Genomic DNA, 109,367 nt, shown 5'->3' on the forward strand with positions numbered 1-109,367 from the left:
CCCGACCGCTTCGCGGCCGGCGATACCCTGCGTTGGCGCTACTCCTCCGCCTCCTATCCGGCGAATGACGGCTGGGCGCTGTCGTATCGCCTGGTCGGTGCAGGCATCGCGCTGAACATCGCGGCGACGGCCGACGGCGCCGGTTTCATCGCCGAGGCGACGGCGGCGCAGACAGCCGCGTTGTCCGTGCCGGCGGCCGGCGTGCCCTGCACCATGCTCGGCTATGTCACGAAGGGGGCGGAGCGCTGGGCCGTCTATCGCGGCGGCTGCCTGGTCGAACCGAATCCCGCCACGGTGACGGGAGATCTGCGCGGCCAAGCGACGCAGATCCTGGAAGCGATCAATGCGCTGCTCGCCGGCCGCGCGACGAAGGATCAACAGTCGTACAAGATCGGGGAGCGTGAGCTGACGCGGATCCCGATCCCCGAACTGCTGACGATGCGGGACTACTACAAGGCCGAGGCGGCGCGGGAGGCGAATGCCGAGGCGCTTGCCGCTGGCGCCGGCCGCCCGCGCGTCGTGCTGACCCGCTTCGGTCGGGGCTGATCCATGGGGATCCGTTCCTGGCTGCGCGGTACAGCGCCCGCGATCGAGGCCGAACCGAAGCGCCAGCGGGTCGAGCCCAGGCTCAACCTGCCCCGGCGGCAGTATCTCGGCGCCGCGCCGTCGCGCCTTCTCGCGGATCTGCCGGCCGGTGCGGCGGCAGCGCCGAACCGGGAGATCCGCCAGGCGCTGGTGATCCTGCGCGCCAGGTCGCGCTGGCTGGCGCAGAATGACGGCTTCTCCAAGGGCTTCCTGCGCATGCTGCGCCGGAACGTCGTCGGGCCGCAGGGCTTCACGCTGCAGATGCGGGTGAAGGACGAACGCGACCCGAAGAAGCAGGACGAAGCCGCGAACGATCGCATCGAGGCCGGCTGGGCGGAATGGTGCCGCAAGGGGGTGTGCGACGCCACGGGCCGGCTGTCCTTCACCATGTTGCACCAGCAGCTGGTGACGGGCCTCGCGCGCGACGGTGAGTACCTGCTGCGCAAGCTGCGCGGCGCACGCTGGAACCGCTTCGGCTTCGCGCTGCAGGTGCTCGACCCGACGTTGCTGGACGAGAACCTGACCGTCGGCGGCGGCGCGTCGGCCTCGACGGCCTATGGCTACCGCCTCCCCGAGGGGCACATGATCCGCATGGGCGTGGAGCTCGACGGCTTCCAGCGCCCGACCGCCTATCACTTGCGCACCAATCTGCCCGGCGATGACGTCTATCGGGCCGCGACCGGCATGTATGTCCGCGTCCCGGCCGCCGACATCATCCACTGCTTTCTGTCGGACTGGCCCGACCAGGCGCGCGGCGTGCCGTGGTTCGATGCGGCGCTGCGGCGCCTCGCCATGCTGGACGGCTATAGCGAATCCGAGCTGGTCGCGGCGCGCGTCGCCGCCGACAAGATGGGCTTCTACAAGCTGGCCCAGGGTGCGGACCCGGACGATGTGCCGGCCGATCTGCGCGACCAGGCCAACCTGGTGCAGCAGAGCGAGGCCGGTAGCTGGGAGCTGCTGCCCGCCGGAATCGAGGTGCAGCCCTACGATCCGCAGCACCCGAACCAGGCCTTCAAGGACTTCGTCGCGGCCCAGCTGCGCGGTGCCGCGGCCTGCGTCGGCGTCTCCTACAACAGCTTCGCGAACGACGCGGCCGGCATGAATTACTCCGCCCTCCGCTCGACCGAGCTCGAGGACCGCGACGAATGGGAAACGCTGCAGGGCAATGAGATCGACAGCTTCCTGCTGCCGCTGTTTGAGGACTGGCTGAAGTCGGCGCTGATCGCCGACGCGCTGGGCGGGCTGCCTCCGGGCAAGTTCTGGAAGTTCCACGCCCCCACCTTCATCGGCCGCGGCTGGGATTGGGTCGATCCGCAGAATGAGGTCGGTGCCGCGAAGGAAGCCGTGGCGCTCGGCATCGCGTCCCGCACCCAGATCGTGGCGCGGCGCGGCGGCGACTTCTCCACCACAGTCGCCGACCTGAAGCGCGAACAGACTGAGATGGAGGGCCTGCCGGTGATGCAGCCCTCCGCGCCGGCACCACCGCGCCCGGCCGAGCCCGTCACGCCCGCTACCTGACCCGGAGGGACAGATGAACCTGCCGAAGAACGTGCAGGCGCGCCAGGCGCGCGCTGCCACCTTCGACCGATCGACCGTCGATCGGGAAGCCCGCACCTGCGAGCTCGCCTTCTCCTCCGAGGAGCCGGTCGAGCGCTGGTGGGGCATCGAGATCCTGGGCCACGCCGCCGGCGAGATGGACCAGGAATGGATCGGGGGCGGCACCGCGCCGCTCCTCATGGACCACAACACGCGCGACCAGATCGGCGTGGTGGTGAGCGTGACCCTCGGCGCGGACCGGAAGGCCCGTGCAACCGTGCGCTTCAGCAAGAGCACGCGGGCCGAGGAGATCATGCAGGACGTGGCGGATGGCATCCGCGGCAACGTCTCGGTCGGATACGAGCTGCTCGAGCTCCGCCTGGAGAAGGAGGAGAAGGGCAAGCCGCCGGTCTATCGGGCGATCCGCTGGAATCCGCTTGAAGTCAGCTTCGTCGCCGTCCCCGCCGACATGACCGTCGGCGCGGGGCGCGAGGACGAGCCGGCCATTCCCGCACCCAAACCCAAGGAGACGGTTCGGATGGATCCGACCAATGAGCCGGCGCCGCCGCGCGCCCCCACGCCCGAGGAAATCGCCGCCGCCGCGAACAAGCGGATGAAGGACTTCCTCGACCTCGGCGCTCTCGCCAATGCCCGCGACAAGGCGATGGATGCGCTGGGGCGCGGCATCACCATCGAGCAGTTCCGCGGCGAGCTGCTCGAGCAGCGCGGCGCGGACAAGCCGCTGGTCACGCCGCCGTCGCAGATCGGCCTGACGGACAAGGAAGTCCGCCAGTTCTCCCTGGCGAAGTACCTGCTGGCGCGGGCCGAGAAGAACGACGCCTATGCCCCGCTGGAATGCGAGGCATCGCGCGCCGCCGGTGAGGCGCTGACGAAGGCGGGCTTCCAGCTGCGCAACGGTTCCGCCATGCCGTTCGAGATCATGAACGCGCCGATCCCGAACTGGGTCAGCGAGCGCGGGCGCCTGGTGATCGGCCCCGACGGCCGGTATCAGCGCGACCTGTCCACCGGCTCGGTCGGCGCTGGCGGCGCGATGGTCGAGACCACGGTGCTCGCGCCGAATTTCATCGAGCTGCTGCGCAATTCGATGATGGTGCGCGCGATGGGCGCCACGGTGCTGTCCGGACTGCAGGGCAACATCGCGATCCCGCGCCAGACCGGCCCGGCGACGGCGGGCTGGGTGGCTGAAGCGGGCGCTGCTGGCGAAAGCGACATGACCTTCAGCCAGGTCAGCATGACGCCGAAGACCGTTCACGCGATCCAGGACTTCACCAGGCAGCTCCTCATGCAGGGCTCGCCGGATATCGAGGGCCTTGTGCGCGCGGATCTCGCCCTGGTCATCGCGCTGGCCATCGACCTGTCGGCGCTGCACGGCACCGGCGCGGCGAATCAGCCGACCGGTCTCGCGGCCACGGCGGGCATCGGCTCCGTCGCCGGCGGCGCCAACGGCGCGGTGCCGACCTGGGACAATATCGTGGACCTGGAAACCCAAGTCGCGAACCAGAACGCGGCGATCGACAGCCTCGGCTATCTGACCAACACCCGCGTGCGGGGCCGCCTGAAGCGCGCGCCGATCATCGCCGGCCAGCCGGTCTTCATCTGGGGCGGCATGCCGGGCTTCGGGACGAACATCCCGGGCACCACGCCGGTCGGCCGCATGTCGGTGATGAACGAATACGCCGCCGGCGTGTCGAACCAGGTCAGCAGCACGCTGACGAAGGGCGCCAGCGCAGGGATCTGCTCGGCGATCTTCTACGGCAATTGGCGCGACCTGCTGATCGGCGAGTGGGGCGGCCTCGAGACGCTGGTGGACAACATCACCCAGGCGGCGAACCGCGTCATCCGGGTGCATGCCTACCAGACGGCGGACGTCGCGGTGCGTAAGCCGCAGTCCTTCGCGGCGATGCTCGACGCCCTGACCACCTGATCCGGTGGTCCTGGTCCCCGATGGGCGCGGCGGCATCACCGCCGCGCCCGCTGCTTCCGTCAACAGCGAACCCATGAGGGCCCGCACCATGTCCGACACCACGAAGCCCCGCACCATCCAGGTGACCGAGGCGCTGCTCTACAAGGGCGAGCACCGCGCGCCGGGCGAGATCATCACCATGCCGATGGAGGACGCAGCCGCCTGCGTCACCGCCGGGCGCGCCAAGCTCCTGACCGAGGATGAGGCCGCTGCGGCCGAGGCCGCGGCCCGGGCGGCGGCGAAGAAGAAGCCCGTCGAGCCGCAGGCCTGATCCATGCCGGTGGAAAGCGACGCCGACCTGCTCGGCATGTTCGATGCGGAGGAATTCGGCGTCGCTGCCACCTGGTACCCGGAACCGTCCCGCCCGCTGCCGCCCGGTGGCGTCCCCGTCACCGTCATCCGGGACGATCCGACCGGCGACGCGGCCTTTGGCGGCGTTGGCGGCACGACATCGGCGCGGGTCGAGGTGATGTTGCCGATCGCGGCGCTGCCGGCCGACCCGCAGCGGGGGGATACGCTGGCGATCGGCGCGGAGACATTCACGATCGAGGTGCCGCGTTCCGACATCGATCGCGCGCTGTGGCGCCTGACACTGTCCGAGGCCTGACCCATGCCCACGCCGCTGCGCGAAGCCGCCTTCGCCGCCATCGCCGCGCGCCTGTCCGCGCAGCTTGTCGGCGTGCCGGTGGAACGGAACCGCCGCGCTGTCGTCGATGTCTCGACCGAAATCCTGCCGCGCCTGGTGGTGCATGACGGCGACCACCAGTCGCCGGGGTCGGATGCTGCCGGTACCACGCTCTATCGCATGCAGGTCCTGCTCGAAGGCCATGAACGCGCCGCGACCGATGCCGCGCTCGGCGCCGCCGTCGCGGCCCTGCATGCCCGCGTTGTCGCGGCCATCTGCAACCAGGAAATCGATCTGGCCGGCGAGCAGGACATCTGGCTCACCGAGGAGAGCTTCTCGCTGATCCGCTACGCCGCCGAGGAATCCGCGAAGCCCGCCATGGGCTTCAGCATGGTCCTCGGCTTCGACCTCCGCGTGCCCGACCTGGGCGGCCCCTACACCACCACCTGACGGGAGACCCCGACATGATCATCCGCACCCTGCGGCCCTGCGAGGTCGCGGGCCGCACTGTCGCGGCCGGCCTGTTGCTCGACCTGGTCGAGACGCAGGCGCAGGCCCTGGTCGACGCCGGCGACGCCGAACAGCCCGGCGCCGCGACGGCGGGCCCGGCCGCCGAACCGCAGGACGCCGCCGCGCCGGCGGCGGAAGGGGAGTAAGCCGCCATGACCGCGACCGTCCGCACGCGCCTGAAGCGCGTCGCCTTCAAGGCCGAAGTCACGCCCGGCGTCGATTCCATCGCCGGCACGCCCGCCCAGGCCGACTATGTCACCTGCCAGGCGTCCTTCCGCATCATCCAGGACAGCACCAGCAATCCGGTCGAGAACGGCGCCTATGACGACGCCGCGCCGATCCCGGGCGGGATGCGCGCCGAGATCATGCTGACCATCCCGATGGCGGGCAGCGGCACCGCCGGCAACGCGCCGGAGTGGGGCAAGCTGCTGCGCGCTTGCCGCATGGAGGAGGTGGTGACCGCCGCCGCCATCGGCGCGCCCACGGCCGCGACCGCCGGCTCCGCCAACACCGCCACCGCCGCCGTCCCCTTCGCGGCGACGGCGCAGGCCTATCGCGGCATGCCGGTGCTGATCACCGGCAACCCCGCCGCCGGCGCGCAGGACATCATCCTCGACTACACGGTCGGGCGGGTGATGACGCTGGCGCGCACCTATTCCCCGGTGCTGTCCATCGCGTCCCTGCTGCAGGTCCCGATCAACGTCCTGTACCGGCCGATCTCCGATGAATCGCTCGAGGTCGGCTTCACCTGCTACGCCTATGCCGACGGGCTGCGGCACAAGATCCTCGGCTGCAAGGGCAGCTGGAGCGTCGGGCTGGTGTCCGGCCGTCCGGCCAGCATCGTCATCCGCCTGACCGGCATCGTCAGCGCCTACAACGAAGCGGCGGCGACGCCCGCGGGCTTCGTGCCGGTAACGCGCCAGGCGCCGCGCTGGGCCGGCGGCGTCAGCCAGCTCAACCGCGCCAACATGGCGTGCGAGGGCCTGTCCTTCGACATGGGCGTGCGCACCTACTACCCGGAGAACCCGGAGGCCGCCGAAGGCTTCGACGTGCCGATCATCACCGGCGCCGGGCCGCGCATCCGGGCGAATCCCTTCAGCCACACCACCAACAGCCCGACGCGCACCGCAGCGTTCCGCGCCGGCACGCCGATGCCGGTGGCGGCGATGTGGGGGCAGGTCGCGGGCAACCGCTTCGCGATCTGCAGCCCATCCGCGCAGATCGTGGATCTGCAGCCGGAGGAACGCGCCGAGCTTGGCGTCGATGCCATCGCGCTGCAGCCGGACACCGGCGACGCCAGCATGTTCCTCGCCTGCTTCTGAGGCCCGAGACCCCGCCGACCACGGGGCATGCGCCGCGCCGGCGCAGCACGGGCGGCAGGCGTGTCGGCGCCTGCCGCCCACCTCCCCGACAGGAGAATTCATCATGACCAAGATCGACCTCGGCCACACCGTCCGCGACCGCATCACCGGTTTCGAGGGCGTCGTGACCGGCATCGTCACCTATATCAGCGGCTGCCACCAGGCGCTGGTGGCGCCGCGCGTCGGCAGCGATGGGGCTGCGAAGGACTCCCACTGGTACGATCTGCAGCGTCTCGACGTGCTGCCCGTCGATCCTGTGGTGCTCGACAACGGTGCCACGCCGGGCGCCGACCGCGCCGCGCCGCGGCGCTGAGGGGAATGGGCAGCATGACCATCCCCGCCAATGACATCGTCGCGGCGCTGCCGCACACCGTCACCGTGCCGATTCCTGGGGTCGATCGCAGCTACACCCTGCGCGCCCCCACCTTCGGGCAGGTCGGCGATCTCGCCGGCCGCGGCGCCGAGACCGTGGTGCCGTCCGACGCCATCTTCGTCGACGCTGTGCGCGAGGCGGTGGAGGCGTCGGACCTGCCCGACGAGAAAAAGGCGGCGCACGTGGCCGCGTTGAACGACGCCGACGATGCGGACGATGCGGTCAGCGGGCTCTACGCCGCGCATGGCGGTGATCGCTCCACCTGGCCGGAGGACGTGCGGCGCGAGATGGCGGCGGCCGAACATGCAGCCGTCGCGGCGCGGCGCCGGCGCGCCCGTGTGGAATGGGCGATGCGCGATGTTCCTGCCCTGAAGGCGATGCGCCGGCACCGCCTGCAGGCGCAGCAGGACGAACAGCGTCAGCTGGTCGCGCTGTGCCTGGGGATCTCCGCGGCGGAGGTCGAGGCCATGCCGGCCGGCGACGTCGTGGTGCTGCACGCCCGCGCGATGCAGCTGATCCGGCCGAACGCGAGCGCGGAAAAAAACTGAGGGCCGCCCTCGCGGTCCTGCGCAATCCCGAACGTTACCGGGGCGGCGTCACGGCCCGCGATGGCGGCCTGTTCATCGTGGGCGACGAAGAGTGGCCCCGCAATCCGCGCCACACCGTGCCGCGTGCCTTCCAGCACGTCGTGCGGCTGTGGGGGCGCTGCCGCGGCGGCATGGGCGGGCTGTCGCTGCTGCCGGAGCCTGGCGGCATCAACGCCCAGCCGGCCTGGCTGATGGCGGCCTTCAGCGTGCTGGATAGCGCCGATCGGCGCCTGGATGAGATCGACAAGCCGGGGAGCTAGGCAATGAAGGTCTCGCTCGACGCGGCCGGCACGGCCCGCTCCATCCAGGATCTGTTGCGGTCGAAGCGCGCGGAGATCCAGGACGCGGCGCAGCGCACGGTCAACATCCTCGCCATGAAGGGCGTGCGGGCGATCCAGGATGAGATGCGCCGCGTCTTCGATCGCCCGACCGCCTACGCGTTGAATAGCATGGCGTGGGTTGAGAACCTGCCTGGCCCGGCGGCCGCCGTGGTCTGGCGCGGCAGCACGGACGAATGGAGCCGCGCAGGGCAGTTCAAGGGGGCGCATGAAGGTGCGAACCAGGGCTACCTGAAGGCGCAGATCCAGGGCGGCCCGCGCCGCCAGAAAGCGTCGGAGCGCCGCCTGCAGCGCGTCCGTGCCGGCGGCCAGGTCCTCTACCTGGTGCCGACGAAGTACGCGCAGCTCGACGCCAACGGGAACATCGCCCGCGGCCAGATGCTGAAGATCCTCTCGGCGCTCGAGGCGCTGGGTGGGGCGGGGCAGGGGTTCGACGGCAACCGCAAGGCGGGGCGGCCAGGCCGGGGCAGTCGCAAGCGCGAGGAATATTTCGCGGTCTGGCCGGGTACGACGGCCAGGCAGCTGCCGGGCGGCAAGCTGATGCCGAACAACCTGCCGCCCGCCATCTACCAGCGGATCGGCGGGGCGGGCGGTCACATCCGGCCCGTGCTCGTCTTCGCGAAGCAGGCGCCGGTCTATCGCAAGCGCCTGGATCCCGAGGCGATCGTCGCGCGTGTCGTCGCGCAGGAAATGCCGGCCGTCTGGGCCGATCGGCTGAGCAAGGCAATCCGGAGGTCATCATGAGCGGTACTGGTTCCGGCATCCCGCCGATTCCGCTGCGCGTCGATGGCGCCGAGGCCTTCAACCGCGTCCTGGACGAAGCGGGCCGCGCGGCCGAACGCTTCGGGCAGCGCACGGCGGCGTCGGGGCAGCAGCTCGGTACGCTGTCGACGGTGGCGGAAGGTGTGGGGGAGAAGCTCGGCACGCTGTCCTCGCGCGCACAGGCGGCCAGTGCGGTGCTGGACCGGCTGGGGGCAGGTTCGGCGGCGCAGGGCCTGACGACGATTGCTGGCGTGTTGGATTCGGCGGCGTCTGCGGCGGGGCGTATCGGTGGCTCGGCCGCCGCGGCGGAGACGTCCGTCTCGACGCTCTTCGCGCGCTTCGCGACCGGCGCAACGATCATCGGTGCGGTGGTAGTGGGGCTGCAGGCCGCCGGCCTCGGCATTCGCGCCGCCGGTGACGCCGCGGTGTCCGCGAAAACGGCCAGCGACGCCTACCAGCAGGGCCTGCAGACTCTCAACACTGTCCTGGGCACGACTGAGCAACAGGCCTTGGCGACGGCGCAGGCGCTGTTCCTGGTGACAAGGAACGCGCGCCTGGCCGCGGCCGAGAGCAACATCGGCGTGCTGATGGACCGCCGCTCCGAATCCATGCGTCAGGCGGAACTCACGCAGGGGCAGATCGCGGCGGCAGAGCAGGGTTTGGATCAGGCCCGCGCCCGTCTCGGCTCGGTCGCCGGGGTGTTTGGTTCGCGTGGTGCCTTCTCCACGGACGTCGAGCGACGCGAGCGGGAACTCACCGCATTGCGTGCGCGCCTCGCGGCCCAGCAGACCGAATACCAGCGGCTCGGCGGCGAGATCGACGAATTGGGGCGCCTCCGAAACCTGGCGCAGCATGTGATCTATGCCAGCCCCGCCGGGCCCGACCTGCCCTCGACGGGTGGCCGTAGTGGTGGTGGCGGCGGGTCCAGCGCCCCCGATGCCGAGCTCATGGCCGGCTGGAACGCGGTGCAAGACCAGCACCGGGACCAGGAGGCTGCCGAGCGTCGCGAGACCGCGGACTGGGACCGGGAGCAGGAGCGCCGGCAGCAGGAGATCGAGCGTGCGGCTGAGCGCACCATCGAATCCAATCGCCGCGTCACCGACCGCATCGTTGACTATGGGGCCGAGCGCTTCCTCGACCTGGCTGACCGGAACGGCCAGACCTGGGAAGGCATGTGGGAGACGGCGGAGAAGACGGCGAAGTCCACGCTGGCTCGGATCGGCGCAGAACTGGTCCTGCGGCCCATCATTGCACCCATCGTGCAGTCGTTGGGCCTCGGGGGCCTCGGCACCGGCAACGGTGGCTTCTCGGGCATTGGCGGCCTCCTCGGCGGCGGTGTGTCGCCTGGCGACGCTGCGGTGTCTGCCGGCGGTGTTGTGTCGTCGGGCGGCGGCTTCGGTGGCCTCGGGCAGCTTCAGTCGATGGGGTCGCTGTTCAGCACCAGCACCTGGGGCGGCGGTGGGTGGTTCTCCGGCTTTGGCGGCCTGCTCGGCGGTTCAACGGCACCGGCGATATCGAGCCTCCCGGCAGTGCCGACGGCAGGTTCCATCGCGGGCACGGTGCCGAGCGCCGGCATGACCATCGGCGGCGCGTCCCTTGGCGCGTGGGGTGCGGGCATCGGCCTCGGCTACATGGGCGGCTCGATGGTGGGCAACTACATTGCCCGGACGCCGGCACAGCGGACGAATAGCCAGATCGGCGCTGGCGGCGGCGCTGTCGCTGGTGCTGCGATCGGAACGGCCATCTTCCCGGGCGTGGGTACCGTCATCGGCGGGATGATCGGCGGCGTCGCCGGCGGCGCCGGCGGCGGCCTGATCGGCCCGTCCACCGAATTCCGGGGCGGCGACGTTGGCGTCGCGGTCGACGCCAACGGCTTCCTGACCGTCGGCGCGTCCGGCGGCAAGCGCTGGGATAGCGGCGCGTCGCAGCAGCAGACGCGGCAGCAGCTCGACCAGATCAACGCGATGCTGCGCGCGGCTGGTGTCAACCTCAACGGGCTGCAGGGCGCGCAGCTCGGCAGCCAGGGCTATGGCGGGTCGCACAACGTCTTCGGCCCCACGGAGATCTGGTCGGCCGTGCGGAACAACCTCACGACCAGCAACACCACCCTGCAGGCCGCGCTGTCGCAGGGCTGGATGCAGTCCTTCGAGGATCTGTCGGTCATCGCGCCCTTCGCCGCGCAGAATGACAACCTGAATACTGCGCTGCGGTCGGGTGCCATCCGCAGCCGCGACGACTTCACCAGCGCCTCCACCTTCATCACCAGCGTCTATGAACCGCTGAGCAAGGCGACCGATGTTGCAAAGGCCTGGCAGGAAGCGCTCGCCGCGCAGAACAAGGTCTATGACGACGCGATCGCGAAGGCGCAGGAACTCGGCCTGGCGGAAGCGGGGCTGGTCGCGGCGCGGGAGAAGTCGCTCAGCGAGACGCTCGCCACCCGTGACACCTCGGTGCACAACGCGCTGGCGTCCCTGCATGTCGATGAACTGCGCGCGACCGGCAGCCCGGCCGATGCGCAGCGCGCGTCCTGGATCGAGTTCGACCTGTCCGCAAGCCAGCGCCTGACGCAGCTGCAGGACTTCATGCGCAGCAACGGCTATGGCGATGACAGCGAGCTGTTCCAGAGCTCGGTGACGCGGCTGAACAGCCTGTTCGATCTGCAGCGGAAGTCGCTGGCCGAACAGCTTGCCGCCGACAGCGGCGGGTCGGGCCGCGGGTTCATGGAGGAACTGACGGTCGGCGGCCTCGGGGGCCTGTCGCCCGCCGCGCGCTACGCGGCGGGGATGAAGGTACTGCAGGACGCGAAGTCCTCAGGGAACCTGGACCGCATCACGGCCGCCGCGCGCAGCGTGTTGCCCGTGGCGCGCGACTATCTCGGCACATCTGAACGCTTCGGCGGCATCGTTGCGGATATCTCGCGCGACGTGCGCCGCCTCGGTGGCGATCCGGTCGGGCTCGGCGTCTTCCTGGAAGGCCAGGCGGCGGCGAACCTGACGCTCGATCGCATCTATTCGCTGGGCAACAGCCAGCTCAGCGAACTGAAGGGCATGCGCACCGAGATCGCGCGGCTCAACGCCGTCATCACCACCCTCATGCAGAGGCAGGCCGCCTGATGCCGATCCCCGCATTCCGCGCCAAGCAGACCACGTCCACCACGGGCACCGGCACCCTCACGCTGAATGCTGCCGCGTCTGAGCTCCGCAGCCTTGCCGCGGCCTTCGGCGGTTCCTCGGTGAAGGTGCGCTACATTCTGTCGCGCGCCGGCGTCTATGAGGTCGGCTACGGCACCTTCAACGGGTCGAACCAGCTGACGCGCGACACTGTCGTCGCGTCGAGCAATGCCGGCGCGCTGGTCAGCCTCGGCGCCGGTGACACCGACGTGTTCTTCGATTTCCTGCCGGGCGACCGGTATCACTACAACATCACCGGCACCACGACGCTGGCGCTCGCCGACCTCGGCAACTTCGTGCGCTGCACGCCGTCGGCCGACATGGATGCCGACCTGCCGGCGATCGCTACAGTTCCGCCTGGCATGGGTTTCGTCATCAAGAATGACGGCACCAACAACGCCATCGTGTGGATCGACCCGAACGGCGCGGAGCTGCTGGAAGGCCAGGCGGGGTCCTTCCCGCTGTTCACCGGCGAGTGCATCGAGATCATCAGCATCGGCGTCTCCTGGCGCTGCGCCATGCGCCCCACGGGCTGGCGCTTCGTCGGCCGGGCCTCCGCATCCGGCAGCGCCTCGGTGGATTTCACCCTACCGACCTGGACCGGCGTAGCCCGGGCGGAATACGAGGTGACCTTCCGCCAGGTGCGACCCGCGACCGATGGATCATTCCTGCAGCTGCGCGTCGACGATGCCGGCGGCGCGTCCTTCGATGCTGGCGCGGCCGACTACCAGCATGGGCTGATCTACGTCTCGGGTGCGGCGGCGGTCTCCGGCAATGGCGGCACCGCCGATGCCATCCGGTTGACCACGGATATCGACAACACCGCTGCCGGCAACCAGGCCAGCGGCCGCATCCTGATCAATCCCGGGGCGGTGGCGGCTCGATATCCGGCCGTGTTGGGGGCCTCGATGGTCATTGGCAATGGCGGCATCTACGCCGGCCCGCAGCCCTGGGTGGTCGGCGGCCATCGCCTGTCGCAGATCGACGTCAACGCCATCCGATTCATGATGTCCGCCGGGAACGTCGCCCTCGGCGATTTCGGCCTGTTCGTGAAATACGACTGAGGAGCACGTCATGTCCGAGATCATCGAGCAGTCGGCCGCCGAACCGGCCGAGGCCGAACCGCCGCACCGCCTGGTCAATGGCCAGAAGGTCCTGTTGACCGAAGCGGAGATCTCCGCCCGCGTCGCCGAGGAAGCCGCGCAGGCCGCCCGCCCGGCACCGCCGCGTCTGATCGCCAAGACGGTGATCTATCGCCGTGCCACGGATGTGGAACTCGCGACGCTCGAGGGCTTCATCGCGCAGCAGGCGACCACCCGCCAGCGGCTGATGTGGCAGGATGCCGAAGGCGGGCTGGTCTATGTGCATGACGTGCATCCGCTCGCCGAAGCGCTGTTCGGGGCCGATCGCGCGGGCGCGCTGCTGGCGCCATGATGCTGGAACCCGCCGGCGTCTCGCCGGCCCTCGTGCTGCCCGCGGCCTTCGTGGAGGCGGTCGATCTTGTGCGCCCCGTGCTGACCGCGGGGACGCAGCCCGGCGCCGTGGTGATCCTGCTCGAGATCGAAGCGCAGGGCGTGGAGGACTGACGCATGCTGTTCGATGCAGCGGGCGTCCAGCCTGCGCTGGTGCTGCCCGATGCGCTGGCCGTGGCGCAGCCCGTCGGCACGCTGCGCTGGGCCAGCGCGGGCTACCTCTCGGCCTCGACGGACAGCCCGGCGGATACGCTGTGGGAACCGCGCCTGCTGGGCGATGTGCAGATCAGCCAATCGGCGGTTGATGCGGTGGGGCTCGGCGGCGTGCTGCCGGTCGGGCTCGCCGATATCGGCCTGGCCGATGCCGATGGCGCGCTGGCCGACCTGGATCGCTGGGGCACGGCGGATGGGCGGCGCGTCAGCATCCGCGTGATCCCGGTCGAGGATGCGCGGGCCTCGGATCTCGGCACGCCGCTCGCCGGCCGCGCGTTGGGCCTGCGGATGGATCTGCGCACCGGCGTCTACACCATCGCCCGCACCGACCCGATCGCCGCCTTCACCGGCATCACCAGCCGCGTCGATCGCAACATGGACCGCACGGGGACGCTGCGCATGACCGATGTCGTGGAACGCCTGGCGGTGCCGCTGCAGCCGACGAAGTACCTCGGCACCGGCGGGCGCGAGGGCGGCGACGAACTGAAGGACAAGCCCAAGCCCGTGGCGCTGGGGCGGGTCTTCAACGTGGAACCCGTGCCGCTCGGCGACATCGACCTCGGCGTCGGCATCGGCGCGCTGCCGACGTACCAGTTTCATTGGCGCTCGGCCGAGGCCGTGGACGCCGTGCGCATCCGCGGCGTGGTGCAGACGCTGGTGGGTGGTACGCCGGTCGTGGGGCAGGCGCGGGCCTTCGCTTCGCTGGGCCTGGTGCAGTTGGGCAGCACGCCCGACGGCACGGTGCGGGTGGACGTGCGCGGCGACAATGTCGGCGGCTATGTCTCCTCCACCGCCGGCGTGCTGAAGCGCCTGGTGCAGTCGCTCGGGCCGCAGCTCGGCGCCGGTGACCTCGACGCCACCACCTTCGCCTTCGCGGAGACCGACCTGCCCGGCGAGATCGGCTGGTGCCAGGGGCCGGAGGAGGCGACGGTGGCACAGGCGGCCGAACGCATCGTGTCGGGCTGCGGCGCCGTGCTGTGCGGTGGCCGGAGCGGCGTGCTGCGCCTGGTCGATCCGCTCGCCGAGGATGCCGACCAGTTCACGCTGGGCGCGATGCACATCGTCGATTGCCGGCCGCTCGCCATGCCGGCCGCGTTCAAGCCGCTGCCGCGGGCCGCACTGGTCGGCTGGCGGCCGAACTGGGCGCCGATCGACGACGTCGCGGGCAGCGTCACCGCCGCCGACCGCCAGCGCTTCCGGGGCGAGCAATCCGGCCCGGCGCGATCCGAGAGCGTGGCGGTGACGAAGCGCGTCGCACAGCAGCGCGACCTGGCCTTCCGCGGTCTCTACTGGGCGCAGGTGGATGCGCTGGCGCGAGCGACGAAGTGGCGGGACTTCCTGACCGCCGGGCCACGGCTGTTCCAGGTGACGACGGATCGATACCTGCACCAGGCCGAGACCGGCCACATCGGCCGCGTCACCTATCCGGCCTGGGGCCTCGATGCTGGCGTGCGCGTGTCGGTCATCGGCTGGGCGGAGGAGATCGCCGCGCGCCGCCTGACCCTGACTGTCGTCACTCTGCCGGAGGCCTGATCCATGGCGGGCGCGTTCCTCTACGACAACCTGCTGCTGTCCGCTGCGTCCGTCACCTGCGCGACGGCGGTGGCGACGGCCCCGGTGGGCAACCTGCTGGATCCCCAGCCGCGCGTGCGGATGCGCTGCACGGGCGGCGGCGCGGCGGTGCTGATCGACCTTGGCGCATCGCGGCCGGTGGACTGCGTCGCCTTCATCAGCACGACGGCGGCGGTGGGCGCGCTGGTGCGCGTGCGGCTGTCCTCCGCCGACATCACCGGCGCCACGGGGGATGTGTGGGACACGGCCGGCGGCGCCGCCGATACCGGGGATGAGGCCAACGGCAATGTCATCGTCGTGCGCGCGGCCGGGCCGGTCAGCGGCCGCTACCTGCTGGCGGAGCTGGCGGATGGCGCGCTGCCCACCTTCGATGTCGGGTGCATCGCGGTCGGCGCGCTGTGGCGCCTGACGCGGGCCCAGTCCTATGGGTACAGCGAGGGGCGCGTGGTTGCCGACGCGGTGGACGTAAACCCGATCACGCAGGCGCGCTACCCCGTGCCCGCGCTGTTCAACCCGCGCTTTACGGCCTTCCAGGTGCAGGTCATGCCGCGTGCTGATGCCGAGGGCCCAGCCCGCGAGATGCGCCGCCGACTGGGTGCGGTGCGCGATGCGCTGTGGATCCCCGACCTGTCGCTGTCCCAGGCGGAGCGCAACAAGCGGTCCATCTGGGGTGCGGCGTTCCAGCCCGGGTCGGATGCCGCGCATGTGCGGCCGGCCTTCCCAGGCTGGACGCAGTCCTGGCGCCTGATCGAGCGGGGCTGAGCATGCCCGTCACGCGGAGCTATAGCTTCACCGACCTGTTCAGCCTGGTGCGGGCGACGAAAGGATGGTCCTTCGATGCGGCCGGCGCGCTGACCGAAGCGGCGGTGGATGCACTACGCCTGGATCATGACCCCGCAACGCTGGCATGGCGGGGGCTGCTGATCGAGGGGACGGCGACGAATGTCGTCTCCAATACGCGATGGGAGGGGGGCGTCGCCGGCACGCTGGGGTCCGGCGGGGCGCTGGGAACCGGATGGAGCCTCTCGACGCAGGTCGGGCTGGCGGTCCAGGTGCTCGCGGTCGGGACCGAGGCGGGCTGGCCCTGTATCGATCTGCGCTTCGTCGGCACCACCTCCGGCGGCGGATTCCCGAACCTCATCGAGGCGCAGACGGTCGCCGCGGCGCAGGGGCAGACCTGGACGGGGCAGATCAGCGCGCGCGTCCTCGCCGGGGCCCTGCCGGCGGGCTGGTCCATCCGCGCCGTGCTGAATGAGATGCAGGGCGGCACCACCCTGACCAGCACGACGGTGATATCGGCGGTGACGGGCGAGGCCTCGCTTCGGACGGCGGTGGTTCCCGTCTCGCGGACGCTGAGCAACGCGACGGCCGATCGGATCCGCCTGGCCATGGTGCTCGGCACGCCGGGCGCCGGGCAGGCCATCGATGTGACGCTGCGCCTCAGCGCGGGCTGCCTGTGGCAATCCGGGTTCGCGTTCTCGCCTTCGCTTGCGGCGCCTGGTGCACCAGGTGCTTCCACCCGCAACGCCGACGATCTGTCCATGACTGGCATCGAGCGCTGGTTCAACGCAGCCGCCGGCACCTTCGTGATCGACTTCATGCCCGGCCAGGCGTCCACGCCCGGCGATCGCGACATGCTGATGATCGACGACGGCACGGCGTCGAACCGCATCCGGCTGCGCATGCTGCCCGCCGACACGACCGTGCGGCTCGGCGTCACCAATGCCGGCGTCGTCAGCGGCGCGCTCAACAATGCGTCCGGCGCCGCGCTGGTGCGCCACACCGCGCGCTTTTCCTTCGGGCCGGCGGGGCACTTCCTGTCGGTCAACGGTGCCGCGCCGGCCTCGCACACCGACGCCTTGCCGGCGGGGCTGTCGCGCATCCTGGTCGGGACCAGCGGCGGGGCGAACTATCTCAACGGCTGGATCGGCCCGCGCTTCGAATTCTTTCCGACGCAGTACACCGACACGGCTGCGGCCGACGGTTTCACGATCCGCAACCGCTGAGGGGCACTGAGCTGATGGATGATTCCAAGCGCCTGGTGCTCGAGGCCGCGGAGCTCCGCGCCATGCTCGAGAAGGCCGCGGAGGACGGGGCGCGCAAGGCGCTCGCCGGCGTCGGCCTGCATGACGAGGATGCGGCCGATGATGTGCGGGATCTTCGCAGCCTGATGGCCGACTTCCGTGCGGTGAAGCGAAGCATCTTCACGACCATGGCCAATACCTTGGCGCTCGGCCTGATCGCGGCGGTCGGCACCGGGATCTGGTGGCACTTCCGTAAGCCCTAGCCGGCCCTCGCCGGCAACCCACCCACATCGGAGAATCGTCATGCCGCCTGGGCTCGCCCATGCGCTGCTGGCGCTCGCCATCCAGGCGATCGTCGCGGTGCCGCTCGCCATTCTGCTGCGCATCGATGCCGTCGCCGCCGCGCTGACCGGCGGAGTGCTGGCCGCAGTTCTCGGTGCCACGCTGGTGGTCGGGATCTACCTCGGCCGCGAGCGGCGGCAGAGCGAGGAATGGTGGGGCAGCAACCGCATCCCGCCCTGGCGCTGGAAGCCGCGCGCGTTGCGCGACGCGGCCTGGCCGGCGCTGGCCGTCGGCGTCGTGGCGATCGTCGTGGGGGTGGTGCGGTGAACGTCGATCTGTCCCCGATCGCCAGCGCGGCGGTGACGACGGCCGCCGGCCTGGTCGGTGCGCTCGCCACGGCTGGCCTGGCGCTGCTGCCGCGGCTCTGGACGCTGATGCGCGTCTACATGGATGGCAGCGATGCGACGCGGCTGCGCTACGCGATCGCCAATGCGGCCGTGCGCGCGCTGCGCGAGATCGACGAAGGGTCAGCACAGGACGCGGCGATCGCGCGCATGGCGCAGCACTGCCGCGACAGCATGCCGCAGGCCCTTGCGCGCCTCGCGATCCCCGACACGACGCTGCTGACGATGTGCGAGGGCGAGCTCGCGCGGCTGATGGCGGGGAAGGGGTGATGCCCGCCTGGCTGCTCGCCCCCGCGACGCGCTGGCTGGCGATCGGCGCCGTCGTGCTGCTGCTCGGCGCCGCCTGGCGGGTCGAGGCCGTACGGCGTGACGCGGCCGAGATGCGCGCCGCCACGGCCGAAGCCGCCGTCGCCGGCCGCGACAAGGCGATCAAGGCGCTCGAGGCCTCGGCCGCCGACGCCGCCGCCCGCACCGCCCGATTCCAACCCGTCCGGAGGGCCGTCGATGCCGCCCCGCCCACGAACGCCTGCACTGCTGCCCCTGCTGTGCGCGCCGCTCTGGATGGCCTGCGCGGCCAGCCCGCCGGCGCTGGTGGTGCCGCCGTCCCTGCTGGCCTGCCAGCCAGCCCCGGCGGTGCCGAACGCCCCCGATGACCAGGCGCTCGCGCGCTGGATCCTGGACCTCGCCGAGGCCGGCGAGGATTGCCGCGCCCGCCTGGCGCGCGTGAGGGAGATCGTGACGCCATGAATGCCATCGCGAGCTGGTTCGCTGGCCTGTTCAAGCGCTCCGCCGGTGCCGTGGTGGCGGAGGGGCCGGTGCTGGCCTCGCCCGTGCCTGTGCATGCGGTGGGCGATCCCGTCATTCCATACCCGGCGATGGGGGATGCCCCTGCGCCGAACTGGCTGGCGATCCTGCGCGCGGCGGGCTTCGCGCAGCCGGACGTGTGGGCGCCGCACATCGCCGGCCCGGCACGGCGGTTCGGCATCACGGCGGGGCGGCGCGCAGCGGCCTTCGCCGCGACGATCGCGCACGAATCCGATGGCGGCCGCGCGCTGGTCGAGAGCCTGAATTACTCGCCGGCCGGGCTGCGGGCGACCTGGCTGGCGCGCTTCAGTGCGGCGGATGCCGAGCGCATGGGTCGAGTCGGCGATCGCCCCGCCGACCAGCGCGCGATCGCCGAGCGCGCCTATGGCGGGCGGATGGGCAATGCGGTCGAGGGCGCCGGCGACGGCTGGTTCTATCGCGGGCGGGGCCTGATCCAGATCACCGGCCGGGACGCCTATCGGCAGGCGACCGACGCGACCGGCATCCCCCTGATGCAGCACCCGGACCTGGCGGTGCAGCCGAACACCGCCGGGGCGGTGGCGTGCTGGGCGTGGGCGGAATGGAAGGGGTGCAACCCGCTGGCCGACGCGGGGGACGTCGAGGGGTGGCGGATCGCCGTCAATGGCGGGCAGCGCGGCAAGCCGCCGGGGCAGGGTGGCCCCAACGGGCTGGGGGACGTGCGTCTGCGCTATGCCGCCGCGCTGCGGGTAGCGGGGTAGCGGGAAGCCACGTCCCACCAGGTCTGAATGCGTCCCGCACGAAGCGCGGGGGCTGGGCTGCGTCGACAGCCCGAGCCGCACGGTAGGAGCCGTGCACGGTAGAACCGCCCCGCGACCTCCGGCCGGGAGGCGGGGCCATGAAAGACCAGCAACAGCATGGAGAGCAAACTGGAGCCGGCGCGCCCTGCGCGGCCGCCGGCGCCGTACATGGGCGGCAAGCGACACCTGGCGGAACGCATCATCGCCCGCCTCGCCGCCATCCCCCACACCACCCACGTCGAGGTATTCCTCGGCATGGGCGGCGTCTTCCTCCGCCGGCCGTACCGGCCGAAGGCGGAGGTGGTGAACGACATCAGCGCGGATGTCGCGAACCTCTTCCGGATCCTGCAGCGGCACTACGTCGCCTTCATGGACACGCTGCGCTGGCAGCTGACCAGCCGAGCCGAATTCGAGCGCCTGGCGGCGTCTAACGCGGACACCCTGACGGACCTCGAGCGCGCCGCCAGGTTCCTCTACCTCCAGCGGACTGCCTATGCAGGGAAGGTGGTCGGCCGGAACTTCGGCGTGTCGCCGGCAGTGCCGGCGCGATTCGACGTGACGAAGCTCGGCGCGCTGCTCGAGGAGGTTCACGACCGCCTGGCTGGCGTGGTGATCGAGCGATTGCCCTATGGCGACCTGATCGAGCGCTACGACCGGCCGGATGCTCTGTTCTACCTGGATCCGCCTTACTGGGGTGGGGAAGGGGATTATGGGCCTGGCGTCTTCCAGCGGTCGGATTTCGAGGCGCTCGCCGGCGTCCTGGCGGAGCTGCAGGGCAAGTTCCTGCTGTCGGTGAACGACACGCCCGAGACGCGGAGGATCTTCGGTCGCTTCGCCCTCGAGGAGGTGAGTGTGCCGTACGGAATCGCACGGGGCGAGGCGATGCCGGAACTGCTGGTGAGCGGAGAGGCGCCGCGAGATCTGTTCAGCGGCTGAGCGGCGAAGCGTGGTGGGATGGCCGAACGTCCACAAGGTCGAGGAGGCGCCTCGCGGCGCCTCCTCCTGTTTAGCCGATGAGTCCCTCGGTTTGGACGGCAGTCGTGAACAGGCTGAGCTTTTCTCCCAACCCCAGCCTTGCCCAGGCAGCCCACTCAAAGTCATACGTCAGTTCAATCACGAGGATCTCGTCATCCCCGTCGACGCAGTGCATGAGCTCGTCGCGGATGGCGCCTGTGCGCCCCGGTACAAGGTCGGCTATCCAGAGCGACTGCTGCAGTCGCACCGCTCCCCACTGATTGAGGAGATCGTGGAGGGCAGAATAGTCGCGATGTTGGTGCAGATCGTACGAGATAAGAACGTTCATGGAGGGCAGCCCTTTGCTGCTGGTAGTCACTGTCCGCCTTGACGAATCGTCTGCCCTCGTCGGACAGTCCCAGTGCTGCTGAGCGAGCCCCCAAGCAGACGTGGTCGGGGCTGAGAGGGTCCTGGAAAGGGGTTTCCAGGGCCCTCTATTCGTCGGGCGGAATCTTAGGAAAATTCGTTTTCCAGACACAAGATGTAGTCTTGCCACAGTCGCGAGACTACCACATGGGGTGGTGAGCAGACCCCTTGCCAAGAGTCGGGGGTTTGTCACAGCCGGAAATTTGGTCCCGGTTCGTTCCTCCCCCGCGCCGCTAACCGATTGCCGGTAGCGGACTTGTCTGGCCGCTATGCCTGCCGCTGGGCAGGGGCGGCAGTGGCCGAGGGAAATCCTAGTCAGCCCTTTTTGCGCTTCAGCGCCCCTTGTCCCCTATGGGGTGCGGCGTCGCGCTCTTGATCCATGGCGGCAGCCGCTGATGGTCCAGCCAGAGATCAACGAGATAGGGGATCGTCCCCGGCACACCGAAGGTGTGGCCGTCCAGCGGGCACCCAGGCAGGTTGAGCCTGCAGATGTGCCCGCCCGGCTGGCAATCGATCGTCGCGCCGCGATGCTCAAAGCTGGGGCCGCCGAGCGGGCCGGGGTTCCGCGTCGGGGTGGGTTCCGGCCGCTGCGACAGATCAATGGCCATGGGCAGGGGTAGTTCCGCGCGATCGTTCATGCGCCATCTCGCTTTTCGCCGCGCGCCACGATCATGAGCGAATCATCCGGCAACGGCCGCTGCAGCGCCTTCGCCTCCTCCCACGGGGCCGTCATCCACATCTCGCGCTCATGCTCCTCCGTCAGGATCACCGGCATCGCCTTCGGGTGGATCGCCCCGACCTCTCGGTTCGGCGGGCAGGTCAGGAAGGCGAAGAGATCCGCCGTCACCTCGCCCTCCTTCATCTTCCGCACCGATTTCCACTGCGGCACCCAGATGCCGGCGAAGAAGGCGAGGGGGCGACTTTCCGCCAGGGCGAACCACGCCGGCGGCTTGCGGCCGTCAGGCTGAGGCTCAGGCTCGGCGAAGCTGGTGAAGGGCACCAGGCACCGGTTCGCCGGTGCCAGCCAGCGCCGCCAATGCGCCGAAGCCGTGTTCCTGACGTTGACCACGCCAGGGTCCACTGACCGGCCCGCCAGCACGAAGGCCGGTGACGGCAGCCCCCAGCGCGCCATGGCGAGCTCGCGCCCCTCGGGCGTGTTGCGCACGATCGGCGCTGCGTAATCAGGGAACACCCCGGGCATCGGCGCCAGGTTGCCGCTCAGATCACGCCAGGGCTTGGCAAGCGCGCGGATGGCTTCCTGGTTGGAGACGACGGAATAGTTGGTGCACATGAAGTCCTCCCAGACGTCCTCGAGCTCGGCGGGCCAGGGCGCCGTCACGGCCGGTTCGGGTCCGAGGATCCGACGATGGTCCGGCGACACGCAATCCACGACCCGCTGCAGCGTGATGTTGTGCCCGCCGCACCGGCAGCGCAGCCGGCGCAGCAGCACGTTCCGTCGCATGCCATACCCGAACTTCTCAGCGACGGCGCGGAGCCCGACCTCATGGGAGGTGCCGCATCCGCGGGAGGCACCGCAGGAGAACCGGATATACGATCGTCGATCGCAATCGTCGGGGGACTCGACCACCACTGCGCCGTCAGGGTGCAGCGGCGTCGCTGGAAACCACGCGCTGCTCCGCATGGCTCAGTGCAGCGGCGATGCTTCGACCAGGCTGGCGGCATGCCGCAACGCGAGCTCCTCGCCATCCCATGCGACGATGCCGGTAACGATGATCCACCCGCGCAGGAGGCGCTGCGCGTCGCCGCCCGCCTGGGCCATGAGGCCGCGCATGGCTTCGATGGCGAACTGGTGCCCGAGCTTGCCAACGACCTCGACATCGTCGACCGGCTCAGGGCTCACCGCAGGCACCTCGATCGTCGTGCCATCGATGGCATCCTCGACGATGCCCTCGCCGTGGTACTTCAGGATGGCAATGCGGCCTGGCGAGGCGAGGGTGACGACCACCGCCCCGCGCTCGGTGGGCAGGCCGGGGCAGGCCCCGCCGACCATGGCTCCGATCGAGCGCTGGCTGCGCTTCAGTGCCTTACGCAGTGCCGGCGGGGACGGGGTGAGCGAGCGGACGTTTCGCTCCATGGCGGCCTGGACGATGCGCATGACGCTGGCCAGCTCGACGGACATGGGGGGTTCCCTCCAATGCGGCGGAGGTACCTTAGCCGCCAGTGAACGAAATGGGAACATAGGAGCCCGCTCGAGCACCGCACGACGGCCTCTCCGAGTGCCGTCGGGGTTGGAAAAGCGCCCGTAAGTCATTGATATTTGGTTGATGAAATGGGTGGGTTGGAAGCGATAAGGCATTGATACTGCGGATGGGCGCTACTCCCGTTGGTCGCCCCACCCCTTTCTCCCCTTGCTTGCGCGTCGCGCGGTTCCCGTCAGGATGGCGGGCAGCGAAGGGGAAACATCCATGCAGCTTTCACTGAACGGCCGCGGCGCGATCATCACCGGCGGCTCGAAGGGACTTGGCCTCGCCATGGGCAAGGCCTTCGTCCAGGCGGGCGGCAATGTCGCCCTGGTGGCGCGCGGGGCCGAGGCCCTGGCCCGCGCCGAGGCCGAGCTGCGCGAGGCCGCGCCGACCGCCAAGGTCGCCGCCATCTCCTGCGACATCCGCACCGTGGAAGGTTGCGAACAGGCCTTTAACGGCGCCGTCCGTGCGCTCGGCCAGGTGGACATTCTCGTCAACAACGCCGGCACCTCCCAGCGCGGGCCGTTCCTCGAAGTCTCCGACGCGCTGTGGCAGGACGACCTCGACCTCAAGCTGTTCGCCGCGATCCGCCTGGCGCGGCTCGCGTTGCCGGGGATGCGGGACCGCAAATGGGGCCGGGTCATCAACGTGCTGAACATCGGGGCGAAGGCGCCCAAGGCGTCGAGCACGCCGACCTCCGTCTCCCGCGCCGCGGGCATGGCGCTGACCAAGGCGCTCGCCAATGAGTTCGCGCCGCACAACGTGCTGGTGAACGCCATGCTCGTCGGCATCATCGAAAGCGACCAGTGGGTGCGCCGCCACGCCGCGGAAAAGCGCAACATTTCCTGGGAGGAATGGAAGGCAGAGCAGGGCAAGCCGGTCCCGCTCGGACGCATCGGCAAGGCGGAGGAATTCGCCGCCATGGCGCTGCTGCTCGCCTCCGACATGGGTGGCTATGTGACGGGCACGGCGATCAACGTGGATGGCGGCAGCAGCCCGGTGGTGTGAGCCACTGCGCGGCGCGGCCAGGAAGGGCATTGCATGCTGGAACTTGTCGCGCTGATCGGGGCGGCGATCCTGGTCGTCTGGATGCCGATCGAGACGCGCAAGGTCGCCGGCGGCTGGGTTCGTCCGAAGCACAAGGGCACGGCGGAGGAATTCCGCCGCCAATACCGCCGTCAGCTCACCATGTTCCTCTGGGTCGGGCTGGTGCTCGGTATCGGCAATCTCGGCCTCGCCGCCCTGCCGGATCAGGATGACGCGCGGCGCATCGTGAAGGTGGTGGTGGGCGTGCTGTGGCTTGGCGTGGCGATCTCGGCCGGGCTGTCGCGGCGGCGATTGGATGCCGCCACCGCCTGACGCGGCGCCCGACCTGTGCTACCGCGCGCCCAGCATCACGCGGAGGGGCACATGGCACAGGTTCTGACGGTCGGCATTGCGGGGCTCGGGGCGATCGGGCTGCACCTCGCGCGCACGCTCGATGCGGGCGTCGAGGGGCTGCGGCTCGCCGCCGTCTCGGCACGGGACCTGAAGAAGGCGCAGGCCAGTGTCGGCGGCTTCAAGGTGCCGCCGATGGTGGTCGCCAACGCCGAACTCGCCGCCTGCGACATCGTCGTCGAAGCCGCCCCCGCCGCGGCCTTCGAGGAGATCGCCACCGCCGCCATCGAGGCCGGGAAGATCTTCGTCCCGTCCTCCGTCGGCGCGCTGCTGCCGCGCATGCACCTGGTGGAGCGTGCGAAGGCCACCGGCGCGCGCATCATCGTCCCGACCGGCGCGCTGCTCGGCCTCGATGCCGTGCGCGCCGCGGCGGAAGGCGCGGTGGAGAGCGTGACGATCGAAACGCGCAAGCCGCCGCGTGGTCTGGAGGGCGCGCCGTACCTGAAGCTGCACAACATCGATGTCGGCGCCATCACGACAGCGACGCGCGTCTTCAAGGGCAATGCCTTCGACGCCGCGCAGGGCTTCCCGGCGAATGTGAACGTCGCCGCCGCACTCGCGCTCGCCGGCATCGGCCCGGACCGCACCATGGTCGAGATCTGGGCGGACCCCGGCGTGACGCGCAACACGCACACGATCCGCGTGGAAGCCGCCGCCGCGCGCCTGACCATGACGATCGAGAACGTGCCGAGCGAGGAGAACCCCCGCACCGGCAAGATCACGCCGCTGTCGATCGTCGCCTGCATGCGCGGGCTGACGAGCACGCTGAAGGTCGGCTCCTGACCGGCCGGCGGGCCGGCGCGGCTCAGCTGCGCTGGATCGCCGCCCGTCCGTTCTCGACCACGAAGCGCGCGGCGGTCTGTCGCGGCGCGCCTTCGCGCGTCACGAAGGGCAGGGCGACATACTCGGTGGTCATCCGATCCGCCGTCGCCTCGCTGACGCAGTATCCGCGCCGAGCATTGTAGAGCGTGATGTCGGGGTTGCGGCGCAGCGTCTCCTCGCCGCCGGGCGTCATCTCCGCCCCGTCGCCCTCGCTGGTGATCGAGGTTGCGGTGAATTCGACGGCGAGCGGCGCGCTTTCCGCATCCTCCGGCCGCCGGCGGATCGTGGCGGCCAGCGCGACGTGCACATCGCCCGACAGCACGACGGGATTGGGCGTGCGGCGCTCGGCGATGCCGTCGAGGATGCGCTGCCGCGCGGCCGGGTAGGCATCCCATTTGTCCATGGCGATGCCGCCGCCACGCAGCAGCCGGCGCATCATCGGCACCTGCTGGGCGAGGATGTTCCACCGCCCTGGGCTGTTGGCGAGCCCGTCCAGCAGCCAGGCCTCCTGCGCGCGCCCGAGCATCTGCGCATCGGGCCGCGCCACCTCGGCGCAAGGCGGGCCGTTGCGGTCGCCGCAGGGCTGGTCGTCGCGGAACTGGCGCGTGTCCAGCACGTTCACCCGCGCCAGCGTGCCGAAGTCGAGCCGGCGATAGGCGGTGATGTCCGGCCCGCGCGGGATGGCCGCGCGGCGCACGGGCATGTGCTCGTACCAGGCCTGGAAGGCGGCGGCCTTGCGCAGGGCGAAGACCTCCGGCGGCACGGCGATGGGGTGGCGGCCGGTGCCGTCCTTCTCGCTGTGGATGCCGGCCCAGTTGTTCTCCACCTCGTGGTCGTCATAGCTCGGCAGGAAGGGGTGAGCCGCATGCGCGGCCTGCAGGTCCAGGTCGGTGCGGTATTGCGCGTAGCGCAGGCGGTAGTCGGCGAGGCTCATCGTCTCCTCGCCGATGTGCTGACGCACCCGCGACCCCCAGCCCGGCTGGCCCGGGACGCGGCCGCGATACTCATAGATGTAGTCGCCATAGTGGAAGACGAAGTCGAGATCCGCTTCCTCGGCGATATGCGCCCAGGCGGTGAAGTGCCCGTGCTCGTAATGTTGGCAGCCGGCGCTGACGAAGCGCAGCCGGGCAGGGGTGGCGCCGGCGGCCGGCGCGGTGCGGGCGCGGCCGACGCGGCTCGTCTCGTTGCCCACGCGGAAGCGGTAGAAATAGGGGCGCCCGGGGGCGAGGCCGGCGACCTCGGCATGCACGGCATGGGCGAGTTCCGGCCGGGCGATGGCGGTGCCGTTTGCGGCGATGCGGGCGAAGGGGCGGTCCTCCGCGACCTCCCAGGTCACGGCCATGGGTGCCCGGGCCATGCCGCCATCCGGCGTCAGGGGCTCCGGCGCCAGCCGTGTCCAGATCACGAAGCCATCGGGGGCCGGATCGCCGCTCGAGACGCCGAGGGTGAAGGGGTAGGACCGGAACACCGGCTGCGCGAGGACCTGCCGTGCTGCCGGGGCCGTCGCCGCCAGTGCCGCGAGGCCGGTCGCCCCGCGCAGCAGCCCGCGGCGCGACAGGTCAAGGATGTGGCGAATCGTGCTGTCCATGCGGCCTGTCCCCTGCGGCACCCCCAAGTGCCGGCATGGCGCGGATGCTGCGCGAGACCGTCGCGCCGCGCCAGGGGGGCTTCCGATGCCGGGCGGAACCTGCCCAGACTGCGCGTGACGACGGAGGAACGAACCAATGAGGGCTACCCGCCGCGCGGCGCTTGCCGCGCCCGTGCTGTTGTTCGCGCCACGCCTCGCCCGTGCCGCCTTCCCCGAGCGGCCGGTGCGGATCGTGGTGCCATTCGCGGCGGGCACCTCCTCCGACCTCCAGGCACGGATGATCGGGGAACGCATGGCGGCGAGCCTCGGCCAGCCGGTGGTGGTGGAGAACCGAGCAGGTGCGGGTGGGACGCTCGGCGCCGATGCGGTAGCGAAATCCGCGCCCGACGGCCACATGCTGCTGCTCGGGTCGAATGGGCCGCTGACCAATGCGCCGGTGCTGCAGGCGCGGCTGGCCTACGACCCGGCCAGGGACTTCGCCGCCGTCGCGATGATCAGCCGCAGCCCGCTGACCCTGACCGTGCGCGCCGACAGCGCCTGGCGGTCGGTCGCGGACGTCCTGGCCGCCGCCCGTGCCGAGCCGGGCCGCATCGCCATCGGGTCATCGGGTCAGGGGAGTGCGACGCATTTCCTGATCGAGCAGGTCATGGCCGCGACCGGGGTGCGCTTCACCCATGTGCCCTATCGCGGATCCTCGGTGTCGGTGCCGGACGTCATCGCGGGCAACATCCCGCTGGTGATGGCCGAGGTCTCGACCGTGCTGCCGACCGCGCAGGGTGGTCAGACACGCATCCTGGCGATGAGCTCGGCGGGGCGCATGCCCATCGCGCCCCAGGTGCCGACGCTGATCGAAAGCGGCGTGGACCTGACCGGGGGGTCCTGGGCGGGGCTGGTGGGCGCGGCGGGCACGCCGGCCCCGGTGCTGGCGGCGCTTGCTGCGGCAGTGCGGGCGGGCCTCGCCAACCCGGCCTATCGCGAGCGCCAGGCGCAGCTCGGGGCGGAGATTGTTGCTGATGGCGAGCAATCTCCCGAGGGCTTCGCTGCCTGGCTGGAGCGGGAACGGGCGTCGATCCGCGCCACCGCGGACCGGGCCGGCATTCGCCCCGAATAGCCCTCGGGGCTTGCCGCGGGGGGCGGTTTCGGCCATATGGCGCCGGCCGGACGGGGTTCGCCCCGCCCGGTAATCCGCACGCGGTGCGCCCTTCCCATATCAGGCAGGGTCCGGTCCCCGGCAACGGGGGATGCACCGCGGAGGCTCAACCGGACTATTTGGAAGGAGGCTCGCCCCATGGCGATGCGCGAAGTCACCCTGCGTGCCCTGCTCGAGGCAGGCGTTCATTTCGGCCACCACACGCGGCGCTGGAACCCGCGGATGGCGCCCTACATCTTCGGCGTCCGCAACCAGGTCCACATCCTCGACCTGCAGCAGACCGTGCCGATGATGGAGCGCGCGCTGAAGGCCGTGCGCGACACCGTCGCCGCCGGCGGCCGCGTGCTGTTCGTCGGCACCAAGAAGGCCGCGGCCGACTACGTGGCGGAATCCGCGACCCGCTGCGGCCAGTACTACGTCAACCATCGCTGGCTCGGCGGCATGCTGACCAACTGGAAGACGATCACGGGCTCGATCAAGCGTCTGAAGCAGATGGACGAGCGTCTGGGTGGCGACACCGCCGGCCTGACGAAGAAGGAAGTCCTGATGCTGACCCGCGACAAGGAAAAGCTTGATCGCGCGCTGGGCGGCATCAAGGAGATGGGCGGCCTGCCCGACATCATCTTCGTGATCGACACGGTGAAGGAGAAGCTGGCGATCGAGGAAGCCAACAAGCTTGGCATCCCCGTCATCGCCGTGGTCGATTCCAACGCCGATCCCGCGGGCGTGACCTTCCCGATTCCGGGCAATGACGACGCGATCCGCGCCATCACGCTCTATTGCGACATGATCGCCTCCGCGGTGCTGGATGGCATCTCGGCCGAGATGCAGGCCTCGGGCGTCGATATCGGCGGTGCCGAGGAACTCGCCCCCGAGGTGCTGCCGGAAGCGCCGGTCGAGGCGCAGCCGCAGGCCTGAACCTGATTTGCCGGGGCCCGCGAGGCCCCGGTTTTCTTCTTCCCACCTGGCAACCACGGAGTTTTCCGATGGCCGAGATCACTGCGGCAATGGTCCGCGACCTGCGCGAGAAGACCGGCGCGGGCATGATGGACTGCAAGAAGGCGCTCGTCGAAACCAACGGCGACATGGAGGCCGCGATCGACTGGCTCCGCAAGAAGGGCCTGTCCGCCGCCGCCAAGAAGTCCGGCCGCGTCGCGGCGGAAGGGCTGGTGGCGGTTGCCTCCGCCCCGCGCACCGCGGCGATGGTCGAGGTCAACGCCGAGACCGACTTCGTCGCCCGCAACGAGCACTTTCAGAACTTCTGCGCGGCGGTGGCCGAACTCGCCCTGACGGTCGGCGACGACATCGAGGCGCTGAAGGCAGCCCGCTATCCGGGGTCCGTGGACCTGGTCGAGGGCGGCAAGTCCTTCCGCACGGTGGGCGAGCAGCTGACGCATCTGATCGCCACGATCGGCGAGAACATGTCGATCCGCCGCGCGAAGCGCCTGCATGTGGCGGAAGGCACCGTCGCCACCTATGTCCATTCCGCGGTGAAGCCGGGCATGGGCAAGATCGGCGTCCTGGTCGCGCTGGAAGGCGCTTCCGAGGAAGCGGTGATGGAGACGCTCGGCCGCCAGATCGGCATGCATGTCGCCGCCGCCCGCCCCGAGGCGCTCGATGTCTCCTTCGTGGAGCCCTCCGCGCTCGAGCGCGAGAAGGCGGTGCTGACCGAGCAGGCCAAGGCGTCCGGCAAGCCCGAGGCGGTCATCCAGAAGATGGTCGAGGGCCGCATCCGCAAGTACTACGAGGAAGTGGTGCTGCTGGAGCAGGTCTGGGTGCATGACGGTGAGAGCCGCGTGAAGGCCGTGGTCGAGAAGGCGGGCTCCAAGCTCACCGGCTTCGCCCGCTACCAGCTCGGCGAGGGCATCGAGAAGCAGGCTTCGGACTTCGCGGCCGAAGTCGCCGCGGCCGCCGGCCAGGGCTGATCCGACCGGCCCATCGGGCCAGGATCTGTGGGAACGGGCAGGCGCGCCATCGCCTGCCCGTTTCGCGTTTGTGGTCGTGGCGCCGAGCCGGGCCGTGGTGGTAGCCTTCGCCCCCGGGGGAAATGGAGGCCGCCATGGGATCGGTGGTCGGCAGCGCCGTCTATCAATCGGGCCGTCGCGTCGAGGATGTCGAGATCGAACGGCTCGACCTCGCCTGCGAAGCCGTGGCGCCGGAGCCCGGCCGCTTCGTCTGGATCGGCCTCTACGAACCTGATGAGGAAGTACTGGCCAAGGTGCAGCGCCGCTTCGGGCTGCACGACCTTGCCATCGAGGACGCGCACAACGCGCATCAGCGCCCCAAGCTCGAAGCCTATGGCGATTCGCTGTTCGTCGTGCTGCGCACGGTGCAACTGGTGGAAGGGCATGTCCGCTTCGGCGAGACTCACATCTTCGCGGGCGGCGGCTATGTCGTGACCGTGCGCCACGGCTCCTCGGTCTCCTATGCCGAGGTGCGCGGGCGCTGCGAGCGCACGCCGCGCATGCTCGCGCTGGGGGAGATCTTCGTCGTCTATTCGGTGATGGATTTCATCGTCGACAACTACTTCCCGGTGCTCCACGCGCTGGAAGCCGAGATCGACGAGCTTGAGGACCGTGTCTTCAAGCAGGCCACCACACGTGCCGATGTCGAGCGCATCTATGAGCTGCGCCATGAATTGATGACCATCCGCCGCGCGATCCATCCGCTCGGGGAGGTCTGCACCCGGATGATGCGCTTCGACACGCCGATGATCGAGGAACGCGTCCAGCCGTATTTCCGTGATGTGCAGGACCATGTGCTGCGCGTGGTCGAGGCGGTAGACAGCCTGCGCGAGCTGCTGACCTCGGCGCTGGAGGCGAATGCGCTGTTCGCTTCCCTGCGGCAGAACGAGGATATGCGCCGCTTCGCCGGCTGGGCGGCCATCCTCGCCGTGCCGACGGCGGTGGCGGGTATCTACGGCATGAATTTCGAGGACATGCCCGAGCTGAAGCAGCCCTGGGGCTATCCGCTCGTGCTCGGCATCATCATCACGGTCTGCGTCGTGCTGTACTGGCGATTCAAGCGCGCGGGCTGGCTGTGACCGCGGACGCGCGGGCCGCCGCCTATTGTCCCGGCCCGGCGCCTATGGCAAAGGCGACGCGCCCATGGCGAAGGCGGAACCGCGCAGCGACGCCGCCGGCCCGGCCGCCTTGCCGGTGCCACAAGGCCTGACTACCCTCCACCACCCTTCGATACCCGGGGATACCGCCACTCCATGGCTTCGCCGAACTACAAGCGCGTCCTGCTCAAGGTTTCCGGCGAGGCCCTGATGGGCGCGCGCGACTATGGCCTCGACACCGCCGTCTGCCGCCGGATCGCGGAGGACGTGAAGGGTGTCGTCGACCTCGGCGTCGAAGTCTGCCTGGTGATCGGCGGCGGCAACATCTTCCGCGGCGTCGCCGGTGCCGCCACCGGGATGGACCGCGCCCAGGCCGATTCGATCGGCATGCTGGCGACCGTGATGAACGCGCTCGCGATGCAGGCTGCGCTCGAGAAGGTGGGTGTCGCGACGCGCGTGCAATCCGCCATCCCGATGCAGTCGGTCTGCGAGCCCTTCATCCGCCGCCGGGCCGTGCGCCACATGGAAAAGGGCCGCGTGGTGATCTTCGCCGCCGGCACCGGCAATCCCTTCTTCACCACGGACACCGCCGCGGCGCTGCGCGCGGCGGAGATGGGCTGCGACGCGCTGCTCAAGGGCACGCAGGTCGATGGCGTCTATTCCGCCGACCCGCGCAAGAACCCGAAGGCCGAGCGCTACGTCTCGCTGACCTATCTGGACATGCTGGCGCGCGACCTTGCGGTGATGGATGCGGCGGCGATCAGCCTGGCGCGTGAGAACCACCTGCCGATCATCGTCTTCAACATCCACGAGCCTGGCGCCTTCACCGCGGTGATGAAGGGCGAGGGCCGCTTCACCACTGTCCACGAGAATCCGAACTGAGGGAGCCGCGCCCATGCCAGCAGATTTCAATGCCCTGAAGCAGGACCTGGCGCGCCGGATGGATGGCGCGATGGAGACGCTGAAGAAGGAATTCCAGGGCCTGCGCACCGGCCGTGCCAGTCCCGCGCTGCTGGAGCCGATCCGCGTCGAGGCCTATGGCTCCGTCACGCCGCTGAACCAGGTGGCGAACATCTCGGTCGCCGGCCCGGGCCTGCTGTCGGTCCAGGTGTGGGACAAGGCAGTGACCAAGGCGGTCGAATCCGCGATCCGGGAGGCCAATCTCGGCCTCAACCCGCAGGCCGAGGGCCAGGTCATCCGCGTGCCGCTGCCGCCGCTGACTGCCGAGCGCCGCAACGACCTCGTCAAGGCGGCCGCGCGCTATGCCGAGCAGACCCGCGTCGCGATCCGCGGCGTGCGCCGCGACGGGATGGAGCAGGTCAAGGGCTGGGACAAGAAGCACGAGGTCAGCGAGGACGAGGCCAAGCAGGCCGAGGGCGAGATCCAGAAGCTGACCGACCAGTATGTGAAGCAGGTGGACGCCGCGCTGGCCGACAAGGAAAAGGACATCCGGACGGTCTGAGGATCACCGGCGCGGAAGGGGCGGAAGGAAGCGAGGTGCGGTTGAGCCTGGTCAGGGCGCGTCGCGAGGGGGCAGGGGCGGCATGAGCGCCGTCACTGGTCCCGCACGCGCGGCCGCGGGCCCGGCCGAGCCGCCCGCCCATGTCGCCATCATCATGGACGGCAATCGCCGCTGGGCGCAGGCCCGCGGGCTGCCGGCCGCGCTCGGCCACAAGGCCGGGGCCGAGGCCGTCCGCCGCACCATCGAGGCCGCCGCCGATCAGGGCATCGGCTGGCTGACCCTGTTCGCCTTTTCCTCGGAGAACTGGCGCCGGCCGCTCGAGGAGGTCTCGGCCCTGACCGGGCTGCTGCGGCTGTACCTGCGTGCCGAGGTGGCGAGCCTGGTCAAGGAAGGCATCCGGCTGCGCGTGATCGGCGACTATGAGCGCTTCGGGCCGGAGATGATGCGTTCGATCCGCGCCGCCGAGGAGGCCACGGCCGGGGGTACGCGGCTCAACCTCAATGTCGCGCTGTCCTACGGCGCGCGGGATGAGATCCTTGCCGCGGCGCGGGCTGCCGCGCGCGCGGTGGCGGAAGGCCGCCTCGCGCCCGGGGCCATCGACGAGGCGACCTTCGGCGGCTTCCTCCAGACCGCCGGCGTCCCGGATCCGGACCTGATCATCCGCACCTCGGGCGAGCAGCGGCTGTCGAACTTCCTGCTCTGGCAGGCGGCCTATGCCGAGTTCGTCTTCCAGGAGGTGCTGTGGCCCGACTACGGCGCGGGGCATCTGGCCGAGGCCGTGGCGGCCTATGTCCGTCGCGAGCGCCGCTACGGGGCACGGCCCTGAACGGGGCCGTTGCCCTGGCGGCGGAGCCGAAGCGCTGGAGGGACCTTCGCAAGCGCTTCCTCTCCGCGCTCGTGCTCGGACCGACCGCGCTCGCCTGCATCTGGCTGGGCTCCGAGCCCTGGACGATGCTGGTCGCCATTGCCGCGGCGCTGCTGTCCTGGGAATGGGTGCATCTCTGCGGATACCGGACGCGGGCGCTGCCGGGGCTGGCGGTGCCGGTCGCGGTGTTCGCGGCGGGCACGCTGGCGGTGGCGGAACAGCCGCGTGCGGCGCTGGTGCTGCTGGTTGCGCTCTGGGTGGTGGCCTGGTGGACGGCTGATCGCGGCCGCGATGTGGATGGGCGCGGCCAGCCGGCCGGCTGGCTGGCGGCGGGCGTGCTCTATGTCGGGCTGGCCGGCATCGCGCTGATCGAACTGCGTCACGACAATGCGGCCGGGCAGGCCAATGTGCTATTCTTGTTCCTCGTGGTCTGGGCATCGGATATCGGGGCCTACATGGCCGGACGGATGGTCGGCGGGCCGAAGCTCGCGGCTGGGGTCTCACCGAACAAGACCTGGTCGGGGGCGGTCGGCGGCCTTGCCGCGGCGATGCTGGTGGGCGTCGCGACGGCGATGCTGCTTGCGCCGGGCGGGGCGGGGCGGGCGGCTGCGGTGGCTGCCATGCTGGGCGTCATGGCGCAGGCGGGCGACCTGCTGGAATCCTGGATCAAGCGGCGTTTCGACGTGAAGGACAGTTCCGCCCTGATCCCCGGCCATGGCGGGTTGCTCGACCGGCTGGACGGCGTGCTGGCGGCAGCGCCGGTGGCCGCGTTGCTTGCCATGGCACTGGGCCAGGGGCAGCCGCTGTGGCGCTGACCCGCAGCGTCACCATCCTCGGCAGCACGGGTTCGGTTGGCCGCAGCACCGTTGCCCTGCTCGAGGAAGCGCCCGCCGGCGCCTTCCGGGTCGAGGCGCTGGTCGCCAACCGCGACGTGGCCGGGTTGGCCGCCCAGGCGCGGCGGCTTGGTGCGCGCCTTGCGGTGGTTGCCGACCCCGCCTGGTACGAGGCCCTGCGTGACGCCCTGGCCGGATCGGGCATCGAGGCCGCGGCCGGCCCCGAGGCGGTGGTCGCCGCCGCTTCGCGCCCGGTGGACTGGACCATGGCGGCGATCGTGGGTGCGGCCGGGCTGCCAGCGATCCTCGCCGCCCTGTCGCGCGGCGGCGTGCTGGCGCTGGCCAACAAGGAAAGCCTCGTCTGCGCCGGGGAGATCGTGCTGGCGACTGCACGCGCCGCCGGGGCGACGCTGCTGCCGGTCGATTCCGAGCACAACGCCATCTTCCAGGCGCTCGAGGCCCGCGGCGGCGCGGCCGATCCCTTCGCGACGGTCGAGAAGATCGTGCTGACCGCCTCGGGCGGGCCCTGCCGCACCATGTCGATGGCGGAGATGGCGGCCGTCACGCCGGAAGCCGCGGTGCGCCACCCGGTCTGGTCGATGGGGGCGAAGATCTCGATCGATTCCGCCACCATGATGAACAAGGGGCTGGAGCTGATCGAGGCTGTCCGCCTATTTCCGGTGCCGGAGGAACGGGTGGAGGTGCTGGTCCACCCGCAATCGACCGTGCATGGCCTGGTGCAATACGCGGATGGCTCGGTCGTCGCGCAACTCGGCACGCCGGACATGCGCACGCCGATCGCTCATGCGCTGGCCTGGCCGGCGCGCATGCCGGTCTCGGTGCCGCGGCTCGACCTCGTGGCCCTGGGGCGGCTGGAGTTCTTCGCCCCGGACCCTGAACGCTTCCCCGCGCTGCGGTTGGCGAGAGAGGCCTTGCGGGCGGGCGGCGGGGCAACCACCATATTGAACGCCGCGAACGAGGCGGCGGTCGGGCTGTTCCTCGCCCGCCGGCTCGGCTTCCTGGACATCGCCGCGGTGGTGGAGGAGACGCTGGCCCGTCTCGGCGCGCCGGCGGTGGCGGATCTTGCCGCCATCCTGGCGCTGGACGGTGCGGCGCGTGTCGAGGCGGCGAGGATCGCCGCGGAACGGGCGGCGGCCTGACGGGCCGTCGCGCAACCGGAAACGGACCCTATGGAATTCCTGCCTGAGCCCTTCCGCACCATCCTCTCCTTCGCCGTGGTGCTCGGCGTGCTGATCTTCGTGCATGAGCTGGGCCACTACCTGGCCGCGCGTTGGCGCGGGGTGCATGTCGAACGCTTCTCGATCGGCTTCGGCCGCGCGGTGTGGACGCGCACCGATAAGCGTGGCTGCGAATGGCGGGTCGGCTGGATCCCGCTCGGCGGCTACGTGAAGATGCATGGAATGGAGCATGCGGGGGAGGCCGAGGCCGAGCCCGGCGCCACCTATCGTCCCGGCGAGGCCTTCCACGAGAAGAGCGTGGGCGACCGCGCCATCGTCGTCGCCGCCGGGCCGATCTTCAATTTCCTGCTGGCGGCAGTGCTGTTCGCCGGCATCTTCGCCACGGTGGGGCGGCCGGTCGGCTCGACGGCGGTGCAGACGGTGGTCGCCGGTTCCGCGGCCGAGCGCGCCGGCCTGCAACCAGGCGACCGCATCCTGGCGCTGGATGGCGAGAGGGTTGCCCGCTTCGACGAATTGCAGCGCCATATCCAGCCGCGCGCCGGCCAGCCGGTCGAGGTGCTGGTCCGCCGTGGCGACAGCGAGATGAAGATCGTCGCCACCCCGGCCGCGCGGGCCGAGGACGGGCGCGGCATGCTCGGCATCACCGGCGGCGCGATCGAGCGCGAGCGGCTGGACCCGTTCACCGCGGTTGCGGCGGGCACCTGGCACATGGTCGTGGTGTCCGGCCAGACGCTGCAGGGCGTGTGGCAGATGATCAGCGGCTCGCGCGGGGCGGAGGAGATCGGCGGCCCGCTGCGCATCGCGCAGATGTCGGGTGAGGTCGCGGAGATGGGGGTGCTCTCCCTCCTCACGTTCATTGCGCTGCTTTCAATCAACCTGGCGCTGATCAACCTGTTCCCCATCCCGATCTTGGATGGCGGCCATCTGCTGTTCTATGCGGCCGAGGCGCTGCGCGGCAGGCCGCTGACGGCACGGGCGCAGGAATACGCCTTCCGTGGCGGCTTCGCGCTGCTGGCGACGCTGATGATCCTCGCCACCTGGAACGACCTGACGCAACTCGGCGTGGTGCGCTGGGTGACGTCGCTGATGGGCTGAGATCCGCTCGTCCCTCAGACGGCGGGCGCGGCCCATCCGGGCCGCTTGCCTTCGCGAAGTGCCGCGGCGCCCCGGGAGGCGCTGGTGGCTTGGGCGCGGCCGCGATCCGGATTGGGGGGTGCCCGGCGCCGGCGTAGCGCCCCCCGCCTTTTCGGCCCGCCTGCCTTGTTGCTGCCGCGAAGGGGCGCCAAGGGGTGACGGCGGGCAGGCACCTCGGGTAGTGTCCGCCCCCTCCGACCGCCCCCAAGATCAGGTGCCGATTCGTTGACCAGGCTGCGCACCCTCCTCCTCGTCCTCGCCGCGTTGATCGTGGCGCTCCCTTCCTCGGCGCAGGCGCCCGGACGCGTGACCGCGATCGAGGTGCAGGGCAACCAGCGCATCGAAGCGGACACGATCCGATCCTACATGCTGGTGCAGCCGGGTGAGCCGGCCGACCCGGACCGGCTCGACCGCAGCCTGCGCGCGCTGTTCGCGACAGGACTGTTCCGCGACGTCGTGATCCGCCCCGAAGGCAGCCGCGTCATCGTTCAGGTGGTCGAGAACCCGATCATCAACCGCGTCGGATTCGAGGGTAATCGCCGCATCACCAGCGACGTGCTGCGCAACGAGGTGCAACTGCGCGCGCGTGGCGTCTTCACCCCCGCCGCCGCGCAGACGGAACGCCTGCGCATCCTCGAGATCTACGCCCGCCGCGGCCGCTTCGGCGCGACGGTCGAGCCCAAGGTCATCGAACTGGACCAGAACCGCGTTGATGTCGTCTTCGAGATCAACGAGGGCGAGGTCGCGCTGGTGGCGCGCATCAACTTCGTCGGCAACGCGGATTATTCCGACAGCCGGCTCAAGGAAGTCATCGCGACGCGCGAGCAGGCCTGGTACCGGCTGCTCTCGACCTCGGACACCTACGATCCCGACCGTCTCACCTTCGATCGCGAATTGCTGCGCCGCTTCTACCTGCGCCAGGGCTACGCCGATGTGCAGATCACCGGCGCGACGGCGGAACTCGCCCCGGACCGCAGCGGCTTCTTCCTGACCTATACGATCGACGAGGGGCCGCGCTACCGCATCGGCGACGTGCAGGTGACCAGCACGCTGCGTGGCCTCGATCCCGCGACGGTGCAGCGGGAAATCCCGATCTCGACCGGCGAGTGGTATGACGGCGATGCGGTGGACCGTGCCGATACGCTGCTGACCGACCTGCTCGCGGCGCGCGGCTTTCCCTTCGCCAATGTCGAGCCCCGCGTCGTCCGCAACCGGGAGGACCGCCGCGTCGACCTGACTTTCGAGGTGAGCGAGGGTCCGCGCGCCTTCGTCGAGCGCATCGAGATCAACGGCAATACCCGCACCCAGGACCGCGTGATCCGCCGCGAGTTCCGCCTGGCCGAAGGCGACCCGCTGGTGACCCAGCAGGTGCGCCGTTCGCGTGAACGCATCCGCAGCCTCGGCTTCTTCTCGGATGTGCAGATCAACTCGACGCCGGGCAGCGCCTCGGACCGCGTGATCCTGAACACCCAGGTGACCGAGCGGGCGACGGGCGAATTCACCCTCGGCGGCGGCTACTCGACGGATGCCGGCTTCCTTGCCGATATCGGCCTGCGCGAGCGCAACCTGCTCGGGACCGGCGTCGATGCGCGCGCCAACCTGACGCTGGCGCAGAAGCGCAGCCAGGTGGACATCTCGGTGACCGACCCGCAGTTCCTCGAGCGCAATCTCGCCGCGGGCGCCGACGTCTTCCTCGTGCAGCGCAACCTGCAATCCACCTCGGGCTACAATGAACGCCGCGCCGGCTTCGTCCTGCGCATGGGTTACGAGATCAACGAGCGGCTGCGCCAGACCTGGTCCTACTCGCTGGTCGATCGCGACCTGTATGACATCGACCCGAACACCTCGCGCTTCATCCAGGAACAGGCTGGCTCGACGCTCCTGAGCCAGGCCTCGACGACCATCACCTATGACCGCCGCGACAGCCGCATCGAACCGCGCGATGGCTATGTCGTCCGCACGGGTGCCGACCTCGCGGGCATCGGCGGCGACGTCTACTACGTGCGTCTGCGCGGCGACGGGCAGTACTACATCCCCTTCGAGCGCATGCTGGGCGATCCGGACTATGTGCTGGTCTTCGCCGCCGGCGGCGGCTGGCTGCTGCCCTACAATGGCGGCGACAGCCGCATCGTGGACCGCTTCTTCCTTGGCGGCGAGAACCTGCGCGGCTTCGCCCTCGGCGGCGCCGGCCCGCGCGACGTCTCGACCAACGACGCCCTCGGCGGCCAGGTCATCTGGACGACCTCGGCGGAGTTCCGCTTCCCGCTGCCGCTGCCTTCGGAACTCGGCTTCGTCGGGCGCGTCTTCGTCGATGTCGGCGGCAACTACGGCCTGCCGACCAACGTGAACAACTCGGGCTGCCCGAGCACTCTGCCGAACTGCGTGCGGGACGACGCCGATCCGCGCGTCGGCATCGGCTTCGGCATTTCCTGGCGCAGCCCGATCGGCCTCATCAACATCGACCTCGCCCAGGCCGTGGTGAAGAAGTCCTACGACGAGACGCAGGTCTTCCGCCTCGGCTTCGGCACCCGTTTCTGATCCGGGATACCATCTGATATGGCACGTACCCTTCCGGCCGTCCTTGCGGCCATGCTCCTGGCCCTTCCGGCCGCCGCGCAGCAGCAGAACCAGCAGTGGTTCGTGCCCGGCCAGCCGCAGGGCGGACAGCAGGGCCAGCAGCCCCCGCGGCCGGCACAGCAGGGCCAGCGCCCCGCCCAGGCGCCCGCGCAGCGCCCGGCGCAGGTGCCGCCTCCGCTCGCCGCCGGCCAGCCGCCGCCCGCGCCGGTCATCGGCATCGTCGATGTGCCCGAGATCCAGCGCGTATCCTCCGCCTTCACCCAGGTGCGCGAGGCGATCGAGCAGCGTCGCGGCCGGCTGAACGAGGACCTGCAGCGCGAGCAGGCGCGCTGGCGCGACGAGCAGCAGCGCCTCGCCAATGACCGCGCCACGCTGGCACCGGAGCAGTTGCGCACGCGCGAGCGCGACCTGCAGGACCGCATCACCGACAGCCAGCGCGTGCTGCGCGAACGCGCCCGCGACATCGAGCAGCTCGCCCAGACGGCGCTGCGCGAGATCGAGCAGGCGCTCGGCATCGTCATCCGCCAAGTGGCCTCGGGCCGCGGGGTGAACATTGTGCTGCCGCGCCCGCTGGTGATCTTCAACGAGCCGCCCTTCGACCTGACCGAGGAAGTCGCGGCGCAGCTCAACCGCATGATCCCCAACGTGACCCTGCCGGCCGAGGCAGGCGAAGCCCCGGCACAGCCCGCCCAGCGCCCGGCGCAGGCGCGCCCCGGCGCGACGCCGCCGGCCCAGGGCCAGCGGCGGAACTGACAGGCCATGGGCGCGGATCCGCGCTTCTTTCCTGCGCGCGGGCCGATCGCCCTGGCGGATATCGCCGCGGCGGCCGGCGTCGCGCTCACGGATGGTGGCGACCGGCTGTTCGACGATGTTGCGCCGCTGGCCGAAGCCGGGGAGCGGGAGATCGCCTTCCTGGAAGGGCGCCGCATGCTGCCGGCGTTGCGGGACACGCGCGCCGGCGCCGTGCTGGTCGCGGCCGCGGCGGCGAAGGACGTTCCGGCCGGCTGCGTCGCGCTGGTGACCGAGACACCGCAGCTCGCTTATGCGCGGGTCGCCGCCCTGTTCCATCCGCAGCCCGCGCCGGTGGCCGGCATCCACCCGACGGCCGTGGTCGCACCCGACGCGCGCATCGGCGAAGGCACCGAGGTCGGCCCGCATGCCGTGATCGGCGCCGGGGCCGAGATCGGGCCGGGATGCATCATCGGTCCCCAGGCGGTGGTGGGGGCGGGCTGCGTGCTCGGCGCCGGATCTGTGCTGCGGGCGCAGGCCTCGATGGAATTCTGCGTCGCCGGGGCCGGGGTAGTGCTGCACCAGGGCGCGCGCGTCGGCAATGAGGGCTACGGTTTCGTCACCACCGGGTCGGGGGAGCATGTGACCGTGCCGCAGCTCGGCCGGGTCATCCTTGGCGATGGGGTGGAGATCGGGGCGAATTCCTGCGTCGATCGCGGCGCGGCCGGGGATACCGTGCTGGGGCCGGGGACGCGCCTCGACAACCTCGTGCAGATTGGACACAACGTGAAGGCGGGGCGCGGTTGCGTTATCGTCGCCCAGGCTGGCATCGCCGGTTCCGCCGAACTCGGCGACTTTGTCGTGGTCGCGGCTCAGGCGGGGCTCGTGGGACACATCAAGGTGGGCGCCCAGGCACGCATCGGGGCGCAAGCGGGCGTGATGAATGACGTGCCGGCCGCGACCGACGTCGTCGGCAGCCCGGCTTGGCCTGCGCGTGAGACGCTGCGCGCTTTCGCCCGGCTTCGGCAATTGGCGGCAACCAAAAGGGACGGGACATCGGGCGGGACGCCATGACCAGCGAGAACGACAAGACGGCGGCGCAGCCGCGCGTGATCGAGGCCTTCGACATCGGGCAGATCATGAGCGCCATCCCCCACCGCTATCCCATGCTGCTGGTGGACCGGGTGGTGGACATGGTGCTGGGCGAATCCTGCACCGGCATCAAGAACGTCACCATCAACGAGAACTTCTTCCAGGGCCACTTCCCGTCCATGCCGGTGATGCCGGGCGTGTTGATCATCGAGTCCATGGCGCAGACCGCGGCGGTGCTGGTGGTTACGACGCTCGGGCCGGCCTGGCAGGGCAAGCTGGTGTATTTCATGACCGTCGAGAACGCGAAGTTCCGCAAGCCCGTGGTGCCCGGCGACCAGATGCGGGTCGAGGTCGTGAAGCAGCGCCAGCGCGGCAACATCTGGAAGTTCTCCGCCGAGGCCAAGGTGGACGGCAAGGTGGTCGCCGAGGCGACCTATGCCGCCATGATCCTGGATCGCTGATCGCATGACACAGATTCACCCCACCGCGGCGGTCGCCCCCGGCGCCGTCATCGGCGAGGGCTGCACCATCGGCCCGGCCTGCGTGGTCGGCCCGGACGTGGTGCTCGGGGCCGGCGTCGAGCTGATTTCCCACGTCGTCGTGGATGGGCACACACGCCTTGGCGCAGGCGTGAAGGTCTTCCCCTTCGCGACCATCGGCATGGCGCCACAGGACCTGAAGTACAAGGGTGAGCCGACGCGCTGCGAGATCGGCGCGCGCACCCTGGTGCGCGAGCATGCGACGATCCATCGCGGCAGTGTCGGCGGCCACGGTGTCACGACCGTCGGCGCGGACTGCATGATCATGGCGGTCGCCCATGTCGCGCATGACTGCACGCTGGCCGACCGCGTCATCCTCGCGAACAACGTCATGCTCGGCGGGCATGTGGAGATCGGCGACACCGTCTTCGTCGGCGGCGGCACGGCGATCCACCAGTTCGTGCGCATCGGCCGGCAGGCCGTGATCGGCGGCATGTCGGGCGTCGAGGCCGATGTGATTCCCTATGGCTCCGCCATGGGCAACCGGGCGCGGATGATCGGGCTGAACCTGATCGGGCTGAAGCGGCGTGGCTTCAGCCGGCCGCAGATCCATGCGCTGCGTGGCCTCTTCCGCCTGCTGTTCAAGGAACCGGGTGTATTCAGCGAACGGCTGGATGCCGCGGGCACGCGTTGGCCGGATGACGCGCAGGTCGCCGAGATCCTCGCCTTCATCAAGGCCCCGTCCAGGCGCGGCCTGTGCAAGGCGGGCCGCGACGCCGACGCTGGCAACGAGGACGACGAAGCCTGAGCGCCGCCGCCATGGGCGCGGCCGGACCCCTGGGCATCATCGCGGGCGGCGGCGGCCTTCCGCTGCGCGTCGCCGAGGCGGTGGCGGCTTCGGGCCGAGGCGTGGTGGTGGCCGTGCTCGACGGGCATGGCGATGCCGAGGCCTTTGCGGCCTACCCGTCCCAGGCCTTCCGCTGGGGCCTCGCGGCGCAGCTGCTCGCCTGGCTGAAGGACCATGGCGTGCGGCAGGTCGTGCTGGCCGGCACGGTTGCCCGGCCATCCCTGCTGTCCCTGCGGCCTGATGCGGCCGGGGTGAAGCTGCTGGCGCGGATCGGCCGTGCCGCCTTCACCGGCGATGATTCGATCCTGCGCGCGGTGATGAAGGTCCTCGCCGAGGATGGCTTCGAGGTGATCGGCGCGCAGGAGGTGCTGGCCGGCCTGCTGCCGCCCGCCGCGCTGCTGGCCGGGCCGGCGCCCGACGACCTGGCCCGCGCCGACATCCAGCGCGGCATCGCGGTGTGCCGGGCGCTCGGCTCGGTCGATGTCGGGCAGGGCTGCGTGGTGCAACAGGGATTGGTGCTGGCGGCCGAGGCGATCGAGGGCACCGACGCCATGCTGGCGCGCGCCGGCGCGCTGCGCCGCGAGGGGCTGGGCGGCGTTTTGGTGAAATGCGTCAAGCCCGGCCAGTCCCGCCTTGCCGATCTGCCGACCCTCGGTCCACGCACGGTCGATGGCGCCTTGGCGGCTGGGCTGCGTGGCTTGGCCTTCGAGGCCAACGGCACCATCCTTCTGGATCGCGAAACCACCATCGCCCGGGCGGCGGCGGCAGGGCTGTTCCTGCTCGCCTTCGATCCGGCGGACTTCACGGAAGGAACGACAGCATGAGCCAGGGCCGCTTCCTGCACACGATGATCCGCGTCGGGAACCTCGACCGCAGCGTCAAGTTCTACACCGACCTGCTCGGCATGAAGGAACTGCGCCGCCGCGACGTGCCCGACGGCAAGTACACGCTTGCCTTCCTCGGCTATGGCGAAGGCAATGCCGAAGGGCAGGGCGAGATCGAGCTGACCTACAACTACGGCGTCGAGAAGTATGAGCAGGGCAACGCCTTCGGCCATCTCGCCGTCGGCGTGCCGGATGTGGCCGGGGCCTGCGAGAAGGTCCGCACCGGCGGCGGCAAGGTGACGCGTGAGGCCGGGCCGGTGAAGTTTGGCACCACGATCATCGCCTTCGTCGAGGACCCCGACGGCTACAAGATCGAACTGATCCAGCGCTGAGGCCCATGCGGGCATGGACCCGCTCGCCCTGATCCGCGGCGTCCTCGACACCACCGAGGACGCTGCCCGCGCGCTGGTCGGCCGCGAGCGCATCCGGCTCGCGGTCACCGGCCTGTCGCGGGCCGGCAAGACCGTTTTCCTGACCTCGCTGATCGCGAACCTGCTCGCCGCGGGGCGCGGCGCGCGGACGCTGCCGGCGCTGGCGGATGCCACTGGCGGGCGCATCCGCCGCGTCGCGATCGTGCCGGCCGGCACCGAAACCGTGCCGCGCTTCGATCCCGATGCGCATCTCGCCGCGCTGGCCGCCGATCCGCCGCGCTGGCCAGAGCGGACGGAGGATTTCTCCACCCTGTCCATCGCCATCGATGTCGAGCGGCGCACCTCCCTGGGCGGGCTGCTGCCGGAACGGCGGTTGACGCTCGACCTGATCGACTATCCCGGCGAGTGGCTGCTCGATCTGCCGATGCTGCGCCTCGACTATGCCGCGTGGTCGGCCGAGACGCTCACGCGCATGCGCCACGGTGCGCGGGCCGAGGCGGCGCGCGACTTCCTCGCCTTCATCGATGCCCTGCCCGGCGATGCCGCGGCCGAGGATGCGCTGGCGAAGCGTGGCCACACGCTGTACCGCGACGCGCTGCGCGAGTGCCGCGATACGCATGGCCTGCGCTTTCTGCAGCCCGGCCGCTTCCTCAATCCCGGCCCGCGCGGGGATGCGCCGCTGCTGTGGTTCTTTCCGCTGCCCGAGGCCGCGCATGGCGGACTCGCCGCGTTGTGTGCGCGACGCTACGGCGCTTATCTCGACGATCAGCGCAGCGCCTTCCTCGATCCCTTCTTCACACGGTTCCACCGCCAGGTCGTGCTGGTGGACGTGCTCGGCGCGCTGCATGCGGGGCAGGAGGCCTTCGAGGACACCGCCGAGGCGCTGGCGGCCGTTGCGTCCGTCGTGTCGGGCGGCAACTGGCTGGAACGCTTGCTCGGCGCCGCGCCGACCCGCGTCGCCTTCGCCGCGACCAAGGCGGACCACGTGCCCTCCCGCGCGCGGGACGCGCTGGCGGCACTGCTGGAGCACATCGCGCTCGGCGCGCGTGGCCGGGCCGAGGCTTCGGGGGCAACGACATCCTGCCACGCCATCGCGGCTATCCGCTGCACCGAGGATGCGGTGGCGACGCTGGAAGGCCAGGCACTCGCCGCCGTGCGCGGCATCCTTTTGAACGAGGGCCGTGGCGCCACCATCTATCCGGGCGAGGTGCCGATGAAACCGCCCGAACCCGCCTTCTGGCAGTCCGGATTCTTCCGGATGCCGGAGTTCCGACCGCCCCGGCTGGACCCCGCCGGCAATTCCGGCGTGCCGCATCTTGGGGTGGATGGCCTGCTGGCTTGGTTGTTGGGGGATGCGCTGTGAGCGCCGGTCCGCCGCCCCGCGTGATCCTGGAGGAGCCGGCCGGCGCGGCGCAGCGCCTCGACTTCGGGTGGGATGCGGCGGTGGCTGTCGCGCCGCCGGTCGCGCGCGGCTGGTCGTCGCTCGGTCTCGCCGGGCTCGGCATCGCCGTGCTGGTCATCGGGTTTGCGCTGCTGGAGGCCGGCAACTTCGTCGCGGCGCAGTTCGCGCAGGCGGTCTGGCTCGGCTGGGTGACGCTTGCCGTCGCCGTCGCCGGCTTCGGGCTGCTGTTCGCCGCGATCGGGCGGGAGCTGCGCGGCTATCTCGCCCTTGGCGAGGTCGATAGGGCGCGCGCGGCACACGCGCGTGGCGATGTTGCGGCCCTTCGCGCCGAATTGCTGGCGTGGCAGGCGCGCCTTCCGGCGGGTCGGGCACGGGCCGAGGGCATCGACGACATGCCGATGGATGCCGCCTGCGCGCTGGTCGAGGCGACGAGCCTCGCGCCCATCGCCCGGGATGCGGAAGCCTTGGGCCGGGCCGCGGCGGTGCAGGCCTTCGCGATGACGGCGATCAGCCCGTCGCCGGCGCTCGACGTCCTGGTCTTCGGCTGGCGTGGCATCCGGCTGGTGCGGCAGGTGGCCGCGCTGCACGGGCTGCGTCCGGGCGTTGCCGGCACGGTGGCGTTGCTGCGCCGCGTCGCGATGGATGCGGCGACCGTAGCAGCCACCGACGTGGCGATGGAGGCGATGCTGCGCGGCGTGCTCAGCAGCCGCATCGCCGAACATGTCGCCGGCGAGGCCGCGGCGGGCGCCGTGGCGGCGCGGCGGATGATCCTGCTGGCGCGCGCGACGGATGAGGCGTGCCGGGTGCTGCCGCGGTCGTAGCGGCGTTCTCCAAACCGCCCGCGGCCATTACGGCGTGGAGGCCGGCCCCCGCATCGCCGTCGGATAGAACCGCCCATTCGATGCTCGCATCGCCTCCAGCACGAAGCCGCCGGGAAGGTTGATCTCCTCCCGTGCCGGCGGCGCGTCGGCCCCGGCGTCGATCGCAGCACGCAGCGGCCGTCCTTCCATGCCCTCCGCGGGCAGTCCGAGCACATGCAGCACGGTCGGCACGATGTCGGTCAGGTCGGCGGCTTCCTGCGCCACTGCGCCGCGCCGGAATGGCCCGCCCTGCATGACCAGCACCGTCGCCAGTTCCGCCCGGTGCAGCCCGCCATGCATGCCGCCACCGTCCGGCACATCCGGCGCGTCAAAGGGTGCGAAGCCGGGCAGGCCCCATTCGTCGGGCGCCTCGGCGCCGGCGAAAGTCGCCACCAGATCGGCACTGCGCGCGTGGCCGCTGCCGAGCAACGCGAGCGGCATCGCCCTGCCGGCCGGCAGGATGGAGGGGTCCCGCGCCAGCAACGGCCCGGCCCACGGCTGCGATGCGAGGAAATCGGCAATCTGCGGGGCGAGCGCCACGTCGCGCAGCCACAGCCCCGGTGCCGCCGCGGGTGCGACGACGACATCGACATCCGGCGCCATGCCCGTGCCGGCGCGAAAGCCCGCGCGCTGTAATTCCGTGCGCAGGCAGCGCTTGCCGCGGCCGGTGACGTGGCCGTGGTCGGATAGCACGATGATCGCGATCTCCGCCGCGTCGGGCTGTGCGTCGCGCCAGGCGCGGATGCGGCCCAGCACCGCATCGGCGGCGCGCAGCGCATCCTGCGCATGCGGCGCCCGGAGGCCGCCCCAATGGAATGACACGTCGGGTTCCGACAACCATAGCAGCGCGACATCCGGCGCATGGCGCGGCAGCACGTGTTCGAGCAGCACCCGCGCGGCGAAGTCCACGCGCGGAATGTTGGGCACCGCCGCGTCGGGCGTCCCGCCGAGGGCGTCGCGGACCTCCGCCGCGGTGGCGCCCTCGGTATCCTCGACGTTCCAGCGGAAGGAACCGAGCCGCTCGGCCGCCGGGTGCAACAGGCGCGCGGCGCCGGCCGTGCCCGCGCTGACCAGCGCGAAGCGCAGCCCGAACGGCGCCATGCGCTCGGCGAGACTGGCACGCTGCAGCGGCGATTCCGCGCCTGCGGCCATGGCGAGGACGTCCTCCACCAGCTTGGTGCGCAGCAACCGGTCGGGGGCAACCGTCGGGTCGAACAACGTATTGGCCACCATGCCGTGGCCACCGGGCCGGCAGCCGGTGATCAGCGACGGCGTGGCGACGCGCGTCTCGGAGGGGAAGACGCTGCGCGCATTGGCGAAGCGCGTGCCCTCGGCGGCCAGTGCCAGGAGGTTCGGCGTCGTTGCCGCATCCACCATGTCCGGCCGCATCCCGTCGAGTGCGACCATGATGACGCGGCTCATGGCGCGCGGCCGGCCGGGCTGGACTGGTTCGTCATGGCGGTGGCTCCCTCGCAGTGGAAAGGCCGGCCGTCGCATGAAGGCCGCGATGGCCGGATGACAAGGCGATGAAGACGATGTGTCAGGGCAGGCGGTAGAAGCGTGTCGCGGCCCGCCAGAACAGGTCGGCTTTCTCCTCGGCGCTGGCACCCGCCGCGATGCGCTTGAAGGCGTTCCAGCCGGCGGCGTAGCCGTAGCCACCCTTGTCGACCGGGAAGTTGCTTTCGAACATGCAGCGGCTGCTGCCGAACAGATCGATGCAGCTGTCCATCCAGGGTTTCCACGCCTCGGCCAGCATGGCCGAGGACGGCGCGATCTCGCCCGCTTCCAACCCCAGCCCGGGCAGCCGCATGCCCAGCCCGCCGACCTTCACCATCACATTGGAGCAGGTCGCGAGGTCGCGCATATGCGCAGACCACGTCGCGAAGACCTCGTCGCGCTTCCCGGCGTAGCGGCCGATGCCGAGGATGCCGCCGCAATGGTTGAGCACCATCGGAACCGCGGGGAAGGCGCGCGCGAGCGCCGTGAGCTTCGGGATCTGATGGAAATACATCCAGGAATCGAAGGACAGGCCACGCTTGCCGAGTTCCGCGATGCCGGACCGGAAGCCGGGGCTGTCCAGCATGTCCTCGGCCGGCGTATAGGCCGGGTTAAGCATCTCCGGGTCGGTGTCCCAGGTCGCGATGTGGCGGATGCCGCGGAAGCGCCCATTGCCCGCCGCGAGATGGGCGTCGAGCACCGCGCCGGCCGCAGCACCTCGCGTCAGGTCTGCGAAGCTGACGATGCCGGCGCAGACCCGGACATCGCCATAGATGCCGCTTTCGCACATTGCCGCGACACCGGCGGCATATTGCGTCTCACCCACCGGGCGCAGCTCCTCTGGCCCGTCGGCGCGATGGAAGGCGCGCGCCTGCACAAGCACCGTTGCGCGCACATCGTGGCCGGTGCGGAGATCGGCGAGGATGTCGTCCAGCCGATAGCGCCAGCCCGGCCGTTCCCACAGATGATGATGCGGATCGACGATGCGCTGGCCGGGGTCGAGGATCTCCTCCTGCTGCGCGGCGAGCCATTCCTCGCGGACGGGGATGTAGTGCTGGCTCATGCGGCTCTCCGGGGCGGGTTGAGGCTGGGGCGGGCGTTCAGCATCGCCGGCTCGAAGCCTGCGAGGCGCTTGTAGTGCGCGGCGATCTCCGCGCGTTCGGACAGCGGCATCACGGCGTCGATGTCGTCGAAGCCTTGCGGGGCGCGTTCCTCGACCATGTCGAGCACGACGTCGGGTCCGTCGCCGCGTGTCGCTTCCAGCAGCGCGGCGGTGGCCGGCCGGCGGATCGCCTCATAGGCTTCGAGGGCCGCGACGGGCGAGGCTACGGTTGCCAGCTTCAGCGCCAGCGTCCGCGCATCGAGAATGCCCTGCGATGCCCCATTCGATCCGATCGGATAGAGCGGATGCGCCGCATCGCCGAGCAGCGTGACGCGGCCATGAGTCCAGCGCGGCAGCGGATCGCGATCGACCATCGGGAACTCATAGACCGCCTGCGCGGAGCGGATCAGCGCCGGGATGTCGAGCCAGGGGAAGCGCCAGCCCTCGAAGGTGGGCAGGAAGTCTTCGATCCTCCCGGGGCGGTTCCAGTCCTCGCGTTTCCATGTCTGGTCGGCGGGAACGCGGATCTCGGCGATCCAGTTGGTCAGTTTGCGTCCATCCGGCTCGTCGGCGATGGGATAGGCGACGAACTTCACATCGCGATTGCCGATGCCCACCATGGTCGCACCGGTCAGGAATGGGTCGGCGATGCTGGTGGCGCGCCACAGGATCGGGCCATTCCAGATCGGCGAGCCTTCATTCGGATAGAACAGACCACGTGCCGCGGAATGGATGCCGTCGGCGGCGACCAGCACGTCGCCGCGGGCGGAACGCCCGTCATCGAACCGCACCGTCACGCCGGCGTCGTCCTGCTCGAAGCCCGTCATGCGCGCGCCGAGCGTGATGCGCTCGTCGCCGAGCCTCTCGCGCGCTGCCGCGAGCAGCACCAGATGGAAGCGGCCGCGATGGATTGACACCTGCGGCCAGGCATAGCCGGCATGGCGCCCGCGCGGTTCGGACCAGATCATCTGGCCGAAGCGGTTCGCATAGGCGAGTTCCTGGGTGACGATGCCCGCCGCGGCGACACAGTCCTGCAGACCGAGTTCGGTCAGTTCCCGCATCGCATGCGGCAGCACGTTGATGCCGACGCCGAGCGGCTTGATCTCGGCGCTCTGCTCGAACACCTCGACCTCGATGCCGGCGGCGTGCAGCGACAGTGCGGCCGTCAGCCCTCCGATGCCTCCACCGGCGATGATCACACGCATGAACGAACCTCCCTCGCGCCGGCAGGATAGCCGCGTGGGGCGGCCCGGTCAGCCCTGGGCAAATCCCCTGGCTGGGCCCAGGCTGCAAGGCGAAGTTGCGGGGAGGAAACCCATGACGCGCATCGTCCTCATCACCGGCGCGGCGGGTGGGATCGGCCGGGCCATGGTCGCTGCAACGCTTGCGGCGGGGCATGCCGTGGCGGCGCTGGACCGCGACCGGGCAGGATTGTCGGACCTGCTGGCGGCGCATCCGGGCGCCGCATTGCATACGGTCCATGCCGATCTTGCCAGTGCAGAGGATTGCCAAGCCGGCACCGACGACGCCATCGCGCATTTCGGGCGGATCGATGCGGTGGTGAACAATGCCGGCATCGGTGTGTCCAGCCTGCGCCCGGATGCGGAAACGCGCCTGCCCGCGATCGAGGAGCTCGACGCGGCCATCTGGGATCGCTTCTTCGCCATCAATGTCCGTGCACCGGCGCTGCTGACGCGAGCGGCGCTGCCGATGATGCGCGCGGGCGGCTGGGGGAGGGTGGTGAACAACACCACCTCCTTCCGCACCATGCTGCGCGTGCTGCCCTATGGCGCGACCAAGGCGGCGCTGGAATCCGCCTCCGCGGTCTGGGCGGCGGAACTGGCGGGTACTGGCATCACCGTGAATGTGCTGATCCCGGGTGGCCCGACGGACACGCCCTTCATCGGTGCTGGTGCCTCCTGGCCGCGGGAACAGATGCTGCGGCCACTGATCATGGGGCCGCCACTCGCCTGGCTGCTGTCGGACGATGCCGCCGGCTTCAATGGCCAGCGAATCACCGCAGGACGCTGGGATGCTGCGCTGCCCGCGGCGGAGGCCGCGGCGAAGGCCTCACGCCCGATCGGCTGGCCGGAACTTGGTGCCGACGCGGTGTGGCTGCAGGGAGGGCGGTAACACCGCGCTCAGCTTCCGATCTTCACCGCCACCGCGCGCGCCGCGGCAATCGTGCCGTCCCTGCCGCCGATGTCGGGCGTGCGCAGCCCTTCTGCGAAGGCTGCATCCACCGCGGCATCGAGTTCAGCCGCCGCATCGGCATAGGCCTGCCCGGCGCCCTTGCCGGCCAGCCAGTCCAGCATCATCGCCGCTGACAGGATCGTCGCCGTCGGGTTCGCCAGGCCCTGGCCGGCGATGTCCGGCGCCGTGCCGTGCGCCGGCTGAAACACCGCATGGGTGTCGCCGATATCGGCGCTCGGTGCGAAGCCCATGCCGCCCACCAGCCCGGCGCCGAGGTCGGACAGGATGTCGCCGAACATGTTCTCGGTCGGCAGCACGTCGAAGGCCCAGGGCTGGCGCACCAGGTCGAGCGCCATGGCATCGACGTAATGCGCACCATGCGCGACATCGGGGTAGTCCGCGGCGATCTCGGCGAAGATGCCACGCATGAAGGCGAAGGCGCGGAACACATTGGCCTTGTCCACCAGCGTCACCGTGCCGCGGCGGCCGCGTCGCGCCGCACGCTGCTGCGCCAGGCCGAAGGAGAAGCGGGCCAGCTTCTCGGTCACGCCCCGCGTGATGCGCAGCGTCTCCTCCGCCATGTCATGCGTGACGGTGCCGCGGTCGCGGGAGAAGAACAGGCCCTCGGTGCTCTCGCGTACGATCACCAGATCGATCTCGCGCGCACGCGGATCGGCCAGCGCCACGGGCACGCCGGGCAGCGCGCGGAAGGGGCGGACCCCGGCGTAAAGGTTCAGCCTGAACCGAAGGTCGAGCTGCGGTGCTATCTCGGTCCCGTCATCCGTGCGGATCTCCGGCCACCCCATTGCGCCGAGCAGGATGGCATCGGCCTTGGCGGCTTTGTTGAAGGTCTCCTCGCTCATGGCGGTGCCGGTGTCGCGGTAGCAGAAGGCGCCGGCGCGCAGTTGCTCGTAGTCGAGGCCGAGGCCATGGCGTTTCGCGAGCGGTTCCAGCACGGCCAGCGTCGCGGCAGTCACCTCGGTGCCGATCCCATCCCCGGGCAGCACGGCGATGCGATGGGTGTTGGATGGCAAGGGCATGGCGGTTCCTCGGGGCGCTTTGCGGCGTTCTCCCATGCGTGCCGCCGGGGCGCCAGCGCCGCATCTTCACGCGTGCGCAACTTTCCGGCGCCTAGAAGCGAAGGACGGACGGAGGATCCGAAGCCGTGCCCCGAGACCCATACGCCATCCTCGCGAAACTACGTCGCCTCGACACCCGTGAAGCCCAGGGGCGCTTGGCGGAGGCGCAGATGCTGCTGCTCGCCCAGCGGGCCGCCGCCGAGGCGGTCGAAGCCGAGCTCCGGCGCGAGCGCCCCGAAGATGCGCTGGGCACCTATGGCGCTTTCCTCGCCCGGCTGCTCGCCGCCCGCCAGCAGCAGGCGGTCGCCCTGGTCCGCGCCGGCGCGGTGCTGGATGCCGAGCGGGACGCACTTGCCGCCGCACGCATCGAGGAGAAGGTGCTCGGCCAGTTGCGCGAGCGACGCACCACCGCGGAACGCCGCAGGCTGCTCCGCCGCGAACAGGCGCGGTTGGAGGATGCGCTGCCACGGGGCTAGTCTCCGGGCCGAGCCGGAGGAAACCCGCATGAACATCCGCATCCGCCGCCGCGCCTTGCTCGGCGCCGCCAGCCTGCCCCTGCTGCCCGCCGTGGCGCGCGCGCAGTCCGACTGGCCGAACCGCCCCGTGCGCATCATCGTGCCGTTTCCGCCGGGCCAGGCCTCGGACATCATCACGCGCCTCGTCGCCGATGAATTGTCGAAGCGCTGGCCGCAGCGCGTCGTGGTGGAGAACCGCGCGGGCGGCGCCGGTGCTCCCGCGCTGGAAGCGGGCGCCCGCGCCCCGGCGGATGGCTACACGCTGACGGCGGGCACCTCGGGTACGCTCGGGGTCAATCCCTCGGTGCTGCCGCGCCTGCCCTATGATGCCGAGAAGGATTTCGCGGCCATCACGAACATCGCGATGGTGCCGCTGCTCGTCATCGCCAATCCCTCTGTGCCCTATCGCACCATGGCGGAACTGGCCGAGGCGGCGCGAGCGCAGCCGGGGGTGCTCGACATGGCCTCGGCGGGGCCGGCGACCAGCCAGCACATGGCGGCCGAGCTGCTGATGATGCGCGCCAACATCCGCTTCAACATCGTGCACTACCGCGGCAGTGGCCCGGCCATCGCGGACGTGATCGCCGGCAACGTGAAGCTCATGACGGATTCGGTCGCCTCCGCGCTGCCGCATATCCGCGACGGGCGCGTGCGCGCGATCGCCCTGTGCAGCGCGCGGCGCGTGCCGCAACTGCCGGAGGTGCCGACCATCGCGGAGACGTTGGTGCCTGGCTATCAGGCCGCCGGCTGGTCGGGTCTGGTCGCCCCCACCGGCACGCCTGCCGAGATCATCCGCCGTATCAATGCCGATGTCGTCGCCATCCTCCGCGAACCGGCGATCGCCGACCGCATCATCCAGATGGGCGCGGTGGCGGATCCGATGACGCCGGAGGAATACGCGACCTTCATCCGCACCGAGATCGCGACCTTCCGCGAGGTCGCGCGCGCCGCGAATGTGCGTCTGGAGGGCTGATCCGCCTTAGCCGGGGTCGGGTTCGAGCCCGAGCCCCGGCGCCGTCGGCACGGCGATGGCGCCGCCCTCCGGCACCAGCGCGTTGCCATACGGCGCGCGCTGGAGGTCGGCGAAGTAGATCTCGATCGGCTCCGCTTCCTCGGTCGCGGCGAGGAAGTGCAGCGTCGCCAGCAGCCCAGGGCCGAAATAGGGGCAATGCGGCACCAGCCGAACCCCGGCCTCGCGCGCCAGTTCGGCGATTTCCAGCATGGCGGAGAGGCCGCCGATCTTGGTGACGGAAGGCTGCACGACGTCCACCGCGCGCGTTTCGAACATGCGGCAGAAATCCTCGACCGTGCCGTTGCATTCACCGGCCGAGACCGGCACCGGGGAGGCGGCGCGGATCCGGGCGATGGCGGGAATGTCCTCCGGCGGCCAGATCGGCTCCTCGACCCAGCCGATGTTCAGCGCGGCGACATCCTCGCAGAACTGGACGGCGTCGGCCTCGGTGTCCCAGGCGCAGTTGATGTCGAGCATCAGCGGGATCTCGGGTGGTGCGGCGTCTCGCGCGGCGCGGATGCAGCGCAGATCGACCTCGTGCAACTTGATGTGGCGATAGCCGCGCGACAACGCCTCGGTCACGTTGCGCGCCACGTCATTGGGTGCGCCGTAGCGCAGCAAGGACGCATAGGCCGGAACCGACGGCCGCGCGGCCTCGCCGAGCAGCGCGTGCAACGGCTTGCCCGCCGCCTTGGCCCGGATGTCCCACAGGGCGATGTCGATCGCCGAAAGGCCGAAGGTGACCGGGCCATTGCGGCCGAAATTGTGGAAACGGCGCGCGAGCATGCGCGTCAGCCCCGCGATGTCGCGCGCATCCTGGCCGATGCAGGCTGGGCCGATCAGGCGGTCAATCGCATCCTTCGTGGTTTCCACCAGGGTGAAGCCGAAGCCCTCGCCCCAGCCATGGATGCCGGCATCGGTCTCGACACGCACCAGCAGCGCATCCATCGCCTTGAGGTGCAGGTTGCCACCCACGCCGCCGGCGCTGGCGCCATAGGTGAAGTCGGTGCGGTGATGATGCGTGGTGACCCTGGTGATCTTCATCGGCGTTCCCTTCCGCGCGCTGCGCGTCCGACCGATACTGGCGGCAAGTGCCGGCGGGCAGAAGCCGGGGACGGGGGAATGCCATGACTGATCGTGCGGGATGGGAAGCGGCGGGCGACTGGTACCATGCCTGGTTCACCGGGACGGTGCTGGCCGCGGTGTCGCGTCGCGGCCCCAGCGATGCCGCGGAGCTGGTGTTCCGCGTGTTCCGTCGCCAGCAGCAGCAGACCTTTCTCGCGGGGTTGGCGAAGCTCGGCATCGATCATTTGCCGCCTGCAGTGGCGGCCGCGCGCTACCACTACCTGTCGAACTTCATCGGTGGCGTCGGCGTCGAATATGTCGAGGAAAGTTCGCGCAAGGCCTGGATCCGCTACCCGCCGCCGCGCTGGATCTGGCCGGGCGCCACCATCTGCGGCATTCCGTCGGAGGTGAACGCCGCCATGCTGCGCGGCTGGCACGCCAATAACGGCGTGATGCTGGGCCGGCTCGGCCTCGGCTTCGTCTGCACAGGACAGACGGTGGATGGCGATCCGGGGCTCGAGGGCTACTACATCGAGCACGACCGCGACCTGGCCGAGGACGAAAGGCTGCGCTTCGCGAAGCACGAACGCATGCCGCGCTTCGACCCGACGAAGGCGCCGCGCCTGCCCACGGCGGATTGGCCGGCCGAGCGGCTCGCGAAGGCGAAGCGCGGCTACGCCATGGAATACGTGCGCAGCATCATGCAGGAAGCGGTTGGCCTGCTGGGCGAGGATGCCGGCGGCGCGCTTCTCGCGCATGCCGCGCGGCTGGTTGCCATGCAGCATGTCCATGCACTGGCGGCCACGCTCGGCGTGACGACGCTGCCGGACTTCCTGCTTGCGATGGCGCGGGCCGAGGGCGATGCCGAAGCGTCTCTGACGCCGCAGTCCGATGGCAGCGTGATCCTCGCCCGGCGCAACCTGCCGCTGTTCCGCGGCATCGAGGCAACGCCCGCGATGACGACGGCCTGGGAGGCCCTGATGCGCGGTACGCTCGCCGCCTGGGATCGCTTCGCGCGGCTGGAGGCGGCCGGCCCGATGGCCTGGCGGATCAGCGCGGATCAGTAGCGGATGGTCGGCCCGGCGATACGCAATGCCGCCTCGCCGGGCTTGAGGGTGTCAGCCTTTCGCCGCACCCAGGATGCGGAACAGGCTTTCGTCGCGCCCCAGCGCCCAGAGCACCGAGTTGATCGGCGGGCTGGTCAGGCTGCCGCACAGCGCCGCGCGCAGCGGCTGCGCCACATCCTTCAGCTTCACGCCCTTCACATCGGCGTAGTCGCGCAGCCACTGCTCGAGATCCGCCTTTTCCCACGGTGCGGCCGAGAGGAACTCCGCGAGGTCGGCAAGCCGTTCCCGCGCCTCGGGCGTCAATGCGGCGAGCGCCTTCTCGTCGATGGCGGGGAGGCCCTCATGCGCGGCGAAGGCGGCGGCGCCGGCTAGTTCCTCCAGCGTGCGTGCGCGCTCCTTGAGGTCGGGCATCAGCATCCCGACCCGCTCCGCGCCATCCGTACCGAACAGCGCGCCGCGGCGGCCGAGGATGGTCAGCACCTCCCTGGTCAGCCGCTCGTCATCCGCCTGGCGCAGATAGACGCCGTTGAGATGCGTCAGCTTCGCATAGTCCATGCGCGAGGCGGCGCGGCCGACATCCTTGATGTCGAACAGCGCGACCGCGCGGTCACGCGGCACGATCTCCTCATCGCCATGGCCCCAGCCGAGGCGCAGCAGGTAGTTGTTCACCGCTTCCGGCAGATAGCCTTGCTCGCGGAAGTCGAGCACCGACACCGCACCGTGCCGCTTCGACAGCTTCGCGCCATCGGCGCCATGGATCAGCGGGATATGCGCGAAATGCGGCCGCCGCCAACCCATCGCGTCATAGACCATGCATTGGCGGAAGGTGTTGGTCAGGTGGTCGTCGCCGCGGATGACATGGGTGATCGCCATGTCGTGGTCGTCCACCACCACCGCATGCAGATAGGTCGGCGTGCCGTCGGACCGCAGGATGATCATGTCATCCAGCTCGACATTGCCGACGCGGACCTCGCCTTGCACCAGGTCATGGACGACCGTCTCGCCTTCGAGCGGCGCCTTGATGCGGATGGCGAAGGGCTTGCCCTCCTGTTCCGGCCCGGGATCGCGGTCGCGCCAGCGGCGGTCGTAGCGGGGCGGGCGGCCCTCGGCGACGGCCTTCTCACGCATCTCCGCGAGTTCCTCCGGCGTCGCCCAGCAGCGATAGGCCTTGCCCATGGCGAGCAGGGCATGCGCGATCTCGGCATGGCGCGCCTCGCGGCTGGCCTGGAAGACCGGCGCCTCATCGGGTGGCAGGCCCAGCCAGTTGAGGCTTTCCAGGATCTGGTCCACCGCCGCCTGGGTCGAGCGTTCCCGGTCCGTATCCTCGATGCGCAGCAGGTAGGCGCCGCCGTGGTGGCGGGCGAAGAGGTAGTTGAACAGCGCGGTGCGCGCCCCGCCGATATGCAGGTAGCCGGTCGGGGAGGGGGCGAAACGGGTGCGGACGGTCATGTCACCTGGGCTCAGTCACGAGGGCGCCTCTTAGACCAGATTGGCCGGCCTGGGTGAACCCGCGCGCGTGGAAGCCACTCCCGCGGAGCCATCTCATCATCCTAGAATGAACGCAGGAGTTGCGGAACGTCCCACTGTCCAGCACCGTCGCGCGCATTCTGCCGGGCCGAGCCATCGACCGCTGCCGTGCCTCGGCGGGCGACGCCGCGGTGCTGCTGGCCGGCGAGCGCGGGCGGCTCGCGCCATGGCTGGCGGTGGCGATGGGCGTCGGCGTGATCGGCTACTTCGCGCTGCGGGAAGAACCGCCGGGTTGGTCCGTGGCGCCGGCGCCGGTGCTGATCCTGCTCGCAGTGCTGGTGGCGCGGCGCGCACCGCAGGCCGGCTGGGCGGTCGGGCTGGTCGGTGCGGCGGCACTGGGTTTCGGGGCCGCGGCCTGGCATGCGGGACAGGCCGCACCGCTGGCCGCGCCGCCGGTCCGGGCGGTGGTCGTGACCGGCATCGTCCAGGATGTGGACCTGTTGCCGGAAGGGCGACGACTGACCCTGGCCGAACTCCGCTTCGGGCCTGACGAGCCGATCCAGCCCCGGAGTTTTCGCATCCGGCTGCGCGCCAATGATCCGGCCCGGCCCGAACCTGGCGACCGCGTCACGGTCCGCGCCCTGGTGCGTGCGCCGTCACCGCCGGCCTTCCCCGGCGCCTGGGACTTCCAGCGCAGCGCCTTCTTCGCGGGGCAGGGCGGTTCCGGTTTCGCCATCGGCCCGGCTGAGGTCGCCCCGGCGGAGGGGAGCGGGCGGCCCTTGTCAGGGCTGCGGACGACACTGGAAACACGTGTCGCCGCCGTGGTGCCGGGCGCCGCCGGGGCGGTCGCCTCCGCATTGCTGACAGGCGGGCAGAGCGCCATCCCGCGCACCGATCTGACCGCCATGCGCGATTCCGGCCTCGCGCACCTGCTTTCGGTCTCCGGCCTGCACATCGCCATTGTGATGGGCGTGACCTTCTGGGTGGTGCGGCTGGTGATCGCCTGCTGGCGATGGCTCGCGCTGCGGGTGGACAGCAAGGCCATGGCCGGTGTCGCGGCGCTGGCCGCGGGCGGCTTCTACATGCTGCTGACCGGGTCGCAGGTGCCGATGCAGCGGTCCTTCGCGACCGCCGTCCTGGTCACGCTGGCGCTGCTGACCGGACGCCGGGCGGTGTCCATGCGCAGCCTGGCACTGGCGGCCGCAGCGGTGATGCTGGTCGCGCCCGATGCAGTGCTCGGCCCATCCTTCCAGATGTCCTTCGCCGCGGTGCTCGCCCTGATCGCAGGGTGGGAGGCGCTGAAGGGCCCGATGGCCCGGCTGCGGGGCGCTAGCGCCTGGTGGCGCAAGGGGTTGGTCTTCGTGGTGGGGCTGGTCGTCACATCGGGGCTGGCGGGGCTGGCGACGGCGCCTTTCGGGCTCGCGCATTTCGGCCGGCTGCAATGGTATGGCGTGGCGGCGAATGCGGTGGCAGTGCCCCTGACCTCGGTGCTGGTGATGCCGGCCGGGATGGTTGCCGCCGCGCTGATGCCGCTGGGGCTTGAAGGCCCGGCGCTGATGGTGATGGGTTGGGGGTGCGAGGCTGTGCTCGCCGTCGCGCGGGAGGTGGCCGCTTGGCCCGGGGCGGCGCAGACGGCGCGGCCCATCCCGCCCTGGGGCCTCGCGGCCTTTGCCTTCGGTATGGTCTGGCTGTGCTTGTGGCGATTGCGTTGGCGTTGGCTCGGACTGCCGGTCATGGCGTTGGGCCTGGCCAGCCCGGAGCTGCACCGCGCGCCGGATCTGTTCGTGTCGGGCGATGCACGGCTGATCGGCGTTGTGGCCGATGGCGCGATGTGGCTGCAGCGGCAATCGGGGGCCTCAGTGCTGACCCGGGACTCCTGGCTGCGCGCCCATGGCCTGCGCGAGGCACACCCGCTGCCGGGACAGGGCGAGGCCGCCGACGGCGCCGTCGCCTGCAATCCCGGCGCATGCCTGCTGCGGCCCGTGCCGGGGGCGCCGGCCGCGGTGCTATTGCGCGGCGATCCGGTGGCCGGCCATTGCGGGCGGGTAGGCTTGGTGGTGTCGGCAGAGCCGCTGCGTGGCCGCTGTGCCGGCAGCCAGGTGATCGACCGCTTCTCGGTATGGCGGAACGGCCCGCATGCGGTCTGGCTCGATGCGGCGGGCCCGCGTGTCGTCTCCGATCGTGTCTGGCGCGGCGCGCGGCCCTGGGTGCCGCCGGTGCCGATACCGCGCGGGCGGGAGGAGCAACCGCCCGCGCCGATCGAATAGCGCGCCGATGCCGCGCGGCGAACCGGATCGAGGCGATTGCCAGGAATGACGTCGTCCTGCACGCCGTTCGCCGCGTGCTGGAACGGCGCGACGGTGCCGAAGTTCTATGCTGCGCTACGCGACCCGGTGCACCCCTGGACGCCGACGGCCCTGGCGGGTCTCAATACCGCCGCAGCAGCCCCACCAGCCGCCCCTGCACACGCACCCGGTCCGGTCCGAAGATGCGTGTCTCATGCCGCGGATTGGCCGGTTCCAGGGCGATCGAGTTCCCCCGCCGGCGGATCCGTTTCAGCGTCACCTCGTTCTCATCCACCAGCGCGACGACGATCGACCCGTTCTCGGCCGTGTCGGCGCGATTGATGATCACGGTGTCGCCGTCGAGAATGCCGGCATCGATCATCGAATCGCCGGCGACCTCCAGCGCATAATGATCGCCATTGCCGATCAGCGCCGCGGGAACATCGACGCTCGCGCCATTGTCGCGCAGCGCCTCGATCGGCAGGCCGGCGGCGATCCGGCCGTAGAGCGGCAGCGTGACCGGGGCGCTGTCATTCGCCTCGGCGGGCGGGCGGGCGGGCGCATGGGTTGCGAAGGGCCCGCGGATGACATTGGGGCCGAGCGGGGCCTCAGGCGCCTTGGCCGCGGCACGGCTGCTGCGCGGGGCGAGGTTCTCCGGCAGGCGAATGACCTCCAGCGCGCGGGCGCGATGGGCGCGGCGGCGGAGGAAGCCGCGTTCTTCCAGCGCCGTGATCAGCCTGTGGATACCGGATTTGGATTTGAGGTTGAGCGCGCCCTTCATCTCCTCGAAGGAGGGAGAAAATCCTGTCTCGCGCAGGTGGCGGTCGATGAACATGAGCAGCTCGTGCTGCTTGCGCGTGAGCATTCCTGCTCCTCCTCCTGGCGCCGGGTCCTGCGACTCGGTCGGAACAAATGGGCAACCTCACGCGTGTTCTATTTAGGTTCCGGAGTCACAGTCAATCGCTTTTGCGTGTGGATGAATCTGTGGATGGAATGGTCCGCCCGCGCGGCGCCGGAGACCTCGCCCGCCGCTGCGGGGAGTGGCACAGATGCGGGGCATGTCCCGCCCTGATCTTTCCGTCCTGATCGCCGCCCACCGCCTGCGGCGCGAGGTCCCGCTGGCCGTGGCCTCGGTGTTCGGGCGATCGGTGGGGGCGGCGGTTGAGGTCGTCATCGCCTCCGACGACGGCACCGACTACGCCGAGGTGCTGCCGCATGACCCGCGCCTGCGCTTCACGGCGGTCGGACCTGTCGCCAGTGGCGCCCATGCGGCGCGCAACCGGGCGCTTTTCCTCGCCGCCGGTACCCATGTGCTGATGCTGGACGGCGACGACGCCCTGGAAGGTCCGCCGGACGCAATCGCCAGCGCGCTGGCGATGACGGGCGCGGCCGGGGCGGTCCTGGTGCCGAGCGTCGTGCGCGACGCGATGGGGCTGGCGGTGCGACGCATTCCGGAACCGGGCACACGGCGCTTCGGCTTCGCCGATTGGGCCTCGGCCTTCGCATCGCTACACCTGATGGCGCGGCGGGACCTGGCCCCGGCCTTCCGGCCGTTCCGGCTGATCGACGACGTCCTGTTCGACCTCACGGTCTTGGCGGCGGTCGGTGGCTCCGTGCCGGTCGCGGATGGCCTTGCCTATCGCTACCAACTGAGGCCAGGCCAGGCGACGGATACCGAGGGTGGCCGCTTCGATGCCGAATATGCGCAGGCGCTTGGCTTGATCACTGTGGACGGCGCCGGCTTCGGGCGCCATGCGGGGGCGGTGGCTGCGGTGCTGCGGCGGTGGCGGGCGATGAACCGCCTAGTGGGTGGCGGTGGGTCGAGGCCGGGGCTCGGCGACTACCACCGGGCGGTCGCGGCCTATCTGGCCGACGAATGGCCGGCCGGCCGCCGGCGCCGGGCCGGCGAAACCTAGAGCTTGGCCGCCAACTTGCGCGCCAGCAGCAGGCCGAGCCCGCCACCGGCCGGCGCCGCGGGCAGGGCGAGCAGCCAGCCCACCGCATGATTGCCCGCCATGACCAAAGCGAGCCCGGAGTACAGCATGAGGCCGCCGACCAGGCTACCGACGACGCCCGCCGTCAGGCCGAGCACGAGGATGTCCGAACGCGTCACCATGGTCGGCGAGTAGGCGCCGCGGGCCCTGTTTGACAAGCCCCGCCAGGGCACCTATGGGACCGCCACCTTCCGGGAACGTGGACGGACCTTCGGGGTCCGCGCCCGCCCCCGCCCAGTCCGGGCAGGGGCCTACCGGGACAACAGCCCTTCGGGGCACAGCGAAGAAGGCCCGACCGTGTAACGCGGCGGGGTGCAGCGCATGACCAAGCGCGCAGAATCCAAGTACAAGATCAACCGCCGCCTTGGCGTCAATCTCTGGGGCCGCGCCAAGTCCCCCATCGCCAAGCGCGAATACGGCCCCGGCCAGCATGGCCAGCGCCGCAAGCAGAAGCCGACCGACTTCGGCGTGCAGCTGATGGCGAAGCAGAAGCTCAAGGGCTACTACGGCAACATCGGCGAGAAGCAGTTCCGCAAGTACTACGAGGAAGCCGTGCGCCGTAAGGGCGACACCTCGGAGAACCTGATCGAGCTGCTGGAGCGTCGCCTCGATGCGGTGGTCTACCGCATGAAGCTGGCCGTCACGCCCTTCGCCGCCCGTCAGTTCGTCAACCACGGCCACATCACCGTGAACGGCAAGCGGGTGAACATCCCCTCCTACCTCGTGAAGGACGGCGACCAGATCGAGGTGAAGGAGAAGTCGAAGCAGCTGGTGGCCGTGCTCGATGCGACGCAGTCCGCCGAGCGCGACGTGCCGGAATACGTCGAGGTGGATCACCGCGCGATGCGCGGCAAGTTCCTTCGCGCGCCGAAGCTGTCCGACGTGCCCTATCCGGTCCAGATGGAACCGAACCTGGTCGTCGAGTTCTACAGCCGCTGATCCCTCGCGGGCTGGCCCTGCGCCGGCCTGCCACCTTTGCACGCGCGCCGTGGCATCCGCCCCGGCGCGCGTTGCGTTTGCGGAGCGGCTAGCCGGCCATCCTCGCGGCGGCCAATGATGCGTCGCTGCACATCCGGGCGAAGGACAGGCGGTTCCACCGATGCAGGGATTGTCCGACACCGACGGGGCCGACGCCCCGCGCTTCACCGTGGATTGGTTCAGCCGGTCCATCCCGGCCTGGAAGCATTTGTTCCCCCGGGTCATGCCCCGGCCCGCGCGCATCCTTGAGATCGGCGCCTTCGAGGGTCGCTGCACCTGCTTCATGCTGGAGCACATCCTGCCGGCGGACCTCGACGGGGAGATCCACTGCATCGATACCTGGGAGGGCGGGGTCGAACATGGCGGCATCGCCATGAACGCGGTCTTCGACCGTTTCCAGGCGAATGTCGCGGCGGTGCTGAAGCGCTTTCCCCGCCACAAGGTGATCGGCCATCGGCGCCTGTCCTCGGCCGCGCTGCGGGACCTGCATGCCGAGGGGTTCGCCGGCCGGTTCGACTTCATCTACGTGGACGGGTCGCATCAGGCCGCCGATGTGCTTGAGGACCTGGTGCTGTCCTTTCCGCTGCTGCGCCGAGGCGGGCTGGTGATCTGCGACGATTACACCTGGCAGCGCCAGCGCCTGGGGGAGGAGGACATCCTCGATACCCCGAAACTCGCGATCGATGCCTTCACCAACATTTATCGCCGGCGCCTGCGCTTTCCCGACTGGCCTTCGACCTACCAGGTGGCGTTCCAGAAGACGGTCGCCTGACGCGCGCCTCTCGGCGTCCACAAGACACTGCGCCTGCCCTTGAGTGGCGGGCGCTGCGCTCGCGGGTCACGGCATTGCCGCGCTCCGAAGGCCGCGACGTCCCGTGACCCATTCGATGCTGCCGGTCTGCCTGGCCGCGCAGCATCGCGGCTGCTCCTTCGCGCGGCAGATGCGTAGGGAATCATCATCTCTATTCGTGCTTGTTTGGGGATTGAGATTTCACCGCAGAAACCAGTTGCGGAAAACTTGTCTCCATTGGTAGGATTCGGTGCTGTCATCCCGCGTCGCAGGGTTCCGCCCATGAACGTCATCGCCACCCACACTGCCCTTGATGCCATGGCTGGCGGGATCTCGGCCGCGCTGCGGGCGTCGGGGGACGACCCCTCCGGCGCGGTGGCCGAGGTGCTGGGCCAATACGCTGCGGACCCGATGCTGCTGCTCGGCCGCGACTGTCCCTGTCGTGCCGAAACCTACATCCGCCATCTGCTGCATGAGGATGCGGAGGAAGGCTGGGCCGTCGCCGCCCTGGTCTGGCGCCCCGGCCAGATGTCCCCCGTCCACGCACACAAGGCCTGGTGCGCCGTGGGCGTGCATCGCGGCGTGCTGACCGAGACCTTTTACGACCTGCCCGCGCAGGATGGCGCGATGCCGGCGCTGTCCGGCATCGCACTGCGCCGCCCGGGCGACATCTCCTTCGGCCCGGCGCGCCCCGACGCCATCCACCGCCTGGCCAATCTCGGCACCGAGACGGCGATTTCCATCCACGCCTATGGACTGCCATATGGGCGGTTCTGCAGCGACCTGAATCGCGTCTTCGCCGCCTGATCGCTGGCCCGTGTTCGGGCGGGCATGCCTGACCCGCGCCAGCACAACGTATCCGCGCATGGCCGCACAGGGCAGTTTGCGCGGCGATGAATCCCAAGATCCTGATGGGCCTGGCCTTCGGCATCGCGTGCTCGATCATCTGGGGCGGGCACGCCGTCGTGGCGCGGCCGGCGCTGGCGGGCCAGGGCTTCCATCCCCTCGATCTTGCCGCGTTCCGGTATGCGCCGGCGGCACTGATGCTCGCGCCGTTCGCCTGGCGTGCACGGGCGGCGCTGAAACGCTTCGGTTGGGCGCGGCTGCTGGTCCTGTCCGCCTTCGGCGGCGCGCCGAACCTGCTGCTGTTCGTCTGGGCGCTGCGCTATGCGCCCGCATCCCATGGCGGGACTATCGCGCCGATGGTCATGCCGGTCGCCGGTGCGTTGCTCGCCATCCCGATGATCGGCGAATGGCCGAGCCGGGGCAGGGCGATCGCGCTCGGCGTGATGGGCATGGGCGTGCTGATGATCGGCTGGGACGGGGTCATGGGTAGCTATCCCGGCGCCTGGCGCGGCGACATCCTGCTGGTCCTGGCAGGGACCACCTGGTCGGTCTTCACCCTCTTGCTGCGCCGTTGGCAGGTGCCGGCGATCCCGGCGACGGCGGCCGTGACCATGATCTCGGCAGCCGCGGTGCTGCCGATCTGGTTGCCCTGGCGGGGCACGGCGGTGCTGGATCTGCCGGCGGGTCCGCTGATCGTGCAGTTCCTTGCCCAGGGCGTCGCGCTCGGGGCGCTGGCGATGTTCCTCTACGCGCGCGCGGTGGAGTTGCTCGGACCGACGCGCGCGGCCACCCTGTCCATCATGGTGCCCGTGACCGCGTTGCTGCTCGCAGGATTGTTGCTGGGCGAGCCGATCTCACTGCTGCAGGGGCTGGGCGCGACGCTTGCCGCCGGCGGCATGCTTGCGGCTGTGCTGTTCACCGGGAGAAGAACGGCATGACCATGCCGATGCCGCCAAGCCTCTGGGCTGCCACTGCCCCCGCTGCTCCGCCCACCGCGCCGCTGGCCGGCGACGCGCGCAGCGGCGTCGCCGTGGTCGGCGCCGGCTTCACGGGCCTGTCCACCGCGCTGCACCTGGCGGAGGCCGGCGTGCCGGTGACCCTGCTGGAAGCCGCGGAGATCGGCTGGGGCGCTTCCGGGCGCAACAACGGCCAGGTCATCCCGACGCTGTCGCGCGTCGATCCCGATGGGATCGTCGCCGCGGTCGCCCCGGAGCATGGCGGCCGGGAGAAGGGCGAACAACTCGTCGGCCTGATCCGCGACAGCGCCGCCTTCACCTTCGACCTGATCCGCCGCCATGGGATCGAGGCGGAAGCGGTGCAGAACGGCTGGATCCAGCCGGCGCATCGTGCGTCGCGGCTCAAGCTTTCGGCCGCACGCGCCGAGCAATGGGGCCGCCGTGGTGCCCCGGTGCGGATGTATTCGCGCGACGAGATGGCCGCGCTGACCGGCAGTGATCACTGGCATGGCGGCTGGGGCAATCCGACGGGCGGGCGGATCAATCCGCTCGGCTTGGCGCGCGGCATGGCGGCAGCGGCGATCCGTGCTGGTGCCGTGATCCATACCGGCAGTCCCGTCCGCGGCATCCGACAGGTGGCGGGCGGATGGGCGCTGACCACGCCGCAGGGCACGCTGACCGCCGAACGCGTCGTGATCGCGACGCAGGCCTATACGGATGACCTCTGGCCCGGACTGAAGCGCACCCTTGTGCCGGTGCGGTCGTACCAGATGGCGACCTCGGTGCTGTCGGACAACATCCGCAAGACCATCTTGCCGGAAGGCCATGCGCTGTCGGACACGCGCGGCGATCTGTATTTCTACCGCTTCGATGCGAATGGCCGGTTGGTGACCGGTGGCGGGCTGATCGTCCCCTTCGGCTGGGACAATCGCATCCGCGCGCGCATCACCGAGCGCATCCGTCGCGTCTTTCCGCAGATCGGGGAGGTCCGCTTCGACTACATCTGGCGGGGCTACATCGCGGCCACCGCCGACAAGATGCCGCATGTCTACGAACTGGCGCCGGGCGTGCTGAGTTGGACCGGCTGCAACGGGCGCGGCGTTGCGCTGGCGACGGCGCTCGGGCGCGAATTGGCGCTGGCCAGCAACGGGACGCCGCTGCGCGACATCGCCGCGCCGGTCGAAACGCGCATGCGCACCATTGCGGGCCATGCCTTCCGCAGCCTCGGTATCGCCTGGAACGTCGCCAAGGCGCGACAACTCGACGCGCGTGACTGAGGTCGCGCTCGCCACTTCCATCCCGCCTGCCATGCGTCGGCCGGGTCCGGGCGGCGAGGATGCCGGCCCGGCCTGGGGCGCCGCCTGTGCGGCATCCTGGCCGGCGGCAGGTTGGCGGGTCCTGACGATCAATCCGGCCGAGGAGATCGGCGCGCTGACCGGACTGCCGCCCGGCGTCGAAGCCGTGCCGGCCCAGCCCGGCGTCGCCGAGGCTTTCGGCCGGCCGGGTACCTGGGTTTCGGACGCCTTGGCGCAGGCCGTCGCGATCGGCGCGCCGGTCGTGGGCATCGTCAATGCGGATATCCGGCTCGACCTTGATGTCCGCCGCCGTGCGGCCCTGGCGCAGCGCGCCGGCACGCGCATCATTGCCTGCAACCGTATGGATATCACCCATGCCGGCCAGGAGGTCGGACCATATTATCGCTACGGCTACGACCTTGTGCTGATGCCCTCTGACATGGCGCGACGCATCGACATGCGCGGCTTCGCCCTCGGCGTGCCGTGGTGGGACTACTGGATCCTGCTCGATGCCCTGCTGCGCGGCATGCCGGTCGAGGTCGTGCAATGCGCCGGCGTGCGGCACCTGGCGCACAAGGCCGCCTGGCAGCGGCCGGCCTGGCTCGCGGCGCTGCGCAGCATGATGGGGCATCTCGCGCCGCGCCGGCCGGCACTGTCGCAACTCGGCATGGGGATCATCGCGGAGGCGACGGCGGATCTGCTCGCGGCGGTGGCAGCCGCGCCGGAGGAAGGCTATCCCCTGGCGGATCTCGCCGAGACGGCGGGCACGCGCTTCGGCATCGAGGTGGTGCGCCTCGCCGAACGCAACGCCTGGACGTTGGAATAGCGCGGATGGAAGCGGTCACCTGGCGGCGGCGGATCGTGCACGACATGCTCTTCGGCATCGAGGGCAGCGGCTGGCATCCGCCCGACCTGCGCGACGCAATCGGCTTCCGCTGGAGCGGCCCGGGGCATTTCTCGGTCCTGCGCGTCCATCTGCCGGCTGGGGCGGGACGCGGTGAAGCGCATCTGGCCCTCGTCGATCCAGAGCCAGTGCCCGAGGTGACGATCTTCCTCAACGGCCATCGGCTGATCGCCACGCCGCGCCGGCTCGGCGGCATGGCGGTGCTCGACTTCTCCTGGGATGCGGCAGTGATGGCCGGGGAGGGGCGTGGCGAGTTCTGGTTCCACACGGCGAAGCTGCGACACCTGCCCGCGCCGATGCAGGGCATGCGCGCGGTCGGCTTCCGCCTGTCCTCCCTGGTGCTCGAACCGCGTCCGGACGGCGCGGCCGCGGCCGGCGAGGCGCTGGCACTGATCGCCGGTCGTCGCTTTCTGGATGACCGCCTGCCGGTGATGCCCGGTCGTGCACGCATGGCGTTCCTGTCCGACGGTGAGGCGCGGATGCTCGACATGCGGCTGGAAGCGGCGCGGCTGGGTCCGACCCCGCTGCCGCACCTTGCCTGCGCCTTGCGCGCGGAAGCGGAGACGCTGGAACTGGCACTCGCTGCGCCGGGGGCGCCGGCGCTGCATGCGGCGATGTCCGTGACCGGGGAGTTGCGCCTGCCGGATGCGCTGACGCCGCGCGACGCGATGCTGTTCGCCCGCCTGCTCGCCACGCTGCCCGGCGCCTACGCCACCTGGCTGGATGAGGCGATGGCGCGCGCCGCGCCGGATGTGGATCTGCTGGCGCTATGGCGCCGCGCCCTCGCGCGGCTGGCCCTGGCGGCCGAGGGGCGGCTTGCCGCGTCGATCACCGATGGGCCGGACCCCTTTGCGGTGGATCCGGCCACGCCCTTCGTCTGGCCCGGGGCCGACTGATACCGCGTCAGCAGGCGATCCCGCGTGCGCGCAACTGCTCCAGCACCTCGGCCGCGCAATCCGCGGCCGCGCGGCCCGGCGTCGGGATGTGCAGTTCCGGCTGCTCAGGCGCTTCGTAGGGGCTGTCGATGCCGGTGAAGTTCTTGATCTGCCCGGCCTGCGCCTTGGCGTAGAGGCCCTTCGGGTCGCGCTGGATGCAGGCCTCGATCGGCGTGTCCACGAAGACCTCGAGGAATTCGCCGGGGCCGAGCAGGTCGCGCACCATGCGTCGCTCTGCCCGGAAGGGGGAGATGAAGGAGCAGAGCACGATCATCCCCGCATCGACGAAGAGCTTCGCCACCTCACCGACGCGGCGGATGTTCTCCACACGGTCCTCGGCGGTGAAGCCGAGATCGCGGCAGAGCCCGTGGCGGATATTGTCGCCATCCAGGCTGTAGGTCTGCCGGCCGGCGCGGTGCAGCGCCTGCTCGACGATGTTGGCGATGGTGGACTTGCCGGATCCCGACAGGCCGGTGAACCACAGCACCATCGGCTTGTTGCCGACGAGGGCGGCGCGCGCCGTCTTGTCCACCGTGAAGTGCTCATGGTGGATGTTCGACGCCCGCCGTAGCGGGAAGGAGACCATCCCCGCCCCGGCGGTGCGGTTGGTGAAGCGGTCCACCAGGATGAAGGCACCGGTGGTCCGGTTCTCCTCATAGGGATCCATCGGGATCGGCTGACCGGCGGAGAAGTTGCAGAAGCCGATCTCGTTCAGCGATAGCCGCCGCGCGGCGTGTTCCTCGAGCGTGTTCACATCGACCCGGTGGCGGATGGAGGTGACCGAGCACGGCGTCCAGATGTTGCCGATGCGCATGAGGTAGGAGCGCCCGGGCAGCATCGCTTCCTCATCCATCCACAGCAGATGGCCGGCGAACTGGTCGGCGACGGCCGGGCGCTCGGCGGCGTGGACCAGGATGTCGCCGCGCGCGACATCGACCTCGTCCTCCAGCGTCAGCGTCACGGCCTGGCCGGCCTCGGCGGCGGCGAGGTCGCCATCGGCTGTGACGATGCGCGCGATGCGCGACGCCTTGCCGGATGCGGCGACGACCACCTGGTCGCCGGTGGCGATGCGGCCCGAGACGATGGTCCCGGCGAAGCCGCGGAAGTCGAGGTTCGGCCGGTTCACCCACTGCACTGGGAAGCGGAAGGGCTTTCCGGCCAGGTCCTGCGCGACATCGACGGCTTCAAGATGCTCGATCAGCGTCGGGCCGTGATACCAGGGCATGTTGCCCGACCGCGCTGAGACGTTGTCGCCGAAGCGCGCGCTGATCGGGATCGGCATGATCGAGCGAAAGCCGAGCTCCGAAGCGAAGGTGACGTAGTCGCCGACGATGCGGTCGAAGGTCGTCTGATCGAAGTTGACGAGGTCGATCTTGTTCACCGCCACGACGATATCGCGGATGCCGAGCAGCGAGCAGATGTAGGAATGCCGCCGCGTTTGCGTCAGCACGCCTTTGCGCGCGTCGATCAAAATGACGGCGAGCGAGGCGCCGGATGCACCGGTCGCCATGTTGCGCGTGTACTGCTCGTGGCCCGGCGTGTCGGCGACGATGAAGGCGCGGCGCGGCGTGGCGAAGAAGCGGTAGGCGACGTCGATGGTGATGCCCTGTTGGCGTTCCGCCTCCAGGCCATCGACTAGGAGTGCGAGGTCGATGTCGTCGCCCGTGGTGCCGTGCTTGCGGCTGTCGCGGGCGACGGCGGCGAGCGTGTCCTCGAAGATCAGCTGGCTGTCGTAGAGCAACCGCCCGATCAGCGTCGATTTGCCGTCATCCACCGATCCGCAGGTGAGGAAGCGGAGAAGCTCGCGGCTTCCGGGCGCACGGTGATGCGTCATCTCAGAAGTATCCCTCGCGCTTCTTCTTCTCCATCGAGGCTTCCTCGTCGGAATCGATCAGCCTTCCCTGGCGTTCGCTGGTTTTTGCGGCGCGCATCTCGGTGATGATCTCGGGCAGCGTCGCCGCGGTGCTCTCCACCGCGCCGGACAACGGGTAGCAGCCGAGCGTGCGGAAGCGGACCATGCGCATCTGCGGCGTCTCGCCGGGTTCGAGCGGCAGGCGCTCGTCATCCACCATGATCCAGGTTCCGGAGCGCTTCACCACCGGCCGCTGCTTCGCGAAGTAGAGCGGCACGACGGGGATATCCTCGGCGAGGACGTAGTCCCACACGTCGTACTCGGTCCAGTTGGACAGCGGGAAGACGCGGATGCTCTCGCCATCGCGGATGCGCGTGTTGAACAGCGACCACAGTTCCGGCCGCTGCGCGCGCGGATCCCAGGAATGCCCCTGGCCGCGGAAGGAGAAGACGCGTTCCTTCGCGCGGGACTTCTCCTCATCCCGGCGCGCACCGCCGAAGGCCGCGTCGAAGCCCCATTTGTCGAGCGCCTGCTTCAGCCCCTCGGTCTTCATCACCTGCGTGTGGAGCGCCGAGCCGGACGCGATCGGGCTGATGCCGCGCGCGATGCCGTCGGGGTTGGTGTGGACCAGAAGCTCCATCCCGACCTTCTTCGCCATCATGTCGCGGAAGGCGATCATCTCGCGGAACTTCCACGTCGTATCGACATGCAGCAGCGGGAAGGGCGGCTTGCCGGGTGCGAAGGCCTTCAGCGCGAGGTGCAGCATCACCCCCGAATCCTTGCCGATGCTGTAGAGCATCACCGGTTTGCGGAAGGATGCCGCGACCTCGCGGATGATTCCGATCGATTCAGCTTCGAGCCGTGCGAGATGCGGGGTCAGCGGGGCTTTCGTTGAGGTGCTCTGCAAGGGTCCCTCGGCGTCATGGCAGCGCGGCGGAAACCTTGTGCAGCGCAGCGCCGCCTCTTCCCATGGTGGGCTGTTCCGCGCAAGTTCCGAAGCCTGCGATTCCGGAGCCGCACCACGTGACCACAGACCCTGCCGCAAGGACCCGATTCGCCGAGAGTTTCGCGGCGATCGCCGAGGCAGCCGGAGCGCGCATCATGGCGATCTACGGCACGACGGCAGCCGAGGCGAAGGCCGACGGCAGCCCGGTGACGGAAGCGGATCTCGCGGCACATCGGGTGATCCTCGAAGGGCTGGCCCGCGACTGCCCGGACATCGCCGTGGTGTCGGAGGAAGACGCCGCGCACCGCACGCCCGATCCGCAGGAATGCTTCATCCTGGTCGATCCGCTGGATGGCACGCGGGAATTCATTTCGCGCAATGGCGAGTTCACCGTGAACATCGCGCTGGTCGAAGCGGGCCGATCGGTCGCCGGCGTGGTGCTGGCGCCGGCGCTAGGCCGCATCTGGGCTGGCGCGCTCGGTGCCGGGGCACGCATGCGCGCGGTCGGGGGCGCGGATTGGCAGCCGATCGCCTGCCGCCACCCGGGCGGAGATGGCGTGGTCTGCGTGGCCAGCCGGTCGCACCGCGATGCGACCACCGACGCCTTCCTCGCCGAGCAGACCGTTGCCGGGCTGCGCTCGGTGGGGTCGTCGCTGAAATTCTGCCTGCTCGCCGAGGGCCAGGCCGACGTCTATCCGCGGTTCGGCCCGACCATGGAATGGGACACCGCGGCCGGTCAGGCGGTGCTGGAGGCCGCGGGCGGCCAGGTGCTGACGCCGGATGGCGCGCCCTTTCGCTATGGCAAGCCGGGCTGGCGCAACGGCCCCTTCATCGGCTGGGGTGTGGCGCCGGCCTGACCGCCGCCCAGGAGGTCGTCACATGCGCGGCGATCTCCTCCGACGCTTCGGCGCGGATCAGCACCTCGCCGACGATGATGCGACCGCGCTTGAGCACCCGCGCCTCCGCGAGCACCGGGCCCGGCTGCAGGCGGCGCAGGAAGTGGATCGTCAGGTTGCTGGTCAGGCTCTCATCCCGCCCGCCGCTGATGCCGAGCAGCGCCGCCCACATCGCGACATCGGCGAGGCCCATCAGCGCGGGGCCGGAGACGGTGCCGCCCGGCCGCAGCAATTCCTCCCGCCAAGGCAGCCGGCAGGTGGCGGAGCCGCCGGCGGCTGAGGCGACCTCGATTCCCCAGGCAGCAGCGAGTGGCACGCCGCGACGCACGATGGCCTGGATGGCGGCGGGGGAGGGTGTTTCGTCGTCCATGACCGCGGTCTGTAGCGTGGCTGGATGCACGCCGACAGGCCCGGGCTCCGAGAGCCGACGACGCTCATGGCCCGCACCTCGTCCACGGCGTAGCGTGGCGGCCTCACCGTGGCTGGGATGAAGCGCCTTGGGCATTGCGACGATCCGGACCATGCGGCCGGCGGAATTGCCGCTCGCCCTCGACTGGGCGGCGGCAGAGGGCTGGAATCCCGGCCTGTCCGATGCCGCTTGTTTCCTCGCAGCCGACCCTGACGGCTTCCTGATCGCCGAACTGGCCGGCGAGCCGGTCGGCTGCGTTTCGGCCGTGCGGTATGGCGAGGGCTTCGGCTTCCTCGGTTTCTACATCGTCCGGCCCGGCTTTCGTGGCCTCGGGCACGGGCTGGCATTGTGGCAAGCCGCTATGGCGCGACTTCGACCGGGGGTGGTCGGGCTGGATGGGGTGGTGGCGCAGCAGGCGAACTACCGGCGCTCCGGCTTCGATCTGCTGCACCGGAACATCCGCTACGCCGCGGCCGCGCCCCGCGCGCCACAAATCACCGAGGCACCCGCCGTCCTTGCCGCCGACACGGTCCCCTTCGCCGCCATTGCCGATTTCGACCGCCGCTTCTTCCCCGCCCCGCGGGAGGCCTTCCTCCGGGCCTGGATCGCCGCGCCCGGCCATGTCGCCCGAGTCGTGCCGGGCGGGAGCGGTCTGCGTGGCTTTGCTGTGCTGCGGCGATGCCGGGAGGGGTCGAAGATCGGGCCGCTCTTTGCCGAGGATCCCGCCGCGGCGCGTGCCCTGTTCGCGGATCTGCTGGCGGCAGCACCACCTGGCCCGGTCTTCCTCGACCTGCCGGAGCCGAACGCGGACGCGCTCGCCATGGCGCAGGATGCGGGCATGCTCCCCGCCTTCGAGACGGCCCGCATGTATGCCGGCATCGCGCCCGACCTGCCGCTGCGTCAGGTCTATGGCATCGCCAGTTTCGAACTGGGATAGGCGCCGGCCGCCGAGGTTGACCCCCCCGCCCGGCAGGCGCTAGCGCTGTCGCGCACCAGACAGGGAATCCATCGCAATGCATCGGCCGAATGCCCGTCGGGCGACGCGACAGGCGGCCGTGGCGGCCGCCGCTCTGCTGGCCCTTGCCACGCTCCATCCGTTGCCAGGCGCGGCGCAGCCGGCACGTGCGGCCGTGGCTGTCGAACTGGCCGATGCCTTGTCGCAGTCACCGATGGCGGTGGGCGACACCATTTCCGTCCAACTCGCGCGCGGGCAATCCGCCTTCATCCGCCTGCCCGAGGGCGCGGGGGAACTCGTGGCCGAAACCCGGCGCCTGTCGCGCAATGCCGACACGGTGATGGCACTTGTCGATGCGCAGGGCCGTCTGCTCGATGAGGATGACGACGGGGGGGATGAGAACCTCGCCTCCCGTATCGAGATCGGCGCCGACCAGCGCGGGCCGCTCTTCCTGCGGATCAGCCTGCTGGAAGGTGGGGTGGGTCGCTTCGACGTCGTGCTGAACCGGGCGCCGCCGGTCGATCCGAACGCGCCCGCGCGCAACCTCGCCGATGCGGTGGGGCGACCGGCCCTGGCGATCGACCGGCCGGTCAGGGTGTCGTTGCGTGGGCGCCAGGAAGCCTATTTCCGGCTGCCGTCGGATGCGCCGGACCTCGTTGCCCTGACGCGCGGGCTCGAGGCCGGGACCGACACGGTGTTGACCCTGCTCGACGCCAATGGGCGGGAACTCACCACGGACGATGACGGCGGCGAGGAGCAACTCGCCTCGCGCCTGGAAGTGCCGGGCGCGCAGCGGCGCCCGCTGTTCCTGCGCGCCGGCACGCTGGGCGGCGGCACCTTCGATATCGTGCTGCTGCCGGACACGCCGGCGCCGGGTCCGAGCTTCCCGCGTTCGCTGCGGGAGGCGGCGATGGCACCCGCGCTTGCCGTGGGCCAGACCCTGACCCTGCGGCTGCGGCGCGGCCAGACGGCGGTGTTTCGCCTGCCGGAGGGCGACATCGCCGTTGTCACCAGCAATCTGCGCCGCGGCACGGACACGGTGCTGACGCTGCTCGACGCCAATGGCGAGGAACTGACCGAGGATGACGACGGCGGCGGCGGCCTCGCCTCGCGCCTCGAAATCGCGGCGGCCGAATCCCGGCCGGTCTTCGTGCGCGCCCGCGTCCTTGGCGACGGTGCGGGCGAGTTCGACCTGTCGGTCGAGGCGGATGTGCCCGAGCCGGTCACCTTCCCGATCTCCCTCCAGGCGGCGGCGGGCGCGCCCATGCTGCAGCCCGGCGTGGCGGTGCCGATTCGGCTGCGGCGCGGGCAATCGGCCTATTTCCTCCTGCCGTCGGGGGCTGGCGTGCTCATGACGCGGGAATTGCGCGACGGCACCGATACCGTGCTGGAGATCCTCGATGCCAATGGTGAGGTGCTGGCCGAGGACGATGATGGCGGCGAAGGGCTGGCCTCACGCCTGCCGATCGAGGCTGTGCGCAAGGGCGATATCTTCGTGCGCGCCGGGGTGCTGGGCCATGGGTCGGGGGCCTTCGAACTGATCCTGCTGCCGCCCGACGCGGCCCGGTAGGCGGAGCGGCGCCGCGACAGGGCTCGGCGACCGTGCTTCAGCCCCCGGGGACGAGACCCGCGGGCAAGGACAGGACATGGTCGAAGACGGCGCCCGCGGTGGTGATCCAGGCGACGTCGCGGCGTGAGGACAAGTGCAGCAATGCGCGTCGCAATTGCCGCAGCCGATAGGGCTGGCCGATCAGATAGGGATGCAGCGCGATGCCCATCACCTGCGGCCGGCCATCGGCGACCTGCCGCAGCCGTTCCTCGAGGTCATCGACGATCATGTCGGCGAACTGCCCCGCGCTATCCTTGCGGGCGGCGATCGCCGGGATGTCGTTGACCTCCTGCGGATAGGGGATGGCGAGCAGCCGGCCGGCGCGCGTGCGCATCCATATCGGCGCGTCGTCGGCGCACCAGTTGAGCGTGTAGCCATAGCCCGACTCGACCAGCAGGTCCGGCGTGGCCCGGCTCTCCGCGATCCAGGGCGAGAGCCAGCCTCGCGGTGCCTTGCCTTCGTGGCGCAGGATCGCTGCGGTACTCTCGGTGATCAGCGCGCGCTCCTCCGCCTCGGGCAGGACGGACTGGCGCTCGGAATTGGTGCGCCCATGGCCGGCAATCTCGTCGCCGCGGGCGCGATGGGCGGCGACCAGTTCCGGCGCGTAGTCATACATTGCGCTGTTCAGCAGCACGGTCGCCGGCAGGCCAAGTTCATCCAGCAGCGCCAGCAGCCGCCAGGCGCCGACCCGGTTGCCGTAGTCCCGCCAGGCGAAGTTCAGCACGTCGGGTTGCGGTCCGCCGGGGGCGAGTTCCGCGCCCAGCCCTTCTCCGAAGGCAAAATGCTCGAGGTTCACGCCGAGATAGATCGCAAGCCGTGCCCCGCCAGGCCAGCCATAGGGCGGCCGGTCCGGCCAGGCGTGGTAGTCGTAGCGGTCATGGCTGGGCAGCATCGGGCCGGTATCTCCTGTGCGGCCTTGATGACGTGGCCATTTCGCTTCGGCAAGGCGACCGACGGCTGATTTCAGCCTTGTCCGATCTCCGGTATGCTGCGGCGCATGGCGTCCCCTTCGACGGGCGCGGAGGCCGGTGCCGCGTCGCTCCTGAAGCGGGAGGCGCGGTCCGAGCGTGCCCGCCTCATTCCCCCTGTCCTGCTTGGGCTCGGCATCGCTGCCTGTGGCGTGGCGCAGGCCTTCCTGCTGGCACGATTGCTGGCGACGCTGCTCGGGCAGGGCGACGCCGGCTGGGCGGAGCTCACCGCGGCGGCGGCGCTGGCGCTGCTGATGGCGGCCTTAGGCATCGCGCAGGAACGCGCGCAGCTCGCCGCCGGGGAGGATGCCAAGGCGCGGCTGCGTGCGGCCGCCTTCGCCCGGCTGTTGGCCGCCGGCCCGGCGGATGACCGGGCGGTGGGGGAGAAAAGTGCCCTGGTCGTCGAACGGATCGAGGCGCTGGAAGGCTATTTCGCGCGCTGGCTGCCGGCTGCGATGCTGGCCGTCCTGGCACCGCTGATGATCGGAGCGGTGGCGTTGGTCGCGGATCCGCTCAGCGGGCTGATCCTGCTCGGCGCGGGGCTGCTGGTGCCGGTGGTGCAGGTGCTCACTGGCATCGGCGCGGCGCAGGCCAGCCGCCGCCAATTCGCCGCTCTGCAGCGCCTGTCGGGCCGTTTCCTTGACCGCATGCGCGGCCTGCCGGTGCTGGTGCTGTTCAACCAGCAGCAGGCCGAGGCGTCCCGTCTTGGCGCGGCGGCCGAGGAACTGCGCCAGCGGACCATGCGCGTGCTGCGCGTCGCCTTCATCTCGGCCGGCGCCATGGAACTCATCATCGCGGCGGCGCTCGCCTCGCTCGCCTATCATCACGGCGCGCTGGTGCGCGGCGTGCATCCGACCCCGGTGATCGCGCTGTTCACCCTGTTGCTGGTGCCCGCCTTCTTCGCCCCGCTGCGCGCCTTCTCGGCCGCCTATCACGAACAGCTTTCCGCCCGGGGCGCGGCGGCGGATCTCGCGCCGCTGCTCGATGCGCCGGAACCCGGCGGCCTGTTGCTCGAGGAAGTGCCACCCAAGGTCACGGTCACCTTCCATGAGGTCGGCCTATCCTATGCAGCGGATCGCCCGCCGGCATTGGACGGCCTGTCCCTCCGTGTGATGCCCGGCGAGACGCTGCTGCTGACCGGCGCCTCGGGTGCGGGGAAGACGACCGTGCTGCGCATTCTGATGGGCTTCCGGCGCCCCGATCGCGGACGCGTCGCGATTAACGGCCGAGACGCGACGTTGCTGAAGCCATCGGAACTGCGCCGACTGTCATCCTATGTCGGCCAGCGCGCCTTCATCTTCCGTGGTTCGATCCGCGACAACATCCGCTTCGCGCGGCCGGATGCGGATGACGCTGCGGTCGAGGCCGCCGCCCGGGCCGCCCATGTGATGGAATTCGCCGCCGAGCTGCCCAGCGGGCTCGACACTCCGGTCGGCGAGGGTGGTTTCGGCCTTTCCGGCGGGCAGGCGCAGCGTGTCGCCGTGGCGCGCGCGTTCCTGCGCGACACGCCCTTGGTCCTGCTCGACGAACCAACGGCGCATCTGGACCCGGGCACGGAGGCCGTCGTGCTCGATGCGGTGCGGCGGCTATGCATCGGCCGCACGGCGATCGTTGCGACGCATGCGCGTGCGGCGCGCAGTGCCTTTGGTCAGGTGCTGGAACTCCAGGCCGGCCGCGCTGCCGGCGCGCGGATGGCGGGCAAGTGATGCGGCGCGACGTAATGCGCATCCTCGGCCTGTGGCGTGGCCATGCCGGATGGCTCGTGGCCGGCGTCGCGATGGCGGTGCTCTCGGCCCTGGCGGGGGTGGCGCTGCTGGTGCTCGCCGCCCGGGTGATTTCCGGGGCGATTGCGCAGGGGCGTGGCGATGCCGTGGTCTTGGCTGGCGCCGGCCTCGCCGCGCTGCTCTGGCTGCGCCCAGTCATGCTGTTCCGCCCGGTGGCGCGATACCTCGAACGGCTGGTGACGCATGAAGCGACCTTCCGCGCGCTTGCCATGATGCGCGTGTGGTTCTTCACGCGGCTCGCCGAACGCCTGCCGGCCGGGCTGGGGCTGCGCCGGGCGGGGGATCTGCTGGGCCGTTTGGTCGCGGATGTCGAGGCGCTCGACGGGCTCTATCTGCGTGTCATCGTGCCGGGGTCGGCAGCGCTTGCCGTCGTGCTCACGCTGGCGGTGGCGGTTGGCGCGGCGGAACCGGGCCTCGCCGCCATCCTGGCCCTGCCACTGGCCGCCGCGCTGGCCTTGCCGGTGCTGCTCGCGCCTACTGCCGCGCGGGCCGGCACGAAGGTCGCCGAGGCGCAGGGCGCGCTGCGCAGTGCCGTGGTGGAGCCATTCACCGGCCTTGAGGACACGCTGGCCGCCAATGGCGAGGCGCTGGCCGCCCGGCGCGTCGCCGCCGAGGGCGAGGCGCTGGCCCGCGCGCAATCGAGCCTGGCGCGGCGGGCCGCCTGGGGCGGGGCGATGGGTTCGCTGCTGACCCAGGCCGCGCTGCTCGGCTCGGTCGCCTGGGCACTGGCTGCGCAGAACCGGGCGGTCGCAACCGGGTTGATGGCAGTCTTCCTGGCGATCGCGGCGGCCGAGGCGCTGGGGCTGATGCCGCGCGCCGGTGCAGCGCTCGCCGCCGCGGCCGCGGCCGCCCGACGGCTGTTCGAAGCCGCCGATACCGCCGAGCCGGTGCCTGACCCCGCCGCTCCCGCCGCCCTGCCGGCGGGCCATGCGCTGCGCCTGTCGGGCGTCACCTTCGCCTGGGCAGCGGACCGCCCGCCAGTGTTCGATGGACTCGACCTGGAAGTGCCGGAGGGTGCGCGGATCGCCCTGCTGGGGCCCTCGGGCGCCGGCAAGTCGACGCTCGCGGCCTTGCTGCTGAAGTTTGCGGCACCGCAGGCGGGGTTGATCACGCTGGGCGGGGTGGACATCGCGACGCTCACGGCGGCGGATCTGCGCCGGCGTGTCGCCTGGCTGACCCAGGATGCGCGGCTGTTCGACGACAGCATCGAGGCGAATCTCCGCCTCGCCGCACCCGGGGCCACCGAGGCTGAGCTATGGCGCGCGCTGGATCGCGCGCAGATCGGCGACCTCGTGCGCTCCCTGCCCGAGGGCCTCGCAACCCCATGCGGGGAGGGCGGGAGCCGCTTCTCGGGCGGTCAGGGGCGGCGCCTCGCGCTGGCGCGGACGCTGCTGTCGCCCGCATCCGTGCTGATCCTGGACGAGCCCGCCGCGGGGCTGGATGCGGATACCGAACGCGCCTTCCTCGCCACGCTGGACGAGGCGACGGCAGGGCGGAGCGTGATCCTGATCCTGCACCGCCTGATCGGCGTCGAACGGCCGAGCCGCATCCTGCGCCTGGTCGGTGGCCGGGCGATCCCGGCCACCGGCTGAACCGGTTCAGCCGGCCGGCGGCGCGCCGCCGATCGGTATGCGGTTGGTCGGCGGCTTGGTCTCCGGTGGCCGCTGCAGCGAGATGGTCAGCACGCCCTTGTCGAAATTCGCGCTGGCCTGGCCTGGGTCGGCCGCCCATGGCAGGCGGAGGCTGCGCCGGAAGCTGCCATAGGAGCGTTCGGCGAGATGGATGCCGGCTTCCTCCCCGGTCTTCTCTTGGCGCTTCTCGCCGGCAATGGTCAGCAACTCGCCCTCAAGGGAGACCTCGATTTCCTGCTGGTCCATGCCGGGCAACTCGGCGGTGACGACGATGCCCTGCTCCGTCTCCTTCATCTCGACGGAAGGGGCGAAGCCAGCGAGCGGGGAGGACGCCGCGCCACCGAACATTTGATCGAAGACCCGGTTCACCTCACGCTGTAACGTCCCGAACAGGTCGGGCGAAGATCCGGGACGTGACGCAGGAAGACGAGGCAACATGGCGTTCTCCCTCCTTGTAACGGCGCCCGGCGCGACACGGCTGGGCCGGGCCATCGGCGGCCCTTTTAGCCCAGTTTTCCGCCGTTTGCCTTGCCGTGGATCAATCGCCTGATGACTGCGCCGGTTGTGATGCGGCCGAAGCCGCTCGATCCCGCGAAGTTCCGCGACCCTGCCGTCACGGCCAGGGGCGAACCGCGCGCGGCGGTCGCCCTGTCGGGGTTGCGGACGGTGTGGATCAACACCGGCACGCTGTGCAACATCACCTGCCGCAACTGTTACATCGAGAGCAGCCCGACCAATGATGCGCTGGTCTATCTCAGCGCCGAGGAGGTCGCGGCCTATCTCGACGAAGCTTCCGCCCTCGGCGCGCCGCTGGTCGAGGTCGGCTTCACCGGGGGCGAGCCCTTCCTGAACCGCGACCTGCCGGCGATGCTGCGCGACGTGTTGCGACGCGGGCTGGCGGCGCTGGTGCTGACCAACGCCATGAAGCCCATGATGAATCATGCCGCCGCGCTGCTGGGGCTCCAGGCCGAATTCGGGGACAGGCTGACGCTGCGCGTCTCGCTTGATCACCATGAGGCGGCGCTGCATGACCTGGAACGCGGCGATGGCGGCTTCGCCAAGACGATGGAGGGACTGGCGTGGCTGGCGCGGCACGGCTTCCACATCCATGTCGCCGGCCGGCTGCGCTTCGGCACGGATGGGGAGGCGGCGATGCGGGCCGGCTATGCCGCGCTGTTCGCGGCGCATGCCATCCCAGTGGATGCCGGCGACCCCGTCGCGCTGATGCTGTTCCCCGAGATGGACGCGGCCGCCGACGTGCCGGAGATCACCACGGCCTGCTGGGGCATCCTGCGGAAGTCGCCCGACAGCCTGATGTGCGCCTCGGCGCGGATGGTGGTGAAGCGGCGGGGCGCCGCTCACCCGGCGGTCGTCGCCTGCACGCTGCTGCCCCATGATCCGCAGTTCGAATTAGGGGCGACCCTGGCGGAGGCATCGCGGCCGGTCGCCCTCAACCATCCGCATTGCGCGACCTTCTGCGTGCTCGGCGGCGCCGCATGCTCGCGCTGACCGCGCGCGGGAGTTGACGGGCCGTGGGGCTTCGCGCGACCAAGGGAACCTTCGAACCCCGGAGTCGTCCCAAGATGCGCCGCCGCACCTTCCTCGCAGCCGCCCCCGTCCTGCTGGCCGCCGCCTGCACGAGCGCGCCGCCGCCTCCGCCGCCGATCGCGGTCTTCTTCACCGCCGACAGCGCGACGCTGGACCCTGACGCGCAGGCCGTGGTGCGCAGCGCGGCCCAGGTCGCGAAGGACCGGCCCGGGTTGGACGTCGTGGTCCTGGGCTTTGCCGGCCCGGCCGGTGGCGCCGCCTACAACGTCGCGCTGTCCCAGGCGCGCGCGCAGCACGTCGCCGACCTGCTGGCACGCGAGGGCGTCGCGCGCAATCGTATCCGCATCAGCCCGCGCGGCCCCGTGCCCTTCGAGGCGATCGCGACCGAGAGCCGCCGCGTCGAGATCCGTATCGGCGGCTGATGCTTGATCTGGAGGACCCGCGGGAGGTCCTCCGCCGCATCTTCGGGCATGAGGGCTTCCGTGGACGGCAGGAGGAGATCGTCCACCACGCCGTCGAAGGCGGGTCCGGCGTCGTTCTCATGCCCACGGGCGGCGGAAAGAGCCTGTGCTTCCAGGTGCCGGCGCTGTGCCGGCCGGGCGTCGGGATCGTCGTCTCCCCGCTGATCGCGCTGATGGAGGACCAGGTCGCAGCGCTGCGCCAGCAGGGCGTGGCGGCGGCCGCACTGCATTCGGACCTGCCGCCCGATGAGGCGCGCGCGGTGCTGCGCGACCTCGATGGCGGGCGGCTGAAATTGCTCTACGTCTCGCCAGAGCGCCTCACGCTCGACGGCACGCTGCAGCGGCTGGACGAGATGCGGATCGCCCTGTTCGCGGTTGATGAGGCGCATTGCGTCAGCCAATGGGGGCACCATTTCCGGCCCGAATATCGCGGGCTTGGCGTGCTGGGTGCGCGGTTTCCCGGGGTGCCGCGCCTGGCGCTGACCGCCACGGCCGATCCGCGCACGGTCGAGGACATCCGCCTCCAGCTCGACCTGACCGAAGCGCCGGTCTTCCGGGCCTCCTTCGACCGACCGAACATCTTCATCGTCGCCGAGCCGCGCGAGAGCGAACGGTCCCAGCTGCGCGGCCTGATCCGCGACATGCGCGGCTGCGGCATCGTCTACTGCGGCAGCCGCGCGCGGACGGAAAGCACGGCGGAATGGCTGCGGGCGGACGGGCATGACGCGCTCGCCTTCCATGCCGGGATGGATCCGGCCGCGAAGCGCGACGCGCATCGCCGCTTCGCCCGCGGCGACGACGTGATCATGGCGGCGACCATCGCCTTTGGCATGGGGATCGACCGGCCGGATGTGCGCTGGGTCGCGCATCTCGACCTGCCGCGCAGTCCGGAGAGCTGGTACCAGGAGATCGGCCGCGCCGGGCGTGACGGCCTGCGGGCGCGGGCGCTACTGCTGTTCGGTGCCGGCGACATGGCACTTGCCCGGCACCGCATCGCCGAGAGTCCGGCCAGCGAGGAACAGAAGCGCGTCGAGCGGTCGCGGCTCGATGCCATGATCGCCATTGCCGAGGCCGCCACCTGCCGTCGCGCCCTGCTGCTGCGCTGCTTCGGCGAGGAACCGGCGGTGGCCGAATGCGGCGTCTGCGATGTCTGCCGCACGCCGCCGCGGATGTTCGATGGCACGGTGCCGGCGCAGAAGATGCTCTCGGCGGTGGTGCGCACCGGGCAGCGCTTCGGTGTGGGGCATGTCGTGGACGTGCTGCGCGGGCGGCTGACCGACAAGGTCGCGCAATTCGCCCATGACAAGCTGCCGACCTTCGGCATCGGCAAGGATGTTTCCGACGGCGTGTGGCGGGGCATCGCCCGGCAATTGGTCGCGCGTGGCGTCCTGGACGTGGCGGTGGAGAACCATGGCGAGCTGGTTGCGACGGAAGCCGCGCGCCCCGTGCTGCGCGGCGCGGAAGCGGTGATGCTGCGGCAGGACACGGTGCAGTCGACCCCGAAGAGGGCGGTAGGCGTGGCGCCGCAGGTCGCATCCGGCGATCCGTTGTTCGATGCGCTGCGGCTGTGGCGGCGCGGGGTCGCGCAGACGCAAGGGGTGCCGGCCTATGTCGTGGCGGATGACCGCACGCTCGGTGGCATCGCGGTCGCGCGGCCGGAGAATCTCGACGCCTTGCTGGAGGTGCCCGGGATGGGCCGGTCGCGCGTGGAGCGCTACGGCCATGACATCTTGCGCCTGGTCGCCGAAGCGACGGCGTGAAGCCAATGGCGCCGCACCGGCGGCGGCGCCGATAGACCTCCCGCCCCTGATCAGCCGCCGGCCAGTCTCGTCGGGCTCGCGGCGTGACGTGTGCGGAGCATGTCGTCCCTTGCTCCGGCCTCGGCCGCGGCCTCATGCGGCGTCTGCGTCGCATCCACCCGCACGACGGCGGACATTCCCGGCGCCAGCAGTCGCATGGCTGGCTGGCCGGGGTCGAGCAGGATGCGCACCGGCAGGCGCTGCGCGACGCGGGTGAAGTTCCCCGTCGCGTTGTCCGCCCGGATCACGGCGAATTCGGACCCGGTGGCTGGGGAGAAGCGTTCCACACGTCCTTCCAGCGTCTCCCCGCCAAGGGCATCGACCATCACATGCGCGCGCTGACCTTCGCGCAGGCCCGCGACCTGCGTCTCCTTGAAATTCGCCGACACCCAGAGCTGGTCCGGCACCAGCGCGGTGATCTGGCTGCCGGCCGAAACATATTGCCCGGCGCGCGCGCCCACCTCCGACAGCGTGCCGCTGCGCGGGGCCAGGATGCGCGTATTGTCGAGGTCGATGCGCGCGAGCTGCGATGCCGCTTCCGCCGCCTGCACCGAGGCTTCCAGCCCGGCGCGCTGGCCTTCGGTCTCGGCGAGCGCGCGCTCCGCGACGCGATGCGCCGCGCCCGCCTGCTCGACGCCGATCTCGGCCAGCCGCAGGGCGGCGCTGAGGTCGTCGCCGCGCGAACGCGATTGAATGTTCGCCTGCAGCAGCGGTTGGATGCGGTCGAGGTCGAGCTGCGCCTTGTCGCGCACCGCCTCGGCATTGTGGCGCTGCGCCGTGGCGACGCCGAGATTGGCTTCGCGCGATGCACGCTGCAGGTCGTTGTTGCCGAGTGCGGCGCGCGCGGCATTGAGGTTCGCGAGGGCCTGGTCGTAGCGTGCGCGATAGCTGCGATCGTCGATGCGCGCGATCAGATCGCCGGCCTGTACCTCGACATAGTCCTGCACCGCGACCTCGGCGATCACGCCAGGCACCTGCGGCGAGATCACCGTGACGGCGCCGCGCACATAGGCATTGTCGGTGGTCTGCACGCCGCTGGTGAAGGGCGGCAGGCCCCAGGCGAAGAGGATGAGCAGCACACCGAGGATGCCGCTCGCGACGATCGGAAGGGTGAGGGTGAGATGCCGTTTCATGATGATCACGCGGGGAGAGGAGCGATACCGGCGCGCAGCGCGCGGATCGCGGCGTGAATGCCGAGGATCGCGAGTATGGCCAGCGCGAGGGCCGCTACGGTGAGGAAGACGTCGTCATGGGCGCGGGCGTAGGCCTCGCGCGTCGCAAGCGTGCCGAGCTGCTTCAGACCCTGGGCTTGGCGCAGAAGCGGGTCCTCGATGACGGCGCGATAGGCCGCGCCGTATTGCTGCACGCGCTGGGCGAGCAGTGGGTTGGAGAGGGTCAGTGGTTCGACGATGTGGGCCGAATGGAACTTCTCCCGCACCACCAGCAGCGTGCCGAACAGGGCGCTGCCGATCTGGCCGCCCAGCACGTTGGTGCCGAGGAAGACGGCGAGGAAGCTCATCAGGTGTTGTGGTGCCGTACGCATCACCCAGCCCAGCCCCCAGGCCATGGCGGATGGCACGAACAGCGCCGAGCCGAAGGCGATCAGCATCTGCGGCAGGTAGAAGTCGGGCGGCCGGGACTGGCTGGTGGCGAAGGATTCCAGCCACGCACCAAGCGCGATCAGGGCGAAGGAGGCGGCGTGGATGGCCGGGGCGCGCTGTGGCGCGACGATGAAGCAGTTCACCGCCGTGCCGGCGAGGATGCTGAGGAGGATGCGGATCTCGAGGCCGGCGAACTGGTCGTTCTGCAGGCCCATGGTCTGGAAGAAGGCGACGGTCGCCGAAGTCGGCTCGGCCATCACGGCGCGGGCGCAGAGCATCACGCCGGCGAACAGGATCATCTGCGGCTGCATCATCCAGCGCAGGTCCAGCATGGCGCGCTTGCGGTTCATCTCCAGCGCCGCCACGGCGGCGAGCAGCAGCACCGAGGCCGCGAGACACAGGCCGAGCCAATCCGCCTCGAGCCACCAGTAGAGGCGGCCGAGGCTGAGCACGAGACTGAGCAGGCCGATGCCGAGCATGAGCATCGGGAAGCTCGCGGCATCGATCGGGTCGAACACCTTGGCGCGCGGGATGGGCGCCAGTGGCAGGCGCATGACGATGGCGAGGCAGATCAGCGCGAGCCCTGACTCCATCGCCAGCAGGCCCTCCCACCCCGCGCGGTCGAGCAGCGGCGGCGCGATCAGCCGCGCCAGCGGCGCCGCCAACTGCGAGCCAAGGACGCCGATGCTCAGCCCCACCGAGAGCCGGTGCTGCGGCGCCATCACCTGCACGGTGTAGAGGAAGGCGAGGGTGGAGAGGGGCGCCGCCGCGAAGCCAGCCACGGCACGCAGCGCCACCATCAGCCGATAGTCTGCGATGACGAGGTGAAGCAGCGCGAGACTCGCGAACAGCGCGAGCCCGACCTCCGCGAAGACTCGCAGGCCGTACTGGTTGCGCACCTTGTACAGCAGCAGCGTCGCGGTGATCGAAGTGGCGGTGTAGGCGGCGGGCAACCAGGCGGCCTCGTTGGCGGTCACGAGGAAATGCCCCTGCACCGCGACGGCATTCGCTGACACGAACTGATTGCCGAGCCCCTGCGTGACACCAAGCGTGAGCGCGGCGAGGACATGCAGCGCGATGAGGCGCGGCGGGGCCGGCGGAGGTGCGGCGGTGGCGCTCATTCGAGCTTGTCCGCGATGGTGCCGAGCACGCGGGTGACGAGGGCGAGGTCCTCGGGCGGGATGTCGGCGAGCAGACGCTGGCGTTCGGCGGCGAAAAGCTCCTCGAGCTCGGCGATGACGGGTGCGGCTGTGTCCGTGAGGCGGATGAGGTTGGCGCGGCGGTTACCCTCGATCGGTTCGCGCCGAATCAGCCCTTGGGATTCCAGTGCATCAAGGATGCGCACCATCGTCGGGTGCTCGGTCATCTGCTCCTCGGTCAGGTCGCGCTGGGTCATGCCCTCGGGATGCGTGGCGAGGAGGCGGAGCGTCTGGGCCCGCACGTAAGTTTGGGCCGCCGTCTCCTTCAGCCGGGCGTCGAACAGGCGCCGCCAGCGGAGGGTGACGCGGCGGAGGGCGTGGACGAAGGCGGCTTCAGCGCTCATGACGGTTGGATGTTAATGTATCATGATACAAGTATCAAGGTACATATTGAGGGAAATGAAAGGGAGGCGCCGGCCTCCCTTTCGGAACCCTCAGGCCTCGGCCTTGTGAGGGATCTGCTTCTCGTTCAGCAGCGTGGCCAACTCGCCGGACTGGAACATCTCCATGACGATGTCGCAGCCGCCGACGAACTCGCCCTTCACATAGAGCTGGGGAATGGTCGGCCAGTTGCTGAAGGCCTTGATGCCCTCGCGGATCTCCATGTCCTCAAGCACATTCGCGCTGCCGAAGGGCACGCCCATGTGGGAGAGGATCTGCACCACGCGGGCGGAGAAGCCGCACTGCGGGAAGGCCGGCGTGCCCTTCATGAAGAGCATCACGGGGTTGGCGTCGATGGCGGCCTGGATCTGGTCGAAGGTCGGGTTGGACATCGGGTCTGGGTCCTATTCCGGAGCGGAGGTCTGAAGGGCGAGAGCATGCAGCACGCCGCCCATGCGGCCCTGCAGCGCGGCGTAGACGATCTGGTGCTGCTTCACGCGGGAGATGCCGCGGAAGGAAGCCGAGACGACCTTGGCGGCGTAGTGGTCGCCATCGCCGGCAAGATCCTCGATGGTGACCTCGGCATCGGGGAGGGCGGATTTGATCAGCGCCTCGATCTCCGCCGGTTGCATCGCCATCAGGCACGTCCTTCCATCAGGGCGGGGAGGGTTGCTTCGTTGGCCTCCCGCAGGGTCGAAACCGATATGGCCCGGCCGGCACCCAAGTCCAGGGTGGTGCCGCCGGCGCGGCCGAGGCGCATGGCAGGGACGCCGGCCGCCTTGGCCTCGGCCAGGATGGCAGGGGCGTCGGAGACTGCAAGGACGTAGCGGGCCTGATCCTCGCCGAACCAGAAGGCGTGAGCGGGGATGGCCGTCTCGGAGGCTGTGATGGTGGCGCCGATGCCGGTAGCCATGGCCATCTCGGCGAGCGTCACGAGCAGACCGCCATCGGCGCAGTCGTGGCAGGCCAGCACGTCGCCGGCGAGGATGCGGGTCCTGACGAAGTCTCCGTTGCGACGTTCCGCGGCAAGGTCCACCGGGGGCGGGGCGCCGTCCTCGCGGCCTGCGATCTCCCGCAGCCAGAGGGACTGGCCGAGGTGGCCGGCGGTGCTGCCAACCAGGATCAGGTCGGCATTGGCGGGCATGCCGAGGCCGATGGCATCCGCCGCATCGTCGATCACGCCGACGCCGCCGATGGCGGGGGTGGGCAGGATCGCCCGGCCTTCCGTCTCGTTGTAGAGGGAGACGTTGCCGCTCACGACCGGGAAGTCGAGCGCGGTGCAGGCGGCGGCCATGCCGCGCACCGCGGAGGCGAACTGGCCCATGATCCGCGGCTTCTCGGGGTTGCCGAAGTTCATGTTGTCGGTGATGGCGAGGGGCAGGGCGCCGGTGGCGGTGATGTTGCGCCAGGCCTCGGCGACCGCCTGCTTGCCGCCTTCCTCGGGGTCCGCGACCACGTAGCGGGGGGTGCAGTCGGTGGTCATGGCCAGCGCGCGGTCGTGGTCCTCGATCTTCACGATGGCCGCGTCCGCGCCGCCGGGGCGGTGGACGGTCTGGCCGTTCACCAGGCTGTCGTACTGGTCCCAGATCCAGCGGCGGGAGCAGAGGTCCGGCGTGGCGACCAGGGTCAGCAGGGCCTGTTCGATGCTGGTGGAGTTCGCGATGGTCGCCGGGTCCAGCAGCGGCTGCTTCGGGGTGTCCTCGGTGGGGCGGCGGTAGAGGGGGGCTTCCGATTCCAGCGGGGCGAGGGGGATGTCGGCCTCGACCTGGCCCTTGTGGCGGATGACGATGCGGCCGGTGTCGGTGAGGTGGCCGATCACCGCGAAGTCCAGTTCCCACTTGGTGAAGATGGCCTCCGCCAGCGCCTCGCGGCCGGGCTTGAGGACCATGAGCATGCGCTCCTGGCTCTCGGAGAGCATCATCTCGTAGGCTGTCATGCCTGTTTCGCGCTGGGGGACGTTGTCGAGGGTGAGGTCCACACCCATGCCGCCCTTGCCGGCCATCTCGACGCCGCTGCTGGTCAGGCCCGCGGCGCCCATGTCCTGGATGGCGACGATGGCGTCGGTGGCCATCAGCTCCAGGCAGGCCTCGATGAGGAGTTTTTCCGCGAAGGGGTCGCCGATCTGGACGGTGGGGCGCTTTTCCTCGCTGTCGGCGGAGAATTCCGCCGACGACATGGTCGCACCATGGATGCCGTCCCGGCCGGTCTTGCTGCCGACATAGACCACGGGGTTGCCGATGCCGGTGGCGGCGGCGGTGAAGATGCGGTCGGCCTGGGCGATGCCGACCGTCATGGCGTTGACCAGCGGGTTGCCGTTGTAGGCGGGGTGGAAGTTGACCTCCCCGCCCACGGTCGGGACGCCGACGCAGTTGCCGTAGCCGCCGATGCCGCGGACCACGCCGTCGATCACCTGCTTCATCCTCGGCGCGTCCGGGGCGCCGAAGCGCAGCGCGTTGAGGTTGGCGATGGGCCGCGCACCCATGGTGAAGACATCCCGCAGGATGCCGCCGACACCGGTGGCTGCACCGTTGTATGGCTCGATCCAGGACGGGTGGTTGTGGGATTCCATCTTGAAGACGGCGGCCAGGCCATCCCCGATGGCGATGACGCCGGCATTCTCGCCCGGGCCCTGGATGACCCAGGGGGCCTTGGTGGGCAGTTCCTTCAGCCAGACGCGGCTGGATTTGTAGGAACAGTGTTCCGACCACATCACGGAGAACACGCCGAGTTCGGTCAGCGAGGGTGTGCGGCCGAGGATGGCGAGGCAGCGGTCGTACTCGTCCGGCTTCAGGCCGAATTCGGCGGCGAGCTGGGCGGCACGGGCGGGGTCGAGCGAGATGGGCGCGGCAGCGGTCATGGGCGCGTTGTGGGTAGCGCGCGGGCCGCTGTCCAGTGGGGTTTGCGCAGGGCTGGGTCATGACCAGCCGAGGCGCTGTTGCCGGGTGAGGTGCCTGATGCCGCCGGCCATGCGGTGGAGGTGCTTCAGGGCCTTCAGGTAGCCGAGATAGGCGGTGATCTGCTTGCGCGTGCCGGGCGCGCGCGGGAGGTCCATGCGCTTCAGCTTTTCGGACAAATCGGGGTTGGGGAGCTTGTTCGGCGGGCCGTTCAGGGCGGTGAGGAAGCCGAGGCGGCGGATGAGGACGATGAATTTGAGGCCGCGGAGACGGATGGCGCGTCGGCAGGCGCGGAAGATGAGGGGGGCGATCTCGTTGAGGGGGTGTTTGGGATCGTTGTCCTTGATGGCTTCGAGGAGGCGTTCCCAGAGGCCGGCATGGTTGAGGCGGCGGAAGTAGCGGGAGACGGTGTCGGGTTTGCCGTGTTCAGGCGGGAGGGCGCGCCAGGGGGCGGTGGTGCAGGCGAGGTGGAATATGGCGTTCATGCGGGCGCGGAGGTCGGAGATGTGGCGACCGGCAGGGGAGCGGGGGAGGATGAAGGGGAGGAGGGCGTGGAATTGGAGGGGGGTGAGGGGATGGGAGTGCATGATCACATTCGAGCATGCAAGGGAATAAAAAGCAATAAAATCCTACGAACGTAGCCTGCCTGATGGTTCAGATTGAGCCTTGTGAGCATCCGATGTGGCTGCGAGCAATCTCTTAGCCATTGAAAGCGTTGCGGCAGTAACAGGGGATGGCTTTCCAATCTTGTCGATGGCGATGAGCATACCCGCGACGGCATGTGCAACCTTTCGGAGCTGCAAAACCCGAAAATCGCGCGGGTTAGGCTCAGATAAGTTAATGTCATCGATGCTGCTCGAGAGAACTTTGAACCACGGCGACTCGGTTTTCGTAATCAGATCGGAGAATTCGGCAAAGCCAATGATACGAAATCGCCTATTTGAATTCGGATCACGCGCTATCATTGCGTCTCCGATCGCATCCTGCCATTCTCGATATATTAGTGATTTACGAAATATTAAATTCGCAACAATATCGTGGAGCATTTCTCTGATAATTGAATCATCTATTGGTGCATGATTCAATTTTGCGCACAAAAAGTCCGTAAGTCTCTTGACCGCACGATATTTTTTACTTTCGTCAATATTTATTGCATCTGATAGGTATACGCCTTCATCATTGAAAAATTCATATGCTTTTAATTCAAAAAGCAGTCCGGTGTGCGTCACGGATTCGCTGTCGATCGAACTGATATCTATATTCAAAATGAGACAAATTTGCTTGAGTCGTTCGATTTCGAGTGATGGCCCATCTGCGAGTGCGCTGCGGAGGGCTGACATCTGTGTGGCAATCGGCGGTGTATACCCTGGATTATGTGCCGCGATCGAACTCAGTTCGATTTCCATGCCGCGCACCCAACCAATAAGGCTTGCAATTCTGTACAGAGTGCTTATGCGCTTATAAGTATTGAATATGCTAGCAGAATTTATAGATGTTAAGAATTCGTACCTGTTTTTAACAAAAAACTCGTGCAATCTCCAAGAAAGTTTTTCACAGGAATCCGAAAGAGGTCCTAGATACATGGAAAATGTGTCAGAATCAGATCGAGATTTCTCTCTATTATATTTTATTTTTTCAAAAAAATAGTCTTTTAATATTGATACAAGTAAGGCGCTGCTTGCGCCAATTGCTGCCGCAGTTGCGGGGCTGCCCCAAATTGACGCGCTTGAGCTTGGCTGATTCACGGATGCTAAATTTGATTCTTGAGCGAGTGCGGCAAGCAAAAGAAGCATCTTGGCCTACCTTGAAATCCTGAAAGAGTCCTCGAATGGTATTGTTTAAGGATATTTGCGCCGCACGCCAAGTGATCGAAGGTGCAGGAAACTGAGTTTCCTGCCGGGGTGCAGGGGCAGGGCCCCTGCGAAGCCGCCCGGCGAGACAGTGCTCCCGCCGAGCGCCGTTCGGTAGCACCCTACTCCGCGTAGTCCGGCTGGGTCCGGTCCAGCATCCGCTTCATGGCGGCGAAGTAGTAGTCGGAGCCGCTCATCGCCATGGTCGGGTCTTTCCAGGTGGCGGCTTCGGCGCGCATCTTTGCCAGCACTTCGGGGGCGACGAAGCGGCGGCGCTGGCCGGTCCACATGCCGAAAAGCTGCGTGCGGCAGGAGCGTTCGAGGAAGTAGAGGCGGCGGTAGGCCTGGGCGACGGTGTCGCCGATCACGACGACGCCGTGGTTGGCCATCATCAGCACGACCTTGTCGCCCATGAGGGCGGCCATGCGTTCGCCTTCGGCGTGTTCGTGGGCGAAGCCGTTGTAGTCGTAGTCGTAGGCGATGCGGCCTTCGAATTGCAGGGCGCCCTGGCCGGTCATTTCCAGCGTCATGTCCTCGAGCTGTGACAGCGCCGTGGCGTAGGGCATGTGGGTGTGGAGCACGCAGGCGGCGCCGGTGGCTTCGTGGATGGGGGCGTGGATGCAGATGGCGCTGCGGTCCGCGGGGCCGGTGCCTTCGAGGACGGTGCCGTCGAAGGCGACCTCGATGAGGTTGCTGGCGGTGACCTCGTTCCAGTGGAGGCCGAATTCGTTGAGGTAGAAGCGGCCCGGGCGGCCGGGGACGAGCAGGGTGAAGTGGTTGTCGATGGCCTCGTGATAGTCGTCGAGGACGGCGAGGCGGTGGGCGGCGGCGAGGTCGATGCGGGCCTGGCGGCGCTGGGCTTCCAGCAGGTCAGGCGCGGTGGGGGTCAGGCTGTCCAAGGGGCGGATCCTTTCCGTCTACCGGGGCGGGCGCCGGGTTGGCCGGCCGGGATGAGACGGGATGGTCGCACCGAATGGCGCACCGTGTGAATTGCCGTGCCGGCGATATTCGGTGGGCGGCGCCAGCGGATGGATGGGCCGGGCCTTCGCGCCAGACTCACAGTCCGACAGATCGAAGGTGCAGGAAACTGAGTTTCCTGCCGGGGTGCAGGGGCAGAGCCCCTGCGTAACTCCCTACGCCGCCTTCACCACCCGCCCCCGCGCATCATGCAGCGACAGCACCGCCAGCGCCGCGCTCACGCTGATCATCCCCACGGTGATGAAGGCTGGCCCGTAGCTGCCGGCCACGTCTCGCCACACGCCGCCCATCGCCGCTGACACGGCGCTGCCGAGCTGGTGGGCGGCGAAGGCCCAGCCGAAGACGATGGCAGCCTTCTCCGGGCCGAAGTGCAGGGCGGCGAGTTTCACCGTGGGTGGGACGGTCGCGACGTAGTCCAGGCCGAAGAAGATCGCGAAGAGGGTCAGGGAGAACATGTCGAAGCTGCTGAAGGGCAGCCAGATCAGGGAGAGGCCGCGCAGGCCGTAATACCAGGCGAGCAGGGCGCGGTTGTCGAAGCGGTCGGACAGCCAGCCCGACGCGACCGTGCCCATGAAGTTGAACACCCCCATCATGGCGAGGAAGGACGCGGCGGTGACGGCGGACACGCCCATGTCGCCGCAGAAGGGGATGAAGTGTTGGTTGACGATGCCGGTGGAGGACAGGCCGCAGATGAAGAAGGTCCCGGCGAGGATCCAGAAGACGCGGTTGCGGAGGGATTCGCCGAGGATCGAGAGGCTGAGGGTGACGACGTTGGGCCCGGCCGGGGCGGCGGGGGGTGTGATCGCCTGGGCGCCGTAGGGCGGCAGGTTCACCTGGGCGGGCCAGTCGCGGGCCAGCAGCAGGTAGAGCGTGGCGCAGATGGCGAGGCCGATGATCGCGGGCAGGACGGCCATGCGCCAGCCATGGGCGCTCGCCAGTGCCGCGGCGGCGGGCAGGAAGGTGAGCTGCCCGGCCGCGAAGGCGGCGGTGAGCATGCCCATGACGAGGCCGCGGCGCTCGGCGAACCAGCGGTTGGCGACGGTAGCGGACAGGATGAGGGCGCCGGCGCCGGCCGCGCCGCCGAGCGCGCCGAGGCAGATCCACACCTGCCAGGGCGCGGTGACGCGGGTCAGGCCGATCACGGCGAGGACGGCGGTGGTGGTGGCCGTGGCCACGACCCGGCGCAGCCCGTAGCGGATCATCAGCGCGCCGGCGAAGGGGGCGATCAGCGCAAAGAGGATGAACATGACGCCCATGGCGCCGGAGATGGCGCCGCGGCCCCAGCCGAATTCCTCGGTCATCGGCACGAGCAGGACGCCGGGCAGGCTGACGGCGGCGGAGATGCAGACGGAGACGAGGAAGGTGAGGCCAGCCATCACCCAGCCGTAGTGGATGCCGAGGCGGGCGAGGCGCGTGGCGAGGTGTGTTGCGAGCATGGCGTGTGTCCCGGCGTTTGCCCGGGAGGGAACGTCGATCGGCCCGGTCCCGCAAGGTCATAATCTGGACCTTGCCGCGCGCCAGCGGCCGGATGGGCGGTCTTGCGTGGCTCGCACGACAGCCTGACCGATCGAAGGTGCAGGAAACTTGAGTTTCCTGCCGGGGTGCAGGGGCAGGGCCCCTGCGTCTCCCTTCGGTGCGCGATATTCCATTTGACCTTGGCGGCTTCGCGCGCCAACACTTAACTCAATGGTTCAGTTTCAATCCCCCCAGCTCGACCGCGTCTTCGGCGCGCTGACCGACCCCACGCGCCGGGCGCTGCTCGCGCGGCTGGCGGAACAGGGCAGCCTGTCGGTCAGCGACCTCGCGCGGCCGCTGCCGATGTCGCTGCCGGCGGTGATGAAGCATCTCGATGTGCTGGAAGGGGCGGGGCTGGTGGCGCGGCAGAAGACCGGGCGGACGGTGTCCTGCAGCCTGGTCGCCGCGCCGATGGAGGATGCGATGGCCTGGCTGCAACGCTATGCCCGGTTCTGGGAGGAAAGCCTCGATCGCCTGGCCGCGGCGCTGGAGCGCGCGCCGTGAGCGAGACGGTGCCGAGCCTGACCCTGGTGCGACGCCTGCGTGCGTCGCCGATGCGCGTGTTCGAGGCGTGGACGAGTGCCGAGATCCTCGCGAGCTGGTTCGGCCCGCATCACACGCGGGTCGAGGAGGCGGAGGTCGATGCCCGCCCCGGCGGCCGCTTCCGCATCGTGCTGCGGGAGGAAAATGGCGAGCGGCACGAGGTCGGCGGCACCTATGCCGAGGTCACGCCGGCGGAGGGGCTGGTCTTCACCTGGGCCTGGCACAGCACGCCGGAACGCCAGTCCCGCGTGACCATCCGCCTGCGCCCGGTGGCGGAGGGGACCGAATTGACGCTGGTGCATGACCGCTTCGCGGATGAGGCGACGGCGACGCGGCACCGGCGCGGCTGGACGGAATCGCTCGAACGGCTGGAGGCGCGCTTCGGCGACGCCTGAGGCTGACCGCAATTCTGCTGAGGGAGAGAGCAAGATGGCGAACCGCGTGACGCTGTTGGTCGGGACCAAGAAGGGCGCCTTCATCCTGCGGAGCGATGAGGCGCGACGGGATTGGTCGATGCGCGGCCCCTTCTGCGAGACCTGGCCGATCAACCACATGGTCGCCGACCCGAAGTCCGGCACGATCTGGGCTGCCGGCGGCAATGAGTGGTTCGGCCCGGCGGTGTGGCGGTCGGAGGACCTCGGCGCGAGCTGGACGCATTCCAGTGCGGGGCTCGCCTATGACGTCGGTACGACGCCGATCAAGTCGGCCTGGTCGCTGGCGCTGGGGCCGGGGGGCAGGCTCTGGGCGGGGGTCGAGCCCGCCGGGCTGTTCCGCAGCGATGACCGCGGCGAGACCTGGTCCCATGTCACGGGCCTGACCGAGCATCCGACGCGCGCCGAATGGCAGCCCGGCGGCGGTGGGCTGATCCTGCATTGCATCGTGCCGCATCCGAGTGATCCTGACCGGGTGTGGGTCGCGGTCTCGACCGGCGGCGTCTTCGCCACCGAGGATGGCGGCGCGACCTGGACGCCGCGCAACCGCGGCACGCGCGCGGATTACGCGCCGGAGGACCAGCGCTATCCGGAGCACGGCCAATGCGTGCATGCGCTGGCGATGGCGCCGGGCATGCCAAACCGCCTGTACCAGCAGAACCATTGCGGCATGTACCGCAGCGACGATGGCGGGCGGCAGTGGGTGAGCATCGAGGCCGGGCTGCCCTCGACCTTCGGCTTTCCCGCGGTGGCGCATCCGCGCGATCCGAACACGCTGTTCCTGCTGCCGCTGAATGGCGACCAAGCGGGGCGCTTCATGCCGGATGCGGCGGCGGCAGTGTGGCGCACGCGCGATGCCGGGGCAAAGTGGCAGGCGTTGCGGGAGGGGCTGCCGCAGCGGAACGCCTATTTCGGCGTACTGCGCCGGGCGATGGCGGCCGATCGGCTGGACCCTGTCGGTGTCTATTTCGGCACCAGCGGCGGCGCGCTGTTCGCAAGCGCGGATGAGGGCGAGGCCTGGACCTGCATCGCCGAGCATCTGCCGACGATCCTGAGCGTCGAGACTCTGGTGCTTGATGCCTGAGCCCGTGTCGGTCGTCCTGCCCGATGCGCTGGTGCGCCTGTTCCCGGGCGCGCCGCGGCATCTGGACGTCGAGGCTGGCACGGTTGCAGAGGCGATCGCCGCGCTGGACCGGCGATGGCCCGGCATGGCCGACCGGCTGCGCGATTCGACGCCGGCGATCCGGCGGCACCTGAACATCTTCGTGGACGGGGAGCGGGCGCGCCTGCACAGCGCCATCCCGCCGGGTGGCGAGATGCTAGTGATGACGGCGATGAGTGGCGGCTAAGGGGACCGCATCGGCAACCAGATGTGTGGTGGCGCGTTGTCTCCGGCGACGAGTAAGGAGATTTCTCATGCGCCCGATGTCCCACCTGTTGGGCCTGGCCTTGATCAGCGCGACGATGACCGCCGCTCCGGCCTGGGCGCAGGCACCGGCACCGCTCGCCTTCGTGCAGCCCCTGTCGCCATCCGCGGCCATGGCGGTGCAGGAACGCCTGCGGGAGGCCGGCGTCTATGCCGGCGCCGCCGATGGCATGTGGGGGCCGGAGAGCCAGATGGCGCTCGACCGCTTCCAGCAGGCCCGTGGCCTCGGGGTGACGGGGTCGATCAATCTCGCCACGGCGCAGGCGCTGGGGCTTGGCGTGCCGAGGCTCCTGCCGCCGGCGGTGGTGGAGCCCGTCGCGATGGCGCCGGCGGTGGTGGCCGTGCCGCTCAGCCCGCGCGCGGTGCGCAACGTGCAGATGCAGTTGCGGGCGCTCGGCTTCTACCAATGGGGTGTCGATGGTGTGTGGGGCGCGGGCACGCAGGCGGCGCTGGAGCGCTTCCAGCGCGGCCGGGGCCTCGAGGCCAATGGCCAGATCAACCCGACGACGGCGCAGGCGCTCGGCCTGAACCCGAGCAACCTGGAACTGCCGTTGCGCTGAAGCACCGCTGTCGCGCGGCGACCCCGGAACCTTAAGATGCGACCCCGGCGGGGATGCCCCTCGCCGGGGTGGCGCGCATGTCCCTGGACTTCGACGACGAACGGCCGGGCGGGCCGGCGAAGGTCGCGGTCGGCGTCGCGACGGTGCTGCTGTTCATCGTGGCGATAGGGCTTGGGACCTCCGGCGGATCGGATCGGTTCCTGCCGCTGCTGGTGGTCGTGCCGCTCTATGCGCTGTTCGTGCTTTGGGTGCTGGTGCGGCGGCGGGTGACGGTGTCTGCGGGGGGCAGTGCGGTTGTCGTCACGCGGACGCTGTTCGGCCTGCGGTGGACACGGCGGATCGGTCTCGGCGCCTTCACCGGCGTGCGGTGCCGCGGCCTCTGGCTGCGGCCGAGGGGCGGCTCACCTCTCGCTGGCACGCCGGAAGGGGATGCGCGCTTCATCAAGTTCGACCTGTCGCTGCGCCGCGGATGGCGCGGGCTGCATCTGGGTATGCTGTCCGACCCGGTCCAGGCCGAGGCGATGGCGCGGGAGGCCGCGCGCCTGATCGGCGTGCAGGCCGAACGGCGCGACTACGTGTTGCGCGCGGACGGCCTGCCGCTGTGGGAGCGCGGCGCTCGGTCCAGCCTCGGCTGAACGCGCTCAGCCCGCGACAAGGCTGTCCGCGAGGCTCTCGAACATCGGCAGTCCGTCGGTCCCACCCATCAGCGGGTCCACCAGGTCTTCCGGATGTGGCATCAGCCCGCAGACGCGCAGGTTGGGCGACAGGATGCCCGCGATGCTGCGCGCGCTGCCGTTGCGGTTCGCGGCTTCCGTCACCGCGCCGGCCTCGTCGCTGTAGCGGAAGGCCACCAGCCCTTCGCCTTCCAGCCGGTCGAGCGTGGCGTCGTCGGCGAAATAGTTGCCGTCCCCATGTGCCATCGGCGCGCGGAACACCGCGCCCTTCTGCCAGCGCGACGTGAAGGCCGTACCAGCGCGCTCCACCCGCATGTGGCAATCCATCGACAGGAAGCGCAGCGTGGCGTTGCGCAACAAGCCACCGGGCAGCAGCCCTGCCTCGATCAGGATCTGGAAGCCGTTGCAGACGCCGAGGATGTGGCCGCCCTTCGCGGCGAAGTCCTTCACGTCCCTCATGATCGGCGACTGCGCCGCCATCGCCCCGCAGCGCAGATAGTCGCCATAAGAAAAGCCGCCGGCGAGCACCACCAGGTCGAGGTCCTTCGGCAGTTCCTCACGGTGGAACAGCATCAGCGGATCGCGGCCGGTCACGCGCTTCAGCGCGACGCGCATGTCGCGTTCGCGGTTGGTGCCGGGGAAGACGATGATGGCGGCTTTCATGGGGCGTGTCCGTGCGTTCAGCCGAGGGAAAGGCGCAGCCAGTGAAGCCCGCCCATGATGACGATGGTGGCCGCGGCCGCGATCGCCGCGGCTGTCACCCAGCGGTCCAAGGTGCGCTTGCCCCGGGCGACGATGCCGCCAGGCATCGGGCGTACGGCTGTCGAGGCAAAGCGCTGTTCCCGCCAGCGCAGCCCCATCGCGATCAGGACGGTCAGCACCGCCATCGCGAGAAGGCTGGCCTTCACCATGTCAGGTGATCTCCACCCGGAAGGATTCGATCACCGTGTTCGCGAGCAGCTTGCGCGCCATGTCCTCCGCCACGGCCTTCGCCTTGGCGGTGTCGGTCTCGGCGAGGTCGAGCTCGATGACCTTGCCCGCGCGCACGTCGTTCACGCCGGCGAAGCCAAGCCCTTCCAACGCATGGCCGATCGCCTTGCCCTGCGGGTCGAGGACACCAGCCTTGGGCATCACATAGACCCGCGCCTTCACTGCATCACCTCCGGCCCCGTCATGTCGCGCGGGCCGGCCTCGGGCAGGATGCCGAGGCGGCGGGCGACCTCCTGGTAGCCTTCCTCGACCTTGCCGAGGTCCCGGCGGAAGCGGTCCTTGTCCATCTTCTCGCCGGTTTTGGCATCCCACAGGCGGCAATTGTCGGGGGAGATCTCGTCCGCGAGGACGATCCGCATCTCCTCATTCTCCCACAGCCGGCCGAATTCCAGCTTGAAGTCCACGAGGGTGATGCCGACGCCGAGCAGCAGGCCGGTCAGGAAATCGTTCACCCGCAGCGTCAGCGCGACGATGTCGTCGAGATCCTGGGTGGAGGCCCAGCCGAAGCAGGTGATGTGCTCCTCGGCCACCATCGGGTCACCGAGCTGGTCGTTCTTGTAGTAGTACTCGATGATCGAGCGCGGCAGGCGCTGCCCCTCGGTGATGCCGAGGCGGGTCGCCAGCGAACCGGCGGCGACGTTGCGCACCACCACCTCGAGCGGGATGATCTCGACCTCGCGGATCAACTGCTCGCGCATGTTGAGCCGGCGGATGAAGTGCGTCGGGATGCCGATCTCGGCCAGGCGCGTCATCAGGTATTCGCTGATGCGGTTGTTCAGCACGCCCTTGCCGGTGATGGTGCCCTTCTTCTGGGCATTGAAGGCGGTGGCGTCGTCCTTGAAATACTGGACGAGGGTGCCGGGTTCCGGGCCCTCGAACAGGATCTTGGCCTTGCCCTCGTAGAGTTGTCGGCGTCGCGCCATCGCGGGGGAATCCTTGCAGACGCCAGGCCGAGGGGCGGCTGGCGATAGAGGGGCGCGGTATAGCACGCCTTCCCTGAAGGGCCATTGCCGTGCGGCCCTGGCAGATACGCGTCAGGCGGGCAGGGGCAACGCCAGGGGCTCAAATGGGACCGCCCCGGGCCGCCCAGGGCAGAAGCGCCATTCCCGCGACCCGTCGGCGCCAAGCGCCAGAAGGCTGGCGCAGACCGTGCCGAAGCCGCCGGTCGGCGGCACGTTCAGCGTTTCGGCAGGGCCGATGGCCAGGTCGTACTCGCCGTCGGCCAACAACCTCTCCCAGGACGACCAATCGGGCCGGCCGGGGTCGGGGGGCGGAGTGGCGCGGAACCGCGGCAAATGGCGCCGGGTGCGCGGGCTGGTCGGGTCGTTGGGATCATGGGCCGTGACCATCGAAATGCCCTCCGGCAGCGGAACGACATCCGGGTGCGCCGCGCCCAGGCCGCGCAGGAAGAAGGCGCGTCGCGAATCGGCGACCACCATGTTGAAGGGGCGCCATTCGGCAGCGGGCAGGTCGGCGATCGTCGCGGCGGCGGCCGTGGCTGTCGCGGCCTGCGCGGCGAGGATCGGCAATTCCCCCCGCGACCGTTTCCCCTCGGCAGGGCCGAGGCTGCCGGGCCGGTTCAGGACAGCCGCGACCACGCCGTCCCGGCCAAGTGCCATCCAGGTGCCGCCTGCCATGCGGTCACGTCCACCGATGATGTCAGGATGATCCGGCCACCAGGCGGCCGGCGGGTCCCAGACGCGGTCGAGCCGCTCATCGCGATTCGCGGCGATCAGCAGAGGCCAGCGATGGCCGGGCCGGTACAGGACGATGACGGTACACATGCCTGCAGGCTGCGGTGTCGCGCGCCGACGGGCAATGGGACAGCGGCCGGGGATCACGCCCGATGGACGTGATCCCCTGAACCGAATCCGCTCAGAAGCGGAAGTTCAACGAGACGCCCGGCGGTCCGTAATAGACGGGCGGCGGCGCGTAGTAGACCGGCGGCGGTGCGTAATAGGCCGGCGGTGCATAATACACGCGCGGTGCCGGGGCGTAGTAATATGGGCGCGGGGCATAGTAATACGGGCGCGGCGCGACATAGACCGGCCGCGGCGGCGGGCCCCAGCCGCGGCCGGGATGGCCATAATAGCCATGGCCGCGACCGCGGTTGCCATCGCCCGCGGCCGCATCGGTCGGCACGACTGCCACTGCGGCACAGGCCGCGATGGCAAGGGCCGTGATGGTCCGGGTCAGGCGCATGGTGTTGCTCCTCTTCGACATGGCCAAGAGTTACCACCGATCCATGTTCTAAACGGGGCAACGCTGCCTTAGTTATTTCGCAAGAATTCACAAACTCGCGATTTCAGCCGGCGCCGAAAACCCTGCGGAAGACGGTGTCGACATGGGCGAAGTCGCGGGCCGGGTCCATCGCGGCTTCCAGTGCGGCCGGGCTTAGCAGCGCGGAGACGGTGGGATCGGCCTCGAGGTTGGCACGGAAGTCGCGCCCGCCCGGCGTGCCCAGTGCTTCCCAGGTCGCCATCGCCGCGCGCTGCACGGCGGCGTAGGAATCCTCGCGGCTCATCCCCGCCTGGGTCAGGGCCAGCAGCACCTTCTGGCTGTGCACCACGCCACCGAGCGATTCGAGGTTCGCCGCCATGCGCTGCGGGTAGATCGTCAGCTTCTCCATCATCCCGCTCAGGCGCATCAGCGCGAAGTCGAGTGCGATGGTCGCATCCGGCGCGATCACCCGTTCCACGGAGGAATGGCTGATGTCGCGCTCATGCCACAGCGCGACGTTCTCCAGCGCCGGCACCACATAGCCGCGCACCAGGCGGGCGAGGCCGGTAAGGTTCTCGCTCAGCACCGGGTTGCGCTTGTGCGGCATCGCCGAGGAGCCCTTCTGTCCGGGGTGGAAATACTCCTCCGCCTCGCGCACCTCGGACCGCTGCAGGTGGCGCACCTCGGTTGCCAGCCGCTCGATGCCGGAGGCGACGACGGCGAGCGCGCAGAAGAAGGCGGCGTGACGGTCGCGCGGGATGACCTGGGTGGACACCGGCTCGACCGCGAGGCCGAGCTTGCCCGCGACGAATTCCTCCACCCGGGGATCAACGCTCGCGAAGGTGCCGACCGGGCCGGAGATGGCGCAGGTCGCGATCTCGGCGCGGGCGGCGACAAGCCGCGCCCGGCCGCGGGCGAATTCCGCATAATGGCCGGCGAGCTTCAGCCCGAAGGTGGATGGCTCGGCATGGATGCCATGGCTGCGCCCGATGGTCGGCGTCATCCGGTGTTCCATCGCCCGCGTCTTCAGCGCGGCGAGCAGCGCGTCCAGATCGGCGATCAGCAGGTCCGCCGCCCGGGTCAACTGCACCGAGAAGCAGGTGTCGAGCACGTCCGAGGAGGTCATGCCCTGGTGCATGAAGCGCGCCTCGGGCCCGATGCCTTCGGCCATGAAGGTGAGGAAGGCGATGACGTCGTGGCGGGTGACGCGCTCGATCTCGTCGATGCGGGCGACCTCGGCATCGCCGATCGCCGCGGCGCGGGGGGCGCCCTTCTCGCGGATCACGCGCGCCGCCTCGGCGGGGATGGTGCCGAGCCCGGCCATGGCCTCGGCGGCCAGCGCCTCGATCTCGAACCAGATGCGGTACCGCGCGGCGGGCGACCAGATGGCTTCCATCTGCGGACGGGAATAGCGCGGCACCATGGGGCAGGCTCCGGAACGGTCAATGCGGGCGGGGTTTGGCGCGCGGGCGCGCGCTGCGCAAGCGCGGGCGTTGCAGATCCGTCATTCGGGGTTGCGGTGGGTCGGGCACATCGGTATCTGGCGTCAGGTTAAATTCAAGCAACTTAACTCCGGGGCCGTCGCACGATGTTGGAAATGCTGCCTGAGTGGCTCCAGCCGCTCGCCATGGTGCTGTTCATCGATATCGTCTTGGCGGGCGACAACGCCATCGTCGTCGGCATGGCTGCCGCCGGCCTGCCCCCCGACCAACGCAGGAAGGCAATCTTCTGGGGCATCATCGCGGCGACGGTGATGCGCATCGCCTTCGCCTCGATCACGGTGCAGCTGCTCAGCGTCGTGGGCATCGTGCTCGCGGGCGGCGTGCTGCTGCTCTGGGTCTGCTGGAAGATGTACCGCGAGCTGCGCGAGGGCCACGACAGCCACGAGACGACCGCGCAGCACGAAGGCATCAGTGCCATCGAAGGCGAGCCAACGCCCGGTGCACCACGCAAGACGCTGCGCCAGGCCATCATCCAGATCCTGGTCGCCGACGTCTCGATGAGCCTCGACAACGTGCTGGCGGTGGCCGGCGCGGCGAAGGACCACCCCTACGTCCTGATCATCGGCCTGGCCTTCTCCGTCGTCCTGATGGGCGTGGCGGCGACGCTGATCGCCAACCTGCTGAACCGGCACCGCTGGATCGCCTGGGTCGGCCTGCTCGTCATCCTCTATGTCGCGGGCCAGATGATCTTCGAGGGCACGCACCAGGTCACCGAGGCGGTGCCGGAGGCCTATGCCTACCTGTTCCTGCCGCTGGGCTTCCTGATGCCCTCCATCGCCGGCATCTTCCCGATCTGGCTATGGGTGGGTGCCACGGTCATGCAGATGGTCGTCTATTCCTCGATCATCACCCTGGTCGCAGGTGCGGTCCGTGACGCCACCCGGCGCCGGGCTGCGGTCTGACCACCGCGGCAACGGTCGGGCGGCACGCGCCGCCCGGCATGGCGTGTCACGCTTTGGCCGAAATTGGCTGCGTTTCTTCGCCCACCCCGGCGCGCCGTTGCGCGCCGGATGGACACTGGGGGACGCAATGATCGGTTGGGGACAGATCGGCCGCCTGGGCCGTGGTGGGACCGCGGCCTGTGCCATCCTGGCGGTCGCGGGCTGCACCATGATGGATCCGATGGCACCGAGCCTCGAGACCATCGCGCAGGGCATGCCGCAGGACCTTGCCGGCTTCGTGCTGGGTGACACGGCGCAGCGGCCGGGGCCCGCCCTGTTGCTGGACTACGCGACGCCGAACCGCAGCGCGGTAGGGTCGGTCCTGGTCTATTCAGGGGCAGCCGCCGCGGCGCCGTCGGATCCGGCCGCGCCGGCCATAGACCGCGAACTGACCGCCGCCGTGGCGGAACTCTCCGAGGCCCCGCAGGGCCGGACCGGCCGCCGCCTGGCGGAGCGGGAGCGCGTCACGCTGCCCGAGGCCGGGCTGCGCTGCGCCATCATGACGGGTGCCTTCGGTCGCGCGCCGGTGGCGCGCCAGGTCTGCGTCGGCGGGGCCGATGGGCGCTTCGTGAAGATCCAGGTGACAATGGCCGATACCAGGCCACCGCCCGCCGACGCCACGGCCTTCGCCGGCGCCGCCCTCCGCGCGGTGCGCGCCGCGCGCGGCGGGTAGTCGCCTCCCGGAGCGGCGTCGCGCCCCGGGGGCCCCGTCAGCGCAGGCAGCGGAGGAACACGGTCGAGGCGTGTGCGACCTCGCCGATCTCGGCGGCCGTACGCAGCGCCGCCGTCGGGTCCTCGAGCTGAGGCTGGACGCCGTGCTCACGCATGAAGTCCACCGCTTCCGTGTGCTTCACCGCGAAATTCACGTTCTGCGGAATGTCACCGGTCGCCTGCGCGATGCGCTGCGCATTCAGCTTGGACACGATCACGCCCACCACATGCCCGCGCAGGTCAAGGAGCGGGCCGCCGGAATTGCCCTGCTGGACGGGCGCGCTGATCTGGATCTGGCGCGGATTGTCGCCGAGCCCAGCCAGTGCTGAGACGTCGCCCGTCGTCAGCGTCGGGCCGGAGGACAGCAGCCCCGCGAGCGGGAAGCCGTAGGTCACGACGTTCTCCCCGCGTCGCACCTCGGCGGTGCGGCGGAAGGGCAGGACGGGACCGGCATCGGCCTCGGTCCGCAGAAGCGCCAAGTCGCGCTGTGCATCCACGGCGATCACCGTTGCCGCGACCTCCTGCCCCGCGGCGTTGCGCGCGATCATCGCGGTGCAGCCCTCGGCGACGTGATGGTTGGTCATGACCTGGCGCGGCGCCACGACGAAACCGGTGCCGGAGGAAACGTCGCGCGGCTGCTGCCGGCCCGGACTGCCGGGCGCGGCGGCTGCCGCGGCGCCGAGCGGCGGCGGCTTGCTGCGCGGCAAGGCGGCCATCTGGCCGGGTGCGCGGCCCCCCGGCGATTGCGGGGCTGCCTGTTGCGGTCGTGCTCCGAGCGGCGGGGGCTTGTCGCGCGGCAGCGCCATCTGCGGCCCGGGTGCAGGCCTGCCGGGCGATGGCCCCGGACGGAGCTGCGGTGATTGCGGAGCAGAGGGCGGCGGCAGGTTGCCGAGCGATCCGCCAGGCTTCTGGGCGATGGCCGGAAGCGCGGCGCAGGCAGCGGCGAACGCGACGATCGGCAGGGTGTAGCGCATGGGCGAAGCGTGCCGGGTCGTGGCCCATAAGGTCAACGGCTGCGGCGTGATGTGGCGTACGCCGCGCGAAATCCTTCAGAGCAATCCTTCGCGCCGGAAGGACAGATGACGTCCATTGCCCACGATCAGGTGGTCGTGCAGCACGATGCCGAGCACCGCGGCGGCTGCCTTCACCTCCTGCGTCATCTCGAGATCCGCGCGCGATGGCGTCGGATCCCCGGAGGGATGGTTGTGCACAAGGATCAAGGCCGTGGCCTGGAGCTCGAGCGCGCGGCGCACGACCTCGCGCGGATAGACCGGCGTGTGGTTGACGGTGCCGCGCGCCTGGGCCTCGTCGGCGATCAGGCGGTTGCGGGTGTCGAGGAACAGGACGCGGAACTGCTCGACCCGCTCGCGCGACAGCGCGGCAGTCAGGTAGGCCAGCAGCCGGTCCCAGTTGTTGAGCACCGGACGGTCCATCACTTCGGCACGGACGAGGCGCAGCGCCGCGCCCTGAACGACGCGCAGCGCGGCCGCACCCGCCTCGCCGAGACCCTCGACCTCGCGCAGGTCGGCGAGCGGTGCCGAAAGCGCATTGGCGAAGGAACCGAACCGGGCGATCAGCGCGCGCGCGATCGGCTTGGTGTCGCGCCGCGGCAGCGCCAGGAACAGCACCATCTCCAGCAGTTCATGATCGAGCAGCGCGTCGGGGCCGGCGGTCAGCAGCTTCGCGCGCATGCGCGCACGATGCCCGAGGTGACCCGGGGGGTCGGCCTCGCTGGCAGGGGCATGAAGCCCGAGCAGAAGGCCGGGGCTGGCCTCGGCGAAGTGCTTGCTGCGCGACATGCCCGGTCCATGGGAGGTCCGACCGGAGGGGCCGGCGAATGAGCAACCCATGGTAGATCGAATCTCACGAATATCAACGATATCCGTGATGGCACGCGGGCAGGGCCGGCCCCGCCGGGTCAGCTGCCCTGGTGCGGCTTGTGCAGGCCCGCCGGGGACAGGGTGAAGATCTCCACTCCGGTGTCGGTCACGCCGATCATGTGTTCGTACTGGGCGGAGAGCGACCGGTCGCGCGTCACTGCGGTCCAGCCATCGTCGAGGATCTTCACCTCCGGCCGGCCGGCATTCACCATCGGCTCAACGGTGAAGAACATGCCCGGTCGCAGCTTCGGCCCGTCGCCGGGCCGGCCGAAATGCAGGACGTTCGGCGGTTCATGGAAATGGCGCCCGATGCCGTGGCCGCAGAAGTCGCGCACCACGGAAAAGCGCTGCCGCTCGACATAGGTCTGGATGGCGTGGCCGACATCGCCGAGCGTCGCACCCGGCTTGATCGCGGCGATGCCGCGCATCATCGATTCATAGGTCACGTCCATCAGCAGCCGCGCCTTGGTGGATGGCGTGCCGGCGACGAACATCCGGCTGGTGTCGCCATACCAGCCATCGAGGATGACGGTGACGTCGATGTTGACGATGTCGCCATCCGCCAGCACGCGGTCACCGGGAATGCCATGGCAGACTACGTGGTTGACCGAGGTGCAGGACGATTTGGTGTAGCCGCGATAGCCAAGCGTCGCCGGAACCGCCCCGTGGCCAACCATGAAATCATGGCACAGCTGGTCGATCTCGCCCGTCGTGACGCCGGGGCGGATATGGGCCGCGATCATGTCGAGCGTCTCGGCGGCGAGGCGGCCCGCCTTGCGCATGCCCGCGAAATCCTCGGGGCGATGGATGGTGATGCGACGGGGTTCGCCGCCCTGCTGCTCCATTGAGCTATCCACAAAGCTTGAGAAAATGAGACCGGAAGATGCGCCCGCGCCCCCCCGGTTGCAAGCACGCGGGATCAGTCGCCCGCCTTCTCCCCGGTTCCGCGTTCGACAGTTCCGAGCGCGTCGGCGAGCCGTGCCGAAGCACTGCCTGGCCGAGCGGCCTTCGGCTGGCCTTCGCCCGGAGACCAGCCTGTCAGCACGATCAGCCGCAGCGTGACCGGGATGCCCCTGGCCGCGCGGGGCATCTGCGCGGCAGCCAGCGGAAACAGCGAGCGCGGCGGTATGCGCGTGTCGCGTGCCAGCACTGCATTGGTTTCCCCGGCGGCCCGGAGATCCGCGAACAGCGCGAAGGGGTCGCGATAGACCAAGGGGATCTCGTCCGCATCCGCGACCGGCATGGCGAAGCCGGCGCGCTGCAGCAGCCCCGCGCCGTCACGCAGCTCGGGGAAGGGGGACACGCGCGGTGACAGCCCGCCGCGCAGCTCGGCCTCGGCCTCGGCCGTCGCGGCGCGGAGTTCCTGCATTGTCGGCAGGCCGGGCAGCATGGCCAGGAACAGGCCATCCGGCGCCATAGCGCGGCGGATCTGCACCAACGCGCCGGGCAGGTCGTTCACCCAGTGCAGAGACAGGAAGGCGACCACCAGGTCGAAGCTCCCCTCGGCGAAGGGCAGCCATTCTTCGTCCATCGCGACCGGCAGCCCCCCAGCGTGCCCGGCCAGCGCCGCGGAGAGGTCGGCGGAGACGACATGCTGGACGCCGCGCGCGGCGAGCCGCGGCGCGATCTCCCCCCGGCCACCGATCTCGAGTGCCCGGGTGAAGCGACGGGTGGTATCGTCCAGCCGGTCGAGCAGGCGATCAGCGGCCTCGGCCAGGATGGGTGCTACGCGATGCTGGGTGGCGGCCGCGCGGTCGCGCCGGCGCCGCACCAGGCGGCGGTCGAAGATCTCGGTCGGGTCGGCCATGGGCGGACAGATGCGCCCCCACGCGGCGCGCGGCAAGCCGGGGAGGTTCCCGCCCGGGCCGTTCCGCCGTAGCGTCCGACCCCAGGTAACGACGCGCCGCAGCGCGGGCAGGGACAGGAAACGCATGCCGAAGATGATCGATGCCGCGACGCTGAAGGGCTGGATCGCGGATGGCCGGGAACTCGCCATCCTCGATGCGCGGGAGGAAGGGGAATTCGGCCGGTCCCACCTGTTCTGGGCGGTGCCCTGTCCGCTGTCGAAGATGGAATTCCGCGCCCGCACGCTGCTGCCGCGCCGCGCCGCGCGCGTGGTCTGCGTCGATGACGGGGAGGGCTATGCCGCCCGCCTCGCCGCCTATCTCGAAGGCATCGGCTGCACCGATGTGTCCGTGCTGGATGGCGGCACACCGGCATGGCTGGCGGCGGGCTACACCGCTTTCTCCGGCGTCAACGTGCCCTCTAAGGCCTTCGGCGAATGGATCGAGCATCACTACGAGACGCCCTCGGTCGATCCGGCTGAGCTCAAGGCGATGATGGACGCCGGCACCGACATGGTGGTGCTGGACAGCCGCCCGATCGACGAGTTCCGCCGCATGACCATCCCGACCGCGGTGAACGTGCCGGGTGGTGAATTGGTCTATCGTATCGGCGAATTCGTCACCCGGCCCGAGACGACGATCGTGGTCAACTGCGCCGGGCGGACACGGTCGATCCTGGGCGCGGAGTCGCTGCGCAGCGCCGGCGTTCCGAACAAGGTGGTGGCGCTGCGCAACGGCACGATGGGTTGGGAACTGGCCGGCTTCACCTGCGACCGCGGCCGCACCGATCGCTACCCCGATCGCACCCCCGCGGCGGTCGAAACCGCTTTCGAGCGCGCCGACCGCTTCGCACGCAAGCATGGCGTGCGTTTCGCCTCGCGTGCCGAATTCGAAGCGATGCAGGGGGATGCGGCGCACACGACCTATCTCCTCGATGTCCGCGACCCGGCCGAATTCGCCGCCGGGCATCTGATCGACAGCCGCTCCGCCCCCGGCGGGCAGCTGGTGCAGGCGACCGACCAGTGGGTCGCCGTGCGCGGGGCGCGAATCGTGCTGGTGGACGATACCGGCGTGCGGGCGCGCATGACGGGCGGATGGCTGCGCCAGCTCGGCGGCTGGGACGTGATCGTGCTGACCGATGGCCTGTCCGGCCGGATCGAGGAAGGCGCCTGGGCGCCAAGCTCCCCGGAGGCCGATGCGCTGCGCGTCCCCCATGTGACGCCGGCCGAACTGGCGGTGCTGGCCGGTGAGGGGGCGGTGCAGGTGGTGGACCTCGCACGCTCCATCGACTTCCGCGACGGGCATGTGCCCGGGGCGATCTGGGGCATCCGCACGCGCCTGTCCCGCCTGGCCGGCCGGCTGACGGGCGACCGCCAGATCGTGGTCGCGGCGCCGGAGGAAGCGCAGGCGCGTCTTGCGGCCGCGGAACTGCAGGGTTTTGCCAAGGCCCCGGTGAGGATCCTGGCCGGCGGCACCAGGGGCTGGGCGGCGGCGGGCTTCCCGATGGCGGCCGACCGTCGCGATCCGGCGGATGCCGATTGCGTGGATTTCTACCTTCGCCCCTACGACCGGAACGACGGGGTGGAGGAGGCGATGCACGCCTACCTCTCCTGGGAGATCGACCTGGTGCATGAGGTCGAGAAGGACGGCGACGCGCCCTTCGGCGCCTGGGCCTGACTTGCCCGCCGGGCTGCAGCGCCTGGCCCTGGGGGCGCGGCGCGCCTCGGCGTGGCTGCTTGATGCGTTGCTGCCACCCCGCTGCCTGGCTTGCGAGGCCGATGTCAGCGAGCAGGGGACGCTGTGCGCCGCCTGCTTCGCGGCGCTTTCCCCCGTCACCGCGCCGTTCTGCGAACGTTGCGGCGTGCCTTTCGCCCATGCCGGACAGGCGCCGGCGCTGGCCGCATCGGGCGGCCTGCTGTGCGCCGGCTGCGAGCGCCGCAGCCCGGCCTTCCGCACCGCCCGCGCCGCCCTGCGCTATGGGGAGGGCGCGAAGCGCCTGATCCTGCCCTTCAAGCATGGCGACCGGACGGACCTCGCATGGCCATTGGCACGGCAGATGGCGCGCGCGGGGGCGCCGCTGCTGGCGCGGGCCGAGATCATTGTCCCGGTCCCGGCCCATTGGCGGAGATTGCTGCGGCGACGATACGACCAGGCGGCGCTGCTGGCGCGCGCGCTCGGTGGCATCACCGGCCGGCCGGTCGTCCCCGATTTGCTGCGGCGGCAGCGCGCAACCCCGCCGCTCGGCGACCGACGGGCGATGGAGCGTGCGATCACCGTGGAGGGCGCCTTCGCCGTGTCCCGCCGCGGTGCGGCGCGTCTGGTCGGGCGACAGGTGCTGCTGGTGGATGATGTCATGACATCCGGCGCGACGGCCGATGCCTGCGCGACGGCCCTGCTGGCAGGCGGGGCGGCGGCGGTCGATGTGCTCGCCGTGGCACGCGTGCCTGACCCGCGCCTCGGGGTGGCTTGATCTCCTGCCGTGGTGCGCCAATTCTGCGGCCATGGCCAAGATCGAGATCTATGTTCAGGACTTCTGCGGATACTGTGCGCGCGCGAAGGCGCTGCTCGACCGCAAGGGCGTGCCCTATGAGGAGATCTACGCCCCGAACGGGTCGGCCGCGCGGACGGAGGC

General features: G+C 70.1%; 117 protein-coding genes and 1 pseudogene (2 of these 118 only partly in view). 79 read left to right on the forward strand and 39 right to left on the reverse strand.

The features are described 5' to 3' along the window. The 25 genes from AC2YHJ_RS08925 to AC2YHJ_RS09045 form a co-directional block, all read left to right on the forward strand. On the forward strand, positions 1–546 hold the 3' portion of the coding sequence (locus AC2YHJ_RS08925; protein ID WP_487395445.1) for a hypothetical protein. 21 nt of this gene lie to the left of the window's left edge; 546 of the gene's 567 nt are visible here — the last part of the coding sequence; the start codon falls outside the window, past its left edge; it ends in the stop codon at positions 544–546. A 3-nt stretch (positions 547–549) separates the two neighbouring features. Next, positions 550–2,103: a phage portal protein gene (locus AC2YHJ_RS08930; RefSeq protein ID WP_487395446.1), complete on the forward strand. Its 1,554-nt coding sequence runs from the start codon at positions 550–552 to the stop codon at positions 2,101–2,103. A gap of 13 nt (positions 2,104–2,116) precedes the next feature. Then, a complete protein-coding gene (locus tag AC2YHJ_RS08935) occupies positions 2,117–4,066 on the forward strand; it encodes a phage major capsid protein (protein WP_487395448.1) in 1,950 nt (649 codons plus the stop codon). 88 nt (positions 4,067–4,154) lie between these two features. Continuing rightward, positions 4,155–4,376 carry a hypothetical protein gene (locus AC2YHJ_RS08940; protein WP_487395450.1) on the forward strand — a complete coding sequence of 74 codons (222 nt, stop codon included), beginning with the start codon at positions 4,155–4,157 and terminating at the stop codon, positions 4,374–4,376. A gap of 3 nt (positions 4,377–4,379) precedes the next feature. Then, positions 4,380–4,712 carry a head-tail joining protein gene (locus tag AC2YHJ_RS08945; protein ID WP_487395452.1) on the forward strand — a complete coding sequence of 111 codons (333 nt, stop codon included), beginning with the start codon at positions 4,380–4,382 and terminating at the stop codon, positions 4,710–4,712. A 3-nt stretch (positions 4,713–4,715) separates the two neighbouring features. Further along, the gene (locus AC2YHJ_RS08950; protein ID WP_487395453.1) at positions 4,716–5,180 is read left to right on the forward strand and encodes a hypothetical protein; all 465 of its coding nucleotides are present in this window, start codon (positions 4,716–4,718) and stop codon (positions 5,178–5,180) included. Between the two features lie 14 nt (positions 5,181–5,194). Next, positions 5,195–5,386 carry a hypothetical protein gene (locus AC2YHJ_RS08955; protein WP_487395454.1) on the forward strand — a complete coding sequence of 64 codons (192 nt, stop codon included), beginning with the start codon at positions 5,195–5,197 and terminating at the stop codon, positions 5,384–5,386. 6 nt (positions 5,387–5,392) lie between these two features. Further along, on the forward strand, positions 5,393–6,562 hold the full coding sequence (locus AC2YHJ_RS08960) for a hypothetical protein (RefSeq protein WP_487395455.1): 1,170 nt from the start codon (positions 5,393–5,395) through the stop codon (positions 6,560–6,562). 103 nt (positions 6,563–6,665) lie between these two features. Then, entirely contained in the window at positions 6,666–6,914 is a 249-nt protein-coding gene (locus AC2YHJ_RS08965) for a hypothetical protein (protein ID WP_487395457.1), read from the forward strand. A 14-nt stretch (positions 6,915–6,928) separates the two neighbouring features. Continuing rightward, a complete protein-coding gene (locus AC2YHJ_RS08970; RefSeq protein ID WP_487395459.1) occupies positions 6,929–7,522 on the forward strand; it encodes a hypothetical protein in 594 nt (197 codons plus the stop codon). A 77-nt stretch (positions 7,523–7,599) separates the two neighbouring features. Further along, positions 7,600–7,821 carry a hypothetical protein gene (locus AC2YHJ_RS08975; protein WP_487395460.1) on the forward strand — a complete coding sequence of 74 codons (222 nt, stop codon included), beginning with the start codon at positions 7,600–7,602 and terminating at the stop codon, positions 7,819–7,821. A 3-nt stretch (positions 7,822–7,824) separates the two neighbouring features. Further along, the gene (locus AC2YHJ_RS08980; RefSeq protein ID WP_487395462.1) at positions 7,825–8,643 is read left to right on the forward strand and encodes a hypothetical protein; all 819 of its coding nucleotides are present in this window, start codon (positions 7,825–7,827) and stop codon (positions 8,641–8,643) included. Beyond that, positions 8,640–11,774 (forward strand): hypothetical protein, encoded by a 3,135-nt coding sequence (locus AC2YHJ_RS08985; protein WP_487395463.1) that lies wholly within the window; start codon positions 8,640–8,642, stop codon positions 11,772–11,774. Before AC2YHJ_RS08980 ends, AC2YHJ_RS08985 begins: the two co-directional genes overlap by 4 nt. Further along, positions 11,774–12,895 (forward strand): hypothetical protein, encoded by a 1,122-nt coding sequence (locus tag AC2YHJ_RS08990; RefSeq protein ID WP_487395464.1) that lies wholly within the window; start codon positions 11,774–11,776, stop codon positions 12,893–12,895. The genes AC2YHJ_RS08985 and AC2YHJ_RS08990 overlap by 1 nt, the downstream gene beginning before the upstream one ends. A gap of 10 nt (positions 12,896–12,905) precedes the next feature. Continuing rightward, positions 12,906–13,265, forward strand: a complete 360-nt coding sequence (locus tag AC2YHJ_RS08995; RefSeq protein WP_487395466.1) for a hypothetical protein — start codon at positions 12,906–12,908, stop codon at positions 13,263–13,265. Then, positions 13,262–13,417 carry a hypothetical protein gene (locus tag AC2YHJ_RS09000; RefSeq protein ID WP_487395468.1) on the forward strand — a complete coding sequence of 52 codons (156 nt, stop codon included), beginning with the start codon at positions 13,262–13,264 and terminating at the stop codon, positions 13,415–13,417. Before AC2YHJ_RS08995 ends, AC2YHJ_RS09000 begins: the two co-directional genes overlap by 4 nt. A 3-nt stretch (positions 13,418–13,420) precedes the next feature. Continuing rightward, complete coding sequence (locus AC2YHJ_RS09005) at positions 13,421–15,049, forward strand: hypothetical protein (protein WP_487395470.1); 1,629 nt, start codon at positions 13,421–13,423, stop codon at positions 15,047–15,049. 3 nt (positions 15,050–15,052) lie between these two features. Then, entirely contained in the window at positions 15,053–15,850 is a 798-nt protein-coding gene (locus AC2YHJ_RS09010; RefSeq protein WP_487395472.1) for a hypothetical protein, read from the forward strand. 2 nt (positions 15,851–15,852) lie between these two features. Continuing rightward, positions 15,853–17,094 carry a hypothetical protein gene (locus AC2YHJ_RS09015; RefSeq protein WP_487395473.1) on the forward strand — a complete coding sequence of 414 codons (1,242 nt, stop codon included), beginning with the start codon at positions 15,853–15,855 and terminating at the stop codon, positions 17,092–17,094. A gap of 14 nt (positions 17,095–17,108) precedes the next feature. Continuing rightward, positions 17,109–17,375 (forward strand): DUF6127 family protein, encoded by a 267-nt coding sequence (locus AC2YHJ_RS09020; RefSeq protein ID WP_487395475.1) that lies wholly within the window; start codon positions 17,109–17,111, stop codon positions 17,373–17,375. A gap of 40 nt (positions 17,376–17,415) precedes the next feature. Further along, complete coding sequence (locus AC2YHJ_RS09025) at positions 17,416–17,721, forward strand: hypothetical protein (RefSeq protein WP_487395476.1); 306 nt, start codon at positions 17,416–17,418, stop codon at positions 17,719–17,721. Next, positions 17,718–18,068 carry a hypothetical protein gene (locus AC2YHJ_RS09030; RefSeq protein WP_487395478.1) on the forward strand — a complete coding sequence of 117 codons (351 nt, stop codon included), beginning with the start codon at positions 17,718–17,720 and terminating at the stop codon, positions 18,066–18,068. The genes AC2YHJ_RS09025 and AC2YHJ_RS09030 overlap by 4 nt, the downstream gene beginning before the upstream one ends. Beyond that, on the forward strand, positions 18,068–18,451 hold the full coding sequence (locus tag AC2YHJ_RS09035) for a hypothetical protein (protein WP_487395479.1): 384 nt from the start codon (positions 18,068–18,070) through the stop codon (positions 18,449–18,451). Before AC2YHJ_RS09030 ends, AC2YHJ_RS09035 begins: the two co-directional genes overlap by 1 nt. Positions 18,452–18,541: 90 nt before the next feature. Further along, on the forward strand, positions 18,542–19,342 hold the full coding sequence (locus AC2YHJ_RS09040) for a glycoside hydrolase family 19 protein (protein WP_487395481.1): 801 nt from the start codon (positions 18,542–18,544) through the stop codon (positions 19,340–19,342). Positions 19,343–19,498: 156 nt separating this feature from the next. Next, positions 19,499–20,317: a DNA adenine methylase gene (locus AC2YHJ_RS09045; RefSeq protein ID WP_487395482.1), complete on the forward strand. Its 819-nt coding sequence runs from the start codon at positions 19,499–19,501 to the stop codon at positions 20,315–20,317. Between the two features lie 70 nt (positions 20,318–20,387). Here AC2YHJ_RS09045 and cas2 read toward each other — a convergent pair whose 3' ends face one another. The 4 genes from cas2 to AC2YHJ_RS09065 form a co-directional block, all read right to left on the reverse strand. Further along, a complete protein-coding gene (gene cas2 / locus AC2YHJ_RS09050; RefSeq protein WP_487395484.1) occupies positions 20,388–20,684 on the reverse strand; it encodes a CRISPR-associated endonuclease Cas2 in 297 nt (98 codons plus the stop codon). Positions 20,685–21,093: 409 nt separating this feature from the next. After that, positions 21,094–21,399 (reverse strand): hypothetical protein, encoded by a 306-nt coding sequence (locus AC2YHJ_RS09055; RefSeq protein WP_487395485.1) that lies wholly within the window; start codon positions 21,397–21,399, stop codon positions 21,094–21,096. Further along, positions 21,396–22,052 (reverse strand): SOS response-associated peptidase, encoded by a 657-nt coding sequence (locus AC2YHJ_RS09060; protein WP_487395615.1) that lies wholly within the window; start codon positions 22,050–22,052, stop codon positions 21,396–21,398. The genes AC2YHJ_RS09055 and AC2YHJ_RS09060 overlap by 4 nt, the downstream gene beginning before the upstream one ends. A 354-nt stretch (positions 22,053–22,406) precedes the next feature. Then, positions 22,407–22,901 carry a hypothetical protein gene (locus AC2YHJ_RS09065; protein ID WP_487395486.1) on the reverse strand — a complete coding sequence of 165 codons (495 nt, stop codon included), beginning with the start codon at positions 22,899–22,901 and terminating at the stop codon, positions 22,407–22,409. 286 nt (positions 22,902–23,187) lie between these two features. On the opposite strand from AC2YHJ_RS09065, the gene AC2YHJ_RS09070 reads away from it, so the two are divergent. From AC2YHJ_RS09070 to AC2YHJ_RS09080, 3 genes are read left to right on the forward strand one after another with little or no spacing between them, the layout of a single operon-like run. Beyond that, positions 23,188–23,973: an SDR family oxidoreductase gene (locus tag AC2YHJ_RS09070; protein WP_487395487.1), complete on the forward strand. Its 786-nt coding sequence runs from the start codon at positions 23,188–23,190 to the stop codon at positions 23,971–23,973. A gap of 33 nt (positions 23,974–24,006) precedes the next feature. Then, positions 24,007–24,324 (forward strand): hypothetical protein, encoded by a 318-nt coding sequence (locus AC2YHJ_RS09075; RefSeq protein ID WP_487395488.1) that lies wholly within the window; start codon positions 24,007–24,009, stop codon positions 24,322–24,324. Between the two features lie 51 nt (positions 24,325–24,375). Next, positions 24,376–25,185 (forward strand): aspartate dehydrogenase, encoded by an 810-nt coding sequence (locus tag AC2YHJ_RS09080; RefSeq protein WP_487395489.1) that lies wholly within the window; start codon positions 24,376–24,378, stop codon positions 25,183–25,185. A gap of 22 nt (positions 25,186–25,207) precedes the next feature. On the opposite strand, the gene AC2YHJ_RS09085 is transcribed toward AC2YHJ_RS09080, so the two are convergent. Further along, entirely contained in the window at positions 25,208–26,812 is a 1,605-nt protein-coding gene (locus tag AC2YHJ_RS09085; RefSeq protein WP_487395490.1) for an alkaline phosphatase D family protein, read from the reverse strand. A 136-nt stretch (positions 26,813–26,948) separates the two neighbouring features. On the opposite strand from AC2YHJ_RS09085, the gene AC2YHJ_RS09090 reads away from it, so the two are divergent. The 19 genes from AC2YHJ_RS09090 (at position 26,949) to AC2YHJ_RS09180 (ending at position 45,718) form a co-directional block, all read left to right on the forward strand. After that, positions 26,949–27,923, forward strand: a complete 975-nt coding sequence (locus AC2YHJ_RS09090; RefSeq protein ID WP_487395491.1) for a Bug family tripartite tricarboxylate transporter substrate binding protein — start codon at positions 26,949–26,951, stop codon at positions 27,921–27,923. 177 nt (positions 27,924–28,100) lie between these two features. After that, positions 28,101–28,880 (forward strand): 30S ribosomal protein S2, encoded by a 780-nt coding sequence (gene rpsB, locus AC2YHJ_RS09095; protein WP_487395492.1) that lies wholly within the window; start codon positions 28,101–28,103, stop codon positions 28,878–28,880. A gap of 68 nt (positions 28,881–28,948) precedes the next feature. Beyond that, positions 28,949–29,887 carry a translation elongation factor Ts gene (tsf, locus tag AC2YHJ_RS09100; protein WP_487395493.1) on the forward strand — a complete coding sequence of 313 codons (939 nt, stop codon included), beginning with the start codon at positions 28,949–28,951 and terminating at the stop codon, positions 29,885–29,887. Between the two features lie 134 nt (positions 29,888–30,021). After that, complete coding sequence (gene corA, locus AC2YHJ_RS09105) at positions 30,022–31,005, forward strand: magnesium/cobalt transporter CorA (RefSeq protein ID WP_487395495.1); 984 nt, start codon at positions 30,022–30,024, stop codon at positions 31,003–31,005. Positions 31,006–31,179: 174 nt separating this feature from the next. Beyond that, on the forward strand, positions 31,180–31,905 hold the full coding sequence (pyrH, locus tag AC2YHJ_RS09110; RefSeq protein WP_487395496.1) for a UMP kinase: 726 nt from the start codon (positions 31,180–31,182) through the stop codon (positions 31,903–31,905). 13 nt (positions 31,906–31,918) lie between these two features. After that, complete coding sequence (gene frr, locus AC2YHJ_RS09115) at positions 31,919–32,485, forward strand: ribosome recycling factor (RefSeq protein WP_487395498.1); 567 nt, start codon at positions 31,919–31,921, stop codon at positions 32,483–32,485. Positions 32,486–32,567: 82 nt separating this feature from the next. Further along, positions 32,568–33,311 carry a polyprenyl diphosphate synthase gene (gene uppS, locus AC2YHJ_RS09120; RefSeq protein ID WP_487395499.1) on the forward strand — a complete coding sequence of 248 codons (744 nt, stop codon included), beginning with the start codon at positions 32,568–32,570 and terminating at the stop codon, positions 33,309–33,311. Positions 33,312–33,382: 71 nt separating this feature from the next. Further along, positions 33,383–34,165 carry a phosphatidate cytidylyltransferase gene (locus AC2YHJ_RS09125; protein ID WP_487395500.1) on the forward strand — a complete coding sequence of 261 codons (783 nt, stop codon included), beginning with the start codon at positions 33,383–33,385 and terminating at the stop codon, positions 34,163–34,165. Next, the gene (gene dxr, locus AC2YHJ_RS09130) at positions 34,162–35,343 is read left to right on the forward strand and encodes a 1-deoxy-D-xylulose-5-phosphate reductoisomerase (RefSeq protein ID WP_487395616.1); all 1,182 of its coding nucleotides are present in this window, start codon (positions 34,162–34,164) and stop codon (positions 35,341–35,343) included. Before AC2YHJ_RS09125 ends, dxr begins: the two co-directional genes overlap by 4 nt. Positions 35,344–35,373: 30 nt before the next feature. Then, complete coding sequence (gene rseP, locus AC2YHJ_RS09135) at positions 35,374–36,477, forward strand: RIP metalloprotease RseP (protein WP_487395501.1); 1,104 nt, start codon at positions 35,374–35,376, stop codon at positions 36,475–36,477. A gap of 345 nt (positions 36,478–36,822) precedes the next feature. Beyond that, positions 36,823–39,054: an outer membrane protein assembly factor BamA gene (gene bamA, locus AC2YHJ_RS09140; RefSeq protein ID WP_487395503.1), complete on the forward strand. Its 2,232-nt coding sequence runs from the start codon at positions 36,823–36,825 to the stop codon at positions 39,052–39,054. Positions 39,055–39,072: 18 nt separating this feature from the next. After that, positions 39,073–39,846: an OmpH/Skp family outer membrane protein gene (locus AC2YHJ_RS09145; RefSeq protein WP_487395504.1), complete on the forward strand. Its 774-nt coding sequence runs from the start codon at positions 39,073–39,075 to the stop codon at positions 39,844–39,846. A gap of 6 nt (positions 39,847–39,852) precedes the next feature. Further along, positions 39,853–40,896 (forward strand): UDP-3-O-(3-hydroxymyristoyl)glucosamine N-acyltransferase, encoded by a 1,044-nt coding sequence (gene lpxD, locus AC2YHJ_RS09150; RefSeq protein WP_487395506.1) that lies wholly within the window; start codon positions 39,853–39,855, stop codon positions 40,894–40,896. Then, positions 40,893–41,375: a 3-hydroxyacyl-ACP dehydratase FabZ gene (gene fabZ, locus AC2YHJ_RS09155; RefSeq protein WP_487395508.1), complete on the forward strand. Its 483-nt coding sequence runs from the start codon at positions 40,893–40,895 to the stop codon at positions 41,373–41,375. The genes lpxD and fabZ overlap by 4 nt, the downstream gene beginning before the upstream one ends. 4 nt (positions 41,376–41,379) lie before the next feature. Then, entirely contained in the window at positions 41,380–42,201 is an 822-nt protein-coding gene (gene lpxA, locus AC2YHJ_RS09160) for an acyl-ACP--UDP-N-acetylglucosamine O-acyltransferase (RefSeq protein WP_487395509.1), read from the forward strand. A gap of 11 nt (positions 42,202–42,212) precedes the next feature. Beyond that, positions 42,213–43,064, forward strand: coding sequence for an LpxI family protein (locus tag AC2YHJ_RS09165; RefSeq protein ID WP_487395510.1), 852 nt, complete (start codon positions 42,213–42,215; stop codon positions 43,062–43,064). Continuing rightward, complete coding sequence (gloA, locus tag AC2YHJ_RS09170) at positions 43,061–43,456, forward strand: lactoylglutathione lyase (protein WP_487395511.1); 396 nt, start codon at positions 43,061–43,063, stop codon at positions 43,454–43,456. The genes AC2YHJ_RS09165 and gloA overlap by 4 nt, the downstream gene beginning before the upstream one ends. Before the next feature lie 13 nt (positions 43,457–43,469). Beyond that, positions 43,470–44,858 carry a YcjX family protein gene (locus AC2YHJ_RS09175; protein WP_487395512.1) on the forward strand — a complete coding sequence of 463 codons (1,389 nt, stop codon included), beginning with the start codon at positions 43,470–43,472 and terminating at the stop codon, positions 44,856–44,858. After that, positions 44,855–45,718, forward strand: coding sequence for a DUF697 domain-containing protein (locus AC2YHJ_RS09180; RefSeq protein ID WP_487395514.1), 864 nt, complete (start codon positions 44,855–44,857; stop codon positions 45,716–45,718). The genes AC2YHJ_RS09175 and AC2YHJ_RS09180 overlap by 4 nt, the downstream gene beginning before the upstream one ends. 27 nt (positions 45,719–45,745) lie before the next feature. Here AC2YHJ_RS09180 and AC2YHJ_RS09185 read toward each other — a convergent pair whose 3' ends face one another. The 3 genes from AC2YHJ_RS09185 to AC2YHJ_RS09195 all read right to left on the reverse strand — a co-directional run bounded on the left by AC2YHJ_RS09185 (position 45,746) and on the right by AC2YHJ_RS09195 (position 49,561). Beyond that, entirely contained in the window at positions 45,746–47,179 is a 1,434-nt protein-coding gene (locus tag AC2YHJ_RS09185) for an alkaline phosphatase family protein (RefSeq protein ID WP_487395515.1), read from the reverse strand. 118 nt (positions 47,180–47,297) lie between these two features. Further along, positions 47,298–48,317: an amidohydrolase family protein gene (locus tag AC2YHJ_RS09190; RefSeq protein WP_487395516.1), complete on the reverse strand. Its 1,020-nt coding sequence runs from the start codon at positions 48,315–48,317 to the stop codon at positions 47,298–47,300. Continuing rightward, entirely contained in the window at positions 48,314–49,561 is a 1,248-nt protein-coding gene (locus AC2YHJ_RS09195; RefSeq protein ID WP_487395517.1) for a flavin-dependent oxidoreductase, read from the reverse strand. The genes AC2YHJ_RS09190 and AC2YHJ_RS09195 overlap by 4 nt, the downstream gene beginning before the upstream one ends. Positions 49,562–49,673: 112 nt before the next feature. On the opposite strand from AC2YHJ_RS09195, the gene AC2YHJ_RS09200 reads away from it, so the two are divergent. Then, positions 49,674–50,489, forward strand: a complete 816-nt coding sequence (locus AC2YHJ_RS09200; protein WP_487395518.1) for an SDR family NAD(P)-dependent oxidoreductase — start codon at positions 49,674–49,676, stop codon at positions 50,487–50,489. 8 nt (positions 50,490–50,497) lie between these two features. On the opposite strand, the gene AC2YHJ_RS09205 is transcribed toward AC2YHJ_RS09200, so the two are convergent. Continuing rightward, positions 50,498–51,589, reverse strand: coding sequence for an isocitrate/isopropylmalate dehydrogenase family protein (locus AC2YHJ_RS09205; RefSeq protein ID WP_487395519.1), 1,092 nt, complete (start codon positions 51,587–51,589; stop codon positions 50,498–50,500). Positions 51,590–51,714: 125 nt separating this feature from the next. Here AC2YHJ_RS09205 and AC2YHJ_RS09210 point away from each other — a divergent pair, with 125 nt between their 5' ends. Continuing rightward, the gene (locus AC2YHJ_RS09210) at positions 51,715–52,104 is read left to right on the forward strand and encodes a flagellar FliJ family protein (protein WP_487395520.1); all 390 of its coding nucleotides are present in this window, start codon (positions 51,715–51,717) and stop codon (positions 52,102–52,104) included. A gap of 28 nt (positions 52,105–52,132) precedes the next feature. Beyond that, positions 52,133–53,116, forward strand: coding sequence for a Bug family tripartite tricarboxylate transporter substrate binding protein (locus AC2YHJ_RS09215; RefSeq protein WP_487395522.1), 984 nt, complete (start codon positions 52,133–52,135; stop codon positions 53,114–53,116). Positions 53,117–53,122: 6 nt separating this feature from the next. On the opposite strand, the gene AC2YHJ_RS09220 is transcribed toward AC2YHJ_RS09215, so the two are convergent. After that, positions 53,123–54,199 carry a mandelate racemase/muconate lactonizing enzyme family protein gene (locus AC2YHJ_RS09220; protein WP_487395523.1) on the reverse strand — a complete coding sequence of 359 codons (1,077 nt, stop codon included), beginning with the start codon at positions 54,197–54,199 and terminating at the stop codon, positions 53,123–53,125. Between the two features lie 83 nt (positions 54,200–54,282). On the opposite strand from AC2YHJ_RS09220, the gene AC2YHJ_RS09225 reads away from it, so the two are divergent. Further along, positions 54,283–55,287, forward strand: a complete 1,005-nt coding sequence (locus AC2YHJ_RS09225) for a hypothetical protein (RefSeq protein ID WP_487395524.1) — start codon at positions 54,283–54,285, stop codon at positions 55,285–55,287. 51 nt (positions 55,288–55,338) lie between these two features. Here AC2YHJ_RS09225 and gltX read toward each other — a convergent pair whose 3' ends face one another. After that, positions 55,339–56,736: a glutamate--tRNA ligase gene (gene gltX / locus AC2YHJ_RS09230; protein ID WP_487395525.1), complete on the reverse strand. Its 1,398-nt coding sequence runs from the start codon at positions 56,734–56,736 to the stop codon at positions 55,339–55,341. Between the two features lie 119 nt (positions 56,737–56,855). Here gltX and AC2YHJ_RS09235 point away from each other — a divergent pair, with 119 nt between their 5' ends. Next, positions 56,856–59,021, forward strand: coding sequence for a ComEC/Rec2 family competence protein (locus AC2YHJ_RS09235; protein WP_487395527.1), 2,166 nt, complete (start codon positions 56,856–56,858; stop codon positions 59,019–59,021). A gap of 160 nt (positions 59,022–59,181) precedes the next feature. On the opposite strand, the gene lexA is transcribed toward AC2YHJ_RS09235, so the two are convergent. Further along, the gene (gene lexA, locus AC2YHJ_RS09240) at positions 59,182–59,904 is read right to left on the reverse strand and encodes a transcriptional repressor LexA (protein ID WP_487395528.1); all 723 of its coding nucleotides are present in this window, start codon (positions 59,902–59,904) and stop codon (positions 59,182–59,184) included. Between the two features lie 193 nt (positions 59,905–60,097). On the opposite strand from lexA, the gene AC2YHJ_RS09245 reads away from it, so the two are divergent. Next, entirely contained in the window at positions 60,098–60,955 is an 858-nt protein-coding gene (locus AC2YHJ_RS09245) for a glycosyltransferase family 2 protein (RefSeq protein WP_487395529.1), read from the forward strand. Here the strand turns inward: AC2YHJ_RS09245 and AC2YHJ_RS09250 are convergent. Then, complete coding sequence (locus tag AC2YHJ_RS09250; RefSeq protein WP_487395530.1) at positions 60,952–61,191, reverse strand: hypothetical protein; 240 nt, start codon at positions 61,189–61,191, stop codon at positions 60,952–60,954. The genes AC2YHJ_RS09245 and AC2YHJ_RS09250 overlap by 4 nt on opposite strands. Before the next feature lie 163 nt (positions 61,192–61,354). On the opposite strand from AC2YHJ_RS09250, the gene rpsD reads away from it, so the two are divergent. The 7 genes from rpsD (at position 61,355) to AC2YHJ_RS09285 (ending at position 67,698) form a co-directional block, all read left to right on the forward strand. Beyond that, entirely contained in the window at positions 61,355–61,972 is a 618-nt protein-coding gene (gene rpsD / locus AC2YHJ_RS09255; protein ID WP_487395532.1) for a 30S ribosomal protein S4, read from the forward strand. A 160-nt stretch (positions 61,973–62,132) separates the two neighbouring features. Continuing rightward, positions 62,133–62,783: a class I SAM-dependent methyltransferase gene (locus AC2YHJ_RS09260; RefSeq protein ID WP_487395533.1), complete on the forward strand. Its 651-nt coding sequence runs from the start codon at positions 62,133–62,135 to the stop codon at positions 62,781–62,783. A gap of 300 nt (positions 62,784–63,083) precedes the next feature. Further along, positions 63,084–63,608 (forward strand): cysteine dioxygenase family protein, encoded by a 525-nt coding sequence (locus AC2YHJ_RS09265; protein WP_487395534.1) that lies wholly within the window; start codon positions 63,084–63,086, stop codon positions 63,606–63,608. An 86-nt stretch (positions 63,609–63,694) separates the two neighbouring features. Further along, positions 63,695–64,585 (forward strand): DMT family transporter, encoded by an 891-nt coding sequence (locus tag AC2YHJ_RS09270; RefSeq protein ID WP_487395536.1) that lies wholly within the window; start codon positions 63,695–63,697, stop codon positions 64,583–64,585. Further along, positions 64,582–65,880: an NAD(P)/FAD-dependent oxidoreductase gene (locus tag AC2YHJ_RS09275; protein ID WP_487395537.1), complete on the forward strand. Its 1,299-nt coding sequence runs from the start codon at positions 64,582–64,584 to the stop codon at positions 65,878–65,880. Before AC2YHJ_RS09270 ends, AC2YHJ_RS09275 begins: the two co-directional genes overlap by 4 nt. Beyond that, positions 65,873–66,724 carry a hypothetical protein gene (locus AC2YHJ_RS09280; RefSeq protein ID WP_487395538.1) on the forward strand — a complete coding sequence of 284 codons (852 nt, stop codon included), beginning with the start codon at positions 65,873–65,875 and terminating at the stop codon, positions 66,722–66,724. Before AC2YHJ_RS09275 ends, AC2YHJ_RS09280 begins: the two co-directional genes overlap by 8 nt. A 5-nt stretch (positions 66,725–66,729) precedes the next feature. Next, the gene (locus tag AC2YHJ_RS09285; protein WP_487395540.1) at positions 66,730–67,698 is read left to right on the forward strand and encodes a hypothetical protein; all 969 of its coding nucleotides are present in this window, start codon (positions 66,730–66,732) and stop codon (positions 67,696–67,698) included. 7 nt (positions 67,699–67,705) lie between these two features. On the opposite strand, the gene cysN is transcribed toward AC2YHJ_RS09285, so the two are convergent. Both cysN and cysD read right to left on the reverse strand, forming a co-directional pair. Further along, on the reverse strand, positions 67,706–69,571 hold the full coding sequence (gene cysN / locus AC2YHJ_RS09290) for a sulfate adenylyltransferase subunit CysN (RefSeq protein ID WP_487395542.1): 1,866 nt from the start codon (positions 69,569–69,571) through the stop codon (positions 67,706–67,708). 1 nt (position 69,572) lies between these two features. Then, positions 69,573–70,496 carry a sulfate adenylyltransferase subunit CysD gene (cysD, locus tag AC2YHJ_RS09295; protein ID WP_487395543.1) on the reverse strand — a complete coding sequence of 308 codons (924 nt, stop codon included), beginning with the start codon at positions 70,494–70,496 and terminating at the stop codon, positions 69,573–69,575. Between the two features lie 116 nt (positions 70,497–70,612). Between cysD and cysQ the strand changes: the two genes are divergently transcribed. Further along, positions 70,613–71,392 carry a 3'(2'),5'-bisphosphate nucleotidase CysQ gene (cysQ, locus tag AC2YHJ_RS09300; protein ID WP_487395544.1) on the forward strand — a complete coding sequence of 260 codons (780 nt, stop codon included), beginning with the start codon at positions 70,613–70,615 and terminating at the stop codon, positions 71,390–71,392. Here the strand turns inward: cysQ and AC2YHJ_RS09305 are convergent. Next, positions 71,364–71,801, reverse strand: a complete 438-nt coding sequence (locus AC2YHJ_RS09305; protein WP_487395545.1) for a PaaI family thioesterase — start codon at positions 71,799–71,801, stop codon at positions 71,364–71,366. The genes cysQ and AC2YHJ_RS09305 overlap by 29 nt on opposite strands. Positions 71,802–71,928: 127 nt before the next feature. Between AC2YHJ_RS09305 and AC2YHJ_RS09310 the strand changes: the two genes are divergently transcribed. Both AC2YHJ_RS09310 and AC2YHJ_RS09315 read left to right on the forward strand, forming a co-directional pair. Next, positions 71,929–72,777, forward strand: coding sequence for a GNAT family N-acetyltransferase (locus AC2YHJ_RS09310; protein ID WP_487395546.1), 849 nt, complete (start codon positions 71,929–71,931; stop codon positions 72,775–72,777). Between the two features lie 76 nt (positions 72,778–72,853). After that, positions 72,854–74,365, forward strand: a complete 1,512-nt coding sequence (locus AC2YHJ_RS09315) for a hypothetical protein (protein WP_487395547.1) — start codon at positions 72,854–72,856, stop codon at positions 74,363–74,365. Positions 74,366–74,402: 37 nt separating this feature from the next. Here AC2YHJ_RS09315 and AC2YHJ_RS09320 read toward each other — a convergent pair whose 3' ends face one another. After that, the gene (locus AC2YHJ_RS09320) at positions 74,403–75,296 is read right to left on the reverse strand and encodes a polysaccharide deacetylase family protein (protein ID WP_487395548.1); all 894 of its coding nucleotides are present in this window, start codon (positions 75,294–75,296) and stop codon (positions 74,403–74,405) included. Positions 75,297–75,401: 105 nt separating this feature from the next. Here AC2YHJ_RS09320 and cydD point away from each other — a divergent pair, with 105 nt between their 5' ends. Continuing rightward, on the forward strand, positions 75,402–77,078 hold the full coding sequence (gene cydD, locus AC2YHJ_RS09325) for a thiol reductant ABC exporter subunit CydD (RefSeq protein ID WP_487395550.1): 1,677 nt from the start codon (positions 75,402–75,404) through the stop codon (positions 77,076–77,078). Further along, positions 77,078–78,748: a thiol reductant ABC exporter subunit CydC gene (gene cydC / locus AC2YHJ_RS09330; protein WP_487395552.1), complete on the forward strand. Its 1,671-nt coding sequence runs from the start codon at positions 77,078–77,080 to the stop codon at positions 78,746–78,748. Before cydD ends, cydC begins: the two co-directional genes overlap by 1 nt. A 6-nt stretch (positions 78,749–78,754) precedes the next feature. Here the strand turns inward: cydC and AC2YHJ_RS09335 are convergent, their stop codons facing one another. Further along, the gene (locus tag AC2YHJ_RS09335) at positions 78,755–79,225 is read right to left on the reverse strand and encodes an Hsp20/alpha crystallin family protein (RefSeq protein ID WP_487395553.1); all 471 of its coding nucleotides are present in this window, start codon (positions 79,223–79,225) and stop codon (positions 78,755–78,757) included. A gap of 111 nt (positions 79,226–79,336) precedes the next feature. Between AC2YHJ_RS09335 and AC2YHJ_RS09340 the strand changes: the two genes are divergently transcribed. From AC2YHJ_RS09340 to recQ, 3 genes are all read left to right on the forward strand, one after another. Further along, on the forward strand, positions 79,337–80,296 hold the full coding sequence (locus AC2YHJ_RS09340; protein WP_487395554.1) for a radical SAM protein: 960 nt from the start codon (positions 79,337–79,339) through the stop codon (positions 80,294–80,296). A 74-nt stretch (positions 80,297–80,370) separates the two neighbouring features. Beyond that, positions 80,371–80,757, forward strand: a complete 387-nt coding sequence (locus AC2YHJ_RS09345) for an OmpA family protein (protein ID WP_487395555.1) — start codon at positions 80,371–80,373, stop codon at positions 80,755–80,757. Continuing rightward, a complete protein-coding gene (gene recQ / locus AC2YHJ_RS09350; protein WP_487395556.1) occupies positions 80,757–82,556 on the forward strand; it encodes a DNA helicase RecQ in 1,800 nt (599 codons plus the stop codon). The genes AC2YHJ_RS09345 and recQ overlap by 1 nt, the downstream gene beginning before the upstream one ends. A gap of 50 nt (positions 82,557–82,606) precedes the next feature. Here recQ and AC2YHJ_RS09355 read toward each other — a convergent pair whose 3' ends face one another. From AC2YHJ_RS09355 to AC2YHJ_RS09400, 10 genes are all read right to left on the reverse strand, one after another. Next, complete coding sequence (locus tag AC2YHJ_RS09355; protein ID WP_487395557.1) at positions 82,607–83,728, reverse strand: HlyD family secretion protein; 1,122 nt, start codon at positions 83,726–83,728, stop codon at positions 82,607–82,609. Positions 83,729–83,733: 5 nt separating this feature from the next. Continuing rightward, positions 83,734–85,317, reverse strand: a complete 1,584-nt coding sequence (locus AC2YHJ_RS09360) for an MFS transporter (RefSeq protein ID WP_487395559.1) — start codon at positions 85,315–85,317, stop codon at positions 83,734–83,736. Continuing rightward, complete coding sequence (locus tag AC2YHJ_RS09365) at positions 85,314–85,739, reverse strand: MarR family winged helix-turn-helix transcriptional regulator (protein ID WP_487395560.1); 426 nt, start codon at positions 85,737–85,739, stop codon at positions 85,314–85,316. The genes AC2YHJ_RS09360 and AC2YHJ_RS09365 overlap by 4 nt, the downstream gene beginning before the upstream one ends. 90 nt (positions 85,740–85,829) lie before the next feature. Next, complete coding sequence (gene grxD, locus AC2YHJ_RS09370; RefSeq protein WP_487395561.1) at positions 85,830–86,168, reverse strand: Grx4 family monothiol glutaredoxin; 339 nt, start codon at positions 86,166–86,168, stop codon at positions 85,830–85,832. 12 nt (positions 86,169–86,180) lie between these two features. Continuing rightward, a complete protein-coding gene (locus tag AC2YHJ_RS09375; protein ID WP_219760929.1) occupies positions 86,181–86,414 on the reverse strand; it encodes a BolA family protein in 234 nt (77 codons plus the stop codon). Next, a complete protein-coding gene (gene purL, locus AC2YHJ_RS09380) occupies positions 86,414–88,633 on the reverse strand; it encodes a phosphoribosylformylglycinamidine synthase subunit PurL (RefSeq protein ID WP_487395562.1) in 2,220 nt (739 codons plus the stop codon). The genes AC2YHJ_RS09375 and purL overlap by 1 nt, the downstream gene beginning before the upstream one ends. A 57-nt stretch (positions 88,634–88,690) precedes the next feature. Next, positions 88,691–89,257, reverse strand: coding sequence for a transposase (locus tag AC2YHJ_RS09385; protein WP_487395564.1), 567 nt, complete (start codon positions 89,255–89,257; stop codon positions 88,691–88,693). Positions 89,258–89,299: 42 nt separating this feature from the next. Further along, complete coding sequence (locus AC2YHJ_RS09390) at positions 89,300–90,463, reverse strand: hypothetical protein (RefSeq protein WP_487395566.1); 1,164 nt, start codon at positions 90,461–90,463, stop codon at positions 89,300–89,302. Between the two features lie 179 nt (positions 90,464–90,642). After that, positions 90,643–91,419: a class II aldolase/adducin family protein gene (locus tag AC2YHJ_RS09395; RefSeq protein WP_487395568.1), complete on the reverse strand. Its 777-nt coding sequence runs from the start codon at positions 91,417–91,419 to the stop codon at positions 90,643–90,645. 234 nt (positions 91,420–91,653) lie between these two features. Further along, positions 91,654–92,934: an MFS transporter gene (locus tag AC2YHJ_RS09400; RefSeq protein ID WP_487395569.1), complete on the reverse strand. Its 1,281-nt coding sequence runs from the start codon at positions 92,932–92,934 to the stop codon at positions 91,654–91,656. A 250-nt stretch (positions 92,935–93,184) separates the two neighbouring features. Here AC2YHJ_RS09400 and AC2YHJ_RS09405 point away from each other — a divergent pair, with 250 nt between their 5' ends. The 6 genes from AC2YHJ_RS09405 (at position 93,185) to AC2YHJ_RS09430 (ending at position 96,608) form a co-directional block, all read left to right on the forward strand. Continuing rightward, positions 93,185–93,517: an ArsR/SmtB family transcription factor gene (locus AC2YHJ_RS09405; protein WP_487395570.1), complete on the forward strand. Its 333-nt coding sequence runs from the start codon at positions 93,185–93,187 to the stop codon at positions 93,515–93,517. Then, the gene (locus AC2YHJ_RS09410; RefSeq protein ID WP_487395571.1) at positions 93,514–93,951 is read left to right on the forward strand and encodes an SRPBCC family protein; all 438 of its coding nucleotides are present in this window, start codon (positions 93,514–93,516) and stop codon (positions 93,949–93,951) included. The genes AC2YHJ_RS09405 and AC2YHJ_RS09410 overlap by 4 nt, the downstream gene beginning before the upstream one ends. A 34-nt stretch (positions 93,952–93,985) precedes the next feature. Next, complete coding sequence (locus tag AC2YHJ_RS09415; RefSeq protein ID WP_487395572.1) at positions 93,986–95,071, forward strand: WD40/YVTN/BNR-like repeat-containing protein; 1,086 nt, start codon at positions 93,986–93,988, stop codon at positions 95,069–95,071. Beyond that, on the forward strand, positions 95,064–95,336 hold the full coding sequence (locus AC2YHJ_RS09420; RefSeq protein WP_487395573.1) for a ubiquitin family protein: 273 nt from the start codon (positions 95,064–95,066) through the stop codon (positions 95,334–95,336). Before AC2YHJ_RS09415 ends, AC2YHJ_RS09420 begins: the two co-directional genes overlap by 8 nt. A gap of 67 nt (positions 95,337–95,403) precedes the next feature. Beyond that, on the forward strand, positions 95,404–95,973 hold the full coding sequence (locus AC2YHJ_RS09425; RefSeq protein WP_487395575.1) for a peptidoglycan-binding domain-containing protein: 570 nt from the start codon (positions 95,404–95,406) through the stop codon (positions 95,971–95,973). A 77-nt stretch (positions 95,974–96,050) separates the two neighbouring features. After that, complete coding sequence (locus AC2YHJ_RS09430; protein WP_487395576.1) at positions 96,051–96,608, forward strand: hypothetical protein; 558 nt, start codon at positions 96,051–96,053, stop codon at positions 96,606–96,608. Positions 96,609–96,614: 6 nt separating this feature from the next. Here AC2YHJ_RS09430 and purQ read toward each other — a convergent pair whose 3' ends face one another. From purQ to purB, 7 genes are all read right to left on the reverse strand, one after another. Next, positions 96,615–97,310 carry a phosphoribosylformylglycinamidine synthase subunit PurQ gene (purQ, locus tag AC2YHJ_RS09435; protein ID WP_487395577.1) on the reverse strand — a complete coding sequence of 232 codons (696 nt, stop codon included), beginning with the start codon at positions 97,308–97,310 and terminating at the stop codon, positions 96,615–96,617. A 17-nt stretch (positions 97,311–97,327) separates the two neighbouring features. Beyond that, a complete protein-coding gene (locus AC2YHJ_RS09440) occupies positions 97,328–97,558 on the reverse strand; it encodes a hypothetical protein (protein WP_487395579.1) in 231 nt (76 codons plus the stop codon). A gap of 1 nt (position 97,559) precedes the next feature. Continuing rightward, a complete protein-coding gene (purS, locus tag AC2YHJ_RS09445; RefSeq protein WP_487395580.1) occupies positions 97,560–97,799 on the reverse strand; it encodes a phosphoribosylformylglycinamidine synthase subunit PurS in 240 nt (79 codons plus the stop codon). Continuing rightward, positions 97,796–98,560, reverse strand: a complete 765-nt coding sequence (gene purC, locus AC2YHJ_RS09450; RefSeq protein ID WP_487395581.1) for a phosphoribosylaminoimidazolesuccinocarboxamide synthase — start codon at positions 98,558–98,560, stop codon at positions 97,796–97,798. Before purC ends, purS begins: the two co-directional genes overlap by 4 nt. Positions 98,561–98,671: 111 nt before the next feature. Further along, positions 98,672–99,421: an NRDE family protein gene (locus AC2YHJ_RS09455; protein WP_487395582.1), complete on the reverse strand. Its 750-nt coding sequence runs from the start codon at positions 99,419–99,421 to the stop codon at positions 98,672–98,674. A gap of 91 nt (positions 99,422–99,512) precedes the next feature. Next, positions 99,513–99,839: a hypothetical protein gene (locus tag AC2YHJ_RS09460; RefSeq protein WP_487395584.1), complete on the reverse strand. Its 327-nt coding sequence runs from the start codon at positions 99,837–99,839 to the stop codon at positions 99,513–99,515. Between the two features lie 103 nt (positions 99,840–99,942). Then, positions 99,943–101,280, reverse strand: a complete 1,338-nt coding sequence (purB, locus tag AC2YHJ_RS09465; RefSeq protein WP_487395585.1) for an adenylosuccinate lyase — start codon at positions 101,278–101,280, stop codon at positions 99,943–99,945. 165 nt (positions 101,281–101,445) lie between these two features. Here purB and AC2YHJ_RS09470 point away from each other — a divergent pair. Together AC2YHJ_RS09470 and AC2YHJ_RS09475 are read left to right on the forward strand one after the other, a co-directional pair. Further along, positions 101,446–102,069: pseudogene (locus AC2YHJ_RS09470) on the forward strand (TerC family protein); the annotation flags it as partial. A gap of 412 nt (positions 102,070–102,481) precedes the next feature. After that, positions 102,482–102,973 (forward strand): hypothetical protein, encoded by a 492-nt coding sequence (locus AC2YHJ_RS09475; protein WP_487395586.1) that lies wholly within the window; start codon positions 102,482–102,484, stop codon positions 102,971–102,973. Between the two features lie 37 nt (positions 102,974–103,010). Here the strand turns inward: AC2YHJ_RS09475 and AC2YHJ_RS09480 are convergent, their stop codons facing one another. The 4 genes from AC2YHJ_RS09480 to AC2YHJ_RS09495 all read right to left on the reverse strand — a co-directional run bounded on the left by AC2YHJ_RS09480 (position 103,011) and on the right by AC2YHJ_RS09495 (position 106,698). After that, on the reverse strand, positions 103,011–103,985 hold the full coding sequence (locus tag AC2YHJ_RS09480) for a S1C family serine protease (protein WP_487395587.1): 975 nt from the start codon (positions 103,983–103,985) through the stop codon (positions 103,011–103,013). A 75-nt stretch (positions 103,986–104,060) separates the two neighbouring features. Beyond that, the gene (gene radC, locus AC2YHJ_RS09485) at positions 104,061–104,810 is read right to left on the reverse strand and encodes a RadC family protein (RefSeq protein ID WP_487395588.1); all 750 of its coding nucleotides are present in this window, start codon (positions 104,808–104,810) and stop codon (positions 104,061–104,063) included. A 119-nt stretch (positions 104,811–104,929) separates the two neighbouring features. After that, the gene (gene map, locus AC2YHJ_RS09490; RefSeq protein WP_487395589.1) at positions 104,930–105,736 is read right to left on the reverse strand and encodes a type I methionyl aminopeptidase; all 807 of its coding nucleotides are present in this window, start codon (positions 105,734–105,736) and stop codon (positions 104,930–104,932) included. Between the two features lie 74 nt (positions 105,737–105,810). Continuing rightward, positions 105,811–106,698 (reverse strand): methyltransferase domain-containing protein, encoded by an 888-nt coding sequence (locus AC2YHJ_RS09495; RefSeq protein WP_487395590.1) that lies wholly within the window; start codon positions 106,696–106,698, stop codon positions 105,811–105,813. 124 nt (positions 106,699–106,822) lie between these two features. On the opposite strand from AC2YHJ_RS09495, the gene AC2YHJ_RS09500 reads away from it, so the two are divergent. The 3 genes in view from AC2YHJ_RS09500 to grxC are tightly spaced (at most 31 nt apart) and all read left to right on the forward strand, a layout consistent with a single transcriptional unit that may run on beyond the window. Then, positions 106,823–108,412, forward strand: a complete 1,590-nt coding sequence (locus AC2YHJ_RS09500) for a rhodanese-like domain-containing protein (protein ID WP_487395591.1) — start codon at positions 106,823–106,825, stop codon at positions 108,410–108,412. A gap of 1 nt (position 108,413) precedes the next feature. After that, positions 108,414–109,205 carry a double zinc ribbon domain-containing protein gene (locus tag AC2YHJ_RS09505; RefSeq protein WP_487395592.1) on the forward strand — a complete coding sequence of 264 codons (792 nt, stop codon included), beginning with the start codon at positions 108,414–108,416 and terminating at the stop codon, positions 109,203–109,205. 31 nt (positions 109,206–109,236) lie between these two features. Beyond that, positions 109,237–109,367 carry the 5' portion of a glutaredoxin 3 gene (gene grxC, locus AC2YHJ_RS09510; protein ID WP_487395594.1) on the forward strand. It continues 127 nt past the right edge of the window, so only the first 131 of its 258 coding nucleotides appear in the window; its start codon is at positions 109,237–109,239; its stop codon lies beyond the right edge, outside the window.

It is taken from the genome of Roseomonas sp. SRI_022 (assembly GCF_057586215.1).

Coding starts and splice junctions, on each gene's coding strand:
- AC2YHJ_RS08930 (WP_487395446.1), top strand. CDS start 550: ATGGGGATCCGTTCCTGGCTGCGCGGTACAGCGCCCGCGATCGAGGCC.
- AC2YHJ_RS08935 (WP_487395448.1), top strand. CDS start 2,117: ATGAACCTGCCGAAGAACGTGCAGGCGCGCCAGGCGCGCGCTGCCACC.
- AC2YHJ_RS08940 (WP_487395450.1), top strand. CDS start 4,155: ATGTCCGACACCACGAAGCCCCGCACCATCCAGGTGACCGAGGCGCTG.
- AC2YHJ_RS08945 (WP_487395452.1), top strand. CDS start 4,380: ATGCCGGTGGAAAGCGACGCCGACCTGCTCGGCATGTTCGATGCGGAG.
- AC2YHJ_RS08950 (WP_487395453.1), top strand. CDS start 4,716: ATGCCCACGCCGCTGCGCGAAGCCGCCTTCGCCGCCATCGCCGCGCGC.
- AC2YHJ_RS08955 (WP_487395454.1), top strand. CDS start 5,195: ATGATCATCCGCACCCTGCGGCCCTGCGAGGTCGCGGGCCGCACTGTC.
- AC2YHJ_RS08960 (WP_487395455.1), top strand. CDS start 5,393: ATGACCGCGACCGTCCGCACGCGCCTGAAGCGCGTCGCCTTCAAGGCC.
- AC2YHJ_RS08965 (WP_487395457.1), top strand. CDS start 6,666: ATGACCAAGATCGACCTCGGCCACACCGTCCGCGACCGCATCACCGGT.
- AC2YHJ_RS08970 (WP_487395459.1), top strand. CDS start 6,929: ATGACCATCCCCGCCAATGACATCGTCGCGGCGCTGCCGCACACCGTC.
- AC2YHJ_RS08980 (WP_487395462.1), top strand. CDS start 7,825: ATGAAGGTCTCGCTCGACGCGGCCGGCACGGCCCGCTCCATCCAGGAT.
- AC2YHJ_RS08985 (WP_487395463.1), top strand. CDS start 8,640: ATGAGCGGTACTGGTTCCGGCATCCCGCCGATTCCGCTGCGCGTCGAT.
- AC2YHJ_RS08990 (WP_487395464.1), top strand. CDS start 11,774: ATGCCGATCCCCGCATTCCGCGCCAAGCAGACCACGTCCACCACGGGC.
- AC2YHJ_RS08995 (WP_487395466.1), top strand. CDS start 12,906: ATGTCCGAGATCATCGAGCAGTCGGCCGCCGAACCGGCCGAGGCCGAA.
- AC2YHJ_RS09000 (WP_487395468.1), top strand. CDS start 13,262: ATGATGCTGGAACCCGCCGGCGTCTCGCCGGCCCTCGTGCTGCCCGCG.
- AC2YHJ_RS09005 (WP_487395470.1), top strand. CDS start 13,421: ATGCTGTTCGATGCAGCGGGCGTCCAGCCTGCGCTGGTGCTGCCCGAT.
- AC2YHJ_RS09010 (WP_487395472.1), top strand. CDS start 15,053: ATGGCGGGCGCGTTCCTCTACGACAACCTGCTGCTGTCCGCTGCGTCC.
- AC2YHJ_RS09015 (WP_487395473.1), top strand. CDS start 15,853: ATGCCCGTCACGCGGAGCTATAGCTTCACCGACCTGTTCAGCCTGGTG.
- AC2YHJ_RS09020 (WP_487395475.1), top strand. CDS start 17,109: ATGGATGATTCCAAGCGCCTGGTGCTCGAGGCCGCGGAGCTCCGCGCC.
- AC2YHJ_RS09025 (WP_487395476.1), top strand. CDS start 17,416: ATGCCGCCTGGGCTCGCCCATGCGCTGCTGGCGCTCGCCATCCAGGCG.
- AC2YHJ_RS09035 (WP_487395479.1), top strand. CDS start 18,068: ATGCCCGCCTGGCTGCTCGCCCCCGCGACGCGCTGGCTGGCGATCGGC.
- AC2YHJ_RS09040 (WP_487395481.1), top strand. CDS start 18,542: ATGAATGCCATCGCGAGCTGGTTCGCTGGCCTGTTCAAGCGCTCCGCC.
- AC2YHJ_RS09045 (WP_487395482.1), top strand. CDS start 19,499: ATGGAGAGCAAACTGGAGCCGGCGCGCCCTGCGCGGCCGCCGGCGCCG.
- cas2 (WP_487395484.1), bottom strand. CDS start 20,684: ATGAACGTTCTTATCTCGTACGATCTGCACCAACATCGCGACTATTCT.
- AC2YHJ_RS09055 (WP_487395485.1), bottom strand. CDS start 21,399: ATGAACGATCGCGCGGAACTACCCCTGCCCATGGCCATTGATCTGTCG.
- AC2YHJ_RS09060 (WP_487395615.1), bottom strand. CDS start 22,052: ATGTGCACCAACTATTCCGTCGTCTCCAACCAGGAAGCCATCCGCGCG.
- AC2YHJ_RS09065 (WP_487395486.1), bottom strand. CDS start 22,901: ATGTCCGTCGAGCTGGCCAGCGTCATGCGCATCGTCCAGGCCGCCATG.
- AC2YHJ_RS09070 (WP_487395487.1), top strand. CDS start 23,188: ATGCAGCTTTCACTGAACGGCCGCGGCGCGATCATCACCGGCGGCTCG.
- AC2YHJ_RS09075 (WP_487395488.1), top strand. CDS start 24,007: ATGCTGGAACTTGTCGCGCTGATCGGGGCGGCGATCCTGGTCGTCTGG.
- AC2YHJ_RS09080 (WP_487395489.1), top strand. CDS start 24,376: ATGGCACAGGTTCTGACGGTCGGCATTGCGGGGCTCGGGGCGATCGGG.
- AC2YHJ_RS09085 (WP_487395490.1), bottom strand. CDS start 26,812: ATGGACAGCACGATTCGCCACATCCTTGACCTGTCGCGCCGCGGGCTG.
- AC2YHJ_RS09090 (WP_487395491.1), top strand. CDS start 26,949: ATGAGGGCTACCCGCCGCGCGGCGCTTGCCGCGCCCGTGCTGTTGTTC.
- rpsB (WP_487395492.1), top strand. CDS start 28,101: ATGGCGATGCGCGAAGTCACCCTGCGTGCCCTGCTCGAGGCAGGCGTT.
- tsf (WP_487395493.1), top strand. CDS start 28,949: ATGGCCGAGATCACTGCGGCAATGGTCCGCGACCTGCGCGAGAAGACC.
- corA (WP_487395495.1), top strand. CDS start 30,022: ATGGGATCGGTGGTCGGCAGCGCCGTCTATCAATCGGGCCGTCGCGTC.
- pyrH (WP_487395496.1), top strand. CDS start 31,180: ATGGCTTCGCCGAACTACAAGCGCGTCCTGCTCAAGGTTTCCGGCGAG.
- frr (WP_487395498.1), top strand. CDS start 31,919: ATGCCAGCAGATTTCAATGCCCTGAAGCAGGACCTGGCGCGCCGGATG.
- uppS (WP_487395499.1), top strand. CDS start 32,568: ATGAGCGCCGTCACTGGTCCCGCACGCGCGGCCGCGGGCCCGGCCGAG.
- rseP (WP_487395501.1), top strand. CDS start 35,374: ATGGAATTCCTGCCTGAGCCCTTCCGCACCATCCTCTCCTTCGCCGTG.
- AC2YHJ_RS09145 (WP_487395504.1), top strand. CDS start 39,073: ATGGCACGTACCCTTCCGGCCGTCCTTGCGGCCATGCTCCTGGCCCTT.
- lpxD (WP_487395506.1), top strand. CDS start 39,853: ATGGGCGCGGATCCGCGCTTCTTTCCTGCGCGCGGGCCGATCGCCCTG.
- fabZ (WP_487395508.1), top strand. CDS start 40,893: ATGACCAGCGAGAACGACAAGACGGCGGCGCAGCCGCGCGTGATCGAG.
- lpxA (WP_487395509.1), top strand. CDS start 41,380: ATGACACAGATTCACCCCACCGCGGCGGTCGCCCCCGGCGCCGTCATC.
- AC2YHJ_RS09165 (WP_487395510.1), top strand. CDS start 42,213: ATGGGCGCGGCCGGACCCCTGGGCATCATCGCGGGCGGCGGCGGCCTT.
- gloA (WP_487395511.1), top strand. CDS start 43,061: ATGAGCCAGGGCCGCTTCCTGCACACGATGATCCGCGTCGGGAACCTC.
- AC2YHJ_RS09175 (WP_487395512.1), top strand. CDS start 43,470: ATGGACCCGCTCGCCCTGATCCGCGGCGTCCTCGACACCACCGAGGAC.
- AC2YHJ_RS09185 (WP_487395515.1), bottom strand. CDS start 47,179: ATGAGCCGCGTCATCATGGTCGCACTCGACGGGATGCGGCCGGACATG.
- AC2YHJ_RS09190 (WP_487395516.1), bottom strand. CDS start 48,317: ATGAGCCAGCACTACATCCCCGTCCGCGAGGAATGGCTCGCCGCGCAG.
- AC2YHJ_RS09195 (WP_487395517.1), bottom strand. CDS start 49,561: ATGCGTGTGATCATCGCCGGTGGAGGCATCGGAGGGCTGACGGCCGCA.
- AC2YHJ_RS09200 (WP_487395518.1), top strand. CDS start 49,674: ATGACGCGCATCGTCCTCATCACCGGCGCGGCGGGTGGGATCGGCCGG.
- AC2YHJ_RS09205 (WP_487395519.1), bottom strand. CDS start 51,589: ATGCCCTTGCCATCCAACACCCATCGCATCGCCGTGCTGCCCGGGGAT.
- AC2YHJ_RS09215 (WP_487395522.1), top strand. CDS start 52,133: ATGAACATCCGCATCCGCCGCCGCGCCTTGCTCGGCGCCGCCAGCCTG.
- AC2YHJ_RS09220 (WP_487395523.1), bottom strand. CDS start 54,199: ATGAAGATCACCAGGGTCACCACGCATCATCACCGCACCGACTTCACC.
- AC2YHJ_RS09225 (WP_487395524.1), top strand. CDS start 54,283: ATGACTGATCGTGCGGGATGGGAAGCGGCGGGCGACTGGTACCATGCC.
- gltX (WP_487395525.1), bottom strand. CDS start 56,736: ATGACCGTCCGCACCCGTTTCGCCCCCTCCCCGACCGGCTACCTGCAT.
- lexA (WP_487395528.1), bottom strand. CDS start 59,904: ATGCTCACGCGCAAGCAGCACGAGCTGCTCATGTTCATCGACCGCCAC.
- AC2YHJ_RS09245 (WP_487395529.1), top strand. CDS start 60,098: ATGTCCCGCCCTGATCTTTCCGTCCTGATCGCCGCCCACCGCCTGCGG.
- rpsD (WP_487395532.1), top strand. CDS start 61,355: ATGACCAAGCGCGCAGAATCCAAGTACAAGATCAACCGCCGCCTTGGC.
- AC2YHJ_RS09260 (WP_487395533.1), top strand. CDS start 62,133: ATGCAGGGATTGTCCGACACCGACGGGGCCGACGCCCCGCGCTTCACC.
- AC2YHJ_RS09265 (WP_487395534.1), top strand. CDS start 63,084: ATGAACGTCATCGCCACCCACACTGCCCTTGATGCCATGGCTGGCGGG.
- AC2YHJ_RS09270 (WP_487395536.1), top strand. CDS start 63,695: ATGAATCCCAAGATCCTGATGGGCCTGGCCTTCGGCATCGCGTGCTCG.
- AC2YHJ_RS09275 (WP_487395537.1), top strand. CDS start 64,582: ATGACCATGCCGATGCCGCCAAGCCTCTGGGCTGCCACTGCCCCCGCT.
- AC2YHJ_RS09285 (WP_487395540.1), top strand. CDS start 66,730: ATGGAAGCGGTCACCTGGCGGCGGCGGATCGTGCACGACATGCTCTTC.
- cysN (WP_487395542.1), bottom strand. CDS start 69,571: ATGACGCATCACCGTGCGCCCGGAAGCCGCGAGCTTCTCCGCTTCCTC.
- AC2YHJ_RS09305 (WP_487395545.1), bottom strand. CDS start 71,801: ATGGACGACGAAACACCCTCCCCCGCCGCCATCCAGGCCATCGTGCGT.
- AC2YHJ_RS09315 (WP_487395547.1), top strand. CDS start 72,854: ATGCATCGGCCGAATGCCCGTCGGGCGACGCGACAGGCGGCCGTGGCG.
- AC2YHJ_RS09320 (WP_487395548.1), bottom strand. CDS start 75,296: ATGCTGCCCAGCCATGACCGCTACGACTACCACGCCTGGCCGGACCGG.
- cydD (WP_487395550.1), top strand. CDS start 75,402: ATGGCGTCCCCTTCGACGGGCGCGGAGGCCGGTGCCGCGTCGCTCCTG.
- cydC (WP_487395552.1), top strand. CDS start 77,078: ATGCGGCGCGACGTAATGCGCATCCTCGGCCTGTGGCGTGGCCATGCC.
- AC2YHJ_RS09335 (WP_487395553.1), bottom strand. CDS start 79,225: ATGTTGCCTCGTCTTCCTGCGTCACGTCCCGGATCTTCGCCCGACCTG.
- AC2YHJ_RS09340 (WP_487395554.1), top strand. CDS start 79,337: ATGACTGCGCCGGTTGTGATGCGGCCGAAGCCGCTCGATCCCGCGAAG.
- AC2YHJ_RS09345 (WP_487395555.1), top strand. CDS start 80,371: ATGCGCCGCCGCACCTTCCTCGCAGCCGCCCCCGTCCTGCTGGCCGCC.
- recQ (WP_487395556.1), top strand. CDS start 80,757: ATGCTTGATCTGGAGGACCCGCGGGAGGTCCTCCGCCGCATCTTCGGG.
- AC2YHJ_RS09355 (WP_487395557.1), bottom strand. CDS start 83,728: ATGAAACGGCATCTCACCCTCACCCTTCCGATCGTCGCGAGCGGCATC.
- AC2YHJ_RS09360 (WP_487395559.1), bottom strand. CDS start 85,317: ATGAGCGCCACCGCCGCACCTCCGCCGGCCCCGCCGCGCCTCATCGCG.
- AC2YHJ_RS09365 (WP_487395560.1), bottom strand. CDS start 85,739: ATGAGCGCTGAAGCCGCCTTCGTCCACGCCCTCCGCCGCGTCACCCTC.
- grxD (WP_487395561.1), bottom strand. CDS start 86,168: ATGTCCAACCCGACCTTCGACCAGATCCAGGCCGCCATCGACGCCAAC.
- AC2YHJ_RS09375 (WP_219760929.1), bottom strand. CDS start 86,414: ATGGCGATGCAACCGGCGGAGATCGAGGCGCTGATCAAATCCGCCCTC.
- purL (WP_487395562.1), bottom strand. CDS start 88,633: ATGACCGCTGCCGCGCCCATCTCGCTCGACCCCGCCCGTGCCGCCCAG.
- AC2YHJ_RS09385 (WP_487395564.1), bottom strand. CDS start 89,257: ATGCACTCCCATCCCCTCACCCCCCTCCAATTCCACGCCCTCCTCCCC.
- AC2YHJ_RS09390 (WP_487395566.1), bottom strand. CDS start 90,463: ATGCTTCTTTTGCTTGCCGCACTCGCTCAAGAATCAAATTTAGCATCC.
- AC2YHJ_RS09400 (WP_487395569.1), bottom strand. CDS start 92,934: ATGCTCGCAACACACCTCGCCACGCGCCTCGCCCGCCTCGGCATCCAC.
- AC2YHJ_RS09405 (WP_487395570.1), top strand. CDS start 93,185: ATGGTTCAGTTTCAATCCCCCCAGCTCGACCGCGTCTTCGGCGCGCTG.
- AC2YHJ_RS09415 (WP_487395572.1), top strand. CDS start 93,986: ATGGCGAACCGCGTGACGCTGTTGGTCGGGACCAAGAAGGGCGCCTTC.
- AC2YHJ_RS09420 (WP_487395573.1), top strand. CDS start 95,064: ATGCCTGAGCCCGTGTCGGTCGTCCTGCCCGATGCGCTGGTGCGCCTG.
- AC2YHJ_RS09425 (WP_487395575.1), top strand. CDS start 95,404: ATGCGCCCGATGTCCCACCTGTTGGGCCTGGCCTTGATCAGCGCGACG.
- AC2YHJ_RS09430 (WP_487395576.1), top strand. CDS start 96,051: ATGTCCCTGGACTTCGACGACGAACGGCCGGGCGGGCCGGCGAAGGTC.
- purQ (WP_487395577.1), bottom strand. CDS start 97,310: ATGAAAGCCGCCATCATCGTCTTCCCCGGCACCAACCGCGAACGCGAC.
- AC2YHJ_RS09440 (WP_487395579.1), bottom strand. CDS start 97,558: ATGGTGAAGGCCAGCCTTCTCGCGATGGCGGTGCTGACCGTCCTGATC.
- purC (WP_487395581.1), bottom strand. CDS start 98,560: ATGGCGCGACGCCGACAACTCTACGAGGGCAAGGCCAAGATCCTGTTC.
- AC2YHJ_RS09455 (WP_487395582.1), bottom strand. CDS start 99,421: ATGTGTACCGTCATCGTCCTGTACCGGCCCGGCCATCGCTGGCCTCTG.
- AC2YHJ_RS09460 (WP_487395584.1), bottom strand. CDS start 99,839: ATGCGCCTGACCCGGACCATCACGGCCCTTGCCATCGCGGCCTGTGCC.
- purB (WP_487395585.1), bottom strand. CDS start 101,280: ATGGTGCCGCGCTATTCCCGTCCGCAGATGGAAGCCATCTGGTCGCCC.
- AC2YHJ_RS09475 (WP_487395586.1), top strand. CDS start 102,482: ATGGCACCGAGCCTCGAGACCATCGCGCAGGGCATGCCGCAGGACCTT.
- AC2YHJ_RS09480 (WP_487395587.1), bottom strand. CDS start 103,985: ATGCGCTACACCCTGCCGATCGTCGCGTTCGCCGCTGCCTGCGCCGCG.
- radC (WP_487395588.1), bottom strand. CDS start 104,810: ATGTCGCGCAGCAAGCACTTCGCCGAGGCCAGCCCCGGCCTTCTGCTC.
- map (WP_487395589.1), bottom strand. CDS start 105,736: ATGGAGCAGCAGGGCGGCGAACCCCGTCGCATCACCATCCATCGCCCC.
- AC2YHJ_RS09495 (WP_487395590.1), bottom strand. CDS start 106,698: ATGGCCGACCCGACCGAGATCTTCGACCGCCGCCTGGTGCGGCGCCGG.
- AC2YHJ_RS09500 (WP_487395591.1), top strand. CDS start 106,823: ATGCCGAAGATGATCGATGCCGCGACGCTGAAGGGCTGGATCGCGGAT.